The organism is Methylosoma difficile, assembly GCF_054657615.1.
Genome location: NZ_BAAHYJ010000004.1, coordinates 169995 through 285337 on the forward strand (window position 1 = coordinate 169995; position 115343 = coordinate 285337).

General features: G+C 48.3%; 110 protein-coding genes, 2 tRNA genes and 1 pseudogene (2 of these 113 cut by a window edge). 60 read left to right on the forward strand and 53 right to left on the reverse strand.

The features are described 5' to 3' along the window. The 4 genes in view from tatC to ACYQ1O_RS12445 are tightly spaced (at most 22 nt apart) and all read right to left on the reverse strand, a layout consistent with a single transcriptional unit that may run on beyond the window. Nucleotides 1-367, reverse strand: partial view of a twin-arginine translocase subunit TatC gene (gene tatC, locus ACYQ1O_RS12430; RefSeq protein WP_459992086.1) — the 5' portion only. It extends 425 nt beyond the left edge of the window; the window shows 367 of its 792 coding nt (coding positions 1-367); it begins with the start codon at nt 365-367; its stop codon lies beyond the left edge, outside the window. Further along, nucleotides 354-650: a twin-arginine translocase TatA/TatE family subunit gene (locus tag ACYQ1O_RS12435; RefSeq protein WP_459992087.1), complete on the reverse strand. Its 297-nt coding sequence runs from the start codon at nt 648-650 to the stop codon at nt 354-356. Before ACYQ1O_RS12435 ends, tatC begins: the two co-directional genes overlap by 14 nt. 22 nt (nt 651-672) lie before the next feature. Then, the gene (locus tag ACYQ1O_RS12440) at nt 673-894 is read right to left on the reverse strand and encodes a Sec-independent protein translocase subunit TatA (RefSeq protein WP_459992088.1); all 222 of its coding nucleotides are present in this window, start codon (nt 892-894) and stop codon (nt 673-675) included. Nucleotides 895-915: 21 nt separating this feature from the next. Beyond that, complete coding sequence (locus ACYQ1O_RS12445; protein WP_459992091.1) at nt 916-1236, reverse strand: phosphoribosyl-ATP diphosphatase; 321 nt, start codon at nt 1234-1236, stop codon at nt 916-918. Between ACYQ1O_RS12445 and ACYQ1O_RS12450 the strand changes: the two genes are divergently transcribed. From ACYQ1O_RS12450 to ACYQ1O_RS12470, 5 genes are all read left to right on the forward strand, one after another. Further along, entirely contained in the window at nt 1235-1462 is a 228-nt protein-coding gene (locus ACYQ1O_RS12450) for a hypothetical protein (protein ID WP_459992092.1), read from the forward strand. The genes ACYQ1O_RS12445 and ACYQ1O_RS12450 overlap by 2 nt on opposite strands. Before the next feature lie 597 nt (nt 1463-2059). Further along, the gene (locus tag ACYQ1O_RS12455) at nt 2060-2779 is read left to right on the forward strand and encodes a hypothetical protein (protein ID WP_459992093.1); all 720 of its coding nucleotides are present in this window, start codon (nt 2060-2062) and stop codon (nt 2777-2779) included. 54 nt (nt 2780-2833) lie between these two features. Then, on the forward strand, nt 2834-3391 hold the full coding sequence (locus tag ACYQ1O_RS12460; RefSeq protein ID WP_459992094.1) for a hypothetical protein: 558 nt from the start codon (nt 2834-2836) through the stop codon (nt 3389-3391). Then, nucleotides 3369-3722 (forward strand): hypothetical protein, encoded by a 354-nt coding sequence (locus ACYQ1O_RS12465; protein WP_459992096.1) that lies wholly within the window; start codon nt 3369-3371, stop codon nt 3720-3722. The genes ACYQ1O_RS12460 and ACYQ1O_RS12465 overlap by 23 nt, the downstream gene beginning before the upstream one ends. Before the next feature lie 269 nt (nt 3723-3991). Then, on the forward strand, nt 3992-4633 hold the full coding sequence (locus tag ACYQ1O_RS12470) for a hypothetical protein (protein ID WP_459992097.1): 642 nt from the start codon (nt 3992-3994) through the stop codon (nt 4631-4633). Nucleotides 4634-4984: 351 nt separating this feature from the next. Here ACYQ1O_RS12470 and hisI read toward each other — a convergent pair whose 3' ends face one another. From hisI to ACYQ1O_RS12525, 11 genes are all read right to left on the reverse strand, one after another. Beyond that, nucleotides 4985-5377 carry a phosphoribosyl-AMP cyclohydrolase gene (gene hisI, locus ACYQ1O_RS12475; RefSeq protein WP_459992098.1) on the reverse strand — a complete coding sequence of 131 codons (393 nt, stop codon included), beginning with the start codon at nt 5375-5377 and terminating at the stop codon, nt 4985-4987. Continuing rightward, complete coding sequence (gene hisF / locus ACYQ1O_RS12480) at nt 5374-6147, reverse strand: imidazole glycerol phosphate synthase subunit HisF (protein WP_459992100.1); 774 nt, start codon at nt 6145-6147, stop codon at nt 5374-5376. The genes hisI and hisF overlap by 4 nt, the downstream gene beginning before the upstream one ends. A 2-nt stretch (nt 6148-6149) precedes the next feature. Continuing rightward, nucleotides 6150-6881 (reverse strand): 1-(5-phosphoribosyl)-5-[(5-phosphoribosylamino)methylideneamino]imidazole-4-carboxamide isomerase, encoded by a 732-nt coding sequence (gene hisA, locus ACYQ1O_RS12485; RefSeq protein WP_459992101.1) that lies wholly within the window; start codon nt 6879-6881, stop codon nt 6150-6152. A gap of 33 nt (nt 6882-6914) precedes the next feature. Further along, nucleotides 6915-7562 carry an imidazole glycerol phosphate synthase subunit HisH gene (hisH, locus tag ACYQ1O_RS12490; protein ID WP_459992103.1) on the reverse strand — a complete coding sequence of 216 codons (648 nt, stop codon included), beginning with the start codon at nt 7560-7562 and terminating at the stop codon, nt 6915-6917. Between the two features lie 53 nt (nt 7563-7615). Then, entirely contained in the window at nt 7616-8209 is a 594-nt protein-coding gene (hisB, locus tag ACYQ1O_RS12495; RefSeq protein WP_459992105.1) for an imidazoleglycerol-phosphate dehydratase HisB, read from the reverse strand. A gap of 31 nt (nt 8210-8240) precedes the next feature. Beyond that, nucleotides 8241-8498 carry a ParE family toxin-like protein gene (locus ACYQ1O_RS12500; protein WP_459992107.1) on the reverse strand — a complete coding sequence of 86 codons (258 nt, stop codon included), beginning with the start codon at nt 8496-8498 and terminating at the stop codon, nt 8241-8243. Then, entirely contained in the window at nt 8495-8695 is a 201-nt protein-coding gene (locus ACYQ1O_RS12505) for a hypothetical protein (RefSeq protein ID WP_459992108.1), read from the reverse strand. Before ACYQ1O_RS12505 ends, ACYQ1O_RS12500 begins: the two co-directional genes overlap by 4 nt. 58 nt (nt 8696-8753) lie before the next feature. Next, nucleotides 8754-9410, reverse strand: a complete 657-nt coding sequence (locus tag ACYQ1O_RS12510) for a PIN domain-containing protein (RefSeq protein ID WP_459992110.1) — start codon at nt 9408-9410, stop codon at nt 8754-8756. Between the two features lie 57 nt (nt 9411-9467). Next, a complete protein-coding gene (typA, locus tag ACYQ1O_RS12515) occupies nt 9468-11279 on the reverse strand; it encodes a translational GTPase TypA (RefSeq protein ID WP_459992112.1) in 1812 nt (603 codons plus the stop codon). Nucleotides 11280-11381: 102 nt separating this feature from the next. Beyond that, nucleotides 11382-11774, reverse strand: coding sequence for a rhodanese-like domain-containing protein (locus ACYQ1O_RS12520; RefSeq protein ID WP_459992113.1), 393 nt, complete (start codon nt 11772-11774; stop codon nt 11382-11384). A 154-nt stretch (nt 11775-11928) separates the two neighbouring features. Further along, complete coding sequence (locus tag ACYQ1O_RS12525) at nt 11929-12837, reverse strand: LysR family transcriptional regulator (RefSeq protein ID WP_459992115.1); 909 nt, start codon at nt 12835-12837, stop codon at nt 11929-11931. A 262-nt stretch (nt 12838-13099) separates the two neighbouring features. Here ACYQ1O_RS12525 and ACYQ1O_RS12530 point away from each other — a divergent pair, with 262 nt between their 5' ends. Continuing rightward, a complete protein-coding gene (locus ACYQ1O_RS12530) occupies nt 13100-13258 on the forward strand; it encodes a hypothetical protein (protein WP_459992117.1) in 159 nt (52 codons plus the stop codon). A gap of 236 nt (nt 13259-13494) precedes the next feature. Here the strand turns inward: ACYQ1O_RS12530 and ACYQ1O_RS12535 are convergent, their stop codons facing one another. From ACYQ1O_RS12535 to ACYQ1O_RS12555, 5 genes are all read right to left on the reverse strand, one after another. Beyond that, a complete protein-coding gene (locus ACYQ1O_RS12535; RefSeq protein WP_459992118.1) occupies nt 13495-13767 on the reverse strand; it encodes an acylphosphatase in 273 nt (90 codons plus the stop codon). Next, a complete protein-coding gene (gene rlmKL / locus ACYQ1O_RS12540; RefSeq protein ID WP_459992119.1) occupies nt 13767-15968 on the reverse strand; it encodes a bifunctional 23S rRNA (guanine(2069)-N(7))-methyltransferase RlmK/23S rRNA (guanine(2445)-N(2))-methyltransferase RlmL in 2202 nt (733 codons plus the stop codon). The genes ACYQ1O_RS12535 and rlmKL overlap by 1 nt, the downstream gene beginning before the upstream one ends. Before the next feature lie 161 nt (nt 15969-16129). Then, nucleotides 16130-16561 (reverse strand): FKBP-type peptidyl-prolyl cis-trans isomerase, encoded by a 432-nt coding sequence (locus ACYQ1O_RS12545; protein WP_459992120.1) that lies wholly within the window; start codon nt 16559-16561, stop codon nt 16130-16132. Between the two features lie 204 nt (nt 16562-16765). Further along, nucleotides 16766-19603 (reverse strand): beta strand repeat-containing protein, encoded by a 2838-nt coding sequence (locus ACYQ1O_RS12550; RefSeq protein WP_459992121.1) that lies wholly within the window; start codon nt 19601-19603, stop codon nt 16766-16768. Continuing rightward, nucleotides 19531-20196, reverse strand: coding sequence for a calcium-binding protein (locus ACYQ1O_RS12555; protein WP_459992123.1), 666 nt, complete (start codon nt 20194-20196; stop codon nt 19531-19533). Before ACYQ1O_RS12555 ends, ACYQ1O_RS12550 begins: the two co-directional genes overlap by 73 nt. Before the next feature lie 563 nt (nt 20197-20759). Between ACYQ1O_RS12555 and ACYQ1O_RS12560 the strand changes: the two genes are divergently transcribed. Continuing rightward, complete coding sequence (locus tag ACYQ1O_RS12560) at nt 20760-21356, forward strand: PilZ domain-containing protein (protein ID WP_459992125.1); 597 nt, start codon at nt 20760-20762, stop codon at nt 21354-21356. A gap of 112 nt (nt 21357-21468) precedes the next feature. Here the strand turns inward: ACYQ1O_RS12560 and ACYQ1O_RS12565 are convergent, their stop codons facing one another. Further along, nucleotides 21469-21861, reverse strand: coding sequence for a hypothetical protein (locus ACYQ1O_RS12565; protein ID WP_459992126.1), 393 nt, complete (start codon nt 21859-21861; stop codon nt 21469-21471). Between the two features lie 93 nt (nt 21862-21954). Then, nucleotides 21955-22512, reverse strand: coding sequence for an ADP compounds hydrolase NudE (nudE, locus tag ACYQ1O_RS12570; RefSeq protein ID WP_459992128.1), 558 nt, complete (start codon nt 22510-22512; stop codon nt 21955-21957). 43 nt (nt 22513-22555) lie between these two features. On the opposite strand from nudE, the gene yrfG reads away from it, so the two are divergent. Beyond that, nucleotides 22556-23212 (forward strand): GMP/IMP nucleotidase, encoded by a 657-nt coding sequence (yrfG, locus tag ACYQ1O_RS12575; protein ID WP_459992129.1) that lies wholly within the window; start codon nt 22556-22558, stop codon nt 23210-23212. Here yrfG and ACYQ1O_RS12580 read toward each other — a convergent pair. Further along, nucleotides 23187-24563 (reverse strand): DEAD/DEAH box helicase, encoded by a 1377-nt coding sequence (locus tag ACYQ1O_RS12580; protein WP_459992130.1) that lies wholly within the window; start codon nt 24561-24563, stop codon nt 23187-23189. The genes yrfG and ACYQ1O_RS12580 overlap by 26 nt on opposite strands. 98 nt (nt 24564-24661) lie before the next feature. Here ACYQ1O_RS12580 and trxA point away from each other — a divergent pair, with 98 nt between their 5' ends. From trxA to rsmA, 4 genes are all read left to right on the forward strand, one after another. Beyond that, a complete protein-coding gene (trxA, locus tag ACYQ1O_RS12585) occupies nt 24662-24988 on the forward strand; it encodes a thioredoxin TrxA (protein WP_459992131.1) in 327 nt (108 codons plus the stop codon). Nucleotides 24989-25174: 186 nt separating this feature from the next. Then, entirely contained in the window at nt 25175-26431 is a 1257-nt protein-coding gene (gene rho / locus ACYQ1O_RS12590; RefSeq protein WP_459992133.1) for a transcription termination factor Rho, read from the forward strand. A 143-nt stretch (nt 26432-26574) separates the two neighbouring features. Further along, nucleotides 26575-27585, forward strand: coding sequence for a 4-hydroxythreonine-4-phosphate dehydrogenase PdxA (gene pdxA, locus ACYQ1O_RS12595; protein ID WP_459992134.1), 1011 nt, complete (start codon nt 26575-26577; stop codon nt 27583-27585). After that, nucleotides 27582-28373: a 16S rRNA (adenine(1518)-N(6)/adenine(1519)-N(6))-dimethyltransferase RsmA gene (gene rsmA / locus ACYQ1O_RS12600; RefSeq protein WP_459992135.1), complete on the forward strand. Its 792-nt coding sequence runs from the start codon at nt 27582-27584 to the stop codon at nt 28371-28373. Before pdxA ends, rsmA begins: the two co-directional genes overlap by 4 nt. 229 nt (nt 28374-28602) lie before the next feature. Here rsmA and ACYQ1O_RS12605 read toward each other — a convergent pair whose 3' ends face one another. The 6 genes from ACYQ1O_RS12605 to ACYQ1O_RS12630 all read right to left on the reverse strand — a co-directional run bounded on the left by ACYQ1O_RS12605 (nt 28603) and on the right by ACYQ1O_RS12630 (nt 36960). Next, nucleotides 28603-29583 carry a type II secretion system F family protein gene (locus ACYQ1O_RS12605; RefSeq protein WP_459992137.1) on the reverse strand — a complete coding sequence of 327 codons (981 nt, stop codon included), beginning with the start codon at nt 29581-29583 and terminating at the stop codon, nt 28603-28605. Nucleotides 29584-30032: 449 nt separating this feature from the next. Further along, nucleotides 30033-33101 (reverse strand): tetratricopeptide repeat protein, encoded by a 3069-nt coding sequence (locus tag ACYQ1O_RS12610; RefSeq protein WP_459992138.1) that lies wholly within the window; start codon nt 33099-33101, stop codon nt 30033-30035. Nucleotides 33102-33273: 172 nt separating this feature from the next. Next, nucleotides 33274-33807 (reverse strand): SRPBCC family protein, encoded by a 534-nt coding sequence (locus ACYQ1O_RS12615; RefSeq protein ID WP_459992139.1) that lies wholly within the window; start codon nt 33805-33807, stop codon nt 33274-33276. 193 nt (nt 33808-34000) lie between these two features. After that, the gene (locus tag ACYQ1O_RS12620) at nt 34001-34261 is read right to left on the reverse strand and encodes a hypothetical protein (protein WP_459992141.1); all 261 of its coding nucleotides are present in this window, start codon (nt 34259-34261) and stop codon (nt 34001-34003) included. 179 nt (nt 34262-34440) lie between these two features. Next, nucleotides 34441-35730, reverse strand: a complete 1290-nt coding sequence (gene mtaB / locus ACYQ1O_RS12625) for a tRNA (N(6)-L-threonylcarbamoyladenosine(37)-C(2))-methylthiotransferase MtaB (RefSeq protein WP_459992142.1) — start codon at nt 35728-35730, stop codon at nt 34441-34443. After that, nucleotides 35731-36960, reverse strand: a complete 1230-nt coding sequence (locus ACYQ1O_RS12630) for a nucleoside recognition domain-containing protein (protein ID WP_459992144.1) — start codon at nt 36958-36960, stop codon at nt 35731-35733. It lies immediately after the preceding gene. 284 nt (nt 36961-37244) lie between these two features. Between ACYQ1O_RS12630 and ACYQ1O_RS12635 the strand changes: the two genes are divergently transcribed. From ACYQ1O_RS12635 to ACYQ1O_RS12660, 6 genes are all read left to right on the forward strand, one after another. Then, nucleotides 37245-37376: a hypothetical protein gene (locus ACYQ1O_RS12635; protein WP_459992146.1), complete on the forward strand. Its 132-nt coding sequence runs from the start codon at nt 37245-37247 to the stop codon at nt 37374-37376. An 81-nt stretch (nt 37377-37457) separates the two neighbouring features. After that, on the forward strand, nt 37458-37733 hold the full coding sequence (locus tag ACYQ1O_RS12640; protein ID WP_459992148.1) for a hypothetical protein: 276 nt from the start codon (nt 37458-37460) through the stop codon (nt 37731-37733). Between the two features lie 28 nt (nt 37734-37761). Then, complete coding sequence (locus tag ACYQ1O_RS12645; RefSeq protein WP_459992149.1) at nt 37762-38679, forward strand: YfdX family protein; 918 nt, start codon at nt 37762-37764, stop codon at nt 38677-38679. An 88-nt stretch (nt 38680-38767) separates the two neighbouring features. Continuing rightward, the gene (locus ACYQ1O_RS12650) at nt 38768-39145 is read left to right on the forward strand and encodes a hypothetical protein (RefSeq protein ID WP_459992150.1); all 378 of its coding nucleotides are present in this window, start codon (nt 38768-38770) and stop codon (nt 39143-39145) included. A gap of 53 nt (nt 39146-39198) precedes the next feature. After that, nucleotides 39199-39390 carry a hypothetical protein gene (locus ACYQ1O_RS12655; RefSeq protein WP_459992152.1) on the forward strand — a complete coding sequence of 64 codons (192 nt, stop codon included), beginning with the start codon at nt 39199-39201 and terminating at the stop codon, nt 39388-39390. Nucleotides 39391-39690: 300 nt separating this feature from the next. After that, nucleotides 39691-39996 carry a hypothetical protein gene (locus tag ACYQ1O_RS12660; protein WP_459992154.1) on the forward strand — a complete coding sequence of 102 codons (306 nt, stop codon included), beginning with the start codon at nt 39691-39693 and terminating at the stop codon, nt 39994-39996. 132 nt (nt 39997-40128) lie between these two features. On the opposite strand, the gene ACYQ1O_RS12665 is transcribed toward ACYQ1O_RS12660, so the two are convergent. From ACYQ1O_RS12665 to ACYQ1O_RS12675, 3 genes are all read right to left on the reverse strand, one after another. Beyond that, nucleotides 40129-40467 (reverse strand): histidine triad nucleotide-binding protein, encoded by a 339-nt coding sequence (locus ACYQ1O_RS12665; RefSeq protein WP_459992155.1) that lies wholly within the window; start codon nt 40465-40467, stop codon nt 40129-40131. A 17-nt stretch (nt 40468-40484) separates the two neighbouring features. Further along, the gene (gene dcd, locus ACYQ1O_RS12670) at nt 40485-41051 is read right to left on the reverse strand and encodes a dCTP deaminase (RefSeq protein ID WP_459992157.1); all 567 of its coding nucleotides are present in this window, start codon (nt 41049-41051) and stop codon (nt 40485-40487) included. 385 nt (nt 41052-41436) lie between these two features. Then, entirely contained in the window at nt 41437-41721 is a 285-nt protein-coding gene (locus tag ACYQ1O_RS12675) for a hypothetical protein (RefSeq protein WP_459992158.1), read from the reverse strand. Between the two features lie 647 nt (nt 41722-42368). Here ACYQ1O_RS12675 and ACYQ1O_RS12680 point away from each other — a divergent pair. Genes ACYQ1O_RS12680 through ACYQ1O_RS12690 form a run of 3 tightly spaced genes read left to right on the forward strand, consistent with a single transcriptional unit; the run spans nt 42369 to nt 43851 of the window. After that, complete coding sequence (locus tag ACYQ1O_RS12680; protein WP_459992159.1) at nt 42369-42677, forward strand: rhodanese-like domain-containing protein; 309 nt, start codon at nt 42369-42371, stop codon at nt 42675-42677. Further along, nucleotides 42677-43123 (forward strand): ankyrin repeat domain-containing protein, encoded by a 447-nt coding sequence (locus ACYQ1O_RS12685; protein WP_459992160.1) that lies wholly within the window; start codon nt 42677-42679, stop codon nt 43121-43123. The genes ACYQ1O_RS12680 and ACYQ1O_RS12685 overlap by 1 nt, the downstream gene beginning before the upstream one ends. A gap of 14 nt (nt 43124-43137) precedes the next feature. Next, nucleotides 43138-43851, forward strand: coding sequence for a dinitrogenase iron-molybdenum cofactor biosynthesis protein (locus ACYQ1O_RS12690; protein ID WP_459992161.1), 714 nt, complete (start codon nt 43138-43140; stop codon nt 43849-43851). Between the two features lie 56 nt (nt 43852-43907). Here ACYQ1O_RS12690 and ACYQ1O_RS12695 read toward each other — a convergent pair whose 3' ends face one another. The 3 genes from ACYQ1O_RS12695 to ACYQ1O_RS12705 form a co-directional block, all read right to left on the reverse strand. After that, nucleotides 43908-44612, reverse strand: coding sequence for a hypothetical protein (locus tag ACYQ1O_RS12695; protein WP_459992162.1), 705 nt, complete (start codon nt 44610-44612; stop codon nt 43908-43910). 1 nt (nt 44613) lies between these two features. Continuing rightward, on the reverse strand, nt 44614-45399 hold the full coding sequence (locus ACYQ1O_RS12700; protein ID WP_459992163.1) for a hypothetical protein: 786 nt from the start codon (nt 45397-45399) through the stop codon (nt 44614-44616). A 154-nt stretch (nt 45400-45553) separates the two neighbouring features. Next, nucleotides 45554-46000, reverse strand: a complete 447-nt coding sequence (locus tag ACYQ1O_RS12705; RefSeq protein ID WP_459992164.1) for a hypothetical protein — start codon at nt 45998-46000, stop codon at nt 45554-45556. A gap of 362 nt (nt 46001-46362) precedes the next feature. Between ACYQ1O_RS12705 and ACYQ1O_RS12710 the strand changes: the two genes are divergently transcribed. The 4 genes from ACYQ1O_RS12710 to ligA all read left to right on the forward strand — a co-directional run bounded on the left by ACYQ1O_RS12710 (nt 46363) and on the right by ligA (nt 53478). Continuing rightward, nucleotides 46363-46848 (forward strand): C40 family peptidase, encoded by a 486-nt coding sequence (locus ACYQ1O_RS12710; RefSeq protein WP_459992166.1) that lies wholly within the window; start codon nt 46363-46365, stop codon nt 46846-46848. Nucleotides 46849-46958: 110 nt separating this feature from the next. Next, complete coding sequence (gene smc, locus ACYQ1O_RS12715) at nt 46959-50465, forward strand: chromosome segregation protein SMC (RefSeq protein ID WP_459992167.1); 3507 nt, start codon at nt 46959-46961, stop codon at nt 50463-50465. Beyond that, on the forward strand, nt 50465-51232 hold the full coding sequence (locus ACYQ1O_RS12720; protein WP_459992169.1) for a cell division protein ZipA: 768 nt from the start codon (nt 50465-50467) through the stop codon (nt 51230-51232). Before smc ends, ACYQ1O_RS12720 begins: the two co-directional genes overlap by 1 nt. Before the next feature lie 242 nt (nt 51233-51474). Beyond that, a complete protein-coding gene (gene ligA / locus ACYQ1O_RS12725; RefSeq protein ID WP_459992171.1) occupies nt 51475-53478 on the forward strand; it encodes an NAD-dependent DNA ligase LigA in 2004 nt (667 codons plus the stop codon). A 118-nt stretch (nt 53479-53596) separates the two neighbouring features. On the opposite strand, the gene ACYQ1O_RS12730 is transcribed toward ligA, so the two are convergent. From ACYQ1O_RS12730 to ACYQ1O_RS12745, 4 genes and pseudogenes are all read right to left on the reverse strand, one after another. Further along, nucleotides 53597-54604 (reverse strand): hypothetical protein, encoded by a 1008-nt coding sequence (locus ACYQ1O_RS12730; RefSeq protein WP_459992172.1) that lies wholly within the window; start codon nt 54602-54604, stop codon nt 53597-53599. 133 nt (nt 54605-54737) lie between these two features. Beyond that, entirely contained in the window at nt 54738-55424 is a 687-nt protein-coding gene (locus ACYQ1O_RS12735) for an O-methyltransferase (protein ID WP_459992173.1), read from the reverse strand. A 59-nt stretch (nt 55425-55483) separates the two neighbouring features. Next, entirely contained in the window at nt 55484-56965 is a 1482-nt protein-coding gene (glpK, locus tag ACYQ1O_RS12740) for a glycerol kinase GlpK (protein WP_459992175.1), read from the reverse strand. Nucleotides 56966-57314: 349 nt separating this feature from the next. After that, a pseudogene (locus tag ACYQ1O_RS12745) lies at nt 57315-57803 on the reverse strand (LamG domain-containing protein); the annotation flags it as partial. A 532-nt stretch (nt 57804-58335) separates the two neighbouring features. Here ACYQ1O_RS12745 and miaB point away from each other — a divergent pair. The 28 genes from miaB to ACYQ1O_RS12885 all read left to right on the forward strand — a co-directional run bounded on the left by miaB (nt 58336) and on the right by ACYQ1O_RS12885 (nt 91414). Further along, nucleotides 58336-59691: a tRNA (N6-isopentenyl adenosine(37)-C2)-methylthiotransferase MiaB gene (miaB, locus tag ACYQ1O_RS12750; RefSeq protein WP_459992177.1), complete on the forward strand. Its 1356-nt coding sequence runs from the start codon at nt 58336-58338 to the stop codon at nt 59689-59691. A gap of 9 nt (nt 59692-59700) precedes the next feature. Further along, nucleotides 59701-60678: a PhoH family protein gene (locus ACYQ1O_RS12755; protein WP_459992178.1), complete on the forward strand. Its 978-nt coding sequence runs from the start codon at nt 59701-59703 to the stop codon at nt 60676-60678. Continuing rightward, the gene (gene ybeY, locus ACYQ1O_RS12760; protein ID WP_459992179.1) at nt 60675-61154 is read left to right on the forward strand and encodes an rRNA maturation RNase YbeY; all 480 of its coding nucleotides are present in this window, start codon (nt 60675-60677) and stop codon (nt 61152-61154) included. The genes ACYQ1O_RS12755 and ybeY overlap by 4 nt, the downstream gene beginning before the upstream one ends. Continuing rightward, on the forward strand, nt 61151-61993 hold the full coding sequence (locus tag ACYQ1O_RS12765; protein WP_459992180.1) for a CorC family transporter: 843 nt from the start codon (nt 61151-61153) through the stop codon (nt 61991-61993). The genes ybeY and ACYQ1O_RS12765 overlap by 4 nt, the downstream gene beginning before the upstream one ends. Before the next feature lie 16 nt (nt 61994-62009). Beyond that, nucleotides 62010-63059, forward strand: coding sequence for a UDP-glucose 4-epimerase GalE (gene galE, locus ACYQ1O_RS12770; protein ID WP_459992181.1), 1050 nt, complete (start codon nt 62010-62012; stop codon nt 63057-63059). Nucleotides 63060-63134: 75 nt separating this feature from the next. Beyond that, nucleotides 63135-63950, forward strand: a complete 816-nt coding sequence (locus ACYQ1O_RS12775; protein WP_459992182.1) for a hypothetical protein — start codon at nt 63135-63137, stop codon at nt 63948-63950. 193 nt (nt 63951-64143) lie between these two features. Continuing rightward, complete coding sequence (locus ACYQ1O_RS12780; RefSeq protein WP_459992183.1) at nt 64144-64722, forward strand: NUDIX domain-containing protein; 579 nt, start codon at nt 64144-64146, stop codon at nt 64720-64722. A 60-nt stretch (nt 64723-64782) separates the two neighbouring features. After that, complete coding sequence (gene truA, locus ACYQ1O_RS12785; RefSeq protein WP_459992185.1) at nt 64783-65583, forward strand: tRNA pseudouridine(38-40) synthase TruA; 801 nt, start codon at nt 64783-64785, stop codon at nt 65581-65583. Nucleotides 65584-65695: 112 nt separating this feature from the next. Continuing rightward, a complete protein-coding gene (locus ACYQ1O_RS12790) occupies nt 65696-66352 on the forward strand; it encodes a DUF2231 domain-containing protein (RefSeq protein WP_459992186.1) in 657 nt (218 codons plus the stop codon). A gap of 160 nt (nt 66353-66512) precedes the next feature. Next, entirely contained in the window at nt 66513-67145 is a 633-nt protein-coding gene (locus tag ACYQ1O_RS12795; protein WP_459992188.1) for a phosphoribosylanthranilate isomerase, read from the forward strand. After that, complete coding sequence (gene trpB, locus ACYQ1O_RS12800) at nt 67142-68344, forward strand: tryptophan synthase subunit beta (protein ID WP_459992190.1); 1203 nt, start codon at nt 67142-67144, stop codon at nt 68342-68344. Before ACYQ1O_RS12795 ends, trpB begins: the two co-directional genes overlap by 4 nt. Further along, complete coding sequence (gene trpA, locus ACYQ1O_RS12805) at nt 68341-69150, forward strand: tryptophan synthase subunit alpha (RefSeq protein WP_459992191.1); 810 nt, start codon at nt 68341-68343, stop codon at nt 69148-69150. Before trpB ends, trpA begins: the two co-directional genes overlap by 4 nt. A 1-nt stretch (nt 69151) precedes the next feature. Beyond that, the gene (gene accD, locus ACYQ1O_RS12810; protein WP_459992193.1) at nt 69152-70066 is read left to right on the forward strand and encodes an acetyl-CoA carboxylase, carboxyltransferase subunit beta; all 915 of its coding nucleotides are present in this window, start codon (nt 69152-69154) and stop codon (nt 70064-70066) included. Between the two features lie 3 nt (nt 70067-70069). Further along, a complete protein-coding gene (gene folC, locus ACYQ1O_RS12815; RefSeq protein WP_459992195.1) occupies nt 70070-71353 on the forward strand; it encodes a bifunctional tetrahydrofolate synthase/dihydrofolate synthase in 1284 nt (427 codons plus the stop codon). Beyond that, a complete protein-coding gene (locus ACYQ1O_RS12820; protein ID WP_459992197.1) occupies nt 71350-72099 on the forward strand; it encodes an SPOR domain-containing protein in 750 nt (249 codons plus the stop codon). Before folC ends, ACYQ1O_RS12820 begins: the two co-directional genes overlap by 4 nt. Further along, a complete protein-coding gene (locus ACYQ1O_RS12825) occupies nt 72099-72626 on the forward strand; it encodes a CvpA family protein (protein WP_459992199.1) in 528 nt (175 codons plus the stop codon). Before ACYQ1O_RS12820 ends, ACYQ1O_RS12825 begins: the two co-directional genes overlap by 1 nt. Nucleotides 72627-72650: 24 nt before the next feature. Then, on the forward strand, nt 72651-74159 hold the full coding sequence (purF, locus tag ACYQ1O_RS12830; RefSeq protein WP_459992201.1) for an amidophosphoribosyltransferase: 1509 nt from the start codon (nt 72651-72653) through the stop codon (nt 74157-74159). 29 nt (nt 74160-74188) lie between these two features. Further along, entirely contained in the window at nt 74189-75370 is a 1182-nt protein-coding gene (locus ACYQ1O_RS12835) for an O-succinylhomoserine sulfhydrylase (RefSeq protein WP_459992202.1), read from the forward strand. Between the two features lie 6 nt (nt 75371-75376). After that, on the forward strand, nt 75377-77665 hold the full coding sequence (locus ACYQ1O_RS12840) for a hypothetical protein (RefSeq protein WP_459992204.1): 2289 nt from the start codon (nt 75377-75379) through the stop codon (nt 77663-77665). Between the two features lie 25 nt (nt 77666-77690). Next, nucleotides 77691-80042, forward strand: coding sequence for a hypothetical protein (locus ACYQ1O_RS12845; protein ID WP_459992205.1), 2352 nt, complete (start codon nt 77691-77693; stop codon nt 80040-80042). Nucleotides 80043-80336: 294 nt separating this feature from the next. After that, complete coding sequence (gene nirB / locus ACYQ1O_RS12850) at nt 80337-82868, forward strand: nitrite reductase large subunit NirB (protein ID WP_459992206.1); 2532 nt, start codon at nt 80337-80339, stop codon at nt 82866-82868. Nucleotides 82869-82950: 82 nt separating this feature from the next. After that, nucleotides 82951-83277 (forward strand): nitrite reductase small subunit NirD, encoded by a 327-nt coding sequence (nirD, locus tag ACYQ1O_RS12855; protein ID WP_459992208.1) that lies wholly within the window; start codon nt 82951-82953, stop codon nt 83275-83277. Between the two features lie 24 nt (nt 83278-83301). Then, the gene (locus ACYQ1O_RS12860) at nt 83302-84531 is read left to right on the forward strand and encodes an NAD(P)/FAD-dependent oxidoreductase (protein WP_459992209.1); all 1230 of its coding nucleotides are present in this window, start codon (nt 83302-83304) and stop codon (nt 84529-84531) included. A 34-nt stretch (nt 84532-84565) separates the two neighbouring features. Further along, a complete protein-coding gene (locus ACYQ1O_RS12865) occupies nt 84566-84811 on the forward strand; it encodes a type II toxin-antitoxin system CcdA family antitoxin (RefSeq protein ID WP_459992211.1) in 246 nt (81 codons plus the stop codon). After that, complete coding sequence (locus ACYQ1O_RS12870; RefSeq protein WP_459992212.1) at nt 84811-85128, forward strand: CcdB family protein; 318 nt, start codon at nt 84811-84813, stop codon at nt 85126-85128. The genes ACYQ1O_RS12865 and ACYQ1O_RS12870 overlap by 1 nt, the downstream gene beginning before the upstream one ends. 217 nt (nt 85129-85345) lie before the next feature. After that, entirely contained in the window at nt 85346-86827 is a 1482-nt protein-coding gene (locus tag ACYQ1O_RS12875; protein WP_459992214.1) for a NarK family nitrate/nitrite MFS transporter, read from the forward strand. Between the two features lie 148 nt (nt 86828-86975). Further along, on the forward strand, nt 86976-88709 hold the full coding sequence (locus ACYQ1O_RS12880; RefSeq protein WP_459992216.1) for a bifunctional protein-serine/threonine kinase/phosphatase: 1734 nt from the start codon (nt 86976-86978) through the stop codon (nt 88707-88709). 56 nt (nt 88710-88765) lie between these two features. Then, complete coding sequence (locus tag ACYQ1O_RS12885) at nt 88766-91414, forward strand: molybdopterin-dependent oxidoreductase (protein WP_459992217.1); 2649 nt, start codon at nt 88766-88768, stop codon at nt 91412-91414. A gap of 47 nt (nt 91415-91461) precedes the next feature. Here ACYQ1O_RS12885 and ACYQ1O_RS12890 read toward each other — a convergent pair whose 3' ends face one another. From ACYQ1O_RS12890 to ACYQ1O_RS12905, 4 genes are all read right to left on the reverse strand, one after another. Continuing rightward, complete coding sequence (locus ACYQ1O_RS12890; protein WP_459992219.1) at nt 91462-92805, reverse strand: ABC transporter permease; 1344 nt, start codon at nt 92803-92805, stop codon at nt 91462-91464. A gap of 48 nt (nt 92806-92853) precedes the next feature. Continuing rightward, nucleotides 92854-93342 (reverse strand): BamJ family beta-barrel-assembly machinery protein, encoded by a 489-nt coding sequence (bamJ, locus tag ACYQ1O_RS12895; RefSeq protein WP_459992220.1) that lies wholly within the window; start codon nt 93340-93342, stop codon nt 92854-92856. 92 nt (nt 93343-93434) lie between these two features. After that, entirely contained in the window at nt 93435-94412 is a 978-nt protein-coding gene (locus ACYQ1O_RS12900; protein WP_459992222.1) for an ABC transporter permease, read from the reverse strand. Further along, on the reverse strand, nt 94409-96562 hold the full coding sequence (locus tag ACYQ1O_RS12905) for an ABC transporter substrate-binding protein (RefSeq protein WP_459992224.1): 2154 nt from the start codon (nt 96560-96562) through the stop codon (nt 94409-94411). The genes ACYQ1O_RS12900 and ACYQ1O_RS12905 overlap by 4 nt, the downstream gene beginning before the upstream one ends. 61 nt (nt 96563-96623) lie before the next feature. Between ACYQ1O_RS12905 and ACYQ1O_RS12910 the strand changes: the two genes are divergently transcribed. Then, nucleotides 96624-97406 (forward strand): enoyl-ACP reductase FabI, encoded by a 783-nt coding sequence (locus ACYQ1O_RS12910; RefSeq protein WP_459992226.1) that lies wholly within the window; start codon nt 96624-96626, stop codon nt 97404-97406. A gap of 56 nt (nt 97407-97462) precedes the next feature. Here ACYQ1O_RS12910 and ACYQ1O_RS12915 read toward each other — a convergent pair whose 3' ends face one another. From ACYQ1O_RS12915 to lon, 5 genes are all read right to left on the reverse strand, one after another. After that, nucleotides 97463-99343 carry a SurA N-terminal domain-containing protein gene (locus ACYQ1O_RS12915; RefSeq protein WP_459992228.1) on the reverse strand — a complete coding sequence of 627 codons (1881 nt, stop codon included), beginning with the start codon at nt 99341-99343 and terminating at the stop codon, nt 97463-97465. Nucleotides 99344-99541: 198 nt separating this feature from the next. Next, nucleotides 99542-99618: transfer RNA gene (locus ACYQ1O_RS12920), tRNA-Asp, on the reverse strand. A gap of 8 nt (nt 99619-99626) precedes the next feature. Beyond that, nucleotides 99627-99702, reverse strand: a tRNA-Val gene (locus ACYQ1O_RS12925). A gap of 15 nt (nt 99703-99717) precedes the next feature. Then, complete coding sequence (locus ACYQ1O_RS12930; RefSeq protein ID WP_459992229.1) at nt 99718-99987, reverse strand: HU family DNA-binding protein; 270 nt, start codon at nt 99985-99987, stop codon at nt 99718-99720. A gap of 395 nt (nt 99988-100382) precedes the next feature. Further along, a complete protein-coding gene (gene lon, locus ACYQ1O_RS12935) occupies nt 100383-102797 on the reverse strand; it encodes an endopeptidase La (protein ID WP_459992230.1) in 2415 nt (804 codons plus the stop codon). Between the two features lie 231 nt (nt 102798-103028). Here lon and ACYQ1O_RS12940 point away from each other — a divergent pair, with 231 nt between their 5' ends. The 3 genes from ACYQ1O_RS12940 (at nt 103029) to ACYQ1O_RS12950 (ending at nt 104922) form a co-directional block, all read left to right on the forward strand. Next, nucleotides 103029-103589: an SRPBCC family protein gene (locus ACYQ1O_RS12940; RefSeq protein WP_459992232.1), complete on the forward strand. Its 561-nt coding sequence runs from the start codon at nt 103029-103031 to the stop codon at nt 103587-103589. Nucleotides 103590-103630: 41 nt separating this feature from the next. Then, nucleotides 103631-104560 (forward strand): YVTN family beta-propeller repeat protein, encoded by a 930-nt coding sequence (locus ACYQ1O_RS12945; protein WP_459992371.1) that lies wholly within the window; start codon nt 103631-103633, stop codon nt 104558-104560. 77 nt (nt 104561-104637) lie between these two features. Beyond that, nucleotides 104638-104922 carry a hypothetical protein gene (locus ACYQ1O_RS12950; protein ID WP_459992233.1) on the forward strand — a complete coding sequence of 95 codons (285 nt, stop codon included), beginning with the start codon at nt 104638-104640 and terminating at the stop codon, nt 104920-104922. 29 nt (nt 104923-104951) lie between these two features. On the opposite strand, the gene ACYQ1O_RS12955 is transcribed toward ACYQ1O_RS12950, so the two are convergent. From ACYQ1O_RS12955 to ACYQ1O_RS12965, 3 genes are read right to left on the reverse strand one after another with little or no spacing between them, the layout of a single operon-like run. Further along, complete coding sequence (locus ACYQ1O_RS12955; RefSeq protein WP_459992235.1) at nt 104952-106013, reverse strand: fatty acid desaturase; 1062 nt, start codon at nt 106011-106013, stop codon at nt 104952-104954. Further along, nucleotides 106006-108123 carry an iron-containing redox enzyme family protein gene (locus tag ACYQ1O_RS12960; RefSeq protein ID WP_459992237.1) on the reverse strand — a complete coding sequence of 706 codons (2118 nt, stop codon included), beginning with the start codon at nt 108121-108123 and terminating at the stop codon, nt 106006-106008. The genes ACYQ1O_RS12955 and ACYQ1O_RS12960 overlap by 8 nt, the downstream gene beginning before the upstream one ends. Next, on the reverse strand, nt 108116-109867 hold the full coding sequence (locus ACYQ1O_RS12965; protein ID WP_459992238.1) for a carbamoyltransferase family protein: 1752 nt from the start codon (nt 109865-109867) through the stop codon (nt 108116-108118). The genes ACYQ1O_RS12960 and ACYQ1O_RS12965 overlap by 8 nt, the downstream gene beginning before the upstream one ends. A 227-nt stretch (nt 109868-110094) precedes the next feature. Here ACYQ1O_RS12965 and ACYQ1O_RS12970 point away from each other — a divergent pair, with 227 nt between their 5' ends. The 3 genes from ACYQ1O_RS12970 (at nt 110095) to ACYQ1O_RS12980 (ending at nt 113154) form a co-directional block, all read left to right on the forward strand. Further along, on the forward strand, nt 110095-111105 hold the full coding sequence (locus ACYQ1O_RS12970; RefSeq protein WP_459992240.1) for an alpha/beta hydrolase: 1011 nt from the start codon (nt 110095-110097) through the stop codon (nt 111103-111105). A gap of 69 nt (nt 111106-111174) precedes the next feature. Further along, nucleotides 111175-112551: a tetratricopeptide repeat protein gene (locus tag ACYQ1O_RS12975; protein WP_459992242.1), complete on the forward strand. Its 1377-nt coding sequence runs from the start codon at nt 111175-111177 to the stop codon at nt 112549-112551. 54 nt (nt 112552-112605) lie between these two features. After that, the gene (locus tag ACYQ1O_RS12980; protein ID WP_459992244.1) at nt 112606-113154 is read left to right on the forward strand and encodes a hypothetical protein; all 549 of its coding nucleotides are present in this window, start codon (nt 112606-112608) and stop codon (nt 113152-113154) included. Between the two features lie 6 nt (nt 113155-113160). On the opposite strand, the gene nifA is transcribed toward ACYQ1O_RS12980, so the two are convergent. After that, nucleotides 113161-114705: a nif-specific transcriptional activator NifA gene (gene nifA / locus ACYQ1O_RS12985; RefSeq protein ID WP_459992247.1), complete on the reverse strand. Its 1545-nt coding sequence runs from the start codon at nt 114703-114705 to the stop codon at nt 113161-113163. Next, nucleotides 114705-115343, reverse strand: the final stretch of a protein-coding gene (nifL, locus tag ACYQ1O_RS12990; protein ID WP_459992248.1) for a nitrogen fixation negative regulator NifL. Its footprint extends 1047 nt past the window's final position; only the last 639 of its 1686 coding nucleotides appear in the window; its start codon lies off the right edge, out of view — the gene reads right to left on this strand; it ends in the stop codon at nt 114705-114707. The genes nifA and nifL overlap by 1 nt, the downstream gene beginning before the upstream one ends.

Here is a 115343-nt window from a genome sequence, read left to right on the forward strand (position 1 = left end):
ACAGCACCGTGCTGGCGACCAACAAAGGCAACACCAATCGTTTTTCGCTTTTGTACAAACCCGGCGCGACGAACGCCCAAAATTGGTAAAGGATCACCGGCACCGACACAAATACCGACAACACCAACGCCAACTTAAACGGCGTAAAAAAAGGCGATGCCACTTCGATGGCAATCATGGTGCTGTTGGCAGGCAAATGCTTCATCAACGGCCCCGCCAACACGCTGTAGATTTGGTTGGCGTAAGTGGTCAGCCCCAAAAATATCAACAGCACACACAAGACGATACGCAACAAGCGGTCGCGCAATTCAATCAGGTGGCTGATGAGCGGCAGCTCAGGGTCGGGCTGGGAATTATTCCGGCTCATGGGTTTTGGTCAGGTTGACAGGCGTTGCCGTTTCAGGATTTAAAGCGGCATGGATGGAATGGGCGGTTTCGTCAAGTTCGGCCTGCAAGTCGTGCAAGGCTTCCAAATCCGGATTTTGTTGGTTTAAGGCTCGGCGAAATTCTTCGATATACAACTCTTGCTTCAGCTCGGCTTGCACGCCCGCCACGATGCGGCGGGTTTTGCCTATCCAAAAGCCGGCAATTCTGGCGGCTTGCGGCAGCTTTTCAGGGCCGATCACCAATAAGGCCACCAAAGCCACCATGCAAATTTCCGAAAAACCAATCTCAAACATCTTTGACTTTTTCGTTCGTTTTGTGGGTCACTTCGCCGTCAATCACGGTTTCTTCGTCTTCGGCAGGTTTCTCGCCCTCACCTTCTTTCAAAGCGGTGCGGAAATTTTTGATGGCCCCGCCCAAATCGGTACCGATATTCCGTAAGCGTTTGGTGCCAAAAATAACAATGGCAATCCCTAATACGATCAATAATTTAGTAATGCTAATACCCATATTCGCCTCCCGTGTGGCTGATTATTTGGCAGTGCGTTGCGCTTTTTCTTCCAAACCCGACAAACCAAAACGCCGCTGCAATTCATTCAAGACATCATCAGGGTGCAAACCCTGTTGTGCCAACAACACCATGCAGTGAAACCATAAATCGGCCGTTTCGTAAATGATCTGCTCCTTATCGCCATTTTTTGCCGCGATCACCGTTTCGGTCGCTTCTTCACCAATTTTTTTTAAAATGCTGTCCAAGCCTTTCGCGTACAAACTGGCAACATAAGATTTGTCGGCGGCTTGCTGCTTGCGCTCTTCCAAGACTTGGGCAAGTTGGGTAAGGGTATTGTTCATGTTGGCTTATAAAAAATTCAAAAAACTTCATTTTGCAAAGCGTGCGATACCAAAATCAACGCGTTGCCTGATTTTCGCCATTATGACATTTTTAACCGCTGTGTTCGACGGCAAAATGAGGGATTTGCAATACATTTGCCAGCAATCCAATACCCATAAGCACCCACCATTAACACCTCATGCAAAGCAGCGTGGCTGCAAGCAGAAGAACCCGTTACCAAAATGATTATGCAAGTGCATGACAAGCTGATGTTTGAAACTGCCGGGGACTGTATCACCAAAATAATTGGGCTAATGTAGGCAGCAGCGGAATTGACTATCCTGCTGGTGGGTGTCGGTGTGGTCGAGAGTCAGGATGAGACGCATTGACTTTATTAGGTTTTGATTATTCATTAGTGCGCGGTTTTTTAGGTAGATAACAATATGAAAAAAACAGGTTGATAATAGAAAACTAATTTGCTATTTTCTTGATTAAAAAACTTCAGGTATAAAAATATACGATGTTTATGAATTTTTTAATATTACTTGAAAAAGTGCCTACTTGGCATACATAGGCGTTAAAAAATTATTGGTATTATGGTGATAATATGTCTCTGATACGAATTGCACTAGAGTCTGTTGACAATTAAGCCAACCAAATGAAGCTGGCAGTCAGGACTATGAAAGTCGAATACCGAGAGGCGAGCTTTTCATGACGCGTTAAAATCCGTCTAAATTGTTTGATCGGGCAAAAAAACCGTTCGTAAAGACTACATTGACCCAAGATGCAGAGAATCTAAATAAATGCTCGGCTAACTAGGCATTACTACCAAGGAAATATCAAATGTCACTCACTGAATTGTTTAGCCTAGATAATGCACATCTCGTAGCACTAGTTATTTTCCCTTTAGGCTTTATGGCTCATGTATTGGTTTCATCAGGTAGCCTTGGTAGAGCGTTTCATATAATCATGTTTGCTACTGCAATTTCTTCTTTAGTTGTTGGCATTTCTCTTATTATCTACAAAAGCTTTAATTCCGTGTCAACAAGCGAAGCTGTGTGCAATTCGTTATCAGGAAACTACAGGCTGTTACTAGATTATATCTATTATGATGACAATGATATTAAGGTTACTGCAACAGACGGTGAATGGAGAACAACTCAATGCGAAGGTGGAAAAAATGGTGTTTTTAGTTTAAAAGGTGATGACAGAACCGAACAAAAAATTGAATTAAAAATAAATGGGATATACCGACAAATTGCAATTTCAGAGACAAAGTACCAATCGATAATAACAATAGCTGCTGACGGACAACTCATTAAACGAAGGATTGTCAATCCTGTTGGTGGAAAACCAAAAATTACAAAACGAGATGATATTAGACTGGATGAATATCAAAACTTAATTACTGATAAGCTATTAGAATATGAAGAAATAATCGATAAAAAACATTCTGCACCTGAATCCAGTATTTGCTATCCAACACTTGGTAAGGATGATGGAAGAACATTTATAGCAGCAATATGCTCGGATTATGCTAGAGCTTTGGTGAAATATGATTAAGTAAATACTAAATCAATGAATTTTATTTGCAACCCTAAATACTCAGAGGTTTTTATGAATCGTAGAAATTTTTTGATTACCTGTTCAGCACTCCCCTTAGCTACGATACCAGTACCTAGTAACGCGTTCCTTTTAGGGATTATTTTGAGGTTTGTTTTTGTAACAATTGCTACCGCTGTAATTACAAAGGTAACTCATATGGCTATTGAAAAATGGGTAAAAACTGCCGATCTTGGTTTGAATGACCCTTCTGTCATAGAAGTTTCAGATAATGTCGCACGACAAGTAAGAGATTATGACTGCAAAGGTCTTTTATTAAAAGGAAATCAACATAACCAAATTGGGATTCAAGGTAATGGTAGGTTTGCTTCTAATTTGACTCTCTTAATTGAGGATTTGAACTCTAATAAAGTCGAACTAAGCCCTACATTCTATGCCTCAGGATCATCTGACTCAATATATAAAAAACATATAGGTGAGCTACCATTTCCGGGAGTAAAGAGATTTATCGGAAAACCCCATAATCCAAACATTGACAATTTTCGCTCGCCAAATATAGTTGTTGCAAACGATCATGAGGTAAGGATGTATGGTACGTCAAGAAATACTTAAATTATATAGTCTTATTTTTCTTTCTCTTTTCGAATGCAGCTGCGCTCCAGCAAGTGTTCAAGATAGACTTAATTACTTAGAATCAGTGGTTTATGCTAATGATCATAAACTTAGTGAAGATTTAAAAAAATTAAACTCCCTTTATTCAGAAAACAGAAATTATTCTTATGCAGTTGGACAGGATCTAAAAAAGGTAAAAAGTGTAATAACTGAATATAAAAATCATTTAGATACTATAGAAAGTAAAACAAACAAGTTTTGCGTATATGTTTCCGATGACCGCCAAACACTAGAAATACTTCCAGAGGGTGAATGCTCCAAACTTGAGTGAGTGCTGCTGTTGAAAAATCATAGATTGAAACAATGATATTAAAAACCAATTGAACATACTTAATAATTTAGTTATTTTATCACGTGCGTTTTGGGAGTTTTGTTTTTTCAAGATTGGCGCTTTAGTTCGTGCTTTTGATAGCGGCGAGCATCTTAACTTAATGTTGAAACTAACTCAGATAATAAAAATAGCAAGTTTTTAAATTAAATGTAAATACTGTAAAACTCATAAGCAAGGTTACCAAAGTTTCCAAGGAAATCAGTACTTAAATGACAGATGAAACAAAATGGTATGAAAAACTATTACCTAGCTGGCCCACTACATGGCCATCAACCGTATTTGGCTTAGGCATAGCAATACTTTTATTAGGCTCATTAATTTATTACTCTCATAACCAAATGGAGCTTCAAGGATTACAATCCGTAATTGCTGTATTTAACAACAAAGGCGATGCCGACATAAGCGTCGACAGAGTTTATGTCTTTACTACAGCATCATACTTAACCAAATACGATCTCGCTCACACGGATCTTGCAAATATCCCAATCGAAGACAAGTTGAAGAAAATTCAGCAAGAAACACCATGGTATTACGTTGACGATCCACAAGCACTAACGTGCAATAAAGACGCAATCATCGAACAATGCTTAGGTAAGCAGATCAAAGATTTTGTTGAGAAGCTAAATTCCTTAAAGAAAGAAGCGTTACCTAAGAGCATCCAAGGATACGAGTTCTATGAGTCTTTGGGAAGCGGATCAAAACCACTCAAAAGGGGGTTCACATGGAAGGTAACAATACCTCATGGATCAAAATTTGAACGCGATGATCTAATTCGAATTTATGTTGAACACTGGCACAGACCAAATGGAATATATATCGAGGAGATAAAAATCCCTCACTCCCGTAAGTAAGTTTAGTAGGTGGGCAGCGCTGTTTTGCCCACCTTTTTCCGCAATTTGGTGGGCAGAACAGCGCTGCCCACCCTACATTACTAACATCCAGGAGGCGTAAGCGTTCGGATAGGGCAGAACCTTTTCCCTGTGTTCATCGGAATCATGGCTGTAGCTGATGAAAACGGTTTTTTCGCTCATAAAAGTCGGCTCATATCTGGATAGATTAGGCGATATTATCAGGTTAAAGGCCGAGTTTCGAGGCAGATCGGGAATTTTAGCGATGGTTTCAGCGCAAGGTGGGCTGTGTTGATTTGCCCGCTTTGCATACAGGGTCAGTCGGTAAAGGTACGCAATGCGTACCCTACGATTTTAGGAAGATGCGTAAATGCTCTTAGGGTCTTTTAGCACGGGTTCAACGGCTTGCCATTGCCCGTCAATCAGCTGGCGGTAGAAGCAGCTTTGCCTTCCGGTGTGGCAGGCGATGCCGCCTTCTTGTTCAATTTCCAGCAAAATCACGTCTTCATCGCAATCGAGTTGGATGCTGATGACTTTTTGCCGATGTCCGGATTCTTCGCCTTTACGCCACAATTTACCGCGCGAACGTGACCAGTACACGGCATAGCCTTCTTGGGCGGTTAAGACGAGGGATTCGCGGTTCATCCACGCGAACATCACTACTCTGCCGCTACCTGTTTGCTGGGCTATGACGGGGATTAAGCCGTCGCTAGTCCAGCGGATTTCATCTAACCAAGCTTCACTCATAAGCGCACCTCAATACCACGGCTTCGCATATGTTCTTTGGCTTGTTGCACCGTGTATTCGGCAAAGTGGAAAATGCTCGCCGCCAGTACCGCATCGGCTTTGCCTTGGATAACGCCATCTGCCAGATGATCGAGATTGCCAACGCCGCCGGAGGCAATCACTGGCACGGCGACGGCTTCACTAATGGCGCGGGTTAAGGGCAAATCGAAGCCTTCGCGGGTACCGTCGCGGTCCATGCTGGTCAGCAGTATCTCCCCTGCCCCGTAAGCGACCATTTTTTCCGCCCATTCAATGGCGTTGATGCCTGTTCCTTTGCGTCCGCCGTGGGTGAAGATTTCCCAACGGTCGGTTTCGCCTGCTTGGCTGACTTTTTTGGCATCGATGGCGACCACGATACATTGCGAGCCGAAGCGTTCGGCGGCTTCTTGGACAAATTCGGGGCGGAACACTGCGGCACTGTTGATACCGACTTTGTCCGCACCGGCATTGAGCATACGGCGGATGTCGTCCAAAGTGCGGATGCCGCCGCCGACGGTCAGCGGAATGAAGACTTCACTGGCGACTTGTTCGACCACATGGACGATGGTGTCGCGGTTATCGTGGGTGGCGGTGATGTCGAGGAAGGTGATTTCGTCCGCGCCTTCACGGTCGTAACGGCGGGCGATTTCAACCGGATCGCCGGCGTCGCGGATGTCGACAAATTTGACACCTTTGACGACGCGACCGTTATCGACGTCCAAACAGGGAATGATGCGTTTGGCGAGGCTCATAATTAAAACGATTCGGCGAGTTTTTCGGCTTCGGCAAAATCCAAGGTGCCTTCGTAAATGGCGCGTCCGGTGATGGCACCCATGATGCCATCGCTAGCAACCAATCCTAAGGCGTGGATGTCAGCCATGTTGGTGATACCGCCAGAGGCAATCACGGGGATTTTGATGGCCCGTGCCAAGCGTGCGGTAGCTTCGACGTTAACGCCTTGCATCATGCCGTCGCGGGAGATGTCGGTGTAAATGATGGCTTCCACGCCGTCGGCTTCAAAATGTTGCGCCAAATCAATCACGTCATGTTTTGAAAGCTTTGACCAGCCGTCAATCGCCACTTTGCCGTCTTTGGCATCGAGGCCAACGATGATGCGGCGCGGGTATTCCAAGGCCATATCACGGACAAAATGCGGTTCGTTAACGGCTTTGGTGCCGATGATGACGTATTCAACACCGGCATTCAGATACGCTTCGATGGTTTCTTCATCGCGGATACCGCCGCCAATTTGTACAGGAATGCCCGGATAGGCTTCGACAATGGCGTGGATGACGTCGGCATTAACGGGTTTGCCCGCAAACGCGCCATCCAAATCGACCAAGTGGATACGTTTTGCGCCAGCGGCTACCCAACGTCCGGCAACGGCAACCGGATCATCGGAAAAAACCGTATCATCTTCCATGCGTCCTTGGCGTAAGCGCACACATTTGCCTTCTTTCAGGTCGATAGCGGGAATTAACAACATAAGTAAAGCGTCCTCAATGCAAGTTTTATAGTTTTAATAATGTCCGTCCCACGCCAAAAAGTTTTTCAGCAGTTGTAATCCAACGTGCTGGCTTTTTTCGGGATGGAACTGTACGGCAAAGATGTTGTTTTTGGCTAAGGCACACGCAAACGGGCTTGGATACTGTGCGGTGCCGACCACTAAGGCGGGATCAGCCTGATCGGGTTGGGCATAGTAGCTATGCACAAAATAAAAACGGCTGTCTTGGGGGATGTTTTGCCAAAGCGGGTGTGCAACTTGTTGGACTTGGTTCCAACCCATGTGCGGAATTTTTAGGCGCTGGCCTTGGTTATCTTGTAGGTTTTCGGGAAAACGCACGACGTGGCCTGGAAAAATACCCAAGCATTCGGTCAGGCCATTTTCTTCGCTATCGGACAGCAAAGCTTGCATGCCTAAGCAGATGCCTAAAAAAGGTTTTTCTTGGGCAACGGTTTTAATCACCGCATCCAGACCCGTTTGGGCAAGTGCCTGCATACAATCGCGCATGGCACCCACACCCGGAAAAACGACCCGGTCGGCCTGTAAGATTTCGTTGGGATTGGCACTGATTTGCACCAAGGCGGAAGGGTCGGCATGTTGTAAGGCTTTTGCAATGGAATGCAAATTTCCCATACCGTAATCAATAACAGCAACAGAGGACATAATCGTTTACAAACAAAAGGTAAGAATACAGCCCAAACAATAATTCACGGCGTTTACAGGCTGCCTTTGGTGGACGGCATTATACCTGCCATACGTTCGTCTGCGGTAATCGCCATCCTTAAAGCGCGACCCAGTGCCTTAAAAATTGTTTCGGCAATGTGGTGGGCGTTGACGCCTTTCAGGTTATCGATATGCAATGTCACACCGGCGTGGTTGACAAAACCTTGGAAAAATTCACGGAACAAATCGACATCAAACGAACCGATCATGCCACGCGGAAAAGTGACGTTGTAAAACAAACCGGGACGACCGGAAAAATCCACAACAACGCGTGATAAAGCTTCATCCAGCGGCACGTAAGAATGCCCATAACGGACAATGCCTTTTTTGTCGCCAATGGCTTTCGCAACCGCTTGGCCTAGGGTAATACCGACATCTTCGACGGTGTGGTGCGCGTCAATTTGCAAATCGCCGTGGGCGACAATGTCCATATCGATTAAACCGTGGCGGGCGATTTGGTCAAGCATGTGGTCAAGGAACGGCACGCCGGTGGTAAAACTGGCTTGGCCTGTGCCATCGACATTAATGGCTATTTTGATTTGGGTTTCGAGCGTGTTGCGCTCTACGGTGGCGGTGCGTGGAGTCATGGTTTTATAAGATTTTGTCTGGAAAATTATTTTATTGCGTTATCAGATCATCGTAACGGTCATGTGAGCCAATCCAAAACCACACTAACCCTTCTTCACGTTCTTTTGCCAATGCGCGATAACGCAACCCAATACGCACCGACCAAAACACGCCTATCTTTTTCAATCGTAAGGAAGGATGACGAGGATAGGTTCGCAGTAATTCGAAATTTTTATCCGCCAGCAGACGAATTTCATCGGGTAATTGACGATAGTGAAACCAAAAATCCGATGTGGCAAAGTGCTTCACAATGGCGTTGCTTGTCCTGAAAGAAAGGCTTCATCGGCTGATTTACCAGTCCTATCCAATCGACCAGCGAAAACATCCGCTGCAATTTTTTGATCCCACTGGTCTGCAATAAACTCTTCAAACCATTCGGAAAACTGCTGTAATTCGTTAGCTGAGAGTTGCGAGACGGCTAGTTCAAGTTCTTGGATATTACTCATTATTTCCACCATAAGCGATTAAAATAAAAAGCTAAAATTCACACTAAATCCATTTGTTTTACAAAGCAGCAATTTTAGTCATTTTTTCTTGGTTATAAGCAATTTTATTAGCATTAATTGCTATAACGCCTTGCTTGCTTAAGTAATCAAATATCAATTCAGGATTAACATTGTCAGCCTTAAATTTACTTTTGATATTGTTAAGCAAGGTTTCCTTTTTAGCAGGCCGACTTTTATTGTGATTCAATAAATGCAGACAATATTCTTGAACATAATAATTAATCTGCATAACACCTTCACTTACGGTGTTCACGGATTGAATACTTTCTTTTTTTATACCAATTCTTGTTGCGCTTCGGCCTTGATCTTTTAACAAATCAACAACATGCTCCAAATCGTTATCATTAGAAACAATATCAAAATGAGTCTGTTTGGGTAGCTCTATCATTAAAACACCAGCCCAAAAAGAAATACCAAAATCTGCCGAGTTTTTACCTGTGTTCGGCATCTTAGCAATGCGTAACTTATTGGCATTAACTGTGGTTGTTAAAGGCACAATCCAATCAATCGGTATTTTTGCGCCGCTTTGAGCATAGCAGACAACAACATGGGAATATTGCCCAAGATTTTCCATAAGCTGGTTAATCTGGCTAGGACAATTTTCTAAATCAATTAACAAAACATGATTGCTAGCTTCTTCTTTGACTTTGTCCATGTTGTCGTCTCAATACGCGTAAGCCATAATTGCCCACGCTATACATTTCAGCAGGAATTAGCCTTTAGATGCACGTTTACGCTCGTTTTCCGTCAACAATTTTTTACGCAAACGAATCGATTTTGGTGTCACTTCAACCAACTCATCTTCCGCAATAAATTCCAAAGCTTGTTCTAAGGTCATTTTTTGGATACGTGCCAGCACCAAACTTTCATCCGTACCTGAAGCGCGGATGTTTGTTAATGGTTTGGGTTTGCACGGATTGACACATAAGTCATTGCTGCGTGAATGTAAGCCAACCAACATGCCTTCATAGATTTCATCACCGTTGACCAACAATAAATCGCCGCGTTCTTGCAAAGGATGCAGTGAGTAAGTCACCGCTTTACCTGCCACCATTGAAATCATAACGCCACGTTGGCGGCTGCCGACTTCACCCGCTTTCATGGGGCCGTAATGGTCGAAGACATGATAGAGCAAACCAGAACCTGACGTTGCGGTCATAAATTCAGTTTGGAAACCGATCAAGCCACGTGATGGCATCATGTATTCCAAACGCACACGGCCTTTTCCATCAGGCACCATATTGGTCAAATCACCTTTACGTTCGCCCAATTTTTCCATGATGGAGCCTTGGTGTTCCTCTTCGACTTCGATGGTGACCATTTCAAAGGGTTCGCATTTTTTGCCATCAATTTCTTTCAGGATAACTTCTGGACGTGAAACGCCCATTTCAAAGCCTTCGCGGCGCATGTTTTCGATCAAAACCGACAAATGCAGTTCGCCACGGCCTGATACTTTAAATTTATCAGGATCAGCGGTATCTTCAACCCGTAAAGCAACGTTGTGTTGCAGTTCTTTTTCCAGACGGTCACGAATTTGGCGGGTGGTAACAAATTTACCTTCTTTACCGGCAAACGGTGAGTTATTGACTTGGAAAGTCATGGTCACCGTTGGCTCATCCACGGTCAGCGGCGTCATGATTTCAACCGCTTCTGGATTACAGATGGTGTCGGAAATTTCTAATTTTTCGATACCGGCAAAGGCAATAATGTCACCAGCACGTGCTTCGGCGACTTCAACGCGTTCTAAGCCGTGGAAACCGTAAATTTGTAGCATCCGACCCTTACGTTCGACACCTTCGCGGTTAACAATAACTAACGGTTGGTTGGGTTTAATGGTACCGCGTTGGATACGGCCTACACCAATAACACCCACATAGGTGTTGTAATCAAGGCTGGACACCTGCATTTGGAACGGGCCATCCATATCAACAGGCGGAGGGCTTACTTTTGATACGATAGTTTCAAATAAGGGCGTCATATCACCATCAGTGATAGTGTGTTCCAAGCCTGCATAGCCGTTGATAGCTGAGGCATACACGATAGGGAAATCCAACTGTTCGTCGGTTGCACCTAAGCGGTCAAACAAATCGAAGGTTTGGTCAACTACCCAATCAGGGCGTGCGCCTGGGCGGTCAATTTTGTTGATGACGACAATGGGTTTCAATCCTAAAGCAAAAGCTTTTTGGGTAACGAAACGGGTTTGCGGCATCGGGCCATCAACCGCATCAACTAACAACAAAACGGAATCGACCATCGACAGAACGCGCTCGACTTCACCACCAAAGTCAGCATGGCCTGGGGTGTCAACGATGTTGATATGGTAGCCGTTCCAATCTAAGGCGGTGTTTTTTGCCAAGATGGTAATGCCACGTTCTTTTTCAATATCGTTGGAATCCATGATGCGTTCGGTCACTTTAGTGTGTGCGGCGAACGTGCCGGATTGTTGAAGCAATTTGTCAACCAAGGTCGTCTTACCGTGGTCAACGTGGGCGATGATGGCGATGTTTCTAAGTTTTTCGATCACTTTGTCTGTACTCTAAAGGTTAAATAAACAGGTTTAGCCAGACAGCGTTTGTGATCTGGATAAAAAATGTAGGATGGATGCAAGCTTAATGGATAGGCGGCCTTAGCTTTGCTGCCAAGGCAAGCCCTGAAAACGCCAGCCGCCCAAGTTGCCACGGTGGTGGTTGGCGTCCAAAGGCCCTTCGAAGCCGTCAACAATATTGACAAGCCATTGGTAGCCTTGCGCCTCAAGGGCTTTAGCCGCGTCCAATGAACGCTGCCCGCTGCGGCAAAGCAGCAATATCGGCGACTCCCGATTTGGCGCCACGGCGATCACTTGGGCGATAAATTGTGGGTTAAGCTGCCAGTCAGGGGCTTCTTTCCAAGGCACATGGATAGCACCGGGCGGATGACCGACAAAACTGTGTTCCATTTTTGTCCTGACATCAATCAAGACGGAACCAGCGCGGTTTTGCAACAAGTCCCAAGCTTGTTGCGGCTGTAAGTTTTCAATCATTTTAAATTTGGCTGTTTATTGGCAAAACCAGCAGGCATTAACATTGGCCTTAGGCTAAGAATTTCACCGTAAAATCTGGGTATTATCGCATCACCCAGAATACGGTCAAGCAATAGCTGGGATTAGTTTGCTTAATCAAACAGCTAAATGGCTTTTATTCTCCGCTGGCCATGTTCACGCGCGGCTCTAACCAGACCTGCAAAAAGTCCATAAAACGCCTAACCTTAGCGGACAGATATTTTCTGTGCGGATAAACCGCATAAATATCTAAAGGCGGCAAAGCATAGTCTTCCAGCACGATTTTTAACTTGCCTTTTTCAATATCACGACCCACAACATAAGACGCCAACATCACCAAACCTAGCCCGTCTATTGCGGCAGTTCTGATGGCATCAGCAACATTCGCTTGCATACGCCCCGAAACATTGATGGCGGTATAACCGTTTTCGCCCTTAAATTGCCATTTGTTGCGCGGCGCACTTGCCCAGTTGACCAAACAGCTGTGGTTTAACAAATCGGACGGTGATTTTGGAATTCCGTATTGTTCCAAATAGGCAGGCGATCCACACACAACCAAGGACGAACTGGTCAGTTTTCTGGCAACCATACTGGTGTCATTTAATGCACCGAGATAAATGGCCAAATCAATACCTTCGTCAATCATATCGCCAGGCGTACTTTGCAAGATCAATTCGACGGTCAAATCGGTATGGACTTTAAGGAATTCAGCAACGGCATGGGCAATATGTGTCGCCCCAATGACCGGTGGCGCACTGATTTTTAAAACACCACGTGGCTCGGTCTGTAAATGCGTGACAGCCGCCTCCATTTCTTCAACATCCAGCAACACTTGTTGGCAACGCTCAAGGTAGGAGCCGCCGACATCGGTCAAACTCAAACTGCGCGTGGTGCGATTGAACAAGCGCGTCCCCAAACTACCTTCAAGCTGCATAATATGCTTGGTTGCCATCGCACGGGAAATGCCCAACTCACGCGCACCACCGGCAAAGCTGCCCGCTTTGGCTACCCGAACAAACACATTCATACTGGTCAATTTATCCATTTACTACTCCTGATCCTGTCTATCACGATAACGTTACTTGGTTACACAGCCATTAGAGCCGTCCAATTAATTTTGCAAACTTATCCCAATTTACGAAATAAAAAACTTGACAACCTAAATAATTTTGTATTTGGAAACAATTCATTTATTAAATCACGTATTGTATACGATAATTATCCCTGTATAGTACGCATCAAGTTAAGAAATTTCAAAAATGTTTACAGATCCATTTTATTTTTCTATACATGAGAGGATGCCAGCAATGAACGATCTCAAACATGATTTAGTGATAGGGCTGTTATTTATTGGCGGCATTTGGAGCTTTATCTCCGGTCAATTCATATTCTCAACCATTTTATTTGCCGGTGCAGCTGTTTATAGCAACATCGCAAAGAGATCAGACAAAACTGATCTCACCTGAATTAACAACCTCCTGGTGTTATACCCAACAAGCAGATACTCCTCATTATACTCTGCTTGATTTTCAACCCTGCCTCCCTTTGGTTGCAGGGTTTTTTTTCGCCTAAATTTTGCCGAAGATAATTAAGTATTAAGCAACATTAAGGAAATATTTATCGTAAAGGTATAAATCCTGAAACAATATGTGTCAAGAAAATAGTGAAAAACATCACTACCTTGACAAGCAAGCCATAATGCTTATTTGACAACCTCAAAAGACGTAAAGGCTTGAGTTATCGCTTGCTCAATCACCTCGACCAAATCTACCCGCGCTGTAATTGGCCCCTTGTGGCACCAAGCAATAAACTTGTCCATCACCTCATCTTCAGCTTCAGCAATAATTTCTACGCGCTTATCAGGCAAGTTTTGCACTTGGCCTTTCACGCCCATCCGCAAAGCTTCTTTTTGGGTAAACGCCCGAAAATAGACACCCTGCACACGCCCGCTTACCAGAATTTTAAATCGACGCATTACTTACAAATCCTCCAACAATAATGAATTTTAGGATCACGGGCAAAATCTTCAGGGATTGTTTGCGCCGTTATATCTTCTATGGTTAAGTCCGACAAGGCTTCCAGATCCATCTTAAAACGCCGGAAGTTTGTGGAAAAATACAACACACCCTGCTCCGCCAACAAAGCGGCAGCGTTTTTAATTAAAGTGACGTGATCGTTTTGAATATCGAACACATCGTCCATTCGTTTGGAATTGGAAAACGTCGGTGGGTCCAAAAAAATCAGATCGAATTGGCGGGGCCGCGCTTGCTTGGCCTCGTGCGCCAACCATTCCAGACAATCGGCCTGGATAAATTCGTGTTCGCCCGCCACGGCATTTAACGACAAGTTATTTTTCGCCCAGTTGATATAAGTGTTGGACATATCCACCGTGGTGGTCGCCAGCGCACCGCCCACAGCCGCATGCACGGTTGCACTGCCTGTGTAAGCAAACAGATTCAAAAAGCGTTTGCCTTTGGCTTGTTTTTGAATCAGCAAACGAATAGGCCGATGGTCAAGAAATAACCCCGTATCCAGATAATCCTCAAAATTGACCAACAACTGGCAACCGCCCTCTTGCACTTGATGGAAGTGTCCGCGTTCGGCTTGCTTTTCATATTGTTCGGTATTGCGTTGTTTACGGCGGATTTTTAAAAACACTTGCTCACGGCTAATGCCAAAGACATCGGGCAGCTCAGCTAATAAAGCCGCTAAACGTTGGTCGGCCTTTTGCGGAGCAATCGTTTTGGGTGGTTCGTATTCCTGCACATTCAGCCACGTTTGCCCGCCCTGATAAACATCAATCGCCACACAATATTCTGGCAAATCGGCATCGTAAGCACGGAAACACGTCACCCCTTGCTGTTTTGCCCATTTGTTCAATTTTTTAAGGTTTTTCTTCAGCCGATTGGCAAACATCAGCGCACCGGCAGCGTCCTCTTCTGTTGACGGCGCCTCGGTTTCGGTGATTTGCGCGATACGTTCGGCTTGTGAGCGGGCTTTAGGGATGAAAAACGCACTCTCTTCAATGTTAAGGCGCAACAGTTTGCATTCCAACGCGCCGTTAAACAAAGTGACTGTTTTTTGCGAACGGATGCCCAAACGGAACCCAAGCTCGGGGTTGCTGATAATCATCGCCGCTTTCCAACCGACAAAATGACTTTTTAAAGTATCGCCAAATTTCTTATACAATTCCGCCGTCTCTTCCTCATCACCTAAGCGCTCGCCATACGGCGGATTGCAGATCAACAGGCCTGGCTGCCAGCTGTCGGCAGGTTTGGCATCGGCAATATCCCGGCGTTCGACGTGGATTTTATGGGCAAGCCCCGCATTGGCAATATGCTGGCGCGCCGTGTTGACGGTTTGGCGGTTTTGGTCAAAACCAACAATCACCGGCAATTTTGTCAGGCCAATGTAACGGCGCTTTTCCGCTTCGGCAATCAACTTATCCCAGCTGGCGGCATCGTGTTTTTTCCAGCCGCTAAAACCAAAATAATCGCGCAACAGTCCTGGCGCGTAATCCGCCGCCATCATCGCACCTTCCAGCAACAAAGTGCCGGAGCCGCACATCGGGTCCAGCAGCGTACCTTTTTGTTGGGCAATCGCCACCCAGCCACTGCGCATCAACATGGCGGCGGCAAGATTTTCCTTCATGGGCGCAGCAATATTGGTGTCGCGATAACCGCGCCGATGCAAGCTTTCGCCGGACAAATCCAAACTCAATTGCGCCACTTCATTTTGCAAATGCACATTGATGCGAATGTTGGGCTGTTCGGTATTGACACTCGGGCGTTTGCCGTACTTTTCGCGCATTTGGTCAACAATCGCATCCTTCACTTTTAATGCGCCAAAATGGGTATTGCTGATTGCCGCTGAATTTTTGGCATTAAAGGTGACCGCGATGCTGTCTTCAGGATCGATATGCTCAAACCAATTGATCTGCTGCACGCCACGGTACAAATCTTCTTGCGACCGGACAGTAAAAGAACTTAATTCCAACAAGACGCGGTTAGCCGTCCTTGACCACAGGCAAACCCGATAAGCCAGCGACAGGTCTCCCTGAAAGGCAACACCCGCCAAAGTGGCTTTAAATTGGTTAACACCCAAAGCTTGCAGCTCTTCGGTGAGCATGGGTTCCATGGCTTTAGGGGTGGTGGCAAAAAATGTATAGTTGGGCATAGTGTAAAATTAAAAAAGCCTTGCACAGGCAAGGCTTTTGGAAAGGAAAAGGTCATGGCTGTGGATTAACCAATGCCAAGTGCAAACAGATGTTTGTGCATAGCTTGATTGTTAAACCGCTTCAAATCAACCATCACCAGAAAATAACTGGGCAAGGCCGATTACTTGACAATATCCAGCAGTTCAATCTCGTAGATTAAAGCCTCATTGGGCCCTACATTGGCAGCACCCGCCAAGCCATAGCCAAGCTGGGTGGGGATATAAAAACGAAATTTCGCACCTTCCGTCATCAACCGGACACCTTCACTCCAGCCTGGAATGACATGGGCCAAAGGATAGGTAACAGGCTTACCTTCATCGGTACGGTCAAACTCTTGACCGTCAATTCTTAACGCCCTGTACTTAACCATTACAGAATCGGTTTCTTCCGGATGTTTGGAGCCTTTGCCTTCCACCAATATTTCGTACTGCAAGCCTGAAGGCGTGATTTTTATATGAGGTTGTTTGGCGTTTTTGGCAAGAAAAGCCGCACCTTTTGCTTTGATTTCTTCAGGTGTTTCGGCATTTGCCATCGAAAATAAAGTTAAACCCATCAAAATAGCTGTAACAATTGAAAGAAATTGGGTTTGCGTTTTTCTCACGATTTATTCCTCTTTATTGTTGTGGAACTCCCATTTTAGCAAAAACAAACCTTTGGTTTCTATTTGATTTGTCCCTGACAACAACACTTTCAAACTAAAAAGCAAGGCACAGCAAAAAATTTGTATGCTGTGCCTCACCGTTTTTAGGTCTCTCGGTTACAACACAAAGCTTGAAGCGGTTATGACAGGCGAACCTAATACTTGAATTTCAAGATCCACCAAACTGTCGCCATTGGTATCGGCAAGCACCAAACCGGCTGTGGCATCAAATCGCACTTGCCCAGCCGTACCGGTAAAACCGGTTTTGATAAAGCTAAATGCTTGGTTGCCGGCTGCTGCCGAATTGGCATCGATGGCAGACAAATCAATTTTATCCAGTTCCGCCACGCTAAAATCATTGATTACATCATGAAATGGCGTACCTGGGGTGCTTTCAAAAATTGACGTATAGATAAACTTATCCGCTCCTGTGCCACCGGTTAAGTTGTCTGCCCCCAAACCACCGGTCAGCAGATCATCACCTGTGCCGCCGGTGATGGTATCGTTACCGGCATCACCAGTAATGGTGTCGTTGTCGGCACCGCCATCTAACAAGTCATTGCCATCATTACCCGTTAAGCTGTCATTACCCGTGCCACCTGATAATACGTCGGCGCCAATCGTGCCAATCAAGGTGTCATTACCCAATGTACCCACATTGGTCGAGCCTTCAGTAAATTTGATGTAGCGACCGTCTAACGTAAAGCTGTTGACCGAATAAATGCCGGTCAGCTTAATTTGCAGCGCATTATTAGCAATATGCAACGTTGACTGATTATTAACGGTGTTCACGGAAAGCTGCACTTGATAACCTATCAATGTGCCATCACCTAACACCACAGAACCACCGGTAAAATCAAAATAATTAATGCGAATACTATCGCCAACAGACGCATCGGTAATGGTATCAACACCAGCAGCCCAATAGACCGAATAATCAAAAATATCATTACCCGCACCACCCGTTAGGGTGTCATTGCCGGAGTCGCCATTGATAATATCATTACCCGCACCGCCATTAATTTTGTCATCACCGTAGTAACCCGTCAGCCGGTCATTTGCCGAACCACCGGTCATATCAAGCACTTCAAAACTACTGTAATTAATGACGTTCAGCTTAGCAGTATCGTAATAACTCGAACCGTAAACACTACGGATCACCGTTGTGGATGAACTGAAATTAACGACTAAGGTATCATTGCCTGCACCACCATCAGCATAATCGTTACCATCACCTAGCCTTACAATATCGTCACCTTCGCCGGTGCGTACGCTGTCGTTACCGCGTACGGCACTGGTATCGATAATGTCATTTTTGCTGCCAGTGATGAGGACGACGGCTTCAATACCGGTTAGGCTGACAACATTGCTGGTTACGTTGCTGGAGGTTGTGCTGGTTAGCGAACCATTGCCAGTCGCCGCCAAGATCAGTTTAATGGCGGTAGTGGCCGCGCTTTGATCGCCTACCCAAGTGTCGTTGCCCGTTCCGCCATCAATAATGTCTTTACCTGCACCGCCACTGAGTACATCGTTACCAGCATTGCCTATCAAGGTATCTACATCGCTGCCGCCGATTAAGGTATCGTTGCCGCTGCCGCCTCTGAGGATGTGCTTTTCGAAGTTACCATAGCTAATTGAAGCGGTATTCAACTTATCAGCCATCACATATGCATTGGTCGCCCAACCACTGAATGGATCATAAAGACTCGTCACAGTTGAGCTAATGTCTGAAGTCAAGCTACTGTAATCGACCGTTAGCGTATCCGTTCCAGCTCCCCCTAAAGCTGTATCAAAACCCAACCCCAGTGAGATTTCATCATCGCCGCCATTGGCGTAAACAATATCGTTCAAGGCATAGCCTTCACTGTTGAGTTTGTCTTTACCCAAGCCATTGTAAAAATTAAAGCCTTCAATATTGCGGATCGAGTGGCCCGCTGCTGTACCTTGGGCGGTGGTTTGGCTTGTTGCCGCGCTAACTACCAACCCAGCGAGGATAGAAGATAAATCGGCTTTCCAGATGTCGTTACCCGCGCCGCCATCAATCGTGGCTTTACCCGTACCACTATCCAGCCAATCGTCACCTTCACCACCCGACAGGGTATCAACGCCTTCACCGCCAGACAGTATGTCATTGCCAATACCGCCACTAAGGCTGTCATCGTTTCTGCCGCCTGTCAGCGTGTCATTACCGCTACCGCCCGTTAGTTTAAAAATTTCCACACCACTGAAAGTCAAGCTGTCGCCCGATACTGAAGTGAAGTTCCCATAGTAACCATTAGACCCATCGTAAGGATACGTGGGGGTCAGCGTAACTGCATTGATATTGGTGGTAACAGCCCCCCAATTCATCACCAGCGTATCATTGCCCGTACCTGCATCAACATTATCCACACCGCGGCCAGTGGTAATGGTATCGTCGCCGCCGTAGGTATTGATGATGTCATTAAACGCCGCAGTTTTAGCGGTTATAACATCGTCGCCTGCAGAATAATTGGTACTAACAATTAATTGTTCAATTCCTGACACCGTTACGCCGAGAGGGGCAACTTGAGTGGTTTTAACCAAATTGATGGTGACGTTGTCGTTATAGGCTGTAAAATCTGCCTGCCAAGTGTCAGTGCCTGTGCCACCATCGATAGTGTCAATACCACTGCCACCATAGAGGATGTCGTTACCGGCACCACCCACCAAGCGGTCATTATTAGCACCGCCATATAAGGTATCGTTACCCGAACCGCTGGTTATATTGAAGGCTTCAACGCCAAAGAAATCAACGGCTGTACTAGCCGTTAAAACGCCTGCTTGAATGCGTCCGCTGTAATAGTAATCGGTAGACCAATAAGGGCCTGAATAGGGGTAAACAGCACTTGTCATTTTCACATCTACCGTAGCAGTGCTGTAGTCCACCACCAACGTGTCAAAACCGCTGCCCGCATCAACTGTACTAAAACCCAAACCAGTTTAATGGTATCGTTGCCACCGCCTGCATAGATGGTGTCAAGCCCTAAACCAGAGGAAATTAAATCATCGCCTTCACCTGTAGATACCCAGTCGTTGCCCACAACAGCAGAAGTATCAATAGAATCGTTACCCGAACCGGTTGTTAGGTTTAGGGCCTCAATATTTTTAACCGACGCGCTGGTTGCGCTGATGGTGTAAGCCAAACCGCTGCCGCCACTTGCACCGGTGTTATTTAAAGTGACAGCAACATCCACACCTAAGGATGAATAATCAGCCACCCATAAATCGTTAAGCCCTGTACCGCCATCAATATTATCAGCCCCTAATCCGCCATACAACGTATCGTCCCCGCCCCCGCCGACCAAGCTATCGGCAGAATTGGCGCCATAAAAGGTGTCATTGCCCGAACCGCCGGTAATGTCAAATGATGCAAAGCCGGAGAAATTGATGGTGTTAAAAAACTCATCGGTGAGCGAGTTTGGTGTGCCAAAAATATCTTCCGTTAATGTGGAGTAGTCCACTTTTAACCGGTCTGTACCGTTACCGGTTAAGGTAAATTCGCCTAAAGGTGCTTGAATAGTCGCCATTGTTTTTTCCTATAAAATATTTACGTTAAAAATACAAAGTGGATTGCCAGAAACACTTTTTTCTAGGTGAAAAAAGTGGATTTCCGGCAGCCAAGTATAACTATAAGTAATTGATAGTAAAGAAATAAAAAAATATTAACCAATTCACACAAAGGACGTTAACTGGTTCATATTATTTGCTTTGTCGGGTTGGTTTTTTCTGTTAGGAAACAACTATTTGATTACCTTTTCGAGCTTATCCAAAAACTGTCAATAAAAGGGTTTTACGAGACACCCCGCAAAATTAAAAGGCCATTTTCACCCAGCCAATTGCCTACAGAAAAAGATCACGAAAATTAAACCCGTTCCAGTGCCAAAAGCCGTTTCTGTTTGGCAACCCTATGCTTTTGTTAGAAAAACTATCAAGGCTTCTGCTAGCTTTATCCAGCCACTGAACAACACTGGGTGTATAATCCCCGCCAAACTTGCGATTGCCAATGGCGTTTATTGGGTTAAATGATAGAAACCCCCATCTACAAGCCTAAACTTTAATCGGGATAATTATAAAAATACGGAGGATAGCGATGAACCTTGTCGTAGAACGCACTTACCGCAAAAACCTTCACACCAAAGGTTTGATTTTTATGAACGGTGCCGAATATGAAGTCGTCATAAAAAACCTGTCCATTACCGGTGCGCTAGCCGAGTTTCATAGCGTCAATTACAGCAGCGATGTCAAAGATATTTTCAGCAACTTGCAGGCCAGCACCAAACACGATTTGTATTTGCCCGAACTGAGCTTGGCGGGCGAAGTGGAAATTGTCAGGGTTGATAGCGAAGGGGATTATATTTTTCTGGCTTTAGAATTTAAGAATGTCAGCCATCATATCGACTCGGTTTTGTACAAGCGCAAAGCCTATCGGAAAAGCATAGCCGATACGGGCAAAATCCTTATCGACGGAGTATTTGTTGAATTTACTTCCGTTAATGTTTCCGTTGATGGCTTGATGATTGAAATCAACCAAGCCGTCAGCTTGCCGGAAAACACGCTGACACACTTTGCCTTCCAACGCTTGTCACTGGAAGGCGAGATAAAAGTTGTTTGGGTAGAACAGCTTGCCGACAACAAAACCTTAATGGGATTGAAGTACGTGAAGCTGGGTAAAATCCAGCCAGAATAAATCCTTAGAACTCCCCTCCGGCAACAACGCCAACTAAATTCATCGCCTACCCAAAAACGATAAAGCCATATCCAGCCTAACTAGGATATGGCTTTATAACAAATAAAATCAATCAATTAATGTCACTAGCCGTTTTTTTTGCTTGGCTCGATTGGAAATAAACACGGCGTTCAACTTTGCCATCAACAAAAACCTTTTCAACAGAAAACTGACCAAAAATAGGCAGTAAAATTGCCCCTTCTTGGGTCTCATCGATACGTTTGCCCAATTCAGCAATCACCACCCTGGCAATTTCCAATGCCCGTTTTTCGGTGACGTTTCCAAATGCAGCCTCTTTATTTTGCTTGGCGGCTTTCACAATCTGGGCCAAAGGAATCCTTTTAGGCTCAACACTGGCGGCTGCGGCTTGCACTTGCGGCAAACTCGCTTGAGGACTATCAACAATACTGGCCTTATCCGCCAACTTTTTTAATAATCGGGCTGACACTTTTTTTGTACTCTTCATTTATTCCTTCCCTTCAGAATGGCGTGTAACTGACAAAGATATTTGCGGTCTCCGCACTCGCATTTTAGGCACACTCGGGTTAACGAATTATTATCAGCCGCACGGACGGCTTTTCAGAAACTCCAACGCCATAAACAAAGCTGCTATAGAACGGGCTTCGGTACATTCACCAGTTGCCAGCAAGCCATTGATATTGGACAACTGCCAAGGGACGACTTCTAACGCTTCCGGCTCGTCGCCCTCTAGCTTTTCGGCATATAAATCTTCGGCGACGATGATTTCGGTGGAATGCTCAAGGTAAGCCGGCGCAACCGTGAAAGAGCTAAGATGATGCAGACGCTTGGCACCAAACCCGACCTCTTCTTTCAGTTCACGGTTGGCAGCCTCAAAAAACGACTCGCCAGCATCAATCTTTCCTTTCGGCAGACCCAATTCGTAGCGGTGCACACCTGCCGAATATTCGCGCACCAACAGTACCGTTTGCTCATCTAACAGCGGCACGACCAACACCGCACCATGGGAACCGCCACGCGCCAAGCGTTCGTAATTGCGCTGCTCGCCATTGCTAAACTGAATATCCATGGATTCAATGCGGAACAATCGGCTTTTGGCGATCACGGTTCGGTTTAGGATGGTCGGTTTTTCAGCCATAATTTGCTACCCTGTTAAGTCATTTTAAATATATCGCACTCTTATGATTAATTGGAAACAAATTGACACCGTTTTGCTAGATATGGACGGCACGCTGCTGGATTTAAATTTTGACAACCATTTCTGGAAAACCTATGTGCCACAAAAATACGCAGAACTGCATGGCCTAAGCCTAGAAGCCGCCAAACAGGCGCTACAACCACGCTTTAAAGACATGGAAGGCAAACTGGAATGGTATTGTTTAGATTATTGGAGTGCCGAGCTGCAATTGGATATTGTCGGCTTAAAAGCGGAAATAGCAGGGCTTATTGCCGTGTTGCCGCATGTGATGGAATTCTTGGAAAAAATACGTGACTCTCATCACCGAGTATTATTAGTGACCAACGCGCATCGCCGCAGCTTGGACTTAAAAATGCGCCAAACCTGCTTGGACGTCTTTTTTGATGGCATTATTAGCTCGCATGACTACGGCTGGCCCAAAGAACACCAACACTTTTGGAGAGAGCTACACCATAATCAAGGTTTTGACAAACAACGTACTCTGCTGGTTGATGACAGCCTGCCTGTATTGGATGCCGCCAAACAATTCGGCATCGCGCATCTGCTGTCAGTCAGCCAACCTGATTCAGGATTGCCCAAAAGGACAATAGACTGCTACCCTGCCATCGACGACTTTAGGGTCTTGATGAGTGCGCTTTAGGCTTTGTACCGCGTTGAGGCGGGCGTTTGCCGGAACTGGGTTTTCTGTCGGGCTGCGGCCTTCTTTCCGGTAAGACGACTTCCGCCAACAATTCTTTAGGGATGGCTTTAACGGGGATTTTTTCGCCGATATATTCTTCAATATCGGGCATGGAATAAGCGTATTGCTCGCAAACAAAGCTGATCGCCTCGCCACTGGCACCAAAGCGCGCAGTACGACCAATACGATGCACATAATCTTCCACATCTTGCGGCAAGTCGTAGTTGAAGACATGCGAAACGTCGGCAATATGCAAGCCGCGTGCGGCAACATCGGTGGCAATCAATAAGTTGACGCGGTTTTCTTGGAAATCATTCAACAGTCGTTGGCGCTTGTCTTGCGGCACATCACCGCTTAAAGCGGCGGTTTTATAGCCATTGGCTTTTAAGGTGTCGTCCAACAATTCGGCACAACGCTTGGTGTTGACAAAAATAATGCTGCGCTGGGGCTGGTAAGCATTCAACATACCGACCAACAACGGGATTTTTTGCTCGTTGGACGGACAAAATGCCGTTTGTTGGATGGCCTTTGCCGTCATCTGCTCGGTTTCAATACGGATCAGCACAGGATTGTTCATGTGTTCATACGCCAGCTCCGTCACTTTATAAGATAAGGTGGCGGAAAACAGCATATTCAAACGATTGCTGGGGCTGGGCATTTGCCTGAGCAAATAGCGGATGTCTTTAATGAAGCCCAAGTCGAACATGCGGTCGGCCTCATCCATCACCGTCACGATAATATCGTTTAAGCTAAAGGCTTTTTGCTTATAGAAATCGATAATCCGCCCTGGCGTACCAATGATAATGTCAACATTGGATTTGATTTTTTCCAACTGTTTTTGGTAATCGGTGCCACCGTAAATGAGTGCGTATTTAAAATCCAGATTTTTGCCTAACAAAAGTGCGTCTTTATGGATTTGGATGGCTAGCTCACGGGTAGGCGCAAGTATGATGGCGCGCGGATTTTTGTGTTTGGGCTTATCGGTTTTTACGGTTTTTTGCGGTGCAACCTTAGTCGACTCCGGTTCGTCCAAACAATCCCAATCGTCAAACTCGTCGTGGTCATGATCGTTATCATCTTCCACCACACCATCATTTAACAGATGCTGAAAGGTTGCCAATAAAAAGGTGGCTGTTTTGCCGGTACCCGTCTGCGCCTGTCCGGCAAGGTCTTTGCCGCGTAGTGAAATGGGCAGTGCCTTGTCTTGGATGGGCGTACATTGATTAAAGCCCGCTTCCTTTAAACCGCTTAGGATAATGTCAGACAATTCAAGGTTGCTAAAACGGGTTTCGGTGAGATGTGTATTTTTCATAGGCTATAGGATAACGCAAAATTCAAAACGATTGAAATTGATTGACGGCAAGGCATATCCCTCCTATAGTTTCAATTTTAAATTTTTGGAGAAAAAAAGTGAGCGATTCGGTTCTTCATGTAACTGATAGTGAGTTCAGCGAAACAGTCTTAAAAGCAGCCGGCCCTGTGCTGGTCGACTATTGGGCGGAGTGGTGCGGCCCTTGCAAGATGATCGCGCCGGTGCTTGACGCCATTGCCGAAGAATACAAAGGCAAATTGACGGTTGTTAAACTGAACATTGATGAAAACCCACAAACCCCACAGCAATACGGTGTACGTGGCATCCCAACTTTAATGCTCTTCAAAGACGGTGATGTTGAGGCCACTAAAGTGGGCGCATTGACCAAATCAGAATTGGCCAAATTTTTAGACAGCAACATCTAAGCCCTACGGTTACCCAGGCCTGCCATAAAAGGTTGGACGGGGCTGGGTAGCTGAGTTATACTTTAACTGTGCGGAAATCTACGCACGTCTTTCAAACCATCCAAAAACGCACCTCTTAATCCCTTATACCCTACCGGTGTCATTGCAGTGTCTTACTGTACATGCACGGCTTCGAATTGTCCTTTTATGAATCTAACCGAGTTAAAGCTAAAACAAATCAGTGAAGTTATTGATATTGCCGAATCCCTAGGCCTTGAAAACGTTGCCCGATCCCGAAAACAAGACCTAATCTTTGCCATCCTAAAAAAACAGGCCAAAGCAGGTGACGACATCTACGGCGACGGCGTTCTGGAAATTTTAGCAGACGGCTTTGGTTTTTTACGGACTCCCGGTTGTTCATATCTTGCAGGCCCTGACGACATCTACGTCTCGCCTAGCCAAATCAGACGATTCTCACTAAAAACCGGCGACACCATCAGCGGCAAAATCAGACCGCCTAAAGATAACGAACGCTACTTCGCGATGCTGAAAGTTGAACAAATCAACTTCGAGCCGCCCGAAAATACCAAAAACAAAATCCACTTCTCCAACCTGACGCCTTTATTTGCCAAACAACGTTTTGTGCTGGAACGCGGCAATGGCTCAAGTGAAGACCTGACAGGCCGCATCATCGACCTGATCGCCCCCATCGGCAAAGGCCAGCGCGGCCTGATCGTATCGCCACCTAAAGCCGGTAAGACAATGATCTTGCAAAGCCTGGCGCAAGCGGTAGCGGAAAAATACCCGGAATGTTATCTGATTGTTTTGCTGATCGACGAACGCCCTGAAGAGGTCACGGAAATGGAACGTTGCGTGCGCGGCGAAGTGATTTCCAGCACCTTTGACGAACCGCCAACCCGCCATGTGCAAGTTGCCGAAATGGTTATCGAAAAAGCCCGCCGTTTGGTTGAACACAAACACGACGTGGTTATTTTGTTAGACTCCATTACGCGTTTGGCAAGGGCTTACAACACCGTCGTCCCCTCATCAGGCAAAATCCTCACCGGTGGTGTGGATGCCAACGCCTTAGAAAAACCCAAACGCTTCTTTGGTGCGGCAAGAAACATTGAAGAAGGCGGCAGCTTGACCATTATCGCCACCGCTTTGGTCGAAACCGGCTCAAAAATGGACGATGTCATTTACGAAGAATTTAAAGGCACCGGCAACATGGAGTTGCACCTAGACCGTAAAATTGCCGAAAAACGTATCTACCCAGCTATCAACATCAACCGTTCCGGCACACGCCGTGAAGAATACTTGGTTGATCCCGACACGCTGCAAAAAACTTGGATATTGCGAAAAATCCTCCAGCCTATGGATGAAGCCGCCGCCTCTGAATTCTTAATTGGTAAGCTGAAAGACTTCAAAACCAATAACGAATTTTTCGATTCAATGAAACGCTAAAAATCAAGTGCAAGGGTCATAACCAGAGACCCTCACTAAAAAAAGTTGGGGTCAGGTACAGACCCCAACTTACGATAAAACACCAACACCCGTACCGGCGCATCAGTGGCTAAAACGCCAGCCCATCTAACGAGTTAACGTCTATGTCAGCCACACCAGCCGCCCATCAAAACACGCCACGTATTGCCTTAACACCGGGCGAACCCGCCGGGATTGGCCCTGACTTATGCATCCAACTGGCTCAGCAAGACCTGCCTTGCGAATTGGTGGTCATCGGAAGTGCAGAACTGCTGACGCAACGCGCCAAACTACTGGGTCTGCCGCTTAACTTAAAAAACTTTATCGCCGATACCCCCGCTACACCTCAACAAGCCGGCAACTTGACGCTTTTGCCTGTAGAACTGGCAGAACCGGCACAATGCGGGCAACTGAACGTAGCCAATAGCCGTTATGTATTAAAAACCATCACTAAAGCCACTAAAGGCTGTATGGATGGCCTATTTTCGGCCATGGTCACCGCCCCTATACACAAAGGCATCATCAACGATGCCGGTTTTAGCTTTAGCGGACATACCGAATACATTGCCGACCTAGCAGGCGGACAACCGGTGATGATGCTGGCAACGCCTGGCTTACGGGTCGCCTTGGCAACCATCCACCTACCTTTGGCGCAAGTCAGCCAAGCCATCACCCACACCAGCTTGCGAACCGTCCTCCGTATTTTGGAACACGATTTACGCACCCGTTTTGGCATTGCCAAACCCAAAATTCTGGTCTGCGGACTGAACCCCCATGCCGGCGAAGGCGGACACTTGGGTCGTGAAGAAATTGATATTATCGAACCGGTATTGGAAAGCTTCCGCAACCAAGGCATCGACGTGGTCGGTCCTTTGCCTGCCGACAGCCTCTTCACCGCCAAATACCTCGACAATGCCGACGCCGTGTTGGCGATGTACCACGACCAAGGCCTGCCGGTTTTAAAATACAAAGGCTTTGGTCGTGCCGTCAACATCACGCTGGGCTTACCCATTATCCGCACCTCGGTCGACCACGGTACCGCCTTGGACTTGGCGGGCACAGGCAAAGCCGACTTAGGCAGCTTGCAATACGCCATTGAAACGGCCTTAACTTTAGTCAACAGCAACCCTAAATGAACACACACACCGCCCGCAAACGCTTTGGTCAGAATTTTTTGCACGACCATTCCATTATCTACAACATTTTTTCCAGTATCCAAGCCAGCGCGGGCGAACATTGGGTGGAAATCGGCCCAGGCCTTGGCGCATTGACCGAGCCTCTGCTCAAACAAAAACTCAATTTGGACGTGGTGGAACTAGACCGCGATTTGGTCGCCTTGCTGGAAAAAAAGTTTGCCGCTTACGACAACCTACGTATCCACAGCGCCGATGCCTTACGGTTTGACTTTGCCGCCCTCGCCGCACCCGGCGAAAAGCTGCGTGTGATTGGCAACCTGCCCTACAACATCTCCACGCCACTGATGTTCCACTTGCTCGACAACGCTTATTGCATTGAAGACATGCATTTTATGCTGCAAAAAGAAGTGGTTGACCGCATCTGCGCCGAACCTGGCAGCAAAAAATACGGACGATTAAGCGTGATGATGCAATATTATTGCGATACCGAATGGCTGTTTGATGTGCCACCGGAAAGCTTCGACCCCGCGCCGCAAGTCACCTCCGCCATCGTCCGCCTAGTGCCGCACAAGCAACCGCCCGTACAGATTAAAGATGTCAAAGTGCTTAACCGCGTCGTCACGGAAGCCTTTATGCAACGCCGCAAAACCTTGCGCAACGCGTTAAAAAAACTGATAAGCGACGAAGCCATCAACGAACTGGGCATCGATGCCAGCTTACGCGCCGAGAACATAACGCTGGAAGAGTTTGCCAAATTGAGCAGTTTAGTAGAAAAAAAGCTTGACTGACCTGCGACAATCTGACGCGCGTCAACATGCCACATTTCTTTTAACCGATCTAATGACTAATATAATCACAACTCTTGAGATGCAAGCTTCCTTTTGGAAACCAGAGTTGAATATCCTTCTCTTCCATGCGGCTTTTTTAGCCGCATTTTTTTTGCCTAAAATAACGCGCCAACACACCGAATTAAGGTTTTCCCGTTAAAAATTGCACGGCCCGCCGAAGCGCAAAACTTTAAAATTCCACCGGCACCACCGTTGCCACTGGGCTAGCCAATAACGAATAAGCCATCCATCCGGCAACTGCGCCATAAACCAAGCGCGGCAACCATTCAGCCAAGGCATCGTCTTGCAAGCCAATGTTTTGCGCTTCCAATTGGCTAAAACGGTACATGCCTTGGGCCAGTTTGCCGCTTTGCTCGCTACTGTTGATGATTTGCAAAGTAGACGGTTTGATAACCGCCACTAAAGCCAACGTTTCGTAAACGCTAGCGCCGGTTTTGGCCTTTGCAAGCGTGGCTTTAAAACCCGCCCGCAATTGGCTGTTTTTTATGCTGGCAATGGCTTTCGGTAACGCATCCGAAAAAGCCAATCCGGCTTCCAGCATCAACGCCAACAAGAAGAAAAATTCGTTGAGTTGGCGCGTGACCAGCCAACCGGCAACCAGCGGAACCCGTAACTGCAAACGATGCCAGGCCGCTTCCGCCCCCAAACTTGTCAGCACCACCGGCAACTTGACCAACAACCCCACACCGCCGCCAATCAGCAACAACCGCCCCACGGTACTTAAGGCATAACCCCCCAAGCTGATTTGATTGGTGACCAAAGCCGGAAGCGGTTGGATAAACAAAGAAGCCGCCAACATAAACGCGGGCAAGTACAAACGCGATTGGGCTTTTTTAACGCGGCTCGCCAAATCGGCATAATAAACCGCCAAATGCCCATAAACCTCTGCCAAACGCCCGCTGCTTTCGGCGGCCTGCACCAAACTGAATTGGCTGCTGGTGAACAGCCCTGCCCTGTAACCGGCTGCGGCAATCGGCTGCCCCAATTTAAGCGCAGATTGCATCTGCAACAACGGTTTTTTTAAAGCCGGTTCGGTTTGCAACAACAAAGCACAGGCTTGAAAAGCCGGCAATCCCGCCACCTCAAGGTTTTTGAGTTGGGCAAATAATTGCGCTTGTTGGGTGAGGGTTAAAGGGGAATTTTTGCGCATAGGCGGGTTAAGTTTTTGGGTGTTGGGATTAAAAAAAGGGTTTATGAACGGATGTTACGTAGATATATTCTGCGGCGTATCGGGTTCTCGCACCCGATTATCAGCTGTCAGCCGCATCGTTTTTATAGCACGTCATTCCGGCAGGCATTGCCGGAATCCAGAAGCCAAGGATGGCAAGGTTTTGAATTTTCAAGCTGATTTAGGTAAAAACCGCTGGACTCGGTCGAGTTTCACCTCCCTGTGACCTGGATTCCGGCAATCCCTGCCGGAATGACAATACCGATACTCACAGATCAACAATAGATACATCCAGCTCTTTATGCCCTCATGCGTAACCAATTATAAAATGTCTGGCTAAAGGCTAAAGGCTAAAGGCTAAAGGCTAAAGGCTAAAGGCTAAAGGCTAAAGGCTAAAGGCTAAAGCAGCATTGTAGGTTTTTGGGCTGGGATCAAATGGCTGCTTGGCATTCAGCCAATGTAGCTTGTGCTTTGGCGAGGCCGGGGCTACCTGGTAGTTTGCTGAAAATCGTCACGGCTTCTTGCGCGTGGGGCAAGGCTTCAGTTGCGCGTTGCTGCTTGAGCAAAGCTTTAGCCAGATTAAAGTGATTCCACGCGACAAGCTCCAAGCGACCCACGGCTTGCGCCAGCGGCAACGCTTCGCGGGCGAGGCGTTCGGCGGCGGGCCAGTCAGCGCGGTTTAGGGCTAGTTCGGCGAGATTGCCGGTGTAAAGGGCAACACCTTCGCGGTCGCTTGTTTTCTGCGCCAGCCATAACGCTTCGCAGTAGTAGGCTTCGGCAGCCTCCCAATTGCCTGATAGATTTTTAACCGCTGCCAAATCACTGAGGGCTATCGCCACATCCACGCTGTCCGGGTTGATGGCACGATGCAAAGCCAACACCTCTTGGTAAGCCTGTAGCGCCGCCGGATAATCCTTGCGTAACTGATAGCCAAGGCCGCGTAGCTGGATCGATGTAGCCTGTTCTCTAGACCCCACCCTAGCCTGTTGCCAATGCTGGGTACAGCGTTCGGCGCAGGCCAGCAGCGCATCGGCATCGTTTTGCAAGTGATAAACACAACCCGCATAATAAACACGCCAACCGGCGTTGTGACTATCGCCCGCCGCCACTGCCTTGGCTTCGGCATCTAGGCTCAGACTCAGCCAAACATCCCAACGCCCATTGAAATTCAAAAAATCGACTAATGCTTCACAAACCGTTTGCAAACGCTCATTATCGCCCGCCAGCATTAGTGGCAAAGCCGCTTGCACGGTAGGCCAAGCCGCTTCCAGCTCAACAAATGGTGCGTTTTCCTCGTAACCATGCCGCACCGCCAAGGCATAAGCTTCTGCCGCCAAACGTTCACCGGTGGCGGCGATGGCTTGCGGGCGATGGCAGCGTAGGAATTGCCCCGCCAGTGCGGGCAGCAGCCAGCGGTCATTGGCTTCGTCTTCCAGCAACAGGGCACGGTTGCGCAGATCGTCCAGTGCGGTTTCGGCGGCGGTGCGGCTGATGCCCGCCAGCGGCAACAGCCAGTCCAGCGGCGCGGGTTCGGGGAAATAGGCCAAAGCCGCCAGCACGGCGGTTTCGTCTTCAGTAAAGGTGTCGAGCAAATCGCCGAACACGAATTCCAGCGGATCGTTGTTGTGTTCGTGCGCTTGTTGCAAGCGCGTCACCGCCGCGTCCACGGTACGGCAGCGGCCTTGCGCCCGTCCCAACTGACCCGCCGTCCAAGTCAGCAACAGCGGATTACCGCCGGTTTCGGCATACAGACGTTGCTGCTCAGCTGTGGTCAGGTTTGCGACTGGCGGCAGACGTTGACCCAAGTCAACCAGCAATTGTTGGCTGGCGGGAAAATCCAATTTGTCCAACCGCAAGCTGTGGGCGGCGGTTTCGTCGCGGCGGCGGCTGGTGACAATGGCGCGGCAGGTGGTGGGCAACTTATCCAACAAATCGTAAACGCAACGGCGTTCGTCTTTGGCGAGGGTTTCCAGATTGTCCAACACCAACAACAGCCGCCGCTTGGCGAGTTCGTGGCGCACCACGGTAGCGTGTTGCGCTTGCGGAAGGCGCTGGATGTCGTCGCAACCCAACGCAAGGCCAATGGCGGTCAGCAGCACGTGGTAGTCTTCAAAATCGTGGCTGTGCAAGCGGCTTTCGCCATCTGCCGTCAAGCGGCGGTTTTTGGCGGTGACGAACAGCTTGTGCGGGTATTGTTCCGCCGGTGCGCGATACGCCGCCTCCACCGCCAGCGCGGTTTTGCCAATGCCGCCCGGCCCGTCCAACACCACGCCCCAGCCGCGAAAATCCGCTTGCAGGTAAGCAGCGATTTTGCCGAGTTCTTCGGTGCGACCAAAAAAGGGCTGGCGCGGCGGTAAGGTGGAGTGGCTGGCAGTCTGGTGAGCGGTTATAGTTGGTGTCGATGCGCGGGATTCTGACTTTTTACTTTTGCGGTAATGCAAGTGTTCTGGCGAGGTGGCTTGGTTTTGTTGAAGGCGTACTTTTCTGCCATCTGCGATAAAACGCCAACCATCCGGTTCATCGGTTGCATAACGAGGCCAAAATTGAAGATAGGCTTGGTCTTCTTTGACCTCAATTTTGCCAACGGCATAGCCGTGGTCACGTTTCTGGGTTTTAGATTCACCTATATATTCCATGCCGAAAATAGAATTGATTTGACAGAGCCAAGTGGCATCGGAATTACCTATTTTGCGGATGGACTCAATGTTGGTTTCATGGTTATGTCCGAATAAATGCAAAGCGAATCGACCAGCGGGCAAGATTTCTTTTCTACCATGTTCTTTCGCTGAATTCGTCAGCCAATCCGCACTGTGATGAGTCAACAGCAAGCAAAAATTGTGTTGTTTCTGCCAATTGCCAACATCGCCGCACACTTCGTGCAATTGGCGGACATCCCACACCAGTTCGCCTTGGTAATTGCCGCCTTGCAGTTGCAAAAACGCGGTGTTCAGACCGACGATGCCCATGTTTAAACCGTTGACAATCAGGCTGCTGGCGAAATCACCCGGCAGCAAGCCGTGCTTGATCGTCGATGGACGTTTGGGGGTGTTCTGCCACCATTCGCGGTAAGGTGCGAAGGCTTCGTTGATGACGATGCGATATTCATTGTCTGGTTTTTCTGAATCCCAAAATGTTTCAGCAATCGCATCAAATCCGCCGGGTAGCATCAGCATATGCGCGGCGGGTTTGCTTTTATCAGGCCGAAACAAATCATGGTTGCCGGGTACTGCCAGCAATTGCGCCGCGCCGCTGCCCAGTTCGTCTAGTTTTTGCCATAGACGGTCTAAAAATTCGGCCTGCAGCTGGTTAAATTCCTCCGATTTGCCGCGTTGCACCAAATCGCCGGTAAACAGCACCGCATCCCACGGACCGGACAAGTCGTGCAACAACGCCAAATCATCAAAAAATGGCTCGCGCAGATTGGGCCAAAGGCAGTTTTGGCCTTGCAATCCATAATGCAAGTCCGTCAAATGTAACCAAGTGAAGGTTTGGCTGGGCATTGGCGATTCCTAATGGGTGGGTTTTGAAGGCAAGTCTAACTATGCTACTTTCTTGGCAAGCTTATTTGAAGTGGCTAGGGGAAATAATGCGGCGGGCTGGAGTGAAAAACAGGTTTTTCACTCCCAAAAACGTGAAAACTGACGGGATTTTAACAAGCGTTTCGGCCTTGTATTATTGGCCTTCGGCTTCAACCACCGCTTGCAAAGAAGCCAAGCCTTTTTCAAATTGACCGCCGACCATTTTGTCGCAGTTCATCACTAAATTCATGGCCTTAGCCATAAAATTATTATGGCCTGACATCGACCAAGTCACCGTGGTTTGCCCTGCGTCGCTTGCAAACGTAAACACAGCGGTGTTTGTGGCAACAAAAGGCTTCAGGAATTCGAGTTTAAAGGTGATGGCTTGGTTGGTTTGGCTATCGGTAATGGTCATGCTGCCCTCGCCCACTTGGTTATTGCCCACCCAGCGCATGACTGCACCCACGCCCGACTCCGGGCCTTCAAAAGTGCTTTTCGAATGGGGGTCAAGCTTCGCCCAAGGCGACCAAGCATGCCACCACTGCAAATTGTTGACGTGGGGAAAAATGGCTTCGGCAGGTGCTGCCATTATGGCGCTGCGGGTGATGGTAAATTCGGCAGGTTGTTTGCTGATAAGTAAAACAGCAATCACAGCAAGAACAGCTACAACAAGTAAGATTTCAAGCATGGCGTTATCCTCTTCATTATTGGCGGCGGGTATAAGCCCAGACAGATCGTTTTGCCTATAAAACAGCAGCTTAAAGTGCTGATTAAGCGGCAAAATTGTAACGCGCAATGATGGCAAGCAATAGCTTATTTGTTTTTGAAGAGGATATTTGACCTTACTTAGGCGACGCAAAAAGACAAAAGGATTGCAGCGCCTATCGTTGCTGCCGCCAGCGGTAGTAAAGCTTGCCGTCGTCGCACAACCAACTGTGGCGTTGGGTGCCGCTCTGGTTGGTTTGCAACTGGCAATGATGGTCAATTTTGAATTGTTCCCATGCGCCATCATCGTCATTCAAGCTACTGTACAACTGCAACAACACGATAACTGCGCCAGCCAAACTTAAAAACAACAAGCTGTGCAGTGGGTTACGGACAATGTCGGCAGTGAGTTTTTGCAAGGGTTTGGCTGGGGGCATAAGATTTTCCTGATTTGTTTAACAGCGATAACGTTACGTTAAGCCATTCATGGTTCGACAAGCTCACCACGAACGGCTTGACCCGTCTCCACAAATGGTTCGACAGGCTCACCACGAGCGGCTTGACCTGTCATCACAAGCGGATCAACTTAACGGTATGGGCTTTAATACTGGGAGATTTATCTTTGCAATTCACCCAGCAAATAACTGTCCTTTACGGCTGTTAATGTAACCGGAATCGTTTGGTTTTCAACTGATTCGTTGGCAGGGATTTCCGTTGCGACACGCAGATAATTGGGCGTATAGCCAAACACCCGTTGTTTGCCATCTGCCAGCGGCTCGCTGTAGGCTTCCCACAACACCGGAAAAGTTCGGCCCAAGTTGGCTTCGTAAAACTGGGTTTTTAAAGTTTCCGCCAATTGGTGCAATTGCTGGCTGCGCTGTTTTTTGATCGGTTCGGCGATTTGCCCGGGCAAGGTGGCGGCTTTCGTGCCTTCGCGGCGCGAGTAAGTGAAGATGTGGATATGCCCAAAACCAATGGCTTTTATAAAATCAAAACTTTCTTGCCATTCCTGTTCAGTTTCGCCCGGAAAGCCGACGATGATGTCGGTGGTGATATTAAACTGCGGCACTTGCGCCCGTAATTGATTGACAATGTCTGTAAATTCAGCCGTTTTGGTACGCCGCGCCATGCGCCGCAACACCGAATCGGCACCGCTTTGCAAAGGCAGATGCAAATGCGGCATGACTCTTGGATTGTTAAACAAATCAAAAAAGCTGTCAGAAAACTCCCACGGTTCAAGCGAACCCAAACGCAAACGCGGGATGGCGGTGTCTTGCAAAATGGCTTTAATCAGACCGACCAAATTTTCGTCCAGATCGCTGCCGTATCCGCCCAAATGCACGCCGGTTAAAATCACCTCGTCGATGCCTTGGCTGTGCAACGTGTTGATTTCGTCAATAATGGCCTGAACAGGGCGGCTAATTTCTTCGCCACGGGCAACGGTGACAATGCAAAACGTGCAACGGTAACGGCAGCCGTCTTGCACTTTTACAAACGCGCGTTGCCGCCCACGGGTAAACAACGACACTTCGCCCGGCTCGGTCGACAGATACGGCATGGTGTCCATGTCCAGTTCAGTCAAAGCTTTTTCCACCAAGTGGTCTTTGTCTTTGTTGCTGACCACCATATCGACACCCAGCAATGAAGCGGCTTCATCCTGGTTGAGCGTGGCATAGCAACCGCTGACCACCAGTTTGGCTTTCGGGTTGTCGCGATGGATGCGGCGGATCAGATTGCGCGATTTGCGCGCGGCATCTTGGGTGACCGCGCAAGAATTCAGCACCACCAAGTGTGCGTCTTGCGGCTGCTGGGTGATGCCGTGTCCGGCTTTCTGGAAGGCTTGCGCCCACGTTTCCAATTCTGCCTCATTCAAGCGGCAACCGAGTGTTTTAAGATGTACTAACATTTAACCAAAGAACCAATAAGCAACAAAAATAGCGGCAAGAATGCCGAAAATGTCGGCAATTATCCCACAAGTGGCGGTATGGCGAATATGTTTGACGCCCACCGCGCCAAAATAAACCGCCAGCACATAAAAGGTAGTTTCGGTGCTGCCCTGCACCACCGATGCCATGCGGCCTGCAAACGAATCGGCACCGTGGGCTTTCATGGTGTCGATCATCATAGCGCGCGCACCGCTGCCGCTGAACGGCTTCATCAACGCCGTTGGCAAGGCATCGACAAAGCGGTCATCAACACCCAGGCTGCGGCAACAAAAGCGCACCGCATCTGCCAACAAATCCAAAGCACCACTGGCGCGGAACACCGCGATTGCCACCAGCATCGCCACCAAATACGGAATGATGCCAACAGCCGTTTGGAAACCTTCTTTAGCCCCTTCAACAAACGCCTCGTAAGCGTTCACGCCCTTGTAAAGCGCACCGACAATAAAAGCGATGACCAAAGAAAACAAAATAGTATTGCTCAGCAACGCCGACTGTTCCAGCATCTGCGCCTGCGGCAAACGGGCAAAATAAGCGATCAAACCCGCCACCAGCAGCGTAAAACCGCCGCCATAAGCCAAGATGATTTTGTCGAACAAATTGATTTTCTGCGCCGCCGCCACCGCCAGCAAACCACCCAGCGTGGACATATAAGTGGCGATCAGGATGGGAATAAAAACATCGGTCGGATTAGTCGCACCCAGCTGGGCGCGGTAGCTGAAAATCGTCACCGGAAATAAGGTCACGCCCGCCGTGTTGATGACCAAAAACAAGATTTGCGCATGGGTGGCGGTGTCGGGCTTGGGATTTAGCGTTTGCAAAGCCTGCATGGCTTTAATCCCCAAGGGCGTGGCGGCATTGTCCAAACCCAACGCATTGGCGGCGATATTCATAACGATTGCACCCAAAGCCGGATGGTCTTTCGGCACGTCAGGCATCAAACGGGCAAACAACGGCATCAGCCCTTTGGTCAGCAAACCGATAAAACCGCTTTGCTCGCCAATGCGCATCACCCCCAGCCACAAAGCCAATACGCCAGTTAACCCCAAAGAAATTTCAAACGCCGATTTCGCCGATGCGAACAGCGCTTGCATGATGTCGGCAAACACGTGCTGATCGCCAAACCACACCAACTTGATTAAAGCGGTGATGAAGGCAATGAAGAAAAAGCCGGTCCAGAGGAGGTTTAGCACAAGAGTATATAAATGTAGGTTTGGCTGTAAAAATGAAATTGTCTGGGCTTAAAAAAACACCAGTGAACCGGCTTATATAAACCAAAAAATTGCCAGTCCTAAAAAAAAATAACAATAAAACATTGTTTTTATTGTATTTTTAATTTGGCACATAAAATGTATTGCTAATTTTGTGTTTGCAGCAACTTTGGCGACGATGTTTTTTCAGTCGTTTTAACAAAAGGAAAAACCTAGCTAAATGCAAATACGTTACCTCGCCACCAAACAAACATTGGGGATGATTGATGAACATAAAACATTTAGTTGGCTTGTTAACCGTTACTGCCAAGGGTTTGGCTGAAATTGTACCGGCACCTGGACAGCACGCCAACATTAAGGCAATTAACCATCTAACAGCTATCAGCCAGAAAAAATAAGCATTGGCCCATTTAGCAAAAAATGGTGATTGCTTAAAACCAGCTAACAAAACAAACAATTACGCAAAATAAGGAAAATTCATGTCAATTACAAAATTAACCATCATAAGCTTCACCGCATTTTTTAACTTATCTGCCAATGCCGATATTAAAAGTGACCGGCAAAATATTGGCACTGCCTGTAGGCAAGATGCCCAAACGGCAAACTGCGGAACCGAGCAAGTCGGAACAGGACTGCTTAAATGTCTACACGAATATAAACAATCAAACCGTGCTTTTAAATTTTCTGATGACTGTGAAGCAGCACGCTTAGCGTTAAAAACCGACAAAAAAAATACTAATAACCCAAGCAAGTAAGTTGCCTTTAAACAATTAGGAGCTAATCATGAATAAAGACTATAAAAAAATCATTCACGTAGTAGCTGTAATAAATCTGTGCAGCCTGTTGGCTTGGACAGCATCAGCAGATGAACTAAAGGGACCGCCAGCCGCATCACCAGAAACCGTTGCCAAATACTCGGCTATAAAGGCAAAAGCGCTTGGTGATGAAAATCATCAGGTCATAAAAGAAGCATCGGATACGCTTTTGCAAACTGAAAAAGCCTTGTTGGCTTTGGAAAAAAATGATCCCAAAAATGCCCTGACCCTACTGCATGAGGTCGATGGCAAATTGTCCGCCATTTTGGCGAAGTACCCCGACATGACATTCGTTTCTGCCAATATTGACACTCAAATTATTGAATTTGAAGGTGATGCCAACGCCATACAAAGTGCCATTGATAAAGCCGATGATTATTTTGATGATGGCAAAATACAAGATGCAAGACAAATTCTGGACGAACTCATCAGTGAAGTACGTATCACCCTAAGAGGCCTTCCGCTTAAAACTTTCCCGACAGCCATTAAGGAAGCGGAGCTGGCAGCTGCAAGTGGAAAAACAGCAGATGCCGCAAATGGGCTTTATAGCGCATTGAATACATTAGATGAAATAACCGAAGTCATTCCTTTGCCCTTGTTACATGCAGAAATATTGCTCACGCAGGCATCGGAAACAGAACACCAATTGGATATTTCCCAAACCCAGAACCGCACTGAAGTCTCTAAATTAACCGCAGCGGCTAAAGACCAATTAAAACTGGCGCAATTATTGGGCTATGGCAATACCAGCGATTACAAACTGCTTTATACCGCGATTGATGAAATTGACAGTGTCATTTTTTCTGAAAAATCAGCAGCTGCCTGGAGCAACATAAAGCAGCATATTTCTGATTTAAAGAACAAATTAACCTACTTCAAAAAGTAACAACGCCAAAAGATGCCATCTGAAGAGCAGGATTCAAGAAACCCTTGGCTATCTCTTGGCTTTTTACCTTAATTAGGAGGAAACGTTTGTGAAAATATTAGTGCTTATATTTTTAGCATCATCCGCATTTTTTGCTAATGCCCACGCAGGATTGGCTACTGACAAGCAACTTATCAATACGGCCTGTTGGCAGGAAGCAAAAATAGCAAATTGTGGCCCGGAGCAAGTCGGACAAGGTTTGTTAAATTGTTTAAAAGCCTATCCTTTCAAAGGATTATCAGCAATTTGTATGAACGCCATTAATCGCTTTAATGCTGACAAAATAGGGACGTTAGCGGTAAGCCCTGTTGTCATTGTCAGACCATCTTACCCAATTCCCGGACCTGGTTACCTATGGAGACTGCACCCACGCTATGGGTGGGGCTGGTATCACCCTAGATTTGGCTGGCATTACGGCTGGCAATAATTCCAAGCCATTTTGACTTGAACAAGCATCATTTTCAGAAAGGAGCAATCATTATGAAAAAAGCATTAAAGGCAATTTGTTTAAGCTTTTTATTGGCAGGATGTGCGACCGGCCCTGCTGTCATCCGGCCTGTAACGGTAGTAAGGCCTGCTTATGCCATTCCGGAGCCAGGCTACTTGTGGCGAATGCATCCCGGTTTTGGATGGGGTTGGTATCATCCGCGCTTTGGTTGGTATCGGCGCTGACAGTAAGATTGTGGTTTTTTGTAAGGCCGGGCAGAAGCGTGTAGCCAATTCCAACATAAAATGATGGTCAATCTGTTCGCCCAGAGCTTGTCGAAGGGTGATTGTGGTTCGACAAGCTCACCATTTATGCCCTTGGGTACGAACAGCATCATTTTATTGGGTTTTGACTCTATTTACACTCTGCGGCAAACCACCTTGTTCTGAAAAGTACGGTTCAATACGATCTAAGGATTATTTTTGCCGCATAATAACCATTGATATTTTTATGATTTATAAACTTTGATGTTAGGGCCAGTATTAATGAAAAACGGTATTTCCAACAATCTAACCCATCATATTCTGCCCAACTCGGCAACGATGGTCGGTGTTTGCATTATGGTTATCAGTATCGTCAAAAGCCAGCCATCAGATATGGTCAGCTATATGATTGACAAAGCATTGGCAATTGACAGTGTCTTGTTTATGTCTAGCGCCGTCCTGTCGTTTTTGTCTATTCGAATAGAAAAATCTACTTCGCGATTAGAACGTTGGGCGGAAATGATATTTATCGTTGCGCTGGTGTCGATGACACTGATTGCCGTGGTGTTTTCGTTTGAGGTTGTTTGAATGCCAAGATAAGCGGGACGTGGCGCTTGTTTAGTTGATCCGATCATGGTTTGACAGGCTCACCATGAACGGATCAACGCATCGCCATTTATGCCCTTGGGTACGAACAGCTTAACTGGGCGGCATTGCCTATCAACCCGGCGGCCAAGCCAGTTGCCGTCCCGCCAATAAATGCAAATGCAGGTGGAAAACGGTTTGCCCGCCATCGCCGTTGCAGTTGAATACGGTGCGGTAGCCTGATTCGGCAACGCCTTCTTGCTGGGCAATTGCGACGGCGGTTTGCACAATATGGCCTACCAAAGCGGCATCGTCCAAGGCGTTTAGGTTGGCGTAGTGTTGTTTGGGGATCACCAAAATATGCACCGGCGCTTGCGGATGAATGTCGCGGAACGCCAGCACTTTGTCATCTTCAAAGACGATTGCGGGCTTAATATCGCCCGCCACCATTTTACAAAATAGGCAATCGGTCATGGTTTTATCCTGTGTGGTTAGGCTTTTGGCAAGGTGACGCCGGTTTGGCCTTGGTATTTGCCGCCCCGATCTTTGTAAGAGGTTTCGCAGACTTCGTCGCCACCAAAAAACAGCATCTGCGCCACGCCTTCGTTAGCGTAAATCTTCGCGGGCAACGTTGTGGTGTTGGAGAATTCCAAGGTGACATGGCCTTCCCATTCCGGCTCCAGCGGCGTGACATTGACGATAATGCCACAACGCGCATAAGTGGATTTGCCCAGGCAGATAGTCAGCACATCGCGGGGGATGCGGAAAAACTCCACCGTTCTTGCCAAAGCAAACGAATTGGGCGGGATGATACAGACATCCGATTTCACATCGACAAAGCTATTGGGGTCAAAGTCTTTCGGGTCGACAATAGCCGAATTGATGTTGGTGAAAATCTTAAATTCGTCCGAACAACGCACATCGTAACCGTAGCTTGATGTGCCGTAAGAAATCACTTTATTGCCGTTGGCGGCTTCGCGCACCTGCCCTGCTTCAAACGGTTCAATCATGCCCTGCTCCGCCATGCGGCGTATCCATTTATCCGATTTAATACTCATAAGTTGTGCTTTTACTGGTTTGATTTCAATGGGCAGATTTTAACACAGACCCTTTGCTTTGTTGGCAACACCGGCACGGCATTTACCCATGCTGACAGCAACCCTTTTGGCCTGAAAGAAAACAGCCAAGCGATTGCCTATGCGTTTAAGAATGGTGATGGACGACGCCGTTAAGTGATCTGACCCAGTCAGTCACCCCGATGCCGATCAGTGGGAAGTGCCTACGCCATTGACCCAGCTTGCCAATGCAAGGTATTCGGTGTTTTGGAGATGGCGTTAGTGGGTTGAATGTTATTGCTGTAGGGTGGTTTCGCCGATAGGCAAACCACCATGCACAATGCAACACCGTGGCTATGAAATGGTGGATTGCTGGCGCGAATCCACCTTACTCGTTACCTTGAGTGCAATATTCTATAGCAATAGCCAGCAAGTAAGATTTGTTGAATAGCTCTTTGTAGTCGGAGGTTAGTTTAGACTGAGTTTCACTAAAAATTTTACAGAATTTGAGGATTTCCGAGTTTGAGATATTTCGCTTTTTGCCCGATTCAGGTAATAGGCAAATACCGGAGTTAATAACTTCATAGGAGAACTGAAGACCTTTTTTTGTTTTCCAATCACGATCCTGAGCGAATTGCGCAAATGCTATAAATTCAGCTGCATTAAATTTCATGTCGTTGTTTTCCCATGTGGTCTAGTGTTAATTACACGTCCTAAATGATGAAAAACAACACATCATTCATTCTTCTAATTCGATTGAAATTTTGAAAAAAATAATTCCAATAAGTTGTTCATATTTAGCTTTTCTTAGTAAATTGGCTTAGCGGCTTGTCTTTTAAGTCATGTTTCAATATATCTAACACTTAGCTTAGAAATCCACTACGCATTCATAATTCTAATGATTTAATACAACATTAATAGTGAATTTCTAACAATCTAAATAATTCCATTGAAATGTTGTTCGATAAGTTCATCTCATAACACTTTTAATTAAATGAGCAAAAGATAAAACAGGCATCATTACCACCTAATATCCATCAAACACCTTTTTCATTTCTACTCAGCAAACCAACTTGGGTTCCCTATGTTCCGGATAGGATGCCTTTTTTTTTGCCCACTAATCCGCGTAAATCAAACCTTTCCACCTCTTGGCAAAAAAATTGCACTGCTATAGGTAATCAACTTAGCTACCCATAACTGTTTGAAATGTCGTAGCTAAGTTTGCAAAATCCACCTTAAACCCCGACAAGCCCATTGATTTTGTCGGGTTTCCGACAATCCATTTAGCTAGGAATGACGAGCAATGTCATTAACACGACTATGAAATTTAAAACCCTCTCCGTTACCGATTCTGAAAACTTGATAAAAACCGCCAATCCGCTGATTTTGGATTGTCGCGATCTGAAAGATTACAAAGCCGGGCATTTGGACGATGCCTTGCATGTGCACGAAGGTTTGAAAGAATCGTTGGTGAAACGCGGTGATAAGCAACGCAGTTTGTTGATTTATTGTTATTACGGACACGCCAGCGAGCATCTTGCCGAATTTTTCAGCGATTTTGGTTTTAAAGACGTGTACAGCATGGCGGGTGGTTATGCCAGTTGGAAAGAATTGCATCAGGCCGCGTAATGGAGTCGGCTATTTGGGAGTGGCTGCAAAACCACTATTTTTCAGTTGCCCAGCCGACGCAGCCCAATCTATCGGGCGTGGTGCCGCTGATTCTCGCCAGCCAACAAGGCCGCTGTGATGTGGTGAGTTTTCTACTTGCCCAACACGCGCCGCTGGATGCCTTGGATGAATACGGCAATAACGCGTTATGGGCGGCTTGTTATGCCCAAGCCAGCGATTGCATTACCGCTTTGCTTGATGCAGGCATTAACCTGAATTATCAAAACACCGCTTCCGGCGCGACGGCGTTGATGTACGCAGCTTCCAGCGGCAGGGAAGCGGTAGTTAAGCAATTGCTGGCGGCAGGTGCGGATGCCCGTCTGCAAAATCATGATGATTTCACCGCGCTGGATTTGGCTTCCACCCGCCCCATCCTCAAACTACTTTCCGCAACAAACCAGTCTTAATCTTAGGAGCTAACATGGACGCATTACCCCGCGAACTCGCCTTACGCATCGCCCTCGCCACCCGCGTGTTGCCGGGTGTGGACATCCCCAAAATACTGGACATTTTGCACGAACGTGTCGGCTCGCCGTTGAGCGACGAAAAACTCAAATCCGTCACCGTCACCAATTTAAAAACCGGCTTAGGCAGTTTGGATGGCGAAGAAGACGGCGAAGACATTGGCATCGGTTTAGCCAACATCAAACTGGCGGTGCGCTATCTCTGGGGCGATGAGGCGGAAGACGAAGATTTGCCGACCGCGCAACCGTATAAAGACGGCGATTTGCCGGAATCCATCCGCGTCGCCGTGGGATCAAACAGCGGGGCGTTGGTGAATGGGCATTTTGGTTCGTGCATCCGTTTTTTGGTTTATCAATTGTCGGCGTCTGATTACCGTTTGATTGATATTCGTTCGACCATCGAAGCCGACGATGCCGAAGACCGCAATTTGTTCCGCGCCAGTTTAATCAAAGATTGCCATGTGTTGTTTGTGCAATCCATCGGCGGCCCAGCGGCGGCAAAAGTCATCCGCGCCGATATTTACCCGATTAAAGTGCCGGATGTGGTTGATGCGGTTGAACAATTGAAAGAATTCCAAAGCGTATTTGCCGCGCCACCCCCTTGGTTTGCTAAGGCCTTAGGCCGTTCGGCGGAAGAGCGTGTGCGCTTTGCGCATGATGATGGGTGTTGATGGGCTTGCGTTGCGCCGAATGTTTAATTTTCAACATGCGGCGCAATGCCCGTTGGTTATTGCGTCCTATCTTTCTGACAAGCTTTAAAATCATTGATTTTAGAATGATTCTGCTTATCGTCCCTACCACACCATTTCTCGATGCTTACAATAAATGCATGCGGGAATTTTTTTCTAATTTTTGGAATGGCTTCTGTTAGAAGTTCGCCACTGCCAAAATAATTAACCACACGATAGTGGTCGTCTTTAAGATAAATGCTAATCGACGTTGCCGCCTCTTCAGGTGGCATAGTGGATATAAAGTTTTTGGCTTCTAATAAAGTGTTGTGAACAGAAAGAACAAGAGCCCAGTCTTGGATTTTTTCAAATTTCTTGCTAGTCAAGATATTTGACTCGATTTCTTCTGAAAACATAGAGCTAGTTGACAACGTTGCAGTAGCAGCTTTTTTCAGCGCTGGGTCAGTTGTATTTAAATTCACCATGGCTAACTGTTGCAAGTTACCCTGATACTCTAACTCTTTTAACGATGATTTAAATGGGAGTCGAATCCCAAAAAACTTAACTTCTTGAGCTTCGACCTGATGGCTTTCAAGGAATCCAGCTATCAACTCAGGTTTGAGTATAAAAATTACGACTACAATAATAATGGATAAATCTTTAATTGATGAAAGAATATTTTTGGTTATCGTCGAATATCTTGAAAGTAATTTACCAAACTTATTCTTGCGCTTTTGTGGCGGATCATTAGGCACTGTATTCATTCTAATTACCCTGATTTTGTATAGCCGATAAGTATGTTTTATTGAAAGTTGGGTCTTTCATATTTTCCGAATTTTTTAACGTAACAAGCTCATCCATTAATTCTTTACTTGCTAAGCCATGCGTTGATTCTTCACTCAGAACTTTCAATACTCCAAGACCAACTCTATAATTGCTCCCTCTTGTCTTGATGGTCTTTATAAAAGCGGTTGATACTTCATTTTTATACGAAGAATACATCAAAGCGAGCTTATCTCGGGCGTTATGTCTTCTATCATCTTGCTCGGCTTCGAAATCTTTTATTAGAGCTTCAATTTCAATGCTAATATTTTTATTTTCGGTGATCGAGGTAGGAACTATCGGGTTAGGCGGCACAATCAGATGCTCTGAAAAATATAAAAACAAGCTGTAGACAAAACCAATTGCCGCCAATATTCCGAAAAGTCTAGAAGATACTTTTGCAATTTGTAGATAATGATTTGTTGAAATTGTTGCTAGATTTTCAACATCAACATTTTCTTTAACTTTTGTTAACAGCGCTTTGGCTTTGTCTGAACTGTAATTCGTAAGTGCTATTAATGCTTGTAACCTTTTTTCATCATCTTTAAATTGACTAAGGATCTCAACAACTTGTTTTGCATTAAATAATTCCTCTCCCTCTATAATGCCCTTTATTGATCTTTCAACGGCGCGAGTTTTCTGTGAGTAATATAAATAGGCAATTAAGCCAAGAAGGCCCAAAAGACTAGAGACCCCTGTTGCGATTGTAATTATTTCTGGATTAAGCACTGTTGATTTCCTAAAGCCCAACGTTACGGTAAGGAGCTGTCTGCGTGATTTGCTTCAGCTCGTAGGGCGCAATAGCGGTAGCGTATTGCGCCGGATGTTTGATCTCCAACAGTCCGGCGCAATGCCCGTTGGTTATTGCGCCTTACGGCCTTGACTACCTTCTTTCAAGCATTTTATTTAGAACCTCATTCATGGGCTTGCACGTGTCCCATTCATAAAGCTCGTAACCTTTATCTAAGCGATCTCTAGTTGGTTTATCAAATTTACCGACTACATTATTGTTAAGTTCAATTTGGCCAGATGTGTTTATGAAATAAATCTGGTTTTGATAATTTACAGTCATTCTTATGTCTTCAAAAAAACGCTCATCGTCTCTCGTTTTTGAACTTTCTAATAAATCTTTAAAATAGGTGTTTTTAATAACCATTTTTCCACCTAGCTTTCCGCCAATAAAATCTTTTTTCGAAACAGGCAGATAAGTTTGAGTGCTAAAGAGCTTAAAATAGACTATTGATGAATTAGCTAAATTACATGCATTCGCATGATTAGTTGCCAGTAAAAATGTAACAAAAATATATGCTATTGAAATTATTATTTTCATGGATATGTCGTCCTTCGTGGCAAACCGAGTTGATCCCTTATTGGGTTTTCTGATGCATTAACATTCTATGCTAGCTCGTAGGGCGCAATAGCGATAGCGTATTGCACCGGATGTTTAATTTCCAACCGGTATTGCGCCGAATTCTAATCCCACACGCTACAATAAGCTATCGCTAGTTAGCGCTTTTTGTTGTTTAAGACTGGCAAATCAAGGGCTGACCAACTAGGATAGCCCCATTTAGCCTTTGGATTTTTTCCAATAAAATCGGTCTTGAAGTTAACTATGCAAAAGTTTTGTTAAAACAAGAATCCATTGTTATTGGGCGTGTCTAAAGCCGTGTTTCCCTCTTCGTTGGTCAGTTAATGGTTAAGTTATTGGTTGTTCTACCCCGCCCACGCATTCTGGTGGTATTGGCGCTGGCAAGCCTCTGCGCCTGTACGTCCAACCCGCCTGAAACGGCAGCGCCGGTTAATCCATCGTTAGTGGGTTATGCGTTAAGCCTAAAAGGCGCGCCTTACCGTTACGGTAAGGATAATCCTAGGGAAGGGTTTGATTGCAGCGGTTTTGTCCGCCATGTTTATCAGCGGCAAGGCATTAAGTTACCCCGAACCGCCAAGGCGATGGCTGAAAATCTGCCGGAAATTGATGATGACGAAATCCACGCCGGTGATTTGTTATTCTTTAATATAGGTGGCAGGCCTTATTCCCATGTCGGCATTTATCTGGACGACGGCAAATTTATCCACGCGCCCAGCCAGCGCACCGGCAAGGTGATGGTTTCCAATGTGGCGGATCATTATTGGCAACGCTGTTACAGTGGCGCACGGCGTCCGCCCAGCAAGCATTAGTCCGGTCAGCTCGGCCTGTTTTTACACTTTACCGATCAAACAGTCGAAATCTGTACTGATTTGGTTAATAATGGCAGCCTTTTTGCCAAAGCCTGAAAATCACCGTTGTAATGAAGCTGGAAAAAATCAAACTTGCAGGTTTTAAGTCTTTTGTCGATCCGACCACCATTCCTATCAATGGCAACCTGACCGCGATTGTCGGCCCGAACGGTTGCGGCAAATCGAATATTATCGACGCGGTGCGCTGGGTGATGGGCGAAAGCTCCGCCAAGCATTTGCGCGGCGGCAGTATGGCGGACGTGATTTTTAACGGTTCGTCGGGGCGCAAGCCAGTCAGTGTGGCTTCGGTGGAGCTGATTTTCAACAACACCGAAAGCAAACTGGGCGGCGAATACGCGCAATACGACACCATTGCCATCAAGCGCCAAGTCAGCCGCGACGGGCAATCGCTGTTTATGCTCAACGGTTCGCGCTGCCGCCGCAAAGACATTACCGATTTGTTTTTAGGCACCGGTTTGGGTTCGCGCAGCTACGCCATCATCGAACAAGGCACCATTTCGCGCATGGTGGAAGCCAAACCCGATGATTTACGCATCCACATCGAAGAAGCGGCAGGCATTTCCAAATACAAGGAACGCCGCCAAGAAACCGAAACGCGTATGCAGCACACCCGCGAAAATCTTGAACGCTTGGATGATCTGCGCGAAGAAGTGGACAAGCAGCTCAAGCATCTGCAAAAACAAGCCGAAAAAGCCGAAAAATACACCGAATTAAAAAAGCAGGAACGGCAATTCAAGCTGGAATTGTTGGCGATGCGCTGGCAAGCGCACCAGCAATCGGCGGCACAGTTGGACAGCCAGTTGCAAAGTGTTGCCAGCGAACACAACCGCTTGTTTGTGCTACAACGCGATCTTGATGCTGGTCTGACCAGCAAACGCAGCGAACACAAAGCCCAGCAGCAGCAACTGGATGCTTGCCAAGGCGACTATTACAGCTTGTCTGCCGATGTCAGCCGCTTGGAACAGGCCATCAAACACAACGAAAACAGCCACCGCGAAACCGAGCAGGACATCAGCCGCACCCACGAGCAATTGCTGGAATTGCAAAGCGAATGGGCCACCGATACCGACGCTTTAGAAACCCTTAAAGAACAATGGCTGGAAACCGAAGCCAGCTTGGAAACAGCCGAGCAGCAGCTGGACGATGCCGAACAGCAGCAGCGGCAAAGCCAACAGCAACGGCAAGCTTGGCAGCAGCAATGGGAAGCTTACCGCAACGAAAACGCCCAATATAAAGAACAGGCCGAAGTGCAGCGGGTAAAAACCGTGCAATTGGAAAACCAAAACCGGCAATTGCAAATCCGTATGGACAAGTTGCGCAGCGAACAACGCGAATTGTCCGCCGTTGATTTGCAAAGCGAAATTGACAGCTTGTCAGCCAGCATTGAGCTGATCGAACAAGAACGTGCCGATGTGCAAACGCAATTGCATACCGTGCAACAGCAAAGCCAAGATTTGCGCCAACACATCAAACAAGCGCAAGACCGCCTGCACGAACAGCGCAGCGAGTTGCAAGCCGTGCAAGGCAAAATCACCTCGTTGGAATTGCTCCAGCAACATGCGATGGGCAAAGACAATCAGCATTTGGCGGATTGGCTGGCTTCGGTGGGTTTGCATAACCCCCAGCGGTTGGCGGAGTTTTTGGAGGTGCAGCCCGGCTGGGAAACCGCCGTAGAAACCGTGTTGGCAGCCAATCTGGAAGCCATTTGCTTGGACGATGCCAGTGCCGCCATCGCCGAATTGGCGCGTCTGAATGACGAATCCATCATGCTTTTTGAAACCAAAGCCGTCGGTTTGTCCGAGCCGCAACCGTGGCAGCGCCTGTTGGACAAAGTGACCGCCCCTTGGGATTTAAGCCCCTTGTTAGCCGATATTTATATTGCCGACACCAGCCAATCGGCGCACGCACTCGCCAAGCAACTGCAAGGCCGGCAGTCGGTCATCAGCGCAGACGGCGTTTGGTTTGGCACAAATTGGGTCAAAATTAGCCGCACTAAAGACAGCAAAACCGGTGTTCTGCAACGCGAAAAGGAATTGCGCCAATTGAAACAACGCCAACAGGAATTGCAGTTGAGCATTGCCGATTGTGAAGAGCAGCTCGACAGCGCCGAAGCCCATTTAAAAGCCGCCGAAGCCACGCGCGAAACCCTACGCCAACAAGACAGCCGTTTAGGCGCTGAAGCCGGACAAAAAAACGCCCAATTTGGCGCACAATCAGCTCGATTGGAGCAACAACAAAAACGTTTGCGGCAAATTGGCGATGAAATGGCGGACATCAGCGAAGAATTGGCGGAAAATGTCGCCACGATGGCGGAAGTGCGCTTATTGCACGAAGAAGCCGAAGCGGTGCTGGATGAACAAAGCCATCAGCGCGACGACCTTGATGCCTTGAACCTACGCTTGCAAAACCAACAACAGCAAGGCGAACAACGGCTTAACGAAGCACGCCAACAAGTGTTCGCCATCAAAGCCAAACTCGACAGCTTAAAAACGTCCGAAACCGCCACACAAAAACAACTGGCACGCATTGAAAGCCAGCAACAACAAGCCGTGGCAAGGCTTGCCGAACTGCAAAACAAACTGCAACAGACGCAGGCACCCTTAGATGGTGAAAAGCAGCAATTGGCGGAGTTACGGGTTGAAAAAGAGGCGCAGGAAGCCCGTTTAAAACAGCACAGGTATTTGCAAGATGACATCGAAGTGCAAATCAGCCAGCTGTCTGAAGATTACACCCGAACACAGCGGGCGTTAGAAAAACAAAAGGAAGCGTTGGACCAATTGCGCTATGAATTGCAAGAAAGCCGCGTCAGACAACAAACGGTTAACGAGCAGCTGAAAGAAATTGATGCCGATGCCGCGCAAGTGCTGCAAACGTTGCCCGAACAGGCGGAAGAGTCGGTTTGGAAACGCAAGGTTGATGATTTGACCCAACAAATTGAACGTTTAGGTACAATAAACCTGACCGCCATTGAAGAATACAAGGCGCAGGCCGAACGCATGCGCTTTTTAAATGAGCAACAAGCCGATTTGTTGGAAGCCCTAAACACCTTGGATCAGGCGATCAGCAAAATCGATAAAGAAAGTAGGCTGCGTTTTAAGGAAACTTTCGATAAAATAAACAGCGGTTTGCAGGAAAAATTCCCGAAATTGTTCGGCGGCGGGCAAGCCTATCTGGAATTGACCGATCAAGACTTATTGGAATCGGGCGTCAACATCATCGCCAGACCGCCCGGCAAACGCAACAGCTCCATCCATTTGTTGTCCGGCGGCGAAAAAGCCTTAACGGCTGTAGCTTTGGTGTTTTCCATCTTCGAACTGAATCCAGCCCCATTTTGCTTACTCGATGAAGTGGATGCGCCATTGGATGACGCCAACGTCGGCAGGTTTTCCAAAATGGTCGAAGAAATGTCGGCATCCGTTCAGTTTTTATATATTTCACACAATAAGGTTACAATGGAAATTGCAAAACAGTTGGCAGGCGTGACGATGAAAGAGCCGGGTGTGTCCCGCATGGTCGCAGTTGATATTGACGAAGCAGTAAGTTTGGCGGAAATCTAATGGATAAAGAATTATTAAGAGTCATCATAATAGCGGTTGGCCTGTTGGTGATTATGGGCATGTTGGCGTGGAGCTATATTAAAAACCGCAACGCCGAATCTTCCGAAGGTTTGTTTGAAAACTTCAGCTTTAAGCGCAAACCGCCAGCGGACAAACCCCAACCTGTCAAAAAAGCCCCCGCTAAAGCCGAACAACCGCCCGCCCAACCCGCACCGGTGTTAAAAGAAACCTTCGACGACTTTGACGATTTTGATCCCGTTCCGCAAAAAGCGGCACGTTTTGATGAAGAAATATCAGGGTCGGATATGTTTGCGGACATGTTGTTTGAAGACCAAATCGATTACGCCGAAGACGAAGACACCAGCGCACCGCGTTTTTACGTACCGGAAATTATCCAATTCAGCATCACATCGAAAGCCAAAGAAGGCTTTAATGGTTTGGATTTGTTCAATGCCTTCAATATTGTCGGCCTTGAATACGGCAGCTTGAAAATCTTTGAACGCCTAGACCCCAACCGCTTGGTTGACTTTGGCGTCGCCAGCATGGCAAAGCCAGGGACTTTCCCTGAAGAAGATTTGGAATCCTACTACTGCCCAGGCGTGGTGTTTTTCATGCAACCCAATGTGCTGGATAACCCGCAAGCCGTGTTTGACGATTTTATCGACACCATGCGCCTGTTGGCGGTGGAACTGGGCGGCGACATCCTTGACCATGAGCGCAATCCGTTATCCAACGAAACTATTGAGTTGTTTAGGCAGAGTTTGTAAGGTGATTAACCCGTTTATGTTTCTGCGGTTAAAACCCGTAGAAAAAAATGACGGTTATTTACCCGACGCGTCTTCTGGGGTTCCCATGCCCAAAGTACAAGCGCCTAAAGATAGCCAAAGCAATAAAAGCCAGATTGACTGACCTGCATTTGCTGAAAAGCCGCCGTTTCCTTGGTTTGGAAGCGGCGGCTTTTTTGTTTGTAAACATTGAAATGTATTAATCTAAACCAAAGTCAGCCCCGATGAACAGCCGATACCTACAACTTATCACCCAAATCAACCAATGGGACCACGAGTATTATGTCCTCGACAACCCCAGCGCACCTGATGCTGAATACGACCGCGTGTTCAGGGCATTGCTGGCGATAGAAGCCGAACATCCCGAACTCATCAGCGCCGAATCACCGTCGCAGCGGGTTGGTGGCAAACCGATTGACGAATTCCGAAAAGTTGAGCATAAAGTCAGGATGTTGTCGTTGGCGAACACGTTTTCATTGGAAGAAACCGTCAGTTTTTTTGAAAAAGCCGCTAAAGAATTAGACACCGATGTCGATAACCTAGGTATTTTCAGCGAACCCAAGCTCGATGGCTTGGCGATCAGCATCCATTACCGGCAAGGTTTGTTCAGCTATGCGGCGACGCGCGGCGACGGGCAAATTGGCGAAGATGTCAGTCATAACATCAAAACCATCAAATCCGTCCCGCTGAAATTGACAACGGATAATCCGCCCGCCATTCTCGAAGTGCGCGGCGAAGTGTTCATGCCGAAAGCCGCGTTCGCCAAACTCAACAGTCTGGCGCAAGCCAATGACGGCAAAGTTTTCGTCAACCCCAGAAACGCCGCGGCGGGTACGATTCGGCAAATGAACCCAAAAGTTGCCGCCGAACGCGATTTGCAATTTATTCCCTACGGTCTTGGCGAATACCAAGGCGAACGCGAGTTTCTCCGCCACTCGGACATCATCGGCTATTTTTTGGAACTGGGTTTCCGTGAAAACCCGCATTGCTACCGTTTTTTTGGCAGCATCGCCGAATTTACCGGCAATTATCAAACCATGGAGACAGTGCGCGAACAATTGCCGATGGAAATTGACGGCATTGTCTACAAAATTGACAACTTGGCGCAGCAAAATGCGCTCGGTTTTATCGCCCGTTCCCCCAAATGGGCGGTAGCGCGTAAATTTCCTGCCCAACAAGCCGTCACCCGTTTGTTAGCAGTGGATTTTCAGGTCGGTCGCACCGGTGCATTAACACCGGTGGCAAGATTGGAGCCTGTCTTCGTCAGTGGTGTGACCGTCAGCAACGCCACGCTGCATAACATGGATGAAATCGAACGTTTGGGTTTGTGTGTGGGTGACAGCATCGAAATCCAACGCGCGGGAGATGTCATTCCCAAAGTGGTCCGGGTGGTTGCGCTTGGCGAAATCCGTTCGCCCATTCTGATGCCCGAAAACTGCCCCGTTTGCCTTTCAGTGGTTGAACGCGTCGAAGGCCAAGCGGCGTTCAGATGCACCGGTGGCTTAAACTGTGCCGCGCAGGCTGCCGAACGCATCCGCCATTATGCGTCGCGCAAATGCATGAACATCATCAATCTGGGTACAAAGTTGATTGAAGTGCTGCACAGCAAAGGAGTATTGAACACCATCGCCGATATTTACACGCTTAAGCCCAACGATATTGCCGACTTGGAAGGCCAAGGCGAGAAGAGCGCGCAGAATGTGCTGGACTCAATTGAATTATCAAAAACCACCAAGCTGGGCACTTTTTTGGCGGCTTTGGGGATTCATGAAGTCGGCGAAGAAGGTGCCAAAAACATCGCCCGCTATTTCAAGAATTTTGATGCCATCCGCACGGCTACGCTGGAGCAATTACTGGCTGTACCCGATGTTGGCCCGGTGACCGCACATAACGTAGTCGCATTTTTTGCCGATGCCAAAAACCAAGCCATCGTGCAAAAGATTATTGACGCGGGTGTCAATTGGCCCGATGAAGCCCATGAACCCACACAAGAACAAAGCCTCGCCGGACAAACGTGGGTTTTGACCGGCACGCTGCAAATGCCGCGCGCGGAAGTTAAAGCCTTATTGGAAAGCTTGGGTGCAAAAGTGGCGGGTTCGGTTTCTAAAAAAACCACCTGCGTATTGGTGGGTGAAGACGCGGGTTCTAAGCTGGCTAAAGCTGAAGAACTGGGTGTAAAAGTGATGGATGAGACGGCCTTTTTAGCCGAATTTGGCGATAGGATGTAACCGATAACGCTTCTTGAGCCTAGCCAAGGAGCAATTCACTAAAAGAATCGGGCGTCCAATAGAGATTGTTTTTGGACGCGCCCGATTTAAAGCATTCAAACCCAAAGTACGGCTCAGTCTAAGAAATATGCAATCGGCTTTTCTTGGTTTTGCCGCCGACACGCTCAATGCGTCGCCAGCCACTGTTGTCGTTTAATGTAATCCAACGGCGTTCTTCAGCGCGATAAAACCAATCTTTGTCTTGCTGGAAATAAACTTGGACACCTGGGGCTTCCCAAATATTTAAAATTTCGTTGCTGTGCGAGCGACTTTCGTCAAAATCGGTTGTCGCGCGCTGACCCATTTCACTGTAATACTCATTGAGTTCCAATAATAACGCATTGATATTTTTATCTAATGGCACGGCATACAAGCCTATTTTTTTGGCTTCTTCCAGTAAGATCGGATAATTGTGGGAAGGGTATTTGGCGTTTAAAATTTGGGCAATACGGTCGGCTGTGGCTTCATCGGTAATATGGTGCGACAGCAGTTCCTTACACAACATAATCGACAAGGATTCCGCCCTGTCAACCGCACCAATCACTAATGGATGGACATATTGGAACAAGGCCTGATAGGGATTTTCTTGGGTTTCTTCTGTATTGCTTTTGCCTAAACGGATAACACGGTTCAACTCATCCAAACTGACGCTAACGCGGTCATTGTCGCGGTCTATTGGCGATAAGGCATGGCTTAATGAGGTATCTACCGCTGTCAAATACGCCATCGGACCCATCATGATTTCATTCGAGCCTAAGGCAATCATCGTAGCCGCCGATGCGCATTCTAACGGCACCAAAGTGACCAAACGGTCGCAATATTGGCGTAACAGGCTGACCAAACGCAAGGAAGCCTGGCCTGTGCCGCCGTCTGATTTTAAAAACAAATACAAAGTCTCCTGCTTACCCAATTTGCCAAGCACCTCATAAAGGGCGACCACATCATTATGGCAAACCGATCCGCGATGATTGTTCCAGTAGGAAATCACTGGGCCACCGAGAAAATTTGTTAATTTTTCAATAGTTGCTTGGGTTTTGTTATAAAGGACAGGGGGTTGTTTTATTTTTGGCGTTTCTTGTTGTTCCATGTCGGGGCCGTCTCACTTTTATTGTAGTTTGATGAAATTGCTTGAATGCCTATTCTCTATCCAACAGCACAGACCCGCAAATTAGCAAGTTTTGCCTTGGTTGGCCTTTGTAGAAATCTTGCTAATGGACATTTCAGCTTTTTTTACGGGCCACCAACACGCCATCGCGGGTTGGGTTGATAAACGTATCAAAATCGGGGTCGTCAAAGATCATTTGGTTGTGTTGGCGAATGGCTTCCGTCCAGCCAGGAAATACATCTTTGAACTGCTCAACGGCAACACGACCACGCCAGAGTACGTTATCGGCAATATACAACCCGCCTGGGCGAATCCTGTCTTTAGCCATTTGCCAGATTTCGGGGTAATCGCCCTTATCAACATCGTTGTAGCAAATGTCAAACTCGCCTTCGGTAGCATTGAAAATATCTTGCGCCATGCCGGCTTGGAAGTTGACCCTGTCCCACAAACCCGCTGCGGTTAGATACGCTTCGGCTTTTTGTTGGTTAAGCAGATCCGCTTCGGTGCAAATGACTTGTCCTTCAGCGCCCACCGCCCGGGCAAACCAATAGGCGGAATAGCCATAGCCACTGCCAAATTCAAACACCCGTTTTGCGCCGGCAGTTTTGGCTAAAGTTTCTAAAAATACGCCGACCAGCCGACCAACAATAGGGAAGTTATTGGCTTCTGCTAAGGCCTCCATTTCCGCCAATACCGGATGATCGGTATTGTGCAAAAGACCGAACTGATAGTTTTCAATCGCAGGGTTAACGGTGACAATCGCGTTCGGGTTAACAACGGTAGGGGATTTTAAGGGTTCCATAGGGTTCTCGAGTGGCTAAAAAGGGTAGCTAAGTTTAACAAAGTGGATTCGGTTCGGCTTCATTCAAGCCAATTTTTGGCCCTGTCCACCGCCTTAAGCCACTGCTGCCTTAAGGCGGCCCGTTTTTCCGGCGTAAAATTGCCGTTAAAAATTTGGTCGGTCTGCCCCTTTTCTTGCAATTGATCGAGTCGCCACAACCCTACGGCAATGCCCGCCAAATAAGCGGCCCCTTGCGCGGTTGATTCCAATTGCAGAGGGCGCACGACGGGAATGTCGGCAATATCAGCCTGAAATTGCGCCAGCAGATTATTCATCGCCGCACCGCCATCAATGCGCAATTGGTGTATGGGTTTGCCGCTGTCGGTGCTGAACGCGTCCAGCAAGTCGTTGACTTGATAGGCAATACTTTCTAAGGCGGCGCGGCTTAAATGAGCTTTGTTCGTGCCACGGGTAATGCCAAAAATAGCACCGCGCGCCTGCGCATCCCAATGCGGTGCACCCAACCCCGTTAAAGCCGGCACAAACACCACGCCGCCGTTATCGTCCACGCTTTCGGCAAGGGCTTGGCTATCGCTGGCTTGGGTAAATAATTCCAAGCCGTCACGCAACCATTGCACGACCGCACCGCCGACAAACACACTGCCTTCCAACGCATAAACCACTTCGTCGCCAATTTGCCAAGCCAAGGTACTCAACAAGCCTTGCGGCGATAACGCCCGCTGCCTGCCGGTATTCATCATCAGAAAGCAGCCTGTTCCGTAAGTGCATTTCGCCATGCCCGCTTGCCAACATAATTGCCCAAATAAGCCCGCTTGTTGGTCGCCAATCATGGCGGCAATGGGGATGCCGCTGCCCAGATCGGCGTTTTGTGTTGTGCCGTAAACTTGGCTGGATGCTTGCACGCTAGGCAACAATGCTGCCGGAATGGCGAACAAATCCAGTAGCTGGTCATCCCATTGCAAGGTATCGATATTAAATAGCATGGTACGCGAAGCATTGGAAACATCAGTGATATGCAACGCGCCACCGGTCAATTGCCAAACCAGCCAAGTATCAATTGTGCCAAAGGCCAACTCGCCGCGTTCGGCCTGCTCGCGGGCACCCGCCACATTGTCGAGCAGCCAACGGATTTTACTGGCAGAAAAATACGCATCCAATACCAAGCCGGTTTTGTCTTGGATCAGCCCGGCATAACCATCGGCTTTTAATTGCCCGCAAAATTCGGCTGTGCGCCTGTCTTGCCAAACGATGGCATTGTAAATGGGCTTGCCCGTCGCCCGTTCCCAAATCACCGTCGTTTCGCGCTGGTTGGTGATACCGATTCCAGCAATATCGGCGGCTGTTATCTTCAATGCTTGCATCACCTGCTGGCAAACCGCCAATTGGCTCTGCCAAATTTCTAGGGCATCGTGTTCCACCCAGCCCGGTTGGGGAAAATATTGCGTAAACTCGCGCTGGGCAATGGCAACGGGATTGGCATCTTGGTCAAACAACAGGCTGCGCGAACTGCTTGTGCCTTGATCTAAAGCGAGGATGTACATGGTGCAGGTTTGGGCTGGTAATGGATGGCGGCGATTATAACAAGTGATGGGGCGTTACCCGACACCATCAATAAAGCTAGTTGCCCACCAGGCTTAGTTTGAAATGCGTCGCTTACGCGGCAAGACCGCACCGGGGTATTCGCCAGATAGCGATAGGGCTTATGGAGGGGGTTAACCTTTAATGGGCGACACCTTTAATAGTGATTTTAACAACATTGCCAGAATTGATAACCAAGCCTTTCTGTTCGCAATTCAACGTACTACTTAGGCCATTAGAGGCAATAAATTCAACAAATTTGTTGGTTGTAACGTTCGTGCAGTTTATGGTCGGGCGGGTATATCCGGTCACCTATAGATTAACTTGCTGTGAAGTCCGGTACAGCCTTTGAATTTCAGTATCATTCAATGCACGGTTGTAAAAACGGATGTCGTCTAATGCGCCTTTAAAAGGAAAGTTATTCCAAATCGTCTCTTCTGGAAACCCAATACGCAAGTCCTCGTTATTATTGTTAAAACTGTTATAGCTATCTGCTATTTTTAAATTTAACTCGCCATTAATATAAACTTTCTGGAAATGATTGTTACGGTTGATAACCCCAACAAAATGCAACCACTTACCAGGGGTTATGTTGGCAGAGTTTTCAGTAAAAATTTGGCAATTGCCATCTCCGGCGGAAGCTTGTTGGAATATGGGGTTATTTGTATTGTTTAGCCAAACTGAATATTCACGGTTAGGAAAGCAATTTGTATAGACACCACCTTTATGGATTATTGAAAAATACTCATTTGTAACTTTATCCACCCGTATCCAGAAAGCCGTCGTCCATTCCTTATCGGGATTTAGCGATGCTGGCTCATGAAGACAGGGTTATGGGCAGTTGATTTTGTATTTTAGCAATTGGCAATCGCTTGGTATGGGTACGGCAGAGCTGAACCAGTTTTTTTGACGCTGGCAAACGAACCTTAAGCCAAACATTGCTAAACAATCCGCAATGATTTTCAAATGTAACCGTGGTTTATTTCGCGAAACAGCCCTGCCAACTTAAACGGCTATGGCACAAATCGCGCACCCTTCTGACGTATGCCGCAAAAGCAATTTGGCACAACCTACAGATTCCCATAGATTAAGCACAAAACAAGCAGATGTTTTATGTTTTGTATCCTTGAAACACACCGACACTTGCTATAAGCCGCTTGTTGTTCCGCGCCAAAAACAAACACCTGTTACCTGTTCAAGTCACGTTCAGGTTATAATGCCAAGCAAACACAGCTTTAGCATTCCTGTAGAAAACAGCGGCTTGCCAACCAAGTTTATGCTGTTATGTCATGGATGCCAGGCAGATTTTAGATTGACATCATTAACCGGAAATATGACACAAAAACTTTATATTCAAACCAACGGCTGTCAGATGAACGAATACGATTCTGACAAAATGCGCGATGTATTGCAGGCTTCGCACGGTTTTGAATTGATTGACGACCCTAAACAAGCCGATGTGCTGTTGCTAAACACCTGCTCGATCCGCGAAAAAGCCCAAGAGAAAGTCTTTTCGGCACTCGGTCAGTGGCGCATGATTAAAGAAAAACGCCCTGATGTCGTGATTGGCGTAGGTGGTTGCGTCGCCAGCCAAGAAGGTTCTGCCATCCAAAAACGCGCGCCGTTTGTCGATATTGTCTTCGGCCCGCAAACCTTGCACCGCTTGCCGCAATTGCTGGACCAAGTCCGCAACAAACAGCAACCCGTGGTCGATGTCTCTTTCCCTGAAATTGAAAAATTCGACAACATGCCCGAACCGCGCGCCGAAGGCCCGAAAGCCTTTGTCTCGGTCATGGAAGGTTGCAGCAAATACTGTACGTTTTGCGTGGTGCCTTACACGCGCGGCGAAGAAATCAGCCGCCCATTGGATGATGTATTGGCGGAGATCCGCACGCTTGCCAAGCAAGGTGTGCGCGAGGTCAATTTGCTGGGGCAAAACGTCAATGCCTATCGGGGTGTAATGGATGACGGCGACATTGCCGACTTTGCCTTGCTGTTGCATTACGTTGCCGCCATTGATGGTATCGAACGCATCCGCTTCACCACCTCACATCCGGTGGAATTTACCGACGCCCTGATTGAAGCCTTTGCCGAAATCCCGCAATTGGTCAACCATTTACATTTGCCGGTGCAAAGCGGTTCTGACACCATCCTTAAAAAGATGAAACGCGGACATACCCGCGCCGATTACATAGAAACCATCCGCAAATTGCGCGCTGTGCGCCCTGATATTTGCCTGTCTTCTGATTTTATCATTGGCTTCCCTGGCGAAACCGATGAAGAATTTGAAGAAACCATGGATTTCATCAACCAAATTGGCTTCGATTTGTCATTTAGCTTTATCTACAGCGCGCGCGCCGGCACACCGGCTGCCGAGCTGGAAGACAACGTGCCGATGGCAGTCAAAAAACAACGTTTGGAACGCTTCCAAAACCGCATCAACGAAATGGCGGCCGCCATTGCCCAAGGCATGATCGGCACCGTACAAACCGTGTTGGTCGAAGGCCCTTCCAAAAAGAACCCGCTGCAAATCCAAGGCCGCACCGAAAACAACCGCGTGGTCAACTTTATAGGCCATCCGCGTCTAGCGGGTCAGTTTGTTGATGTCTTCATTACCGAAGCGCAACCAAATTCTTTACGCGGTCGCATGGTGGAAGCCAATGCCGACAAAATCGCTGTCAACCAATAACGCTTGCCGATGATCTCACTGGAAATCGCTTTACTCCCCGACGACAACCACCGTTTGTCGAATTTCTGCGGTCAGCTTGACACTCACTTGCGGCAAATAGAAAACCGTCTGCAAGTGGAGATTGCCAACCGGGGCAACCAATTTAAAGTGACTGGCCTTGACCCGTCCGTTAAAGCCGCGTGCGCCCTGATGCAAAAATTGTTCGAAAGCACCGCCAAAGAAGAGCTGACCGCCGAAGCCATCCATTTGGCGATGCAAGATGCATCCATTGAGCAATTGCTGAGCGAGACCGTTCTCATCACCGAACAACCGCCCATTTGCATTAAAACCAAATTCGGCATGATTAAAGGCCGTGGTGCCAACCAACAGAATTACCTGAAAAAGATTATGTCGCATGACATCAATTTTGGTGTCGGTCCGGCCGGTACCGGCAAAACCTATCTGGCGGTGGCTTGCGCCATTGAGGCTTTGCAAACCGAGCGGGTCAGAAAAATCATTCTGGTGCGCCCTGCGGTTGAAGCCGGTGAAAAACTGGGCTTTTTGCCCGGCGATATGGCGCAAAAAGTCGATCCCTATTTACGGCCTTTGTACGATGCCTTATACGATATGCTGGGCAATGAGCGGGTCGAAAAAATGATCGACAAAGGCATTATTGAAGTAGCACCACTGGCCTTTATGCGCGGGCGGACACTTAATGATGCCTTCATTATTTTGGACGAAGCGCAAAACACCACGGTTGAGCAAATCAAAATGTTCTTGACGCGTGTCGGTTTTGGTTCAACAGCCGTCGTCACCGGCGATGTCACGCAGATCGACTTGCCTAACGAAAAAATGTCCGGTCTGCGCCATGTGTTGGAAGTTTTAAAAGACATTGAAGGCATCAGTTTTACCTTTTTCAATGCTCGTGACGTGGTGCGCCATCCGCTGGTACAACGTATCGTCCTGGCTTACGAAGCTTACGAAAAGCAAGCCAAATCGGCATCATGAACCATCTCGACATTCAGCTTGTGTATTCCAGCGCAGGCCAACCGGAAGCCAGCCAAATCCAGCAATGGGTCGATGCGGCCTTAGCGGGCTTCGAAACCGACACGGAAATCGTCGTACGTATTGTCGATGAGCAAGAAAGCGCCGAACTCAACAGCCAATACCGCCAAAAACAAGGCCCGACCAATATTTTAAGCTTTCCGTTCGAGCTGCCCGATATGCTGCAAGGCATTGACGGCATCGACACTGATCTGCTGGGGGATCTGGTCATCTGCGCGCCGGTGCTGGAAAAAGAAGCCCTAGAACAACACAAAAACCTGAATGACCACTGGGCGCACATCATCGTCCATGGTGTTCTACACTTATTGGGCTACGACCATCTTGACGATGAAGAAGCCGAGATCATGGAAAGCAAAGAAATTGCTATCCTCCATTCCCTAAACATCCAAAACCCTTATATACAGGTAACTGCACCATGAGCGAAGGCCAACCCCCTAGTAGACACTCCCCACAGAGAAGCTGGGTCGACAAAATCACCCACTTACTGACAGGGGAGCCGCAAGACTTGGATGACCTCTTGGACATCTTAAGGGAAGCCCGCGAAAAACGTCTATTAGATACCGACGCCTTGTCGATGATTGAAGGCGTCCTACAAGTATCGCAAATGCGGGTCAGGGATATTATGATCCCGCGCGCACAAATGGTGGTGGTCTCGCAAGATGCCGCACTGGAAAGCATTTATCCGCAAGTGATTGAATTTTGCCACTCGCGCTATCCGGTGATTGAAGATGACCGCAGCAACGTGGTTGGTGTCTTGTTGGCTAAAGACCTATTGGCACACGTACTTCAAAACAAACAAGTCACCGTGCGTGACATCATGCGCCCCGCCGTCATCGTACCGGAAAGCAAACGCCTGAACGTGTTGCTGAAAGAACTGCGCACCAACGGTAACCACATGGCGATTGTGATTGACGAATACGGTCAAGCGTCGGGATTAGTCACCATTGAGGACGTGCTGGAACAAATCGTCGGCGAAATTGAAGACGAACACGACGACCACGACGACGAAAGCTACATTATCCAGCGTAACGAATACGAGTACATGATTAAAGCTTTAACGCCCATTGAAGAATTCGACGAACAGTTTAGTACCGAGCTGGCTTCTGACGAATACGACACAATAGGCGGATTTATCGTCAGCCAACTAGGCCATATGCCCAAAAAAGGCGAAACCTTGGTGGTTGATAAGTTACGTTTTGAGGTCATCCGGGCAGATAACCGTCGCGTTCATCTGTTAAAACTTAAACTGAGTAAATAACCTAGGCGGAAATCGCATGAACAGCCAAACAGTGTTGGTGACTGGCGGTGCAGGCTACATTGGCAGCCATGCCTGTGTGGAATTGTTGCAGGCAGGTTTTAACGTCGTCGTGGTTGACAACCTTTGCAACAGTAAAAGCGAAGCCCTAGCCCGGGTGCAACAAATCACCGGCAAAACCCTGCAATTCTATCAAGCGGACATCCGCGACCCGCTTGCCCTCGCCAACATTTTTGAGCAAGAAGCCATCGACACCGTCATCCATTTTGCCGGTTTGAAAGCCGTGGGCGAATCCTGCCAACAACCGCTGCGCTACTACGAAAACAACGTCTACGGCAGCATGGTGTTGATTGAAGCCATGCAGCAAGCCAATGTCAAACAACTGGTGTTCAGTTCTTCGGCAACCGTTTATGGCGAACCGCCGTCCGTGCAATACGTCGAACATTTTCCGCTGTCGCCCATCAACCCTTACGGGCGTACCAAGGCGATGATCGAAGATATGCTCCGCGATGTCTCGGCAGCAGATCAATTGGTAAAACCTGAAAATCCCTGGAAAATCGCCTTGTTGCGCTACTTCAACCCGATTGGCGCACACGCCAGTGGCCTGATCGGCGAAGACCCCAACGGCATCCCCAACAACCTGATGCCTTATGTCTCGCAAGTCGCCATCGGCAAACTGGCGCAATTGTCGGTATTTGGCGATGACTACCCAACACCCGACGGCACCGGCATCCGTGACTATATCCACGTCGTCGATTTGGTTAAAGGCCACATCAAAGCCATTACCGCCTTACAAAGTGACAAGTTTGCGGCAGGCGGCTGTCAAGCCTACAACTTGGGTGCGGGCAAAGGCTACAGCGTACTGGACATGGTCAAAGCCTTCGAACGCGTCACCGGACAAACCATCAATTATAAAATCGCCCCCCGACGGGCAGGCGATTTGGCCGAGTTTTTTGCCGACCCGTCCTTGGCCTTACAAGAACTGGACTGGCAAGTGGAAAAAACCTTGGACGATATGGTTGCCGACACGTGGGCTTGGCAAACCAAAAATCCGCAGGGTTACCAGTAAAATTAATCGTTTCTACATACTGGGTATTTATAATCGCAAAACAATTTATCCCGTTTTTTTTCGCAAGGAATCAACATGGCAATCCAAACCCAAAGCCCGCTTGACTTGATTGATGGGCAAACCGCCAATACCCATGACAATATCAGCCTGCAAGTCATCAACTTAATAGACAACGCGCCCGTCGAACAACCGACAGAAAACGTCAATGGCACGGAACCCGTTGCAATTGCAGCCATTGTGACGATGGTTAATGCGCCCGCCAGTTTTGAATGGGGTATTGCTCCAGAAGCCTCAACAGTTTCTGACGAAATTGACAACACTGACATTGCCGAAACCATCGGCAGCGGTGACTCGAATGAAACACCCGCTACTGATGAAGGAAATTTACCGGTTTTTGTTGTTGACCCTATTATCGACCCGATCATATCAATAGACCCTATAGAATGGATTGCTTACCCGCCTATTATTATCGGCCCCTTTATCGATCACATTATTTCATTGGACCCTATTGAATGGATTGGCACTGAAGAACAAGCTGTTGAACCGGAAACCGACAACAACACGCCAGCCGATGAAAATCAACCCACACCCGAAGAAGGCACCGAGACTTATATCGACCCTGGTTTAGAAGTCATCGCTGTCACCGACCCTATTGTGTGTATCGACATCATTGAACCCATTGTTTGTATCGATTTATCTTGGGATCCGTTACCGTTGACTGAATTACCAGAACCCTTGATTTACTCGCTCTGCGTACTCCCACCTCCATGCCTATTTGACTTTCCTATCTGCAACATAGCGCCGCCCATTACCATCGCTGAAGCAGGTGGCAACATTGATCTGATCGGCCTCGCGCCTAGCGACAGCAATAGCGGCCTCACCATCGCCTAGGACTTTCTGCCCATGTCTTGCTGGCGGTAATTTTTCCGCCAGCCCGATCAAAAAAGCGCAGGCCATGCTATCTTGGCCTGCGCTTTTTTGTTCATACCGTTCAAACCTTTCTAGGCAAGTTGGCAGATAATCCTGCAACGTCTATGATGTGGCGCAGATCACCGAACTCCCACGCCATTTTAGGAAAACAGCTATGACCACGCGCGGCCCTTGGAAAATTCTGACCGAAAAACTGGTCCACGAAACACCGTGGATACGCATAGACCACCACGACGTCATCACCCCCACCGGCACTAACGGCATCTACACCACGGTCGATTTTAAAAATTGGGCCATCGGCATCGTGCCGATTGATGACGAAGGTTATACCTACATCGTTGGGCAATATCGCTTTCCCCTACAAGAATACAGCTGGGAAATCCCAGAAGGCGGCGGCAGCAAGGCCGCTACGTTGCTAGCTTCGGCGCAGCGTGAACTGCTTGAAGAAACCGGCATTAGCGCCGAACACTGGCAGATGATTTACGAATTCCATACCAGCAACTCCATTACCAATGAACGCGCTTACATTTTTGTCGCGACAGACCTCAGCTTTGGCGAATCCGAACCCGAAGAAACCGAAGAACTGGAAGTCCGGCGCATCCCCTTCGCGGAATTGGTGGACAAGGTTTATAACAATGAAGTCAAAGACAGCCTGACGGTGGTTGGCGTGTTAATGGCTGTCCATTGGCTGAAGAAAAACCAACATCCTTTGCTTGCCATCGTTAATCTGTAAACTTTCTTGCCACGGGTAACGGCAATTGCCCAAGCACCCGCACGACACCCTACCCCATCCATGCGAATTATCTTAGGAATTGAATACAACGGCAGCCACTACCACGGCTGGCAAGCACAAGCCCATGCCAACAGCATCCAACAAACTTTAGAGCGGGCGCTCAGTAAGATTGCCGCCCATCCCCTACAAGTGCAATGCGCGGGGCGCACCGATGCCGGCGTACATGCACTGGAGCAAATCATCCATTTCGATACCGAGGCCGAACGCCCTATGCAAGCCTGGCTACTGGGCGGCAACAGCCATTTGCCGGATGACGTGCGCATTTTATGGGCGCAACCGGCAATTGGCGATTTCCACGCCCGCTATAGCGCCATCGCCCGCTTTTACCGTTATGTCATCTGTAATCGCCCCATCAAATCGGCTTTGCTTTACCAACAAAGCACCTGGTGCTACCCGCCTTTAGATGCCGAAAAAATGCACCAAGCCGCGCAACACCTGATTGGCGAACACGATTTCACCTCGTTCCGCGCACAAAGCTGCGAATCGAAAAGCCCAAACCGGCTAATGCATTTCATTGAAGTGTACCGGCAAGGCGATCAAGTCATCATGGACATTTCCGCCAACGCCTTTTTGCACCACATGGTCAGAAACATTGCCGGCGTGCTGATGGAAGTCGGTTCGGGAAAACAACCGACGGATTGGACAAGCCATTTGCTCGCCGTCAAAGACCGCAAACAAGCCGCCCGTACCGCACCGCCTGAAGGCTTGTATCTGGGCGGCGTTTGCTATCCTGCCCATTATGGCTTAAACACCCATCCCATTTTTGCCAAACTGCCCAGAGACGCGAAACGTTTTGATTAACAAGCGGCAGCAAGCCCCAAACCCTTTGAAATCGTAAGCGCACGCTTTTTGCGGTTTGCAATCGTACAAATATCAAGTAGATTACTTTTTTGCCTGCAATCACCCAACACTTATGAACCATTACCTCGCATTCCAAATTCACGGCGGCGCTGACCACGGCGGCGGCCTCATCGAAACCCTTTCCACCCTACTGGCCTTTTTTGAGGGTATCAGCACCCAAGGCTCCGGCGGCGCATTCCAAGCACTCCTGCCCGGAATCGCGGGCATGGACAATATCCACCCGTTACTGGTGCATTTTCCTATTGCCTTCCTCTGTGCATTTTTTGCAGTCGATGCATTAGGCACATGGGCGAAAAATCCGCATTGGCGGCAACTCGCCAGCGGCTTGCTGTATTTGGGTACTATCGGCGCTGCCTTTACCGTTTTAGCGGGTTTTATCGCCGCCGATTCAGTCGCCCACGGCGACAACGTCCACGCCATCATGGAGCGGCACGAACAACTGGGCATTTCGGTATTGTCACTTTCAGCAGGCTTATCGGCTTGGCGGTTACGGCGGGGCATCGCCGAAGGTGCAGCCAACGTCTTCTTCCTGATCTTATCGGCCTTGCTGTGTACCATTTTGGCTTTCGGTGCTGACTTAGGCGGATTGATGGTTTACCACTACGGTGTGTCGGTTAAACCAACAGCCAGCCTAGACAGCCAACCGATGCCTGAACACGAGCATCATCACCATCATGACCACGAAGCCATACCAGAGCATTCACATTAATTTTGTTAAGCCGTTAACACTAAAGTAAGCCATTTATTTTGGTGAGCTAAAACCTTACTCAAGCGCCAGCAATTGATTTTGTTACATCCATAAAATTTTTTGCCCTGATTTGTGTTAACCTAATGCGTTTGATTTTTTAAAGAATTGTCCTAGCCACTTTATGCGAACTCGCGTTAAAATTTGCGGTTTTACCCGTACCGAGGATGCGGTAGCAGCCGCACGCTTGGGTGCAGATGCCATCGGTTTGGTGTTTTACCCGCCCAGCCCGCGTCATATCGACATTGCCCAAGCCGCCAATATCGTCAACGCCCTGCCCGCTTTTACCACCGTGGTGGGTTTGTTTGTGGATGCCGAAGCAGCGCAGATACGCGAAGTGCTGGCAAAAGTGCCGATTGATTGTTTGCAGTTCCACGGCGACGAAACGCCGGAACAATGCCGCTTGTATGGCAAACGCTACATCAAAGCCATTCGTATGCGGGAAGGCACAGACGTCCACCAGCTGGCACGCGATTATCATGATGCAGATGGTTTGTTGCTAGATGCTTACCATCCAAATGCCAAGGGCGGCACGGGCAACCAATTTGATTGGGCATTGATCCCAAACGATTGCGCGTTGCCGATTATTCTGGCGGGCGGTTTGGATGCCGACAACGCCCAGCAAGCCGTAAAAGCGGTCAAGCCTTATGCGCTGGATGTCAGCAGCGGCGTAGAAGCTGAAAAAGGTATTAAAGATGCGCAAAAAATGCGTGCGTTTTTAAAGGAAGTTACTCAAGGGGATACAATAATAATATGACAGAAAAATACACCATGCCCGATGAACGCGGACATTTTGGCCCTTACGGCGGAATGTTCGTTGCTGAAACCCTGATTCCACCGATTCAGGAACTGAACGCCGCTTACCAACGTTATTTGGACGATCCTGACTTTATCGCCGAACTTGACCGCGATATGCAATATTATGTCGGTCGACCTTCGCCTTTGTACCATGCCGAACGCTGGAGCCGCGAATTAGGCGGCGCACAGATTTATCTCAAACGTGAAGACCTTAACCACACGGGTTCGCACAAAATCAACAACACCATCGGTCAAGCTCTACTGGCGAAACGGATGGGCAAAACTCGCATCATCGCCGAGACTGGGGCAGGCCAACATGGCGTGGCTACCGCTACCGTCGCCGCGCGTTTGGGTTTGGAATGCGTGGTTTACATGGGCGCCGTCGATGTCGCGCGGCAATCCTTAAACGTTTACCGCATGAAATTGCTGGGTGCAAAAGTTGTCGCCGTCGAATCTGGCTCAAAAACCCTGAAAGATGCGCTCAACGAAGCCTTGCGTGATTGGGTAACTAACGTCGATAACACCTTCTACATCATCGGTACCGTCGCAGGCCCACACCCCTACCCTGCCATGGTGCGAGATTTCCAATCGATTATCGGTCGTGAATCCAAACAACAATGCTTGGATGCCACAGGACGTTTACCAGATGCCTTAGTCGCTTGCGTTGGCGGTGGCTCTAACGCTATCGGCTTGTTCTATCCGTTTATCGACGATAAATCAGTCGCCATGTATGGTGTTGAAGCTGCGGGTGATGGTATCGAAACAGGTCGCCACTCGGCGCCGTTATCCGCAGGCCGCCCTGGCGTACTACACGGCAACCGCACTTACTTAATGGCGGATGACGATGGCGAAATCATCGAAACCCATTCCATTTCCGCAGGCTTAGATTACCCCGGCGTAGGCCCAGAGCATTCTTGGCTGAAAGACACGGGGCGCGCCAACTATGTCAGCATTACCGACAACGAAGCCCTAGACGGTTTCTACGCGCTGACCCGTATGGAAGGCATCATTCCTGCACTGGAATCCAGCCACGCGATGGCTTATGCGATGAAACTTGCACCGACCATGAGCCAAGATGAAATCATGATTATCAATTTGTCCGGTCGTGGCGACAAAGACATGCAAACCATGGCAAGACGTGAAGGAATAGAACTGTGAGCCGATTAGCCAAAACTTTTGAAACTTTAAGCCAAACAGGCCGCAAAGCCTTAGTGCCATTCATCACGGCGGGCGACCCTTACCCAGAATTTACCGTGCCGATGATGCACGCGATGGTCGAAGCCGGTGTTGATGTCATCGAATTAGGCGTACCGTTTTCAGACCCTATGGCGGATGGCCCGGTCATACAACGTGCCAGTGAACGTGCTTTGGCGCACAAAATGAGCTTACGCCGCACCTTGGCGGTAGCGATGGAATTCCGCCGTACCAACCAACATACCCCTGTTGTGCTAATGGGATATTTAAACCCGATTGAAGCGATGGGCTATGAAGAATTTGCCAACGCCGCCGCCCGTGCTGAGGTGGATGGCGTATTAACCGTCGATTTGCCACCTGAAGAAGGCGAACAATGTGCAGCCTTTTTGAAAGCCCGTGACATCGACTCCATCTTTTTGCTGGCACCGAACAGTAGCGCTGAACGAATTCAAAAAATGGACGCTGTCGGTAGCGGCTATTTGTATTATGTGTCGCTAAAAGGTGTAACTGGTGCAGGCCACTTAAATATAGAAGATGTCAAAACCAAGCTTGAAGAATTGCGCGCCAACACCGGCTTGCCTGTCGCTATCGGTTTCGGCGTGAAAGATGCTGAAACCGCCAAAATGATTTCCGATTTAGGCGATGGCGTCGTTGTCGGTAGCGCCTTAATCAGCAAAATCGAAGCGAATCTGGATAGCCCTGAACAAGCCAAAAAAGAAATTATTGAATTGTTAGCATCCATGCGCCAAGCAATGGACAACGGAGTTTAAAATGAGTTGGTTAGAAAAACTGCGCCCTGCTTTCATCAAAACGGATGCCAGCGTCAAAAAAGCCACTGTGCCGGAAGGCTTGTGGAACAAGTGCGATGACTGCAATGCCATTTTGTACAATTCCGAGCTGGAAAAAAACCACAGCGTCTGCCCAAAATGCGACCACCACATGCGCATTTCTGCCCGCACACGTTTGGACTTGTTTTTGGATGAAGGGGATCGTTTAGAAATCGGTAAAAACATCAAACCAACTGATCCGCTGAAATTTAAAGACACTAAAAAATACAAAGACCGTCTGCTCGCCGCGCAAAAGCAAACCAAAGAAACCGATGCCTTAATCGTCATGAAAGGCCAGCTGCATGGTCAAGATGTTGTCGTTGCTGCTTTTGATTTTAGCTTTATGGGCGGCTCTATGGGTTCGGTTGTTGGCGAACGCTTTGTACGTGGTGTCAACAAAAGCCTAGAATTGGGTATTCCGTTCATCGTCTTCACTGCCAGTGGCGGTGCGCGTATGCAAGAATCCTTGTTCTCTTTGTTTCAAATGGCAAAAACCAGCGCGGCCTTAACCAAACTATCGGACAACGGCATTCCGTTCATTTCCATTTTGACCGACCCGACCATGGGTGGTGTTTCAGCCAGTTTGGCTATGCTCGGTGATATTAATGTCGCCGAACCGAATGCCTTAATCGGCTTTGCGGGACCTCGCGTTATCGAGCAAACCGTGCGCGAAAAACTACCGGAAGGCTTCCAACGCAGTGAGTTTTTACAAGAACACGGTGCAGTGGACATGATTATCGACCGTCGTGACATGCGGGAAAAAATCGCTGATATTTTGGCAATGCTGACTGCCGGTAAACGTTTGGCTATTCCAGCCGCAGAAACAACTGTCCTTGACGAACCGACTTTAACCAACTAAGCAATGCATTTTGATACCCTGCAAGGTTGGCTAAGCTGGCAAGAAACCCTGCATCCTTTAGCCATCGACTTAGGACTAGACCGCGTTGAAGCGGTTTATTCCAAGTTAAATCCACAGCGTACCAAACCAGTGACAGTTACTGTCGCCGGTACAAATGGCAAAGGTTCTTGTGTCGCTTATTTGGAAGCCATTTACCGCCAGCAAGGGTATCGAGTCGGCGCCTATACTTCGCCGCATATTCTTAAATATAACGAGCGCATCAAAATTAACGGCGAGCAGGTCAGTGATGACTTGATTTGTGAGGCCTTCTCGCGTATTGAAGCGGTTCGCGGTGACATCTCGCTAAGCTATTTTGAATTCGGCACCTTGGCGGCTTTAGATATTTTTAGCCGCAGTGGCCTGGACATCCAAATATTGGAAGTCGGCCTTGGTGGTCGCCTGGATGCTGTCAACATTGTCGATGCCGACGCTGCCATTATCGCCAGCATTGGTATCGACCACATCAATTGGCTTGGCAACAACAGGGAATCAATTGGTCGTGAAAAAGCCGGTGTTTTCCGTCCCCACACACCCGCCATAGTGGGGGATCCGCAACCGCCGGAATCTGTTTTGGCTGTCATTGCAGAAAAACAGGCCGATGCATTGCTGATTGATAAAGATTTCAGCTACCAACAAGAACAGGGCTACTGGCAATGGATCGGGCAAGGGCAACAACTTGTACAACTGCCCGAACCCTCGCTCAAAGGCGAACATCAATACCGTAACGCTGCCAGCGCGCTGTGTGCAATAATGCAATTGCAAAGCCACTTGCCGGTATCCGAAACAGCTATAAAAAGCGGCCTGATGCAGACGCAATTGCCGGGACGTTTCCAGCTAATTACCAATCAAGGCATTCCCGTGTTGCTGGATGTTGGACACAATCCTGAAGCTATCAGCACTTTGGCAGAATATCTGCAAACACATTTTCCAAACCGTAAAATTCACGCCGTTTTTTCGATGATGAAAGACAAAGACATCGCCGGCGTGGTGGAAATTATCAGTCCGCTCATTGAAGATTGGTATTTTGTGCCGCTCAACAATCCACGGGCGGCCTCTGAAGACTTGATGCGTGAGATTTTTTTACAAACGTCTACGCTCAAGGTATCCTTTGGTTTCAACGGCTTTGCCGAGGCGTTCCAAGCTGCAAAAAAACGGGCGCAACCCGAAGACCTGCTGCTGGTTTTCGGTTCTTTCTTTTTAATATCTGAATGCCTCCATGAATTTGAACAAGGTGAGTTGACTAAATGATGACACAAGAGTTAAAACAACGAATAATTGGCGCAATCGTCGTGACCGCTCTGGCAGCAATCTTTGTCCCCATGCTGTTTGATGACCCCATTGATAACAGCGGACAATCGGTAAGCGAATTGGCAATCCCGGAAAATCAGGTGGATGTGGTCGAAGAAGAAAGTCCTCTCCCTAATCGTGCGGAAGATGTCGTTAAAATGCCGGAAGGCACAAACCCAAACACACTGACAGCCGATAGCATCAACAAAGCGTCACCGGACTTGCAAGCACCTGCCGATGGCGGCCTTGAACCTGACCAATTGCCTGGCGAAGAAGACTTCGGCGGCGAAGAGCCATCCGATGGTCTTGATACCGGCGAAGTGGAAGAAACACCCAGCAAACCCGTTATTGCCATCCACAAGCCTAGCGAACTCAAACCCAACACAGCAGCTGCAAACAAACCCAAACCTGCCCCTGCCGTCAAAGCACCCGCTGTTGCAACCGCAACACCAGCCTTAAAACCGATCAGCAAAAAACCAGCCACAGACAATCAACATTGGACAGTTCAGGCAGGAAGTTTCAGCAAAAAGGAAAATGCCCAAGCCATGTTTGAATCACTCAAAAAACAAGGCATCGCTGTTACCTTAGAAAGCAAAGATTCGCTGTACCGTCTAAAAGCGGGTTCTGGTTTGGACAAAAAACGCGCTTTAGCCATAAAAGCAAAACTGGACCAATTAAAAATACCTAATATGCTCTTGCCTGAGTAATGCTGGACAATCCCCCTGTAATAAACCTGGATACGTTGATCTGGATTGATTACACCATAATAGTGTTAATCGCCATTTACGCATTATCAGGTTTACTGCGTGGTTTTGGCCTCGTGTGTTTTTCTGTCGTCTGCTGGCTGATAGCCATTATGGTGGGTTTATTTTTTTGTGGGGATTGCGCTTTCGTACTTACCCCCCATATCAGTAATCCATCCGCCCGAATTGCCGCTGCTTTTGTACTGCTATTTTTATGTTCATTAATAGTCGGTCTGGTTGTCCGTTTATTGCTGGGTGAATGGATAAATAACCTACAACCCTCTTTTTTAAGCCGTATCGGCGGGTTGCTTTTGGGTATTGGCCACGGTTTGGTTGCTGTCAATTTGGTCATTGTTTTAGCGGGCTTATCGGCATTGCCGAGTTCACCGTGGTGGGGCAATTCCAAACTGATCCCGCCTTTTCAGGCCGTTGCCATTTGGTTAAACAACAATTTTCCATCAGAATTGGCAAAATTTGCCCATTTTCATTAACTATTTTAAAAGGCTAATTTATACATGTGCGGTATTGCTGCAATTGTTTCCCATCAAGCGGTTAATCAGGAACTCTATGACGCCCTGACCGTCCTGCAACATCGCGGTCAAGATGCGGCGGGTATCGTCACCTGCGAAAACGGTCGTTTGCATTTACGTAAAGACACGGGGCTGACCCGTGACGTGTTCACCAACGTGCAAATGATGAAACTGCGCGGCAATATGGGGATTGCCCATGTCCGTTACCCAACTGCCGGCTGCACCAGTTCAGCAGAAGCACAACCTTTCTATGTGAATTCGCCTTTTGGCCTGACTTTAGCCCACAACGGCAATCTGACCAATACTGAAGAACTGAAAGAAGCCTTGTTTATCCAAGACTTGCGCCACATCAACACCGATTCCGACTCAGAAGTCCTGCTCAACGTATTCGCCCACGAACTTCAAAGCTTAGGCAAATTGCACCTTAACGTTAATGATGTCTTCGAAGCCGTTAAAGGTGTGCATCGCCGTTGCCGGGGCGCTTATGCCGTCGTGGTGATGATTGCGGGCTTTGGCATTTTAGGTTTCCGCGATCCGCATGGCATCCGTCCCGTGGTGTTCGGACAGCGCGATAGCGAAGAGGGCCCAGAATTTATGATCGCCTCCGAAAGCGTGGCCTTGGACGTGTTGGGCTTTAAACTGATCCGCGACATCGCGCCAGGCGAAGCCATTTTTATTGAAGAATCCGGTGCCTTGCACAGCCAGCAATGTGCGGAAACCATCGACCATTGCCCTTGCATTTTCGAATACGTCTACTTTGCCCGCCCCGATTCCATCATCGACAACATCTCGGTTTACAAAGCCCGTATCCGTATGGGCAAAAAACTCGCCGAAAAAGTGCTGCGCGAATGGCCCGACTACGACATTGATGTCGTCATCCCCATCCCAGATACCAGCCGGACAGCAGCGTTGGAAATGGCCAACATCCTAGGCGTAAAATTCCGCGAAGGCTTTATGAAGAACCGCTATATTGGCCGCACTTTTATTATGCCCGGTCAAAAAATGCGCGAAAAATCAGTAAGGCAAAAGCTCAACGCCATCGGGCTTGAGTTTGAAGGCAAAAACGTTTTGCTGGTGGATGACTCGGTCGTGCGTGGTACAACATCCGAACAAATTATCCAAATGGCACGCGATGCCGGTGCCAAAAAAGTCTACTTCGCTTCGGCTGCGCCGCCAGTACGTTATCCCAACGTTTACGGCATTGACATGCCCGCCGCACACGAGCTGATTGCCCACAACCGCACTGAAGACGAAGTCTGTACGGCTATCGGTGCTGACCGTCTGATTTACCAAGATTTGGATGATTTAATAGCTGCCGTCGGCAAAGGCAACCCTGAAATCACCCATTTTGACACCTCGTGTTTCAGCCGCGAATACATCACGGGCGACATCGATGTGAACTATTTGGAACGTATCGAAGCCTTGCGCAACGATGCAGCACAATCAGGCCGCAATTCCGAAAACTTCATCATCGAAATGCAAAATTGCGATTAGCCACCCTATAGCCCAGCTTGCCAAACACCATGAACGATACCGACTGGAACAATTACGCCCTAGAAACCCAAGCCATTCGCGCAGGACACCGGCGTACCCACGAAGACGAACACAGCTTGCCGATTTTTACCACCTCAAGCTATGTGTTCAAGAATGCCGAAGATGCCGCTTTGCGTTTTACCGGCAAAATACCCGGCAATATCTACTCGCGCTTCACCAACCCAACCGTCAATGCCTTCCAACAACGCTTGGCGCTAATGGAAAAAGGTGAACGCTGCTTGGCTTTCGCCTCCGGCATGGCAGCGATTATGGCGGTCGGCATGGGGCTGTTGAAAGCAGGCGACCATGTGGTGTGTTCACGGGGCGTCTTTGGCAATACTGTTTTGCTGTTCCAAAATTATTTCGGCAAATTTGGTGTAGAAACGGATTTTGTCGATTTGGTCGACATCACCGCTTGGCAAGCCGCCATCAAACCGAACACACGTTTTTTGTTTTTGGAAACACCGTCCAATCCATTAACGGACATCGCCGATATTGCCGCTTTGGCAGACCTGGCGCATCAGCACGGTAGCCTGTTGATTGTCGACAACTGTTTTTGCACACCGGTGTTACAAAAACCGTTGGAATTAGGTGCAGACATCGTCATCCATTCCGCCACCAAATACATCGACGGGCAAGGCCGGTGCGTAGGTGGTGCGGTCGTTGCCAGTGATGAAATCATCGAAAAACACATCTACCCTTACTTACGTACGGGCGGCGCAACAATGAGCCCTTTCAACGCTTGGATATTCCTTGCCGGCTTAGAAACTTTATCGCTGCGAATGAAAGCCCATTGCGACAATGCCTTCGCACTTGCCCAATGGTTGGAACAGCAAGCTGGCGTGGCTAAAGTCTATTACCCAGGCTTAGCATCGCACGGACAACACGAACTTGCCAAACGCCAACAAAGCCATTTTGGCGGCATTGTCAGTTTTGAGTTGGAAGGCGGTAAAGACCATGCTTGGCGGTTAATTGACGCCACCGAAATGATTTCCATCACCGCCAATTTGGGTGACATAAAAACCACCATCACCCATCCAGCCACCACCACCCACGGCAGATTGTCACCCGAAGCACGCGCAGCAGCGGGCATTAAAGAGGGTTTGGTGCGAATTTCAGTGGGCTTGGAAAACATTGACGACATTAAAAAGGATCTTCTCAAAGGTTTGTAAAAAATCATGATGATCGATGAGCCAAGCTCGGCATCAAATGCTAAAAACATTGCGTTAGGCAAATTTAGATCGTCGTTTTTTTCAACAGCCCCCAAACCCCAGCCAGCCTATACGGTACGGGAAGAACAAGTATCAGAAGCGTTTTATTATTTTTTTAGCAACCAATTCGAAAAAATATCCAAACAACATAGCCATGCTGTAAAAAAATATTTTCCGCATCCCTTTACCGCTTGGCTAAAACCACCGCAATTTCCCGCCCAAACAACCTTGCTCAGCCCTGAACAGGCGCTCAATTTTCCAAGCTTGGCACATTGCCGCCCTTACCTTGGCCAGCTGCTCGACCATTGCCTTTCCGAACAATTGCCGGTTAGCCTCGTCGAAAGCGCTGCCCAACAACAGCTTAGCCTGCCTAGCCCTTATTCTGCTGGACTCGCCTACTGTAATGAAAGTTATGAGGTTGGCTTAGGTATAAATTGCCTGCGCTTTACCGATGCCCAACAATCGTTTTTTTTAATTCAGCGCATATCTTCTGCCGACGGCTTATATTTTCCGATGGAAAACTTAGCCATTTGCTTTTGCTATTTTCAAATCAAACACATTCACCAACTCCAGCAGCACCTAATTAAGCATTTTTCCGAAGCCATCAATTACGCCAGTACGCCAAATAAATTTGCCGGCATTATTGCCTCACACGTCCGCCCTGCGCATTTTTTTTATGATATTTGGCCTGCTATCTTAAAAATTTACAATAAGCCCTTTGTTTTTAACCAAATAGAAAAAATTATCACCCGCAGAAACCAAGACTACCTTGACCTGAACGTAGTCTTGGGAACTGAAAAAGCAAGCATTCAAGATAGCCCGCAAATTAATAAGGCGGTTTTGTCACAACATCAAATACTGATCCATGTTGGCGTACACAGAAACAATTACCCGCACTTCCACCACTATGAATCTGCCGACCAGTTTTTAGTCGAAAGGGCCATCCGTTCGCCATCAAGCAAAGCCAGCGCCTTGGAGGAAAAAATACTACACAGCTACCCTATCGTTTGGATCGGTGTGGAAGGGCAAAAACGTTGCTGGTTAGAACAGGTTGAAGGCTATGCGTATATCCTTAATAACCTAAGCCAACGCTATCCCAAATTGGCGGTAATTTTTGACGGCTGGACATTACCCTTAACCGCATCCGCCAAATCGATTAAGGAAGCACAAAAAGACAGTTTGATTGCCGAAAAAATTATCAAGCAATTGACAACAACAATCACCCACATCTCCGTTATAGGCTGCGATAGCCATACCAAGCTATTGATTGGCAAGCACCTTCATTTTTTTATCACCAACTACACATCAGGCTCGCTGCATGTATCGCGCCTTTTGGGCAAACCGGGTTTTTGTCACGCTAGCAATCAACTGACTGAATTGTCGCTAAAAAATGCCGATCAGCTACACCCCAACAACCAAGTTTATTTAGTACCCAAAAACCTTGTCCAGGATAAAAACGAAGAAAACATCATAAGACATCGACGCACTGAACCGCTTAATGCCAGCAGCAAACCAGGCAGCACCAGCTATTCCATCAATAAGCGAGATTTTTACCATTTTATCGAAACAAAATTAGCTAAAGTCCTTGAAGACCAAGCACCGCCACAACAGCGCATTTTTATGGAAACCCCTTGGTCAATTGACGAGTCATTTAGAGATCATTTAAAAATGGCAACAAACGGTAAGTGCATCACCGTTTATCCATCTCACGCCATTAAATCCTTAAATGATCTTGCTGATTTTGGATCCGATTATCTGCGGCGCCACATTATTTATGGAAACTTTGCTTTTGGTTGTCATCACCAACTGCACATACAGCAGGCACAATATCTTATTTGGCTAGCAGAACCTATAAAAAGAACCTACCTAAATATTATTCAATTACAAAAAATAGCCGAAAACAAAGGCAAATTCTGCAATTTGGAGGCCATTATCGACGAAGGCCATCCTTGCTTGGATAATTTTTATACGCGCCGCATTTCCGGCATGGATCCACCTTTTGGCGAATGTAGTGAAGCCATGCTCAACAAAGCGATAGAACATTTAAAAAATCATTTTATTTTTATTGGCATAGACGAAAAACACGATTGTAGCATCCGTCATTTAGCTGCCATTTTAGATGTGGATCCTTCGCTATTTACCGAAAAACCGCTATCCGTTAGTGAAATTGACATAAACGCCAGCCATCTTAAAATTTATAACCTAAACATTTTCGATCTTCAGCTTTACAACACGGCTGTATCATTTTTTAAATAAGCCGTTCTCTTACAAAACAATATTTATGACCTCCATTAACCGAATTATTGGGCAAAGTAACCCGGGCTTTGAAATGCTGACCACCTTTAAAATAACTAATTTTATAAAAAACTTATCTAAAGAACAGATATTTACTGAAACCCAAGACAAAGCCATTGAAGCGTTATTTTGCTTTTTTACCAATCAAATGGATAAACTGGAGCAAGACCATTTTGATGCCGTTAATGCTTGCTTTTCCAAATTGGAGAGCAAAAATAACCTGTTAACGTTTAACCTCACAACCGTTATGCATGTCAATGCCTCAATCGATTATTCAAAAATAAGGGGTACACAAAAATATTTACCTGCCTTGATAAGACTGTGCAAATCCCAAAATTTTGCCTTGGAGCTTGCCCAACAGGCCAGCAACGTCGGGAAATTGTCTTTACCCAGCCCTTTTTCCAAAAACAGGGCGGAATGCCAAGAAAGCTACGAATCGCAAGGTGGTATGAACAGCTTAAGATTTACCGACGGCAACCAGTCTTTTTTCTTAATACAGCACGTCAGTTCAAATGATGCCTTGTACTTCCCTCTGCAAAATGTCCTCCTGATAATAAGCCATATTACTGCGCCACGTATTAATAGGTTGCGTGCTACATTAACCGAACAATTCCCTGCTGTCGTCAACTATGCCGCCAACACCAACAAGCCATTTGGCGGCATTGTCTGTTCCCACTTACGCCCAGCCCACTATTTTTACGAAAATTGGCCACCTTTATACCAACTGTATAGCAATCCCGAAATCTATCCCAATATTCCCCATTTCATCACCCGAAAGCCTTACGATTACAGCGACCTCCGCCAAGTTTTTCCTGACCGCTCAACCTCGGCATTAAATACTGATGAAATCAACGAATTTGCCTTTAATGAAGAACAATGGTTTCTTCACCTCGGCACCAACCGAACACTGAGAAACAGCAATTACGACTACTACTTTGCCAATCGTTTTCTGGTTGATAAAGTCCTGCAATCGCCTTCAACAACAGCACAAAACTTGGCAGCCCCTCTCGCAGAACGATTCCCGATCGTCTGGATAGGTGTTGAAAGCCAAAAACGCTGTTGGCTAGAACAAGTAGAGGGTTACAGTTATATAATTAACCAACTCGCCGAGAGCTACCCTGATCTCGCCGTTGTTATTGATGGCTGGACATTACCTGTATCACCGCTTGACGAAGCAATACCCGAAGTTGAAGAAGACCTGCTTTTGGCACAAGCCATCCAGAAAAAACTCAAGCCCAACATTGGTGTCATCAGCACTATTGGCGAAAATAGCCACACTAAAATTGTCATCGGCAGCAAAATTAATTTTTTCATTAGCAATTTTGCATCCGGCTCATTACATGTTTCCCTGCTATTAGGAAAACCCGGTTTCGCCCATCTCAACACCAAACTGACCAAAATCACCCTGGAATCAGGCATTCAAATTCACCCCAACAAAAATGTCTATTTGCTACCCAACCAGTATATACAAGACACGATACCCAAGGGCGAGCGGCTGAAAAATTGGCTAAATAAAAACTTCGGGCTATTCAAATCCCCTGCAAAACCACACACCGACCCATTTGGCGTTATTAGCTATTCCATTGATAAAAAGAAGTTTTATCAATTTATTGAAAGCAAACTAGAGAAGGTACTTAATAACCCCCAGCCACCTAAGCAAAGGATTTTTACAGAAATTCCAGGGACAATCGAGCCAAAGATACGAACACAGCTTAAGCAAGCAACACACGGAAATCTCTTAATGATGTTCCCAACAATGGGAATAAAAAACATTGGTGAAATCGCCAATATCCTCCCTGAATACCGGCAGCGGCACTTGATCTACGGAAACCTTATTTTTGGTTGCCACAAACAAATCGACCTTGAAGCTGCACACTACTTAATATGGCTTGCCCGCCCCATCAAACGCACCTACTTACACGCCGAGCTTTTACACAAACATGCTATAGAAGAAGGTAATTTCAATACACTGGAGCAATTGTTTGACGAAAAGCCCAAGACGTTGGACAACCTTTACACACGCCGAATTTCTGGCATGGATCCACCGTTTGGCGAATGTACCGAAGCCATGCTTACAAAAGCTATCGAAAACCTAAAAAACCATTTTATTTTTATCGGTATCGATGAACAACACAGTGACAGCCTAGACAGGCTTTGCGGAAAACTAGATCTCGACAGATCGTTATTTTCCACCGCTGAAAGTGAGTTTGACGAATCGAGTATCCCTCAACCCATACTTAAAAAACTTCGGTTACTTAACCAATTCGACTCTCAACTTTATTCAACAGCCTCCAACATTGTTTTGCACCAGAAAAACAAAAATAACGCACCAGATTAGTTCAGTTTAAACAAAATAAAGGATCTACGAAGTGTAACTCCACCCCTTAGAAGTAAATACTTGCAACTAAAAAAAATAAATTATTGAATATAATAGATTATTTATTTTAAAGGTCTTTTTTTAACATTTAGGCATGGCTATTGCTTGAATGGTCTTAGAACTCCAACGCTGGAGTAAACAGTTATAGTTCAACGGTGAACTTAACCGACAAAGACGTCTCACCCAACATGCCTAGGCATGTTGGGGAGGCGTTTTTTTTTGCCCTGAACATTTGCAAAACCCCTAGAGGTGTTTATGAAACCCACATTAGTCGTCATCGGAAACGGCATGGTCGGCCAAAACTTCTTGGCTGGACTGGTCGCCAGCCCTGCCGCAGCCGATTACCACATCGTCACTTTCTGCGAAGAATCGCGCCCTGCTTATGATCGCGTGCATTTGTCGGAATTTTTCTCCGGCAAAACAGCTAAAGATTTATCGCTAGTTGAAGATGGATTTTTTGAGCAGCACAACATCACCCTGCATTTAGACGACCGCGCCGCCAGCATTGACCGCGACGCAAAAACCGTCACTTCATCAAAAGGGGTAACCGTCCATTACGACAAACTGGTGCTGGCGACAGGCTCGTACCCGTTCGTGCCGCCTGTTCCTGGTCATGACCGCGACAATTGCTTGGTTTACCGCACCATTGAAGACTTGGAAGCCATGACCGCCGCTGCTAAAACCGGAAAAATCGGCGTTGTTGTTGGTGGTGGTTTGTTAGGTTTGGAAGCGGCGAAAGCTCTGAAAGACTTAGGTTTAGAAACCCACGTCGTTGAATTCGCACCTCGTTTGATGGCTGTGCAGATTGACGAAGGCGGCGGCGCGGTGTTGCGGCGCAAAATTGAAGCCTTGGGCGTGACCGTGCACACCAACAAAAACACCACGCAGATTGTGGACGGCGACTCGTGCGTGAACAAAATGTGTTTTGCCGATGGCGAAGAACTGGAAACTGACGTCGTGCTGTTCTCGGCAGGTATCCGCCCGCGTGACGACATTGCCCGCGACTGCGGTTTGGACATCGGCCAACGCGGCGGCATCGTCATCAATAACCAATGCCAAACGTCTGACCCCGATATTTACGCGATTGGTGAATGCGCGTTGTGGAACGGCATGATTTTCGGTCTGGTCGCGCCAGGTTATGCAATGGCGCGTACCGTGATTGCGGAATTGACAGGCGGCGAAGCTCACTTTACTGGCGCGGACATGAGCACCAAACTGAAACTCATGGGCGTGGATGTCGCCAGTATCGGCGATGCCCATGCCCGCACTCAAGGCGCGTTGGTCTACCACTACCAAAACGGTGCGAGCGAAGTTTATAAACGCTTGGTCGTCAGCCCCGACAACAAACGCTTGCTGGGCGCGGTGCTGGTCGGTGATGCCGCCGAATACGGCACGTTGTTGCAATACTGCCAAAACGGCATTGAATTGCCGGAAAACCCCGAATCGCTGATTTTGCCGCGCTTATCCGGCGAACCCGCAGGTTTAGGCCCCGATGCCCTGCCCGCTTCCGCGCAAATCTGCTCTTGCTACGATGTCAGCAAAGGCGCGATTTGCGATGCGGTCGCCGCAGGTTGCACCACCGTCAACGCTTTGAAAGCTGAAACCAAAGCCGGAACAGGTTGCGGCGGCTGCGTACCGTTATTGAAATCGGTATTAAATTGCGAACTTGCCAAACACGGCTATGAGGTCAACACCGATATTTGCGAACATTTCGCTTACACCCGTCAAGATTTGTACAACCTGATCCGCATCGGCGAAATCAAAACCTTTGCCGAATTGCTAGCCAAACACGGCAAAGGCCACGGCTGCGAGATTTGTAAACCTGCCGTTGGTTCGATTTTGGCCTCGCATTGGAATGATTACATCCTCAAGCAGGAGCATTTAGGCCTGCAAGACACCAACGACACCTTCCTCGCCAATATGCAAAAAGATGGCACGTATTCGGTCGTGCCGCGCATAGCGGGCGGTGAAATCACGCCTGATGGTTTGATCGCCATCGGACAAGTCGGCAAAAAATACAATCTCTACACCAAAATCACAGGCGGTCAGCGCATTGATTTGTTCGGTGCCCGTTTAGAGCAATTGCCAGCGATTTGGCAGGAATTGGTGGATGCCGGTTTTGAAACCGGACACGCCTACGGCAAAGCCCTACGCACGGTGAAATCCTGTGTCGGCAGTGTTTGGTGCCGCTACGGGGTTGATGATTCGGTCGGCCTCGCCATTGAATTGGAGAACCGCTACAAAGGCTTACGCGCCCCCCACAAAATCAAATTTGGCGTGTCCGGTTGCACCCGCGAATGCGCCGAAGCGCAAGGCAAAGATGTCGGCGTGATTGCCACAGAAAATGGCTGGAGCTTGTACGTCTGCGGCAATGGCGGCATGAAACCACGCCATGCGGATTTGTTCGCTACTGGCTTGGATAAAGCAACTCTCATCAAATACATCGACCGCTTCCTGATTTTCTACGTCCGCACCGCCGACCGCCTGCAACGCACCTCGGTGTGGGTGGAAAACATGGAAGGCGGCTTGGATTATCTGAAATCCGTAGTCATTGATGACAAGCTCGGTTTAAGCGAGGAATTGGAAGCGCAAATGGCGCGGGTGGTCGACACCTACCAATGCGAATGGAAGACCACCATCGAGAACGAAGATAAATTGAAACGCTTCCGCCAATTCGTCAACAGCGATTTGCCTGACGACAACATTGTGTTCGTGGAAGAACGCGGACAAATCCGTCCTGCCAATGAAGATGAACGCAAACATTTCAAAATTCTGGAGGTGGCGTGATGGTGGGTTTATCAATCGTAACCCGTTGGAGTAAAAAAACATGTTTTTTTATTCCAGAAAAATCATTTAAAGAGGTGGCGTAATGGCTTGGTTGGATGTGTGTTCGGTAACTGATTTGCAACCTAATTCCGGTGTCTGCGCGTTAGTGCAAGGCCAGCAAGTCGCGGTATTTTATTTTGCTGATACTAAGGAAGCTTATGCCATCAGTAATTTCGATCCGTTCGGGCAAGCCAATGTGCTGTCACGTGGGCTGATTGGCGACATTAACGGACAGCCCATCGTGGCCTCACCTTTATATAAGCAACACTTCAATTTGGAAACGGGTGTGTGCTTGGAAGATGAAACCATGAAAATTCCGGCTTATCCGGTACGTGTTGTTGATGGTAACGTCCAGATCGACATTGGCTAGCGCAGATAAAACAAAGGTATTGATGTGAAACAAAAATTAGTCGTCATCGGTAACGGTATGGCGGGCATGCGTACCGTCGAAGAATTGCTGGCAATCGTGCCGGACAAATACGAAATCACCGTATTTGGGGCAGAACCCTACGGCAACTACAACCGTATTTTGTTGTCGTCGGTTTTGGCTGGCGAAAAATCCATAGAAGACATTGTCATCAATGATCGGCCTTGGTACGCCAGCAATGGCATCAAACTTTATGCAGGTAACGAAAAAGCCATAAAGCGCATCGAACGCGGCAGTCACACCGTGCATTCCCGTGATGGCACCAGCGCCGAATATGACCGGTTACTGATTGCCACGGGTTCCAAGCCAGTCATACCCCCCCTTCCGGGCAGCCAGTTGCAAGGCGTTATCAGCTTCCGCGATATTGTCGATGTCAACACCATGCTTGCCTACAGCAAAAGCCACAAAAAGGCCGTGGTGCTGGGAGGGGGGTTACTGGGTTTGGAAGCTGCCAATGGCTTGGCGTTGCGCGGCATGGACGTGACGGTCATCCACAACAATGAAGTGTTGTTGAACCGGCAAATGGACAAACAAGCCGGTACGATGCTGCGCGCCGAACTGGAACAGCGTGGCATCCAATTTAAAATGCCCGCCAATACTGAAAGCCTGGTCAGTGACGACAACAATCATATCTGCGCCGTCCGCTTCGAAGATGGCAGCGAGTTGCCTTGCGATTTATTTGTCATGGCGATTGGCGTTAAACCCAATATGGCTTTGGCGCAAGACGCCGGTTTGTATTGCGAGCGCGGCATTGTCGTCAATGATGTCTTGCAAACTTACGACCCTTGCGTCTATGCAGTCGGCGAATGCATACAACATCGCGGCCTAACCTTTGGCTTAGTCGCACCTCTGTTTGAGCAGGCCAAAGTTTGCGCCAATTATTTAAGTGGACTACGCACTACCGAATACATGACCTTGCCGACCGCCACGAAATTAAAAGTCACCGGCATCAATCTGTTTTCCGTAGGTGACTTTATGGGTGACGAAGAATCCGAACGCATTCACTTTACCGACGCCGGTGTGGGCGTTTACAAAAAATTGGTTGTCAAAAACAACAAGCTCAAGGGCGCAGTTCTGTATGGCGATACGGCGGATGGGGCTTGGTACCAAAGTTTGTTGGAGCAAGACTTGGATATTGCCGATATACGTAAAAACATGATTTTCGGTCAGCACTACGCCAGCCAACAACATCCTTAACCCTTACCGCAGACTTCGCACACAGGAGTTAACCATGCAGCCGCTTTATGATCTCTCAGCGCTAAAAAAACCGACCAATGTCAGCATTAATGCCGATTTGCTGAAAAAAGCCAAAGCCTTGGACATTAATTTCTCATCCGCCTTAGAGCAAAAGCTGGTCGACCTTATCAAAGAAAAACAAATCGCCGAATGGCTGAGCAGCAACCAGGCAGCCATTGCCCACTACAACCGGCACATTGAAGAAAAGGGCTTGTTTGCTGATGGTTTACGGAGTTTTTGATGGCACAGTTCGATGTTTTCCGTAACAGCAATCCGCATAGCCAAGCCCATTTCCCTTATCTGCTAGAAGTACAAAGCAACTTATTGGTCGATTTAGCCAGTACAATGGTGGTGCCGTTATGTCTTGAAAGCGTACAAAGGCACTTGAGCATTACCCACTTAACCCCTGTTTTTAAAATAAAAGCAGATACTTATCTAATGATGACCCCGCAACTTACCGGTATGTACCGGAAAGAACTAGGCGAGTTTGTACTTAACATGGGCCGGCAACAAAATACAATCGCCGATGCGTTGGATATTTTGCTGAAGGGCATTTGAAACAAACGGCTTTCGGCAGCCCTTTTGTTGGGTTTCCCCGCCAAAAGCAGGCGCCGCGCGAACTGCCGCAGATGTTGGCGGCTCTCCCGAACGACAGAACGGGTTTGCCTGGCTGCCCATCTTAAACGACCGTGGCCGTTAAACCTATTTTCACTCAAAAACTACAAAAATTGAGCCGTAACAGCAACGGCACCCCCTTTTAAACACCGGGAACTTCATGCAAACGCAACGTTTTAACCTTTTTTCATTCAGCGGCCCATACAAGATATTGCATCTCAGCTGGCTGGCATTTTTCATCACTTTTGTCGTCTGGTTCAACCATGCGCCTATGATGATGGCGATTGCCAAAACCTTGGGCATGAGCAAAGACCAAGTGAAAACCATCCTGATCCTTAACGTTGCCCTGACCATTCCCGCGCGTATCGCCATCGGCATATTGGTGGACAAATTTGGCCCCAAACACACCTATTCCACCTTATTGGCCTTGGGTAGCCTGCCTTGCTTTATGTTCGCTTTTGCGCAAAGTTTTGAACAATTGGCTTTGGCGCGGTTTTTATCGGGCTTTATCGGTGCCGGATTTGTGATTGGCATCCGCATGGTCGGCGAATGGTTTCCGGCACGGCAAGTGGGTTTGGCGGAAGGCATTTACGGCGGCTGGGGCAATTTTGGCTCGGCAGCGGCGGCAGGCTTGTTGCCCACATTAGCCTTGGTGTTTGGTGGTGACGAAGGCTGGCGTTATGCCATTGCCTGCACCGGTGCCGTGTCGCTGCTGTATTCGGCGGTTTATTTTTTCAGCGTTAGCGACACGCCCAAAGGCTCCACCTACTTTAAGCCTAAAAAAGCCGGTGCGATGGAAGTGACCAGCATGGCGGATTTATGGTTTTATGTGCTGATGACCTTGCCTTTGTACGCCACGTTAACGCTGCTGACGTGGAAACTGTCGTCATCCGCTGCCGCCAATTTATTGTCAATACCGGTTGCTGTTGCCATCTATGCCGGCATTTGGTTGCTGTACGGCTACAACGTCTACAAAATCATCCAAGTTAACCGCGAACATTTGCAGCAACCGGTTGAAGCCATCCATCGTTACAAATTCAAACAAGTCGCGATTTTAGATTTGGCGTACTTCATCACCTTTGGCTCGGAATTGGCGGTGGTGTCGATGTTGCCTATGTTCTTTTATGACGTGTTCCATGAATCACAAGGGGTCACGACCGTACAAGCCGGTTTGTTGGGCGGTAGCTTTGCGTTCATCAACTTGGTTGCAAGACCAGTTGGCGGCTTAATCAGCGACAAATTTGGCCGTAAATTATCGTTAAGCGTGTTCATCTTGGGTTTGGCGGCGGGTTATTTCGCCATGTCAATGATTAGCCCAGAATGGCCGATTGTATTTGCCGTGCTGTTGACGATGGCTTGCTCGTGGTTCGTATCTTGCGGCTGCGGCGCGGTTTACGCCATTGTGCCGCTCATCAAACGCCGCATGACCGGACAAATCGCCGGAATGGTGGGCGCTTACGGCAATGTCGGCGGCGTGTTGTTTTTGACTATATTATCGTTTGTGCAACCGCATGAGTTTTTTGTCATCATCGCCGCCATCGCCTTGCTGATTTTAATCGCCGTGCAATTTATTGATGAGCCGAAGGGGCATATGGCGGAAGTGCAAGACGATGGCACCGTGGAGATGATTGAATTGGATTAATAAAAGCTAAAGGCTAAAGGCTAAAGGCTAAAGGCTAAAGGCTAAAGGCTAAAGGCTAAAGGCTAAAGGCTAAAGGCTAAAGGCTAAAAAGTTTGGCTTTTAGGCTTATTGCTTGCAAATTTTCGCGCCATCTTGGCAAAAACTTAATATGAACCCAGCGCAACTGTCCATCAGCCTTGCTTACGCCACTGACCAAGGCATTAAAGCCGACAATGAAGATTTTGTCGGTGCCTTAATCCCTAAAGGCCCGCAGCTGATCCATAAAGGCATTGCCGCCGCCATTGCCGATGGCATGAGCGGCAGCGATGCCGGCAAGCAAGCCAGCCATTGTTGTGTCGCCAGTTTTTTAAGCGACTACTACAGCACACCGGATTCGTGGTCGGTGATCCAAGCCGGACAAAAAATCCTTTCCGCCACCAATTCGTGGCTGTACAGCCAAGGGCAAATCCGCTACCAATCGACCAAAGGCATGGTCAGCACCTTAAGCATTGTCGTGCTTAAGTCGGTGACGGCACATATTTTCCATATTGGCGACTCGCGCATTTACCTGCTGCGCGACGGCAATCTGGAACAACTCACCCGCGACCACCGCGTTTGGGTGGACAAGGACAAAAGTTATTTAAACCGTGCGATGGGTATCGAGCCACGCTTGGATGTCGATTACAAATCCTTGCCGCTAGCGGTCGGCGACATTTTCCTGATGACCACCGACGGCGTACACGATTTTATCGACGATAAAAGCTTAAAAAAACAGCTGCAATCGGGCGAAGCATTAACAACAATTGCCAACCAAATCATCCAACAGGCGGCAAGCAATGGCAGCGACGACAACCTGAGCTGCCAATTGCTGCGGATAGACGGTTTGCCCGAAGCCAAAGAAGACGAAATTATCCGCCGCCACCGCCACCTGCCCTTTCCGCCGCCCCTGCAAGCGGGCATGTTGTTGGATGGCTATCGGATAGAAGAAGAATTGCACGCCAGCAAACGCACCCAGATTTACCGTGCTTACGACACCCAAACCCACACGCGCGTCATCTTAAAAACGCCCTCGGTTTTGTACGATGACGACACCCATTACATCGAGCACTTCCTGCACGAAGAATGGGCCGGCAAGCGCCTAAACCACGGTAATGTGCTAAAAATATTGGCATCGGACCGTGAAAAATCCTGCCTTTACTACGTGACTGAGTGGCTGCAAGGGCAAACGCTTAGGGAATGGATGACCGCCAACCCCAAACCCGATTTGGCACACTGCCGCGCCATTATTGAACAAATCGCCAAAGGCTTGCGGGCGTTTCATCGTATGGAAATGCTGCACCAAGATTTAAAACCGGAAAATATCATGATGGATGCGGCGGGCGTGGTGAAAATTATCGACTTTGGCTCGGTAAAAATTGCCGGCATTACTGAAATGATCCCCTTAGGCCAACGCGAAGCTGACAACGTGCTAGGCACACTCAACTACACCGCGCCGGAATACCACCTAGGCCAACGCGGCACCGCCAAATCGGATTTGTATTCGCTGGCGGTGATTGCCTACGAAATGATGAACGGCGCTTTGCCTTTTAGCCAGCCGATGCCGGAAAAACCTACTCAGCTGAATTTGGCAAAATTGCAATATGTGCCCAGCCTGCGCCGTAATGCGATGGTACCGGCCTGGATGGACGGTGCCTTAAAAAGAGCCACGGCACTGAATCCCGAACTGCGTTATGACGATTTATCAGAATTTTTATACGACTTGGCAAACCCCAACCCGAAATTTCTGAGCGTCCAGGAAAATTTACCGCTCTTGGAACGTGATCCGTTTTTGTTTTGGAAAGGGCTGTCATTGCTATTGTTGCTCAGCAATCTGGTTTTGCTCTTTTTTCTGGTTCAAAAGTAAAGCCTGTTTCTTTTGGCGATAAGCACCATTAACACCTTCACCTTGTTAGCTTAATTATGATAAACACCATCAAAACCACTTGCCCTTATTGCGGCGTTGGCTGCGGCATTACCGCCACGGTTGACGAAAAACAACGCAGCGTAGCCATCAAAGGCGATCTGGAACACCCCGCCAACTTTGGCAGGCTGTGTTCGAAAGGCTCGGCCTTGGGCGAGACGGTCGAAACCCAAGGCCGTCTGCGCGAACCGCACATTAACGGCAAAGTCGCCAGCTGGGAAACCGCCTTGGACTGGGTTGCCGATACCTTAATGGACACCATCGCCAAGCACGGCAAAGACAGCGTCGCCATCTACGGCTCGGGACAATTGCTGACTGAAGATTATTACGTCGCCAACAAACTGATGAAAGGCTTTATCGGCAGCGGCAACATGGACACCAACAGCCGCTTGTGCATGTCGTCCTCGGTGGCAGGCCACAAACGCGCGTTCGGTTCGGACACCGTACCCGGTTGTTATGATGATTTTAACTACGCCGACTTGATCGTACTGATTGGCTCGAACACCGCGTGGTGCCATCCGGTCAGTTTCCAACGCATCCGCGCCGCCAAAGAAGCCAACCCGAACCTAAAGATTGTCGTAGTTGACCCCCGACGCACTCAAACGTGTGATATTGCCGACTTGCATCTGCCCTTGGCCTTGGGCAGCGATACCACTTTGTTTAATGGTTTGTTGAATTATTTGGCAGGGTACGCATCGCGTACCATCGACCAAGATTTCGTCACGCAACACACCGAAGGCTTCGATGCCGCAATTGTCGCCGCACACCAAGCCACACTCGAACAGGTATCGGCAACTTGCCAGCTCAAACCCGAAGACGTGCAAACTTTTTACGAATGGTTCGCCAACACCGAAAAGGTCATGAGCCTTTACAGCCAAGGTGTCAACCAATCAGCCTCCGGCACCGATAAAGTCAACAGCATCATCAACTGTCATCTCGCTACCGGACGCATCGGCAAACCCGGCATGGGGCCGTTCTCGCTGACTGGACAACCGAATGCCATGGGTGGACGGGAAGTGGGGGGCTTATCGCACCAACTCGCCGCGCATATGGATTTTTCTAATGCGGAAGACATCGAGCGCGTCGCCCGTTTTTGGCAGACCGATAACATTGCCCAAAAAGCCGGACTGCCAGCGGTCGATTTGTTTGATGCCATTTACGATGGCAAAGTAAAAGCGGTGTGGATTATGGGGACGAATCCGGTCGTTAGCTTGCCCAACGCCGACAAAGTTAAGCAAGCCTTGCAACGCTGCGATTTTGTCGTCGTCTCCGACTGCATCGCGCAAACCGACACCACTGCCCTCGCCCATGTGCTACTGCCCGCGCAAGGCTGGAGCGAAAAAGACGGCACCGTCACCAACTCGGAACGGCGCATCTCGCGCCAACGCGCCTTGTTTCCTGGTTTAGGCAACGCCAAACCCGATTGGTGGATACTCACGCAAGTGGCGCGGCGCATGGGTTTTGCCCAAGCGTTCCCTTACCAGCAACCTGCCGACATTTTCCGCGAACATGCGGCCTTATCAGGCTTTGAAAACCACGGCAGCCGCGATTTTGACATCTCAGGCTTTGCCCACTTAAGCGCGGAAGCTTACAACAGCCTGCCGCCCACGCAATGGCCTGTCAATGCCGAACACCCCAACGGCACCGAACGCCTATTTGGCGACGGCCGATTTTTTACCGCCTCCGGCAAAGCGCAATTTATCGCCATCACGCCCCGTCCACCGGTCTTCACACCGGATGCCGATTATCCGCTGGCTTTAAACACCGGCAGGTTGCGCGACCAATGGCACACCATGACCCGCACCGCCATCGCCGCCAAACTCAACCAGCACAAACCCGAACCGTTTGTTGAAATCCATGCCGACGATGCCGAACGCAATGCACTGACCGCCAATACCTTGGCCTTTCTGGAAAGCCAATGGGGTTCGATGCTTGCCAGAGTGCAAATCACCGACACCCAATTACGCGGCAACCTGTTTGTGCCGATGCACTGGACAGACCAGCTCGCCACGCGCGGACGCATGGGCGCACTGGTCAATCCGGTGTTTGACCCGATCTCCAAGCAGCCCGAACTTAAACACACGCCGGTAAAAATCCAAGCCTACCAACCGCTTTGGCATGGTTTTATGTTATCGCGCCACGAATTGCCGATTTCTGGCCTTGAATACGTCGTCAAAATTAAAGGCGAACAGTTCTACCGCTATGAATTGGCAGGCGAAAGCCTACCCGTCGACTGGTCAATATGGGCGAAAAACCAATTCGGCTGCACCGACGACAACCATTGGCAAGCCTACGAGGACAGCAGCACAGGCCATTACCGCGCCGCCCATCTGGTCGGTAAACAATTGGCTAGCGTCATCTTGATCGCCCCCACCATCCACCTGCCCGAACGCAGCTGGTTAACCAGCCTGTTCGCCAAAACCGAACTCGACCCTGACGAACGCAAAGCCTTGCTGACCGGCGTACCGCCGCTAGGCGCACCGGACACCGGCGCAACAATCTGTGCCTGTTTTAATGTCGGTGAAAAAACGATTAGAAATACCATTAAAGAAAAAGGCTTAACCAGCCATCAGGAAGTGGGCGTGTGCCTAAAAGCGGGAACGAATTGTGGGTCTTGTCTACCGGAGATTAAGGCGATGTTGCCATAACTTAAGCCTGCGAGTTGCAAAAGCACTGATGGCCTCTGCAACCCGCGTTAGTCCCGCAACGCGCGCCGTGGGTCGAAAGCGTCTTGCACGACATCGGCAAACAAGTTGGCTGCCAGCACCAGTGCGAACATGAAGATAAAAGCCGCCGATAACGACCACCAAACAATGGGCTCGCGTGCCATTTCCAGTCTGGCGCCGTTAATCATATTGCCCCAGCTGTAGGTAGTGGGGTCGACGCCGATATTGATGTACGACAGCACGGCTTCAGCCAGCACTAAAGAGCTGAAATCCAGCACCACTGAAATCAGCACGATGTGCATGACGTTGGGCAAGATATGGCGGATTAAAATGGTGCCTTGTCTGACGCCCAAGGCTTGCGCCGCTTGCACATATTCCATTTCACGCAGTTTGAGCGTTTCTGCGCGCAGCAAACGGCATAAACCGGTCCAATTGGTGACACCTAAAATCAGGCACAAAAACAGCAAGCGTGTATCCGAACGCACCACAACGCTGGTGAAATCGGCTTCGTGGTTGGACATGTACACTTGCACAACCAAAATGGACGCGGCAATCAGCAAGACGCTGGGGATAGAGTTCAGTGTGGTGTAAATGTATTGGATGACATCATCGGCCCAGCCGCGAAAAAAGCCTGCCAAAATGCCAAAAATGATCGCCATCGGCAGCATGACCAGTGTGGTCAATGTGCCGATCACCAAGCCAGTACGGATGCTTTTGATGGCTTGATAGAAAACGTCTTCGCCCACCTTGTCGGTGCCAAAGACATGGTAAAAGCCCGACAGATAAATTAAGGCATAAAGCACGGCAATCAACACAAACAAAACCGCACCTAAGGTTTTGCTGGTTGGATTAGCCAACCCAGTAGCCCGCGAAAGCTTCGCCAAGCCCACAATAAGCAGCAAGACCATACCCGCCAGCAATGCGCCCTGCCCTAGTGCCAGCAGTAATTTTTGCAATATGTCGCTGAGGTGTTGCGTATCGGGGTCTTGCAAATGCCGACCGCCAAACACCAGCCTTGGGTAACCCCATTGCGTGGAGCCATCGGCTTGCAGCATCATTTCTTTGCCATACAAGGTGAAGGCAAACGGTGCGGAATAGGTTTTCTCGCTTTGGCTGCGGAGCGGTGTTGCCCAGTAGTCGATCAAACTGATGATTTCGTTAGATGTGTCGCTGTCCGACTTAAAATGCACCGAATCGAGCAAGGCCACCACAACAAAGAAAACCAACACCAACAGCGACACCATGCCGGTTTTGCTGCTGGTTATTTTTTGCAGGGGGCGGTGCAAATGGGCTTTGCCGCGCAGGTATAAACCCAAGCCCAATAAGGCGAAAACCAGCAGGAACAACAAGGCGTCAGTCCATAAAACAATCATCGCATCACCTTTCTATACTGGACAAATCTCATCTTCGGCAATTTTTGTTTACAGTTGTTGGATACGGATCAGCTCAACATCAAAAATCAAGGTTTCGTTCGGGCCAATGTCAGCACCCGCACCACGCTCACCATAAGCCAATTGTGAAGGGATATAAAAACGGAATTTAGCGCCTTCGGTCATCAGTTGCACGCCTTCTGTCCAACCGGCAATCACGCCATTGAGCGGGAAGGTTGCCGGCATGCCACGGCTATAAGAGCTGTCAAATTCTTTGCCTTCAATCGATGTGCCACGGTAATGCACGGTGACATAATCGGTTGCGGCGGGTGATTTTGTACCTGTGCCTTTATTTAAGACTTCATATTGCAAACCGCTGGCAGTGGTAACGATATTGGCATTTTTGGCATTCTTTTCTAAAAATGCCAAGCCTGCGGCTTTATTTTCTTCGGGGGATTTGGCGCTTGCCATTGAAAACATGGTGATTCCTATCAAGATTGCGAGGACAATTGAAAAAAGTTGAATTTGAATTTTTTTCACGATTTTGCCTATTGAGTTAACTTGGGGGCGCTAGTTTACCAAAAAGCGCCATTCTATTTTTACTTACTGTGACAAAGGTTTTACCGGTGAACTTACGACAGCCTCACCCGTGGGTCAACCAAGGTATAAGAAATGTCGGTCAGCAACAGCCCCAGCACATACAGCACCGAACCTAAAAACACCATCGCCCGTACAATCGCAAAGTCTTGGTTGTTGATGGCATCAATGGTGTAACTTCCTAAGCCTGGAATACTGAAGAACGATTCCATTATCAAGCTGCCCATAAATAAGGTGGGCAACACCACAACAACGCCGGTCAAAATGGGGATCATGGCGTTTTGCAGCACATGGCGGAACAAGGTTTCGGTTTCGCTTAAGCCCTTGGCGCGGGCGGTGCGGACATAGTCTTTGCCGATTTCCTCCAAAAACAGGGTGCGGTACCAGCGCACACCCGAACCGATGCCGGAAAAAACGCCGATCAGCACCGGCAAGACCAAAAATTTAAGCGCAGAAAAACCGTCTTCGTAGCCGGAAATAGGTACAAGCCGCAACAATTTGGCAAACACAAATTGTCCACCGATGATGTAAAACAGCGACGAGACCGACATCAGCACCACGCACAACACCAGGCCGCTGAATTCCAAATAGGTATTTCTGAACAACACCATCAGCAATGCCAAGCAGATATTGACCCACAAACCCAGCACCAAGGTCGGCAACGCCAAAGCCAAACTCGGCAAGGCGCGTTCTTTAATGTCAGTACCGATATTTCTGCCGCTGTCGGAAATGCCAAAATCAAACAAAAACAAGCCGACCGATTTTTGGTAAAAAATAGTTTGGGTCAGTTTTTCATCAGCTTGCGCTTGGTCGTTCCAAAGCAAGGGTAAGTTGTAACCGTGTTGTTGTTTCCAGTTGTCGATGGCTTGTGCGGTAATGTGCTTCTGACCCAGTTGCATACGCGCCATGTCATCGGGGCTGTTGACCACAAAAAACAGCACAAACGTCAAAATGTTAACGCCTATCAGCAAAGGGAAGGCGTAAAGTACGCGGCGGATAATGTAGGCGATCATGATAAGGTTTCCTGAGTCCGTTGACGGTAAACGCGATAGGCTGGCAAAACCAGCAACACCAAACCACCCAGCCCTAGCAGTAAAGGCCAGACGATGGGGCGGTTCCATTCCCTTCGCTTGATGTCGCGGAGCGTGGTGTTGATGCGCCGGTACTTCAGCCCGTTATTCGCCATCAGATTGGTTTTAAGATTACCGAACCAGCTGTGGAACAACGAAAACTTTTTCGGGTGCAAACCAAACACCCAAGGTGCATCACGACGGGCGATTTCCTGCATTTTTTCGATAATTTGCAGGCGTTCGGGGCTGTTTTCCATATTGCGCATTTGCTCAAACAAACGGTCAAAGTCGGCATTTTGATAATTGCCGGCATTTTCACCGCCGAATTTCACCTTGCCATTCGGGCCGTAAAGCAAAAAGTAGAAGTTTTCCGGATCGGGATAATCGGCGTTCCAGCCCCAACCGAAAATTTGCGCATTGCCATCACGCATTTTTTCTTGGAAGCGGTTGTAGTCGGTCGCACGGATCACCAATTGGATGCCCAGCTTTTCAAATTGCTTACGGTACCACGTCATGCGCGGTTTATCGTCTGCCCCTGTTGCTGTGGTGTCAAAATAGAGGATCAGAGCTTCTTGGGTTTTTGGATCAATACCATTGGCGTAGCCCGCTTCTGCAAGCAACTGCTTGGCGACTTCGACCGCTTTGCGTTGCGGTTTATTGTCTTGCCAATCATAAACATAAGGGTTAATGCCCGACGGCCCTTCGGTAAAACCAAAAATGCCCGGCGGCAAAACGCCTTGGGCGGGAACGCCGCGTCCGTTCATGAAAATGGAAATGAATTCTTCTTGGTCAATGGCAATGGCGATGGCCTGACGGAGTTTACGGGCCGCTTCGGAACTACCGCCCACGGTGCTATCCAGCATATTAAACCCCAAATAAAAACTGGAGGTTTCCACCGCTGTTTGCAATTGGATGCCCTTGGCTTGCATGGATTCGGTCAAAGCCATGCCACCACTGCCGGTGAATTGGACGGCTTGGTCGAAATTATCAGAGGCAATACCGGAAGCGTCGTAATAGCCTTGCAAAAATTTCGTCCAATAAGGAATGGTTTCCTTTTCCAAAGTGAAGACAATTTTGTCAATAAACGGCAAGGCTTTACCGGCATCGTTCAACAAGCCTTTGCTTTCATCATCTGGCTCGCCTTCGGTGGGGTACGCTTCAAAATGGTAATGGGGATTTTTCTGCAAAATCATGCGCCGGTTGGGATTGTTTTCCGATAAGTAGTAAGCACCCGTGCCGATAGGGAACCAGTCAAGGCTGATGTTTTTGTCGTTTAACCCTGCTTGTTCGTAAAAAACATCCGCTTCCCAAGGCATGGGCGAGAAAAACGGCATCGCCAACCAATACAAAAATTGCGGATATTTGCCGTTGATGCGGATACGGTATTGGTGGTCGTTTAGCGCAGTGGCACCCGCCAGCGGGATATTTTTAATGGCCGTTTTGGGTTGGTCTTTGACGTGTTTGGCGAAATCTGTAAAACCCACGATGTAGTTTTTCATCATCTCGGCAATCGGCGACTGGTTTTTAGGATGCGCCAAACGTTTGATTTGATAAACATAATCTTCCGCCGTCAAAGCCCGTGTGCCGGTATTGGCAAAGTCGTTCAAGTTATTGAGTGGCTTGATGTCATCCGCGCTTAATTGGTGGTAAAGATAGCTACCTTGGGCGTTTTTTGCCAAAGCCGGATGCGGTTGGTAGTTAACGCCGCGTTGGATGTCGATGACATAATCTGTAAAGGCGATACTGTCCGCTGCGGCTGTTGGCGGCAAGCGTTCACCTTGTGCATTCAAGTAAGCAACGTCTGGCATTTTGGCAGCCGTCAACGGCACCAATTGGTAGGGTCGTTTTAAATAATGGTATTGCAGCGGCGGTTCATAAATCTGCGCGATAAATGCGTACTCGTTTTCGCTATACGCTTTAGCGGGATCCAAATGTTTGGGGCGTTCGGAAAAAGATTGGTACAACACCGTTTGCTGATGGTCTTCATCAGGATAAGGGTTGTTAAGTACGCCCGATTGGCAGGCGCACAGGCCAATCGCGAGCAACAGCCAAAAGCATGCAGTGGGGATTTTCATGGACAAAAAACTGGACATCAATAAACAGCTCATAGATACTTGATGGTTTATTTTAACAACAAAAACAACAGGAGATGATATGGGTTTCATGCAGGGCAAACGAGTCTTGATTGTCGGACTGGCCAGCAACCGATCTATCGCATGGGGCATTGCCCAAGCCATGCACCGTGAGGGCGCCGAGCTGGCTTTTACTTTCCAAAATGAAAAACTGCAAAGCCGTGTGGAAGAAATGGCGGAGCAATGTGGCTCTAAAATCGTGCTTGAATGCGATGTCAGCTATGACGAACATATCGACAATGTTTTTGCTGAATTAGGCAAACACTGGGATGGCTTGGATTGCATCGTCCATTCTGTAGCTTTCGCGCCACGCGATGCGCTCAATGGCGATTTTGTTGAAGTGACCACCCGTGACAATTTCCGTATCGCCCATGACATCAGCTCTTACAGCTTTACCGCTTTGGCAAAAGCCGGACGCGCCATGATGGCAGGCCGGAACGGCTCTTTGTTGACGTTAAGCTACCTAGGTGCGGAACGTGCTATCCCCAATTACAACGTCATGGGTGTAGCGAAAGCCAGCTTAGAAGCCAACGTACGTTATATGGCGGTGGCTTTAGGCGCAGAAGGTACACGTGTCAACGCCATTTCCGCCGGCCCCATCAGAACCTTGGCGGCATCTGGCATTAATGATTTCAAAGCCATGCTCAGCAAAGCGGCAGACACTGCGCCATTGAAACGCAATGTCACCATTGAAGAAGTTGGCAATGTTGCGGCATTCATGTGTTCGGATTTGGCTTCAGGTGTCACCGGCGAAATCACTTATGTAGATTGCGGCTATAGCATTGCGGGTCTGGCTGCTTCTTGATCGGCAATCCCTACATTTAGGCAATAAAAAAGGGAGCTTAAAGCTCCCTTTTTTGTTTATTCGCCTGTTGGTTTAGCCCGCGTAGCGTTGATTGTTATGTCGACGCCTGATTGGATACTATCAATCACATCATTAAACTCAACCTGACCGATGGCATTGGCAATGCCAATCCTTGCCAAACCCAGTTGTTTTTTATCGCTCTCGGTAATCACACCGTCTTTTACCGAAAGCAAATTGACAACCACTTGCTCACCACCGGGCAATGGTGTGATAAACACACTGGGCTTGCCTGCAACGGGCTTAGCCGCTTTAAAAACCGCTTGCGTCAATGCTTCTGGCTGGTCTGATTTTCTCCGCATCAATTGCTTAGCTTCTTTAACCTGCAACTGATATTCAGCCGCAACCGTGCCGATAACCTCGCCCGCTTGCAAACGCTCTTTGATTTTCTGAGCTTTTTCTTCTGTTAAGGCTTGCGCTTTATTTTTTGTCAGCTCGTCAGCAACCGCTTGTTTAACCGCTGCCAATTCTTGCGCTTGCGCCGGCTTGTGTTCCAAAAGCCTTAACACAACCAATTTATCTGCCGCCAATTCAATTGGAGTACTGTTATTGCCTTTTAACACTTCTTCCGAGAAAGCCATCTCACGGACTTTATCATCGGCGGCAACGCCTTCGCCTTTATCTTTAGTAAATAACGGCGTTTTGTTGATCGTCAGTTTTAGTGCATTGGCAACCGCTTGTAAACTATCGGGGTTTTCATAACTGACTTCGGTCAATTTCTCGCCCGCTTCATAAAACGCGGTATCCACTTGCGATTTTTGATAAGCCTTGGTGACCTCATCCTTAACATCTGCGAATGGCTTCACCACGCCCGGCACCAATTCAGTCACTTTAATCAGATGATAACCAAATGGTGTTTGCACAGGCTCAGAAACTTCATCCAATTTTAGTTTGCCCGCCACTTCATCAAAGCTTTTCTCCATCACACCTGGGGTAAAAAGCCCTAAATCACCGCCATCTTTGCCGCTGCCTTTATCGTCAGACAACTCTTTGGCAAGGCTGACAAAATCTTTTCCCGCCAAAGCCTGTTTGGCTTGCTGGGCTTTTGCCAAAGCAGCCTTTGCATCGGTTTTATCGTTTACCGCAAACAAGATGTGGCTGATTTTACGACGCTCTGGCGTACTGTACTGGTCTTTTTGCTCTTCGTAGAAAGCCTTTAACTTTTCTTCGGTCACTTCGGCTTTACTCGCCAAGTCGGCTTCAGAAAGCTCTACGTATTCAACCGAAACTTGTTCTGGAGACTGATAATCGCTTTGGTGTTGTTGGAAGTAGGCACTGATTTCCGCATCGCTTGGCGGTGTGGTGACCGTTTGTGTAGGGACAGCAATAAATTGGATGTCACGTTCTTGATTTTGAATTTTAAAGAAACTATCCAAATCGTATTGTGTGGAAAAACTGCTTTCGGTAATCACATGCTGAAATTGTTCCATCAACATGGCATTTCTAACGCGGTTAACAAATTCAGCTGAAGAAATATGTTGCGAGTTTAAGAGGATTTTATATTTGCCGTCGTCAAACTTGCCTTCCGTTTGGAAATACTCCAAACCTTTTATATAGTCGCGGACTTGGTTGTCCGTCACCACCAAACCTTGTTTATGCACGTACTGCAAAAGCGCTTCGTCTTTTATCAGTTTCTGTAAGGCTTGAGTCTTTAAGGTTTGCTCGTCAATGCCCATACCTTTAAGGCTTTGGCTGAACTGTTCGTAAGCCCTGTTGACATCACGCTGATAAAAATCTTTATCACCCACGCTTGCAATCGGCGCTTCACGCCCGTTATCAAAATAATTGTTGATACCCCAAAATGCAAAAGGTACGCAAATGGCTATCAAGATACCCCATGCAAACGCGCCCTGCGATTTTTCTCTAATTTTTGTCAGCATAATCTAGCCCTAAAGAAACACCTTGAATAAGCAAAGTTCAGTAATGGTAAAAAATCATCATGATGTCATCTTCCAAAACGAATATCAAAATACAGTTTTTTGATATTTTTTCAGCCAATCCATTAATTTTTTACCGCTACCCTAAATTTTATTTAAAAAAAAAGCCCCGAACCATAGGTACGGGGCTTTATCTTGTTTTGGCGAAGTGGACGGGGCTCGAACCCGCGACCACCGGCGTGACAGGCCGGTATTCTAACCATCTGAACTACCACTCCAAGAAGTCTGGTGGGTGCTGAGGGGTTCGAACCCCCGACCCTCGCCTTGTAAGGGCGATGCTCTCCCAGCTGAGCTAAGCACCCGACTTATGCAAAATATTATACAGCGTCTTTTAGCGTTTTACCAGCTTTAAATGAAGGAATTTTTGCAGATTTAATTGTTATCTCTTCACCGGTCTGTGGGTTGCGTCCTTTACGTTCTGCCCTTTCCTTTACAGAGAAGGTTCCAAAGCCCACTAAAGCAACGCTATCGCCTTTGCTTAAAGCCGAAGTGACGGCACCGATAAAGCCATCTAATGCACGACCTGCATCGGCTTTGGTTAAGTCCGCAGATTCCGCAATAGCGTCAATAAGTTCCGATTTATTCATTATTCCCCCTTAGGAAAGTCTTTCTTATGTATTATGGATAGTGTGCATGACGCGCGAATTGTTCTTATGCACCCAGCTGCTACACAAGAAACTTCGGTATTTATATCAACAGCCGTAACACAGTGTCAAGCTTTATAGCCCTTGCCTGCCAAGCACTCCAGAGATTTCAACAGGTATTTTAGAAAAACCTTGCCCACCAGAAAGTGTTAACACCATCACAAAAACCAGGGAAAAAATTGCATACCGGAAAGCCGGCTTTAACAGGAAAGGAAAACAAGATTGACCTTATTAATAGGAGATCCAAAAATCCGTTGGATCCCCTAAAAACTGCCTTAAGAAAGGAACAGCCGGTCAAGCCACAGGCCCAACCAGACTGCTTTACTACCGAGGAACATTTAATGGGCCGTTAACCCATGTTTCAGCGATTTGACTGTATCAGCCTCAACCGCCGGTTCTTGCACTGCATTTTTATCAATTGGAATCGGTAAATATTGCAAAGCCACTTGCAACACTTCGTCTATCCATTTCACAGGACGGATATCCAAATTGCATTTGATGTTTTCGGGTATTTCCGCCAAGTCCTTTTCATTTTCGGCAGGAATCAAAACGGTAGTAATGCCGCCCCGATGCGCCGCCAACAGTTTTTCTTTTAACCCGCCAATCGGCAAAACTTCGCCACGTAAGGTGATTTCGCCGGTCATGGCCACGCAAGCGCGTACCGGAATTTTGGTCAACGCAGAAATGATAGCTGTACACATGCCAATGCCTGCGCTTGGGCCATCTTTAGGTGTTGCCCCTTCGGGTACGTGGATGTGGATGTCAAAATTCTGGAACATATCATTATTAATACCCAAAATTTCCGAACGGCTTCTGACCACGGTCATCGCGGCTTCAATCGACTCTTTCATGACGTCGCCCAGTTTGCCGGTCGCGGAATGCTTACCTTTACCTGGAATGACAGCGGTTTCAATCGTCAACAGCTCGCCGCCGACTTCTGTCCATGCCAAACCGGTAACGCAGCCAATTTGGTCTTGCTCTTCGGCGAGGCCGTAGTTGAAGCGTCTGACACCTAAATAATCATTTAGGTTTTCAGGCGTCACCACCACTTGGTCTTTGCTGGGGTGCAACAACAAGGCTTTAACAACTTTCCGGCAAATTTTGGAAACATCACGCTCCAAGCTGCGCACGCCTGCTTCGCGCGAGTAGTAACGGATCATGTCACGGACGGTGGCTTCGCCAATTTCGATTTCGTTGGCTTTTAAACCGTTATTTTTGATTTGTTTAGGAATCAAATATCGCAAAGCAATGTTGATCTTTTCATCTTCGGTATAACCCGCCAGGCGGATGACTTCCATCCTGTCCAATAGCGCGGCAGGAATGTTCATGGTGTTGGCGGTTGCCACAAACATAACGTCGGACAAATCAAAATCGACTTCCAAGTAATGGTCGGCAAAAGTGTGGTTTTGCTCAGGATCAAGCACTTCCAACAAGGCCGAGGCCGGATCACCACGAAAATCCTGCGCCATTTTGTCGATTTCATCGAGCAGGAACATGGGATTACGGGTTTTCACCTTAGACAAGTTTTGCAATATCTTACCGGGCATCGAACCGATATAAGTACGGCGATGACCACGGATTTCCGCTTCGTCACGCACACCACCCAACGCCATCCGCACATATTTGCGGTTGGTGGCACGGGCGATGGATTCGCCCAAAGACGTTTTACCCACACCTGGAGGCCCAACCAAGCAAAGGATCGGCCCCTTCAATTGTTTAACGCGTTGCTGTACCGCCAAATATTCAAGGATACGTTCCTTAACTTTTTCCAAACCATAGTGTTCAGTTTCCAACACTTGTTCGGCGATTTTCAGGTCGTGGCGGACTTTAGTTTTTTTCTTCCACGGCACATTGACCATCCAGTCAATGTAATTGCGGACAACCGTGGCTTCTGCCGACATGGGTGACATCAGCTTCAACTTGTTCAGTTCGGCATCAGCTTTAGCCTTGGCTTCTTTGGACATGCCCGCTTCGGCAATTTTCTTTTCCAGCTCTTCAATTTCATTGCTGGCTTCATCCATATCGCCCAATTCTTTTTGAATGGCTTTCATTTGCTCATTCAAATAGTATTCGCGTTGGTTTTTTTCCATTTGCTGCTTGACACGGACACGGATTTTTTTCTCCATCTCCAGCAAATCAACCTCGCCCTCCATTAAGGTCATCAAGGTTTCCAAGCGCTGCTGGATGTCCATGGTTTCCAAAATATTTTGTTTGTCATGAACTTTCAGGCTCATGTGTGCCGCCATCGTATCGGCAAGGCGGCTGGCGTCATCAATGCCTGCCAACGAAGTCAGCACTTCCGGAGGAATTTTATTGTTGAGTTTGACGTATTGTTCAAACGAACTGATAACGGTGCGCTGCAAGACATCTTGTTCTTGCTCGGACAAGCTCAGCACGTCTTCAAGCGGCTCCACTTGCGCCGAAAAGAAACTGCCGGTTTCGTGATAAGCCAATACTTTGGTGCGCTGGCAACCTTCAACCAACACTTTTACAGTGCCATCGGGCAATTTCAACAATTGCAAAATGTTCGCCAACGTGCCGACTTGGTAGAGATCGCCAAACTCCGGCTCGTCCACCTCAGCTTCTTGCTGAGCAACTAACAACACCTCTTTGCTGTCCTTCATCGCAGCATCCAGCGCGTCTATCGACTTTTCCCGACCGACAAACAAGGGAATCACCATGTGTGGATACACCACCACATCGCGCAACGGCAAAACCGGAACCAAATTGTCTGTATTTTCTATGTCTATCATGATGTTTGTTTCCACAACCGAAATAATCGTCTTAAGGAAAGATTATGGGGATACGATTTGAAATAGCAAGGAGCAATTGCAAAATTAATTGGGTAAAAAATCCGAACAATCGGAAGGCATCTTCAAAACGCCTTATTATTAAGTATGCATTGTCTTTTAGATGCTTGCCGTAGCGGGTTATCATATAATTTGCCGTTCAGTTTATATCCACCCATCATTCTAGGAGTTACCATGAAGAAAATGACCTTGATGCCGCTGTTTTTGTGCTTGTTCAGTGCAGCTGCTTTCGCCCACGGCCCTGTGCGCCAAAAAGCCGAACTGGAAATCACTATCAATGCACCGGCGGAAAAAGTCTGGTCTATCATTAAAGACTATGGCGATATGTCATGGATGCCCGCCATAAAAAGCACCACCAATGAAGGCGGCAACAAAAAAGGCGCGATCCGCGTCCTGACCTTAAGAAGCGGCGGCACCATCACTGAAGAATTGAAAAAGTATGATGACGCAAAAATGACCTACGCTTATAAAATCACTGACATCAGCACCTCAAAAACCATCACCCATTCCGGTATGGAAGAAAAAGTGCCTGTTTTCCCAGTTGACAACTATGCCGCCAGCATCGAAGTGGAAAGCCAAGGCAGCGCCACTGTCGTTTCTTGGAAAGCCGGTTACTACCGCGCTTACATGAACAACAACCCACCTGAAGAAATGAATGAAGAAGCCGCCAACACTGCTGTTAACACCGTGTTGAAAGAAGGCTTGGACAACCTGAAAGCCTTGGCTGAAAAATAAGGTTCTCCAGCGTGTTTCATCAGAAATGCCGTGTTGTAGCGATGCTTATCGCTACAACAGTGACCAGCCCAACGCTGACCGCCGCACCGTTTGCTTATATCAGCAACCAATTGGCGGATAGCGTTGCCATTATTGACACGGCGCAAGCCAAAACCACCGCCACCGTTGCGGTCACAGGCAAACCGGCGGGTATCGCCTTATCGCCCGACGGACGCTTTTGCTACATCAGCACCCCCGAAGCCAAAGGTTTTGCCGTGCTGGACACACACAGCCGACAAATCGTCAACACCGTCACCGTAAGCGACGGCGCCTTGGGCATTGCCGCCAGCCCCGATGGCGAACGCATTTATGTGGCGGATTGGTACCACAACAGCGTTGCCGCACTGGATGCCCACAGCTTTAAAATCATCAAAACCATTGCCGTGGGCGAATCGCCTTCCGGTTTAATGGTCAGCCCCGACAACCGCTGGCTATATGTGGCTAACCGCATCAGCAATTCGGTGTCGAAAATTGATACCGGCAGCCTGAGCGTCAGCCGCAGCGTCGCTGTTGGCACGCATCCGTTCGGACTGACCCTTGATAGCCGTGGTGAAAAACTCTATGTCGCCAATGTGCAAAGCGATGACGTAACCGTGGTGGAAACCGCGCGCATGAAGCCGATAGCCACCGTTAAAGTCAACATGCTGCCCTATGCCGCCAGTTTGGCGCAAAACGACAGCCGCTTGTTCGTCACCAACCAAGATGACGGCTCGGTATCGGTGATCGACACGGAAACCTTAAAAGAAATTGCCCTGATCGACGTCGGCGACAAACCCGAAGGCATCAGCACCCACCCCGACGACCGCCATGTTTACGTGGCCAATTGGTTTGACGGCACGGTATCGGTGATTGACGCCAGAACGCTCAAAGTGACCGACACGATCAAAGCGGGGGAAGGCAGCCGCGCATTCGGACAGTTTATCGGTCAATAAAGCGCTGTCATAATAACCACCGCATTGGCTGGCTAAGCTCATCGACCCAATCCTAACAAACACATACGAGGCATAACATGGCTGAAACAGTAGACGAACTCACCGTTACCTATGAAGATGGTGGTGTAGAAACCGTTAAAGAATTGGATAAAAAAGTGCTGACCAAAGGCGCTTGGGCAACGGTGATGTACCGTTACCAAGATTGGAACCGCGCCAAAGAAGAATACGGTCCGGACAAATACACCATCCGCCGCTACCAAAAACGCAACGGCGAATACCAACAAAAATCCAAATTCAATATCTCCAGCAAAGACCAAGCGAAAAGCATCATTGAAATACTGGAAGAATGGACTAAGGATTAACCGGTACTTTGGAGTAAAAAGCGTCATTTTTACTCCAACTCCCCACTCCCCGCCTGAAACCGCAATAACTCACGTTCCGCCATTTTCTGGTAAGACGCATTCGCCAGCTTCACCCACAAATTCATCACAAAATAGCCATACGGCAACTTGGGGCCTTGATCGGAATAGGCTATTTCATAAAATGGTGTGTTTTCATCTTCATGATGACCGATATGGTTGGCAAGGCCGATAAACAAATAACTGCTCAACCAAGAGCTGTTCACCCAACCAAAACTTTTCGCAAAACGGCTATCCGACAAACCCCAATGTTGGAAATAATTGACGGCTTCCAAAATCCGCACCGCCGCAACCGCTTGGTAGATAAACATCACCGCCGCCAAGCCACCGAAAAAAACCAGCACCAACACCAACACCAGCAACTCCAAGAACACGCCTTGGAGAACTTGGTTTTTTAGCGTCACCCAATGCATCACATCGCCGTCCGCCAAGCCCAGACGCTGCTGTTCCAAACGCCAAGCAAAACGCCAATGCCCGACATAGACGCGCCGCCAATACGCTTTAAACGGCTCGCCAAAGCGCGCGGCAGCCACATCATCTGCCATGGTAATGCTTAAGTGATGGCCTTGCTTGTGGGTAATGACAAAATGGTCGTAGCAGACACTCAGCAACAGCAACCGACCTAAACATTGCCAATATTTTTGCGGGCGGTGGATCAGTTCATGGGCAACCACAATCGCCGACGTGCCGGAGCTGGTCGCCACCACAAAGCGCAACACCACCAAATTGACCGCACTGGTCAGCCAATCGGCAGGCGTTTGCCAAGACAAGGCACTGACATAAACCAGCATCAACACCACGTTGATGATTTGCAAAGCCGCCAAAACCAACAATATGCCATCGTAATAGACTTTGGGCGTTTGCCGGTCGGGCTGCAAACGGTTTTCGGGCCCCAACCAATCCAGCAGCAAAACCGCCCAAAACGGCAGCGTCCACGCCAAAGCGCCCAAACTGCTGTGCGGTGCGCTGGCAAGAAACGCACAAGCGCTCACCGGCAAAACAAAACTGAGCAAATGGTAGAAAGGCTTAAACATGCGATGAACGGCCCGCCCGTTGACGCTTGCCTAGCAAGGCAAAATCGCCACGCTGATTAAACAAATATCGCCCTACCAACGCCCATTTAAAAAACGCTGCCGCCGAATGCAAGGAACAATAGCCGGTATAAACACGCCGCCAATGTTGCTGAAGGTGCGCTTCGCCCGCACTGGCGGCGACCGCATCCAAATGCAGGGCAATCGCCTGTTGCGCTAAGGCGGCGTGGCCTGAGGCGGTGTTGTCGATGGTGGTGTGCAAATTGACGATGACAGGGTTAATGCCCCAATAGCGCAGCTCGTCCGCCAAACGCAGGTAGACTTTGCCCAAACCGCTCAGCTCGATAGCCATGTTCAGCCCCAGCAATTCCGGCAAAAATTCGTTGGGAAACTGCGAAATCGCCATCAGATACACCGGCAAATCAAAGGCGCTGTCCAAAAAATTAGGGTATTCAATAAAGGCAGGGCTAGCAATCGGCGGCATATCGAAACCGACGCTTTCCAGCAATTGCCGATAAATCAGCGGATGGTTTTGCCGGTGCTTGCCCGCGCCAATTTCGTCTTGATAAATGATGCCCAACCGATCAGCAATGGCGTGATAGCCCGCTGCACGGAGACGTTGCCCATGTTGCAGCCAACATCCATCGGTCAGAATGGTCGGTGCAAATTGCTCAATTCCCCACAAATAAGCTTTTTTGGAAAGCTTGGGCATTCCCGTCAACGGCTGGTAAGACTGAATTTCATTTTGGTAAAGTGCATTCAGATAGGCTTGAAAGCGTTGATGGCTGTAGTGTTTAAACGGCAAACGTCGGGAGACTTGCGCCCTACGCAACACGCTTTTGACATGGCTTTTCGCCGCCATTGCCACATCGGGGTAAAGGTCAGCATTAACTAAATAATGGAACAATTGCCGTTTGCCCAGTTGCAAACGCTTTTTGATCTTGGGCAAATCAGCCACATCGATAGGCAAACTTTTTACCATTGCCGTTTCACAGCCTTGTGTATTGGCTTGCCCCACTACCGCGCCCTGCAACAACCAATCCGCCAGTACTTGTTGTTCTTCCGCCGTCAACACCCCAAACATCGGGCCGTCAAAAGTAAACAATTTCAACAAACGGCTTTGTTCGGGCTGATTAAGGTCAACATAAGCCGACTCGCGCAAGGCTTGCATAAACGCTTGGGTGGCAAACGGCTGGTCGGCAAACCATTCATCGATCAGCCGCCCGCCCAAACGCAAAGTACGGTGATGTCCACAAGCGGCGGCGGCCTTGCCAGCAAACAATTTAGCCACCACCTGTTCAGGTGTTAACCGCTGTACTGCACTTTGCGAAATGTGTTGGTAAGCCTGCAAATGCCGTTGATAAAGCCAAAATCCATTTTGTATACGCCGCCAAACGTCCGCATCTTCGGCAAACAAACCGCAATACTCGACGATGGCTGCCAGCAATTCCGGCTGTTGCGCCAACATGCGGGCGCGCCTAAGCAGCCTAAAACTTTCGTCAAACCCTAAATCCGCATGGAATAACGCCCAGCTAAACCCCAATAGTTCCGGCAGAAAAACCCGTGCCTGATAAGCAAAGGCTTTTTGCGTTGCCGCCCAATCAAAAACACCATCGGCAATAGCGGGCTGGGCGGCAAATGCCCAACTTGATACCGGCAAACCCGCTGAGTTGGTTTGCTGATAAAAACCGTCTTGGCTGATCGCCAAATAAATGGCGAACAAACGGCAAACCCAAGGATGATCGCTACTGGCGGTCGTCGAAACCGCCGCCAAGCCCTCGGCTTCTGTCAGCAAAACCGGCAACAAGGCTTGCTGGCATTTAACAAGCTCATCAAAGCCATCATTCCGGCTAGAATGAAAACCAAGCCCTGCTCCACTCAAATCCAATAGCAAATCGGCAATGGGTTTGTGTTTAAACGCCACAAAGCGCCCGCCGCATTCCCGTTCAACCACTGTCAATTGCTGCTGCAACCAAGCATTCGCCAACGGCACGGCGGTATCGCCCGCTTGCATCAGCTGATGGAAAACTTGCCGCCCTTGCCATTGTGAAACATCCTGTGGCTCAGCGCACTCCATCCGCAAATGGGGCGATAAACACTGCCAATCACTCATCACGCGCCTTGCTGATTAAATAGTCGTTCACCACCAACACATCCAAACCGCTGGACATAAACACCACCAGCGCATCATCCAACGAATGAACCAACGGTTTGCCCATGACATTAAAACTGGTGTTCAGCAACATTGGCACGCCAGTCAAGCGGCGGAATTGTTCGATCAGCTCGTAAAAACGTGGATTGGCATCGCTGCTGACGGTTTGCAAACGCCCCGTGCCATCAACATGGCAAACGGCTTGCACCTTATCACGCAACGGCTCGCGTATCCGCAAGGTTTTATCCATGTACGGCGACGGCTGGCAATGCTCAAAATAGTCATCGGCATATTCATCCAACACCGACGGCGCAAACGGTCGGAAACTTTCGCGGAATTTGATTTTGGCATTGATGTGGTCTTGGGTTTCGGCAAAACGCGGATCAGCCAGAATGGAGCGGTTGCCCAAGGCGCGCGGGCCAAACTCCGCCCTACCCTGCAACCAGCCGACCAACTGGCCTTGCGCCAACCGGCGGGCGGTCTCGGCACCAATGGTTTGCGGCAAATGCTCAATTTTTAACGAGCGGTTAAATTGTTTTAAACGCTCGACGGACGCATCGCTAATGCCCGCACCCAAATACGGCGACAGCAATCGCGGCGGCTTGCCGTCATTGCCGACAGCCTGATGATAAGCCAGCCACGCCGCGCCCAACGCGCAGCCGTCATCGGCGGGCGCAGACGGGATATGCACGTTTTTAAACGCCGTGCGCCGGCTGATTTGTCCGTTAAACGAGGAATTAAGCGCGCAACCGCCCGCCAGTGTCAGATTTTCCAGTCCAGTCACTTCGCATAAATGATGCAACAGCTGGCTGACCTTGTCTGCAAAAAACAATTGCCCCGTGTAAGCACAATCGGCAGCCCATTCGATGGGCTGGTCTGGCTGGCGTTTAAAACGATCCAACTTTGCCAAGTTGGCAAAAAATTGCTGACTAGGATGGCGGCAAGCAAAGCTGTTGACCGTCACAATCTGCTCAAACAACGCATACAATTCGGCGTTCAATTGACCATAAGGCGCCAGCCCCATCACCTTCCATTCTTCGCCTTTCAGCCAACTGAAACCGCACAGCTCCGTAAGTTTCATGTAGAAAAACCCTAAACTGCCGGCACCGAAACCTTTGCCTTCGTGCAAACAATGCAGTTTTTGATCGGCATAATGGTAAAACGCCATGGAACCGTTTTCGCCATATGAATCAATCACCGCACATGCCGCTTCGCGAAACGGGCTGCTGTAACAAGCCATCGCGGCGTGGGTATGGTGATGGTCAAAATCGGCAAAACGGAGCTGGCAATCGGGGTATTGTTCGCGGATCACACGGACGAGATTCAGCCCAGCCTTGGCAATCGCATTGCGCTGGCAGGCCATTTTATGATGGAGCTGGTAATTTTCCAGCGGTGACACCAGTTTCTTTAAGCCGGTTTTCAACAAACCTTCGGCAGACAACACGCCCAAACCGCTGACAATGTTTTCATACAGCGGACGTTGCTTACGCCAATTGCTGGCAATAGTAATGGTTTTGGCAGCGGGGCAAAATTCGCGCAATAACTGTGGGATGTAAAAAAGCTGGTCCGGCTCGCAATTTAACGCCCGCTTGTTCTGTAAAAAACGCTCAGTCGCCTCGGCAAACAATACCTCGCCCTGACCGTCAATAATCGCCAATGCCGGATCATGGTAAGTGACCGACAAGCCAATGTAATAATTGCCCACGCTTTCTCCTCGTTTCCTTTATCTTGATACGCCACTGCCTTGTGGGTTGGTTTTTAAACGCTTAAGCTACCGAATGGGAAATATTGCCCCCGTCCATCGCTGTTGGATGGTTAATATTACATAAGCTCTTTAAAGGTCAAGGCCATCTGCGGTAAGAACCTATAATCGATGTTGGCTTTATGGTAAAACGGCATCACTTCTTTATACTGCCGCTGGCAAAAACTAACATGAAGACTAGCCCTTCCGTGACGGCTCAGCTTAAAACATTACTGCAATACAGTTTAGCCGCGTTATTGCTCGCAGTCATATTGATCCTGGCAATTGCTTGGTATAGCGCGGGGCAATTGGCCCAACCAACGCGCCGACCATTGCAAACCTATCATCAAGATTGGTTATTGCAGCCACAGGCGCACGGTATGTTGCTGAGCCGTACAGAGTGCGGCAACGGGCGCGTACCGTGCCTGATGGTTGCACCCGATGCCCATTCCGCTCCCGGCAAACGCGGCACATTGTTGCGCCAACAGTTAACATCAATGGGCAGCAAAGTGCTTTCCTACGGTGAAACACGCGGTATTTTAGTCTTGTTGCACGGTCGAAATGGGCGAAAGGAAGATTTATTGCCGGTTGCCGAACGCTTTGTTGCAGCCGGATTCAAATGCGTCATTCCAGACCTGCCCGCACACGGCGACAGCCCCCTTAAACAGTTGCACTTTGCCACACAAACTACCGAGAGCGCATTGCCTGTGCAAGTATTGAATGATGCCCGCCGTTATTTCAACGAACCAGATGCGCCAGCAGCCCTTTGGGGGCTATCAATGGGTGGGGCGTTTGCGATTCGTTCCGTTAAGGATTCGCCCCAGCAATGGCGCGCGCTGATTATTGTCTCCAGTTTTAATAGCTTGCCCGATGTCATTGCTGACCAGCTGCAAGGTTTGCCACCCTTGCTTTCACAAGCCTTTGTCGGCATCTTAGCTCCCTTGACCCAGTACCGTGGCGGTGCAGATTTGTATCAGGTACAACCAGAACAATGGGCAAGCCAGATAACCCAACCTGTTTTAGTTATCCACGGCGAAGACGATCCCTTGATTACCCTTAAACGTGGCAGCCAGCTATTTGCCGCATTTCAAAACCCCAACAAAATGTGGATCAGTGTTCCCAAAGCTAACCACCACAATATTCTGGTCACTGAAATGCCGCTTTACGCAAAAATGGGCCACTGGCTGATGGCGTATTTTTAATAAAGCCAATTTCTGACAAAATGACCACAATAACTTTTAACAAAGGCTTTTTAAAACAATGGTCAACCAATGCCCACCCCGCAAACCGCCGAAGACCACGTCCAACAAGCATTAGCCCTGCATAAACAAGGTTTGTTGGATGCAGCAGAACAGCAATACCGGCAGATTTTACAAGCAGACCCCAACAATGCAGGGGCGCTGCATTTGTTGGGCGTACTGGCCCATCAAAAAAACCAATCGGAACAAGCGGTCAGCTTAATTAACCAAGCGCTTGCCATCCACGCCAATGCGGCGTTTTACTCCAACCGTGGCGTGGCCTTACGCGCGCTTAAACGCTACGACGAAGCGCTGGACAGTTACGGGCAAGCCATCGCCTTAGAAAACCAACACCCCGACGCCCATTACAACCGCGCCATTCTCTTAACGACCTTGGGGCGGCACGAAGAAGCACGGCTGAGTTACGAACAAGTCTTGGCGCTTAATCCTGATTACATCGACGCACGCTTAAATTTAAGTATTTGCTACTTAAAATTGGGCGATTTCGCCCAAGGCTGGCCTTTGTATGAATGGCGCTGGCAAAGCCAAGCCTTAGGCGACATGCCCGTACCGGCCTATAGCCAACCCTTATGGCAAGGTGATGCCGAACTGGTCAACAAAACCATTTTGCTGCACGCGGAACAAGGTTTGGGGGATACCTTGCAGTTTTGCCGTTACGCGCAATGGGTGGCAGGTTTGGGGGCAAAAGTGATTTTACAGGTGCAACCGGAGCTGAAAACCCTATTGGCAAACTTGGCAGGGGTTAAGCAATTGCTTGGCAAAAACGACCCGCTGCCCGATTTTGACTACCACTGCCCATTGATGAGCCTGCCCTTGGCTTTTAACACCCGCTTAGGCAGCATTCCGGCAGCCATTCCCTATTTGTACAGCCATGCCGATAAGCAGGCCGATTGGCAGGAAAAACTCGGCAAGCCAACGCGCCCGCGCGTGGGGCTGGTCTGGTCGGGCGGCAGCCTGCATAAAAATGACCTTCACCGCTCGATGGCGCTTAAAGCCATGACAGCTTTGCTTTGCCCGGAAATCGAATTTATCAGCTTACAAAAACAAGTCCGCCCGGACGACCAAGGCGTTTTGGCGGCAAATACAACAATCCGTCAAGTTGGCGGACATTTACATGACTTTACTGACACCGCCGCGTTAATCGCGTGTTTGGATTTGGTAGTTAGCGTCGATACGTCCGTCGCCCACCTGGCTGCCGCGCTGGGCAAGCCGACTTGGCTATTGTTGCCCTTTAATGCCGACTGGCGTTGGCTGCTTAACCGCACCACCAGTCCGTGGTACCCGACAATGCAACTGTTTAAGCAAACCACGCCCGAAGATTGGCAAACCGTGATGAATTTCGTCAAAGCCGAATTATTGGCAAGGTTTTTGAATCCTTCACTTTCCTAAGCAAGGCTTTCCCACCTATAATAGCGACAATACTATGAAAATTAAGGATTTATTGTGGGCTATTCATTATCTTGGTTAAGTTGCCGTGGACTGTCTGAAGACACGCTGTTGACAAGGCTATCGCTAAAAAACACCCACCAATCCGTCGAATACGCCCACACCGCAACGGCAATGCAGCCATTGCCCGATCACTGGCTGCTGGTTGTTGGCAAAGGTTGCGACCACCGCATCATCCAAGCCCGTTTGCTTGCCACGCTTTCCTTGGATTGCGAAGTGGTCGCCTGTTCGATTGAAGAACATGTCATGTACGCGTCGTCGGAACACTGGTGCAACGGCAAGCGGGTCTGGCGAATAGAACACGCCGGCGAAACCAGCCTCCGCCATCTGGTTGTCGAAGGCGATACGCCAGCTTTTTACCCGTCCATCGTCGCTGCTTGTGAAAAAAATCAGGCCGCATCAGAAGATGTTGATGGGTATTTTGAAATCCCACTGGAATGCGCCAAACAGCTTGTCGGCTTTAAGCACGACGAAGAACATCCCTCCCTTGACTACAGTGCTTTCCAAAACCTCAGCAAGCAATCTGCCATTTGGCAATGGTGGTGACACACCCTAAATCTGCTTCATCGTAATGTCTAAAGTCGCTATCCGATAAGCGATTTGCCGTGGTGTCATATTCAACAATCTGGCGGCTTTGGCTTGCACCCAACCGCTTTGTTCTAAAGCGGCAATCACCCGTTCGCGGTCATCTAAATTTTCATCGCTAAAATCCACCGATTGCAGTTTTTGTGGTTTGCTGATGAGTCCAGCTTGGGAAACGACGCTTTCCAAACCCGTGTTGACCATCACATCGCGGTCTATGCTGCCGTTTGGACTCATAATGGCGGCGCGTTCCAGACAGTTTGCCAATTCGCGGACGTTGCCGGGCCAGTCGTGTTTCATCAGGATGCGGATCGCGCTTTCTTTAATTTCCAAAGGCCTGCCGCCTTGTTGTTCGGAAATGCGGGCTAGCAAAAATTCTGATAACGCCGGGATGTCTTCGCTACGGTCGCGTAACGGCGGCATGGTGATGGGCATGACGTTGAGGCGGTAATACAAATCCTCGCGGAATTTGCCTTCGGTCACTTCTTCTTCGAGATTGCGGTTAGTCGCGGCAATGATGCGGACGTTAACTTTGATGGTTTGCGTGCCGCCAACGCGTTCAAATTCGCCTTCTTGCAACACCCGCAACAATTTGGCTTGGAACGACGCGGAGATTTCGCCGATTTCGTCCAAAAACAACGTGCCATTATTCGCCAGTTCAAAACGGCCTTTGCGTTGGTTGATTGCGCCGCTGAACGCGCCTTTTTCATGCCCGAACAATTCCGATTCCAGCAAGGTGTCCGGCAAAGCCGCGCAGTTGAGTTTTAAAAATGGCCCGCTGGCGCAACCGGAATTAAAGTGGATGGCGTTGGCGACGACTTCTTTACCGGTGCCGGATTCGCCGCGAATGAGTACGGTCGTATTCCATTTGGCGACTTGGCGGATAGTTTCGAAGACTTTCAGCATCGGCGCGGAATGCCCGATGATGTTTTCAAAGCGGTAATTTTTGATTAATGCCTGTTTAAGCTGGTCGCGCTCGCTTTGCAAATGCCGTTGTTTACGTTCGATAACGCGCAGCATTTTCACGCTTTGCGCGATCAAGTTGGCAATCATTTCCAAAAACCGCGCACGTTCGCCAAGAAACAAGTTGTCGTCGGGTTGCGCTGCCAACACGCCGATGGTGTCGCCTTGTTCGATGTAAATGGGCGAACCGATAAACGGCAATTCGGGATCATACAAGCCCATACGCCCCAAAAAGCGTGGCTCTTCAGACACTTTTTCCACGACAATGGTACTGCCTGCGTCCAAAATTGCGCCCATCACGCCTTCGCCGGGATGGTAGCGAATCGGCTGCTTTAATTGGCTGTCGGCATTGGCGTGTACGGCGCTGACAATCAGGCTGTCGTTTTCGATTTCTTTCAGGGTAATCATGCCGGAACGCATCCCTGAGCGTTTGTGCAACACTTCCAGCACCGCTTGCAATTTGGTGTGCAAGTCGTGGGTGCTGTTCAGCACTTGGCTAATCAGGTAGAGCGTGTCCAGTTCCGCTTCGATCAGTTCGGTTCTATCGCGCATCAGCCGCCCCCTTCCAAGGCCTGTTTATTACTGGCATTGATGGGCTGATAACGGCTGTTTTCGCGAATGATAAATTGATTACTACCGACATCGCGCAATAAGGGAAAACTAATTTTAATTCGGCAACCTGGGTCAAAATTAGGGTCAATATCAATAAAACCATGATGTTGCGTGACAATTTCTTTAGCAATCACCAAGCCCATACCTGCTTTTTGCCCGCTGTTAGCGCGGGTGGTGTAAAACGGTTCGAATACGCGGCTACGTTTTTCTTCCGGAATGCCTGGTCCAGAATCTTCAATGCTGACGTAAAGCAATTCGCTATCGGCATCGGTGCTGATGCGGATACGATGCTCGCCCGTTAACGAATCGCCGACGGCGTCGATGGCGTTGTCCAGCAGTTGGTTGAACAACACCCGCAAGCGGTTTTCCGAACCCAAAATATTGGGCAGTTCTGCCAAAGGTCGCCAATGCACGTCAATGCCTTGGCTCCAAATGCGTTGGTCATTGAGCAACAATACTTCGTGCAAAATTTGGTTGAGATTGACTGCAACCAAGGTGGATTGCGACACCTCAGGCACACAGTTTTGCATGGTGGCGATGGCTTCTTCGCCGGACTGCTGGATTTGTTGCAGGATTTG

Excerpts from the sequence above, each read along its gene's own strand:
- ACYQ1O_RS12835 (WP_459992202.1), top strand. The coding sequence starts at position 74,189 with ATGAACGATACCGACTGGAACAATTACGCCCTAGAAACCCAAGCCATT.
- hisB (WP_459992105.1), bottom strand. The coding sequence starts at position 8,209 with ATGACTCCACGCACCGCCACCGTAGAGCGCAACACGCTCGAAACCCAA.
- miaB (WP_459992177.1), top strand. The coding sequence starts at position 58,336 with ATGACACAAAAACTTTATATTCAAACCAACGGCTGTCAGATGAACGAA.
- nirD (WP_459992208.1), top strand. The coding sequence starts at position 82,951 with ATGGCTTGGTTGGATGTGTGTTCGGTAACTGATTTGCAACCTAATTCC.
- ACYQ1O_RS12520 (WP_459992113.1), bottom strand. The coding sequence starts at position 11,774 with ATGATTGAAAACTTACAGCCGCAACAAGCTTGGGACTTGTTGCAAAAC.
- rlmKL (WP_459992119.1), bottom strand. The coding sequence starts at position 15,968 with ATGCCCAACTATACATTTTTTGCCACCACCCCTAAAGCCATGGAACCC.
- ACYQ1O_RS12960 (WP_459992237.1), bottom strand. The coding sequence starts at position 108,123 with ATGAGTGATTGGCAGTGTTTATCGCCCCATTTGCGGATGGAGTGCGCT.
- ybeY (WP_459992179.1), top strand. The coding sequence starts at position 60,675 with ATGAACCATCTCGACATTCAGCTTGTGTATTCCAGCGCAGGCCAACCG.
- lon (WP_459992230.1), bottom strand. The coding sequence starts at position 102,797 with ATGATAGACATAGAAAATACAGACAATTTGGTTCCGGTTTTGCCGTTG.
- purF (WP_459992201.1), top strand. The coding sequence starts at position 72,651 with ATGTGCGGTATTGCTGCAATTGTTTCCCATCAAGCGGTTAATCAGGAA.
- ACYQ1O_RS12710 (WP_459992166.1), top strand. The coding sequence starts at position 46,363 with ATGGTTAAGTTATTGGTTGTTCTACCCCGCCCACGCATTCTGGTGGTA.
- hisI (WP_459992098.1), bottom strand. The coding sequence starts at position 5,377 with ATGAGTGAAGCTTGGTTAGATGAAATCCGCTGGACTAGCGACGGCTTA.
- ACYQ1O_RS12915 (WP_459992228.1), bottom strand. The coding sequence starts at position 99,343 with ATGCTGACAAAAATTAGAGAAAAATCGCAGGGCGCGTTTGCATGGGGT.
- ACYQ1O_RS12510 (WP_459992110.1), bottom strand. The coding sequence starts at position 9,410 with ATGGACAAAGTCAAAGAAGAAGCTAGCAATCATGTTTTGTTAATTGAT.
- ACYQ1O_RS12840 (WP_459992204.1), top strand. The coding sequence starts at position 75,377 with ATGATGATCGATGAGCCAAGCTCGGCATCAAATGCTAAAAACATTGCG.
- ACYQ1O_RS12940 (WP_459992232.1), top strand. The coding sequence starts at position 103,029 with ATGAAGAAAATGACCTTGATGCCGCTGTTTTTGTGCTTGTTCAGTGCA.
- ACYQ1O_RS12560 (WP_459992125.1), top strand. The coding sequence starts at position 20,760 with ATGAACCTTGTCGTAGAACGCACTTACCGCAAAAACCTTCACACCAAA.
- ACYQ1O_RS12450 (WP_459992092.1), top strand. The coding sequence starts at position 1,235 with ATGTTGGCTTATAAAAAATTCAAAAAACTTCATTTTGCAAAGCGTGCG.
- ACYQ1O_RS12780 (WP_459992183.1), top strand. The coding sequence starts at position 64,144 with ATGACCACGCGCGGCCCTTGGAAAATTCTGACCGAAAAACTGGTCCAC.
- ACYQ1O_RS12555 (WP_459992123.1), bottom strand. The coding sequence starts at position 20,196 with ATGGCGACTATTCAAGCACCTTTAGGCGAATTTACCTTAACCGGTAAC.
- ACYQ1O_RS12705 (WP_459992164.1), bottom strand. The coding sequence starts at position 46,000 with ATGAAAATAATAATTTCAATAGCATATATTTTTGTTACATTTTTACTG.
- ACYQ1O_RS12775 (WP_459992182.1), top strand. The coding sequence starts at position 63,135 with ATGGCAATCCAAACCCAAAGCCCGCTTGACTTGATTGATGGGCAAACC.
- smc (WP_459992167.1), top strand. The coding sequence starts at position 46,959 with ATGAAGCTGGAAAAAATCAAACTTGCAGGTTTTAAGTCTTTTGTCGAT.
- ACYQ1O_RS12615 (WP_459992139.1), bottom strand. The coding sequence starts at position 33,807 with ATGCTTGAAATCTTACTTGTTGTAGCTGTTCTTGCTGTGATTGCTGTT.
- ACYQ1O_RS12455 (WP_459992093.1), top strand. The coding sequence starts at position 2,060 with ATGTCACTCACTGAATTGTTTAGCCTAGATAATGCACATCTCGTAGCA.
- ACYQ1O_RS12640 (WP_459992148.1), top strand. The coding sequence starts at position 37,458 with ATGTCAATTACAAAATTAACCATCATAAGCTTCACCGCATTTTTTAAC.
- ligA (WP_459992171.1), top strand. The coding sequence starts at position 51,475 with ATGAACAGCCGATACCTACAACTTATCACCCAAATCAACCAATGGGAC.
- rho (WP_459992133.1), top strand. The coding sequence starts at position 25,175 with ATGAATCTAACCGAGTTAAAGCTAAAACAAATCAGTGAAGTTATTGAT.
- ACYQ1O_RS12730 (WP_459992172.1), bottom strand. The coding sequence starts at position 54,604 with ATGGAACAACAAGAAACGCCAAAAATAAAACAACCCCCTGTCCTTTAT.
- ACYQ1O_RS12445 (WP_459992091.1), bottom strand. The coding sequence starts at position 1,236 with ATGAACAATACCCTTACCCAACTTGCCCAAGTCTTGGAAGAGCGCAAG.
- ACYQ1O_RS12865 (WP_459992211.1), top strand. The coding sequence starts at position 84,566 with ATGCAGCCGCTTTATGATCTCTCAGCGCTAAAAAAACCGACCAATGTC.
- hisF (WP_459992100.1), bottom strand. The coding sequence starts at position 6,147 with ATGAGCCTCGCCAAACGCATCATTCCCTGTTTGGACGTCGATAACGGT.
- ACYQ1O_RS12440 (WP_459992088.1), bottom strand. The coding sequence starts at position 894 with ATGGGTATTAGCATTACTAAATTATTGATCGTATTAGGGATTGCCATT.
- ACYQ1O_RS12635 (WP_459992146.1), top strand. The coding sequence starts at position 37,245 with ATGAACATAAAACATTTAGTTGGCTTGTTAACCGTTACTGCCAAGGGT.
- ACYQ1O_RS12655 (WP_459992152.1), top strand. The coding sequence starts at position 39,199 with ATGAAAAAAGCATTAAAGGCAATTTGTTTAAGCTTTTTATTGGCAGGA.
- ACYQ1O_RS12795 (WP_459992188.1), top strand. The coding sequence starts at position 66,513 with ATGCGAACTCGCGTTAAAATTTGCGGTTTTACCCGTACCGAGGATGCG.
- ACYQ1O_RS12645 (WP_459992149.1), top strand. The coding sequence starts at position 37,762 with ATGAATAAAGACTATAAAAAAATCATTCACGTAGTAGCTGTAATAAAT.
- ACYQ1O_RS12970 (WP_459992240.1), top strand. The coding sequence starts at position 110,095 with ATGAAGACTAGCCCTTCCGTGACGGCTCAGCTTAAAACATTACTGCAA.
- ACYQ1O_RS12665 (WP_459992155.1), bottom strand. The coding sequence starts at position 40,467 with ATGACCGATTGCCTATTTTGTAAAATGGTGGCGGGCGATATTAAGCCC.
- ACYQ1O_RS12460 (WP_459992094.1), top strand. The coding sequence starts at position 2,834 with ATGAATCGTAGAAATTTTTTGATTACCTGTTCAGCACTCCCCTTAGCT.
- ACYQ1O_RS12905 (WP_459992224.1), bottom strand. The coding sequence starts at position 96,562 with ATGTCCAGTTTTTTGTCCATGAAAATCCCCACTGCATGCTTTTGGCTG.
- ACYQ1O_RS12845 (WP_459992205.1), top strand. The coding sequence starts at position 77,691 with ATGACCTCCATTAACCGAATTATTGGGCAAAGTAACCCGGGCTTTGAA.
- mtaB (WP_459992142.1), bottom strand. The coding sequence starts at position 35,730 with ATGTTAGTACATCTTAAAACACTCGGTTGCCGCTTGAATGAGGCAGAA.
- ACYQ1O_RS12955 (WP_459992235.1), bottom strand. The coding sequence starts at position 106,013 with ATGTTTAAGCCTTTCTACCATTTGCTCAGTTTTGTTTTGCCGGTGAGC.
- ACYQ1O_RS12605 (WP_459992137.1), bottom strand. The coding sequence starts at position 29,583 with ATGCGCAAAAATTCCCCTTTAACCCTCACCCAACAAGCGCAATTATTT.
- ACYQ1O_RS12720 (WP_459992169.1), top strand. The coding sequence starts at position 50,465 with ATGGATAAAGAATTATTAAGAGTCATCATAATAGCGGTTGGCCTGTTG.
- accD (WP_459992193.1), top strand. The coding sequence starts at position 69,152 with ATGAGTTGGTTAGAAAAACTGCGCCCTGCTTTCATCAAAACGGATGCC.
- ACYQ1O_RS12885 (WP_459992217.1), top strand. The coding sequence starts at position 88,766 with ATGATAAACACCATCAAAACCACTTGCCCTTATTGCGGCGTTGGCTGC.
- ACYQ1O_RS12735 (WP_459992173.1), bottom strand. The coding sequence starts at position 55,424 with ATGGAACCCTTAAAATCCCCTACCGTTGTTAACCCGAACGCGATTGTC.
- ACYQ1O_RS12470 (WP_459992097.1), top strand. The coding sequence starts at position 3,992 with ATGACAGATGAAACAAAATGGTATGAAAAACTATTACCTAGCTGGCCC.
- ACYQ1O_RS12820 (WP_459992197.1), top strand. The coding sequence starts at position 71,350 with ATGATGACACAAGAGTTAAAACAACGAATAATTGGCGCAATCGTCGTG.
- ACYQ1O_RS12875 (WP_459992214.1), top strand. The coding sequence starts at position 85,346 with ATGCAAACGCAACGTTTTAACCTTTTTTCATTCAGCGGCCCATACAAG.
- yrfG (WP_459992129.1), top strand. The coding sequence starts at position 22,556 with ATGATTAATTGGAAACAAATTGACACCGTTTTGCTAGATATGGACGGC.
- ACYQ1O_RS12545 (WP_459992120.1), bottom strand. The coding sequence starts at position 16,561 with ATGGGTTTAACTTTATTTTCGATGGCAAATGCCGAAACACCTGAAGAA.
- nudE (WP_459992128.1), bottom strand. The coding sequence starts at position 22,512 with ATGGCTGAAAAACCGACCATCCTAAACCGAACCGTGATCGCCAAAAGC.
- ACYQ1O_RS12525 (WP_459992115.1), bottom strand. The coding sequence starts at position 12,837 with ATGGATAAATTGACCAGTATGAATGTGTTTGTTCGGGTAGCCAAAGCG.
- folC (WP_459992195.1), top strand. The coding sequence starts at position 70,070 with ATGCATTTTGATACCCTGCAAGGTTGGCTAAGCTGGCAAGAAACCCTG.
- nifA (WP_459992247.1), bottom strand. The coding sequence starts at position 114,705 with ATGCGCGATAGAACCGAACTGATCGAAGCGGAACTGGACACGCTCTAC.
- ACYQ1O_RS12870 (WP_459992212.1), top strand. The coding sequence starts at position 84,811 with ATGGCACAGTTCGATGTTTTCCGTAACAGCAATCCGCATAGCCAAGCC.
- galE (WP_459992181.1), top strand. The coding sequence starts at position 62,010 with ATGAACAGCCAAACAGTGTTGGTGACTGGCGGTGCAGGCTACATTGGC.
- ACYQ1O_RS12930 (WP_459992229.1), bottom strand. The coding sequence starts at position 99,987 with ATGAATAAATCGGAACTTATTGACGCTATTGCGGAATCTGCGGACTTA.
- ACYQ1O_RS12880 (WP_459992216.1), top strand. The coding sequence starts at position 86,976 with ATGAACCCAGCGCAACTGTCCATCAGCCTTGCTTACGCCACTGACCAA.
- ACYQ1O_RS12505 (WP_459992108.1), bottom strand. The coding sequence starts at position 8,695 with ATGAGTAATATCCAAGAACTTGAACTAGCCGTCTCGCAACTCTCAGCT.
- ACYQ1O_RS12530 (WP_459992117.1), top strand. The coding sequence starts at position 13,100 with ATGAACGATCTCAAACATGATTTAGTGATAGGGCTGTTATTTATTGGC.
- ACYQ1O_RS12685 (WP_459992160.1), top strand. The coding sequence starts at position 42,677 with ATGGAGTCGGCTATTTGGGAGTGGCTGCAAAACCACTATTTTTCAGTT.
- ACYQ1O_RS12755 (WP_459992178.1), top strand. The coding sequence starts at position 59,701 with ATGATCTCACTGGAAATCGCTTTACTCCCCGACGACAACCACCGTTTG.
- rsmA (WP_459992135.1), top strand. The coding sequence starts at position 27,582 with ATGAACACACACACCGCCCGCAAACGCTTTGGTCAGAATTTTTTGCAC.
- truA (WP_459992185.1), top strand. The coding sequence starts at position 64,783 with ATGCGAATTATCTTAGGAATTGAATACAACGGCAGCCACTACCACGGC.
- ACYQ1O_RS12765 (WP_459992180.1), top strand. The coding sequence starts at position 61,151 with ATGAGCGAAGGCCAACCCCCTAGTAGACACTCCCCACAGAGAAGCTGG.
- ACYQ1O_RS12610 (WP_459992138.1), bottom strand. The coding sequence starts at position 33,101 with ATGCCCAGCCAAACCTTCACTTGGTTACATTTGACGGACTTGCATTAT.
- ACYQ1O_RS12695 (WP_459992162.1), bottom strand. The coding sequence starts at position 44,612 with ATGAATACAGTGCCTAATGATCCGCCACAAAAGCGCAAGAATAAGTTT.
- ACYQ1O_RS12675 (WP_459992158.1), bottom strand. The coding sequence starts at position 41,721 with ATGAAATTTAATGCAGCTGAATTTATAGCATTTGCGCAATTCGCTCAG.
- hisA (WP_459992101.1), bottom strand. The coding sequence starts at position 6,881 with ATGTTGTTAATTCCCGCTATCGACCTGAAAGAAGGCAAATGTGTGCGC.
- ACYQ1O_RS12945 (WP_459992371.1), top strand. The coding sequence starts at position 103,631 with ATGCTTATCGCTACAACAGTGACCAGCCCAACGCTGACCGCCGCACCG.
- ACYQ1O_RS12900 (WP_459992222.1), bottom strand. The coding sequence starts at position 94,412 with ATGATCGCCTACATTATCCGCCGCGTACTTTACGCCTTCCCTTTGCTG.
- ACYQ1O_RS12580 (WP_459992130.1), bottom strand. The coding sequence starts at position 24,563 with ATGAAAAATACACATCTCACCGAAACCCGTTTTAGCAACCTTGAATTG.
- glpK (WP_459992175.1), bottom strand. The coding sequence starts at position 56,965 with ATGTACATCCTCGCTTTAGATCAAGGCACAAGCAGTTCGCGCAGCCTG.
- ACYQ1O_RS12890 (WP_459992219.1), bottom strand. The coding sequence starts at position 92,805 with ATGATTGTTTTATGGACTGACGCCTTGTTGTTCCTGCTGGTTTTCGCC.
- ACYQ1O_RS12790 (WP_459992186.1), top strand. The coding sequence starts at position 65,696 with ATGAACCATTACCTCGCATTCCAAATTCACGGCGGCGCTGACCACGGC.
- ACYQ1O_RS12535 (WP_459992118.1), bottom strand. The coding sequence starts at position 13,767 with ATGCGTCGATTTAAAATTCTGGTAAGCGGGCGTGTGCAGGGTGTCTAT.
- ACYQ1O_RS12565 (WP_459992126.1), bottom strand. The coding sequence starts at position 21,861 with ATGAAGAGTACAAAAAAAGTGTCAGCCCGATTATTAAAAAAGTTGGCG.
- pdxA (WP_459992134.1), top strand. The coding sequence starts at position 26,575 with ATGTCAGCCACACCAGCCGCCCATCAAAACACGCCACGTATTGCCTTA.
- nirB (WP_459992206.1), top strand. The coding sequence starts at position 80,337 with ATGAAACCCACATTAGTCGTCATCGGAAACGGCATGGTCGGCCAAAAC.
- ACYQ1O_RS12950 (WP_459992233.1), top strand. The coding sequence starts at position 104,638 with ATGGCTGAAACAGTAGACGAACTCACCGTTACCTATGAAGATGGTGGT.
- ACYQ1O_RS12660 (WP_459992154.1), top strand. The coding sequence starts at position 39,691 with ATGAAAAACGGTATTTCCAACAATCTAACCCATCATATTCTGCCCAAC.
- ACYQ1O_RS12465 (WP_459992096.1), top strand. The coding sequence starts at position 3,369 with ATGGTACGTCAAGAAATACTTAAATTATATAGTCTTATTTTTCTTTCT.
- ACYQ1O_RS12680 (WP_459992159.1), top strand. The coding sequence starts at position 42,369 with ATGAAATTTAAAACCCTCTCCGTTACCGATTCTGAAAACTTGATAAAA.
- ACYQ1O_RS12910 (WP_459992226.1), top strand. The coding sequence starts at position 96,624 with ATGGGTTTCATGCAGGGCAAACGAGTCTTGATTGTCGGACTGGCCAGC.
- hisH (WP_459992103.1), bottom strand. The coding sequence starts at position 7,562 with ATGTCCTCTGTTGCTGTTATTGATTACGGTATGGGAAATTTGCATTCC.
- trpB (WP_459992190.1), top strand. The coding sequence starts at position 67,142 with ATGACAGAAAAATACACCATGCCCGATGAACGCGGACATTTTGGCCCT.
- ACYQ1O_RS12435 (WP_459992087.1), bottom strand. The coding sequence starts at position 650 with ATGGTGGCTTTGGTGGCCTTATTGGTGATCGGCCCTGAAAAGCTGCCG.
- ACYQ1O_RS12825 (WP_459992199.1), top strand. The coding sequence starts at position 72,099 with ATGCTGGACAATCCCCCTGTAATAAACCTGGATACGTTGATCTGGATT.
- ACYQ1O_RS12690 (WP_459992161.1), top strand. The coding sequence starts at position 43,138 with ATGGACGCATTACCCCGCGAACTCGCCTTACGCATCGCCCTCGCCACC.
- dcd (WP_459992157.1), bottom strand. The coding sequence starts at position 41,051 with ATGAGTATTAAATCGGATAAATGGATACGCCGCATGGCGGAGCAGGGC.
- ACYQ1O_RS12620 (WP_459992141.1), bottom strand. The coding sequence starts at position 34,261 with ATGCCCCCAGCCAAACCCTTGCAAAAACTCACTGCCGACATTGTCCGT.
- ACYQ1O_RS12975 (WP_459992242.1), top strand. The coding sequence starts at position 111,175 with ATGCCCACCCCGCAAACCGCCGAAGACCACGTCCAACAAGCATTAGCC.